95 protein-coding genes and 1 pseudogene (1 of these 96 only partly in view) are annotated in these 115,343 nt (G+C 65.9%); 45 read left to right on the top strand and 51 right to left on the bottom strand.

What is annotated here, in order from left to right:
- The 5 genes from WIX41_RS09375 to WIX41_RS09355 form a co-directional block, all read right to left on the bottom strand.
- On the bottom strand, positions 1 to 122 hold the beginning of the coding sequence (locus WIX41_RS09375) for a family 43 glycosylhydrolase (protein WP_409187477.1). The gene continues 1,417 nt to the left of window position 1, outside the view; the window shows 122 of its 1,539 coding nt (coding positions 1-122); its start codon is at positions 120 to 122; its stop codon lies beyond the left edge, outside the window.
- Positions 123 to 219: 97 nt separating this feature from the next.
- Positions 220 to 1,503 (bottom strand): TRAP transporter large permease, encoded by a 1,284-nt coding sequence (locus tag WIX41_RS09370; RefSeq protein WP_339446887.1) that lies wholly within the window; start codon positions 1,501 to 1,503, stop codon positions 220 to 222.
- A 3-nt stretch (positions 1,504 to 1,506) separates the two neighbouring features.
- Complete coding sequence (locus tag WIX41_RS09365; RefSeq protein ID WP_339446885.1) at positions 1,507 to 2,040, bottom strand: TRAP transporter small permease; 534 nt, start codon at positions 2,038 to 2,040, stop codon at positions 1,507 to 1,509.
- Positions 2,041 to 2,051: 11 nt separating this feature from the next.
- Positions 2,052 to 3,071 carry a TRAP transporter substrate-binding protein gene (locus WIX41_RS09360; protein ID WP_339446883.1) on the bottom strand — a complete coding sequence of 340 codons (1,020 nt, stop codon included), beginning with the start codon at positions 3,069 to 3,071 and terminating at the stop codon, positions 2,052 to 2,054.
- A gap of 37 nt (positions 3,072 to 3,108) precedes the next feature.
- Positions 3,109 to 3,930, bottom strand: a complete 822-nt coding sequence (locus WIX41_RS09355) for a 2-keto-4-pentenoate hydratase (protein WP_339446881.1) — start codon at positions 3,928 to 3,930, stop codon at positions 3,109 to 3,111.
- Positions 3,931 to 4,081: 151 nt separating this feature from the next.
- Here WIX41_RS09355 and WIX41_RS09350 point away from each other — a divergent pair, with 151 nt between their 5' ends.
- The 4 genes from WIX41_RS09350 (at position 4,082) to WIX41_RS09335 (ending at position 7,916) form a co-directional block, all read left to right on the top strand.
- Positions 4,082 to 5,071 carry an alpha/beta hydrolase gene (locus tag WIX41_RS09350; RefSeq protein WP_339446880.1) on the top strand — a complete coding sequence of 330 codons (990 nt, stop codon included), beginning with the start codon at positions 4,082 to 4,084 and terminating at the stop codon, positions 5,069 to 5,071.
- Entirely contained in the window at positions 5,068 to 6,690 is a 1,623-nt protein-coding gene (locus tag WIX41_RS09345; RefSeq protein WP_339446878.1) for a carboxylesterase/lipase family protein, read from the top strand. The genes WIX41_RS09350 and WIX41_RS09345 overlap by 4 nt, the downstream gene beginning before the upstream one ends.
- Before the next feature lie 128 nt (positions 6,691 to 6,818).
- The gene (locus tag WIX41_RS09340; RefSeq protein ID WP_339446876.1) at positions 6,819 to 7,409 is read left to right on the top strand and encodes a cysteine dioxygenase family protein; all 591 of its coding nucleotides are present in this window, start codon (positions 6,819 to 6,821) and stop codon (positions 7,407 to 7,409) included.
- Between the two features lie 135 nt (positions 7,410 to 7,544).
- Positions 7,545 to 7,916, top strand: coding sequence for a hypothetical protein (locus WIX41_RS09335; RefSeq protein ID WP_339446874.1), 372 nt, complete (start codon positions 7,545 to 7,547; stop codon positions 7,914 to 7,916).
- A gap of 77 nt (positions 7,917 to 7,993) precedes the next feature.
- Here the strand turns inward: WIX41_RS09335 and WIX41_RS09330 are convergent, their stop codons facing one another.
- Positions 7,994 to 9,547 carry an MASE1 domain-containing protein gene (locus WIX41_RS09330; RefSeq protein WP_339446872.1) on the bottom strand — a complete coding sequence of 518 codons (1,554 nt, stop codon included), beginning with the start codon at positions 9,545 to 9,547 and terminating at the stop codon, positions 7,994 to 7,996.
- 338 nt (positions 9,548 to 9,885) lie between these two features.
- Between WIX41_RS09330 and WIX41_RS09325 the strand changes: the two genes are divergently transcribed.
- Positions 9,886 to 10,725, top strand: coding sequence for a PhzF family phenazine biosynthesis protein (locus WIX41_RS09325; RefSeq protein ID WP_339446870.1), 840 nt, complete (start codon positions 9,886 to 9,888; stop codon positions 10,723 to 10,725).
- A gap of 202 nt (positions 10,726 to 10,927) precedes the next feature.
- On the opposite strand, the gene WIX41_RS09320 is transcribed toward WIX41_RS09325, so the two are convergent.
- Together WIX41_RS09320 and WIX41_RS09315 are read right to left on the bottom strand one after the other, a co-directional pair.
- Complete coding sequence (locus tag WIX41_RS09320) at positions 10,928 to 14,791, bottom strand: LamG-like jellyroll fold domain-containing protein (protein ID WP_339446868.1); 3,864 nt, start codon at positions 14,789 to 14,791, stop codon at positions 10,928 to 10,930.
- A 185-nt stretch (positions 14,792 to 14,976) separates the two neighbouring features.
- Entirely contained in the window at positions 14,977 to 17,736 is a 2,760-nt protein-coding gene (locus WIX41_RS09315; protein ID WP_409187354.1) for a TonB-dependent receptor, read from the bottom strand.
- Positions 17,737 to 18,010: 274 nt separating this feature from the next.
- On the opposite strand from WIX41_RS09315, the gene WIX41_RS09310 reads away from it, so the two are divergent.
- The 3 genes from WIX41_RS09310 (at position 18,011) to WIX41_RS09300 (ending at position 20,137) form a co-directional block, all read left to right on the top strand.
- A complete protein-coding gene (locus tag WIX41_RS09310; RefSeq protein ID WP_339446864.1) occupies positions 18,011 to 19,027 on the top strand; it encodes a sugar kinase in 1,017 nt (338 codons plus the stop codon).
- On the top strand, positions 19,014 to 19,652 hold the full coding sequence (eda, locus tag WIX41_RS09305; RefSeq protein WP_339446862.1) for a bifunctional 4-hydroxy-2-oxoglutarate aldolase/2-dehydro-3-deoxy-phosphogluconate aldolase: 639 nt from the start codon (positions 19,014 to 19,016) through the stop codon (positions 19,650 to 19,652). Before WIX41_RS09310 ends, eda begins: the two co-directional genes overlap by 14 nt.
- A gap of 101 nt (positions 19,653 to 19,753) precedes the next feature.
- Positions 19,754 to 20,137, top strand: coding sequence for a hypothetical protein (locus WIX41_RS09300; RefSeq protein ID WP_339446860.1), 384 nt, complete (start codon positions 19,754 to 19,756; stop codon positions 20,135 to 20,137).
- Positions 20,138 to 20,236: 99 nt separating this feature from the next.
- On the opposite strand, the gene ligD is transcribed toward WIX41_RS09300, so the two are convergent.
- The 3 genes from ligD to WIX41_RS09285 all read right to left on the bottom strand — a co-directional run bounded on the left by ligD (position 20,237) and on the right by WIX41_RS09285 (position 24,202).
- On the bottom strand, positions 20,237 to 22,744 hold the full coding sequence (gene ligD, locus WIX41_RS09295) for a DNA ligase D (RefSeq protein ID WP_339446858.1): 2,508 nt from the start codon (positions 22,742 to 22,744) through the stop codon (positions 20,237 to 20,239).
- A 6-nt stretch (positions 22,745 to 22,750) separates the two neighbouring features.
- Positions 22,751 to 23,707 carry a Ku protein gene (locus WIX41_RS09290; protein ID WP_339446856.1) on the bottom strand — a complete coding sequence of 319 codons (957 nt, stop codon included), beginning with the start codon at positions 23,705 to 23,707 and terminating at the stop codon, positions 22,751 to 22,753.
- A 96-nt stretch (positions 23,708 to 23,803) separates the two neighbouring features.
- Entirely contained in the window at positions 23,804 to 24,202 is a 399-nt protein-coding gene (locus tag WIX41_RS09285; RefSeq protein ID WP_339446854.1) for a hypothetical protein, read from the bottom strand.
- A 152-nt stretch (positions 24,203 to 24,354) separates the two neighbouring features.
- Here WIX41_RS09285 and WIX41_RS09280 point away from each other — a divergent pair, with 152 nt between their 5' ends.
- A complete protein-coding gene (locus tag WIX41_RS09280) occupies positions 24,355 to 24,687 on the top strand; it encodes a hypothetical protein (RefSeq protein ID WP_339446852.1) in 333 nt (110 codons plus the stop codon).
- Between the two features lie 11 nt (positions 24,688 to 24,698).
- Here the strand turns inward: WIX41_RS09280 and WIX41_RS09275 are convergent, their stop codons facing one another.
- Positions 24,699 to 26,834: a TonB-dependent receptor family protein gene (locus WIX41_RS09275; protein ID WP_339446850.1), complete on the bottom strand. Its 2,136-nt coding sequence runs from the start codon at positions 26,832 to 26,834 to the stop codon at positions 24,699 to 24,701.
- A 149-nt stretch (positions 26,835 to 26,983) separates the two neighbouring features.
- On the opposite strand from WIX41_RS09275, the gene WIX41_RS09270 reads away from it, so the two are divergent.
- The 6 genes from WIX41_RS09270 to WIX41_RS09245 all read left to right on the top strand — a co-directional run bounded on the left by WIX41_RS09270 (position 26,984) and on the right by WIX41_RS09245 (position 31,885).
- Positions 26,984 to 28,186, top strand: coding sequence for an amino acid aminotransferase (locus WIX41_RS09270; protein ID WP_339446848.1), 1,203 nt, complete (start codon positions 26,984 to 26,986; stop codon positions 28,184 to 28,186).
- 204 nt (positions 28,187 to 28,390) lie between these two features.
- Positions 28,391 to 29,404, top strand: coding sequence for a class 1 fructose-bisphosphatase (locus WIX41_RS09265; RefSeq protein WP_339446846.1), 1,014 nt, complete (start codon positions 28,391 to 28,393; stop codon positions 29,402 to 29,404).
- A gap of 89 nt (positions 29,405 to 29,493) precedes the next feature.
- The gene (locus WIX41_RS09260; RefSeq protein ID WP_339446844.1) at positions 29,494 to 30,204 is read left to right on the top strand and encodes a 2OG-Fe(II) oxygenase; all 711 of its coding nucleotides are present in this window, start codon (positions 29,494 to 29,496) and stop codon (positions 30,202 to 30,204) included.
- A gap of 127 nt (positions 30,205 to 30,331) precedes the next feature.
- Entirely contained in the window at positions 30,332 to 31,006 is a 675-nt protein-coding gene (locus tag WIX41_RS09255) for a hypothetical protein (protein ID WP_339446842.1), read from the top strand.
- A 284-nt stretch (positions 31,007 to 31,290) separates the two neighbouring features.
- Positions 31,291 to 31,671: a tautomerase family protein gene (locus WIX41_RS09250; RefSeq protein ID WP_339446840.1), complete on the top strand. Its 381-nt coding sequence runs from the start codon at positions 31,291 to 31,293 to the stop codon at positions 31,669 to 31,671.
- Positions 31,646 to 31,885 (top strand): AraC family ligand binding domain-containing protein, encoded by a 240-nt coding sequence (locus WIX41_RS09245; protein ID WP_409187353.1) that lies wholly within the window; start codon positions 31,646 to 31,648, stop codon positions 31,883 to 31,885. The genes WIX41_RS09250 and WIX41_RS09245 overlap by 26 nt, the downstream gene beginning before the upstream one ends.
- Here the strand turns inward: WIX41_RS09245 and WIX41_RS09240 are convergent.
- From WIX41_RS09240 to dnaA, 19 genes are all read right to left on the bottom strand, one after another.
- A complete protein-coding gene (locus WIX41_RS09240; RefSeq protein ID WP_339446838.1) occupies positions 31,859 to 32,083 on the bottom strand; it encodes a hypothetical protein in 225 nt (74 codons plus the stop codon). The genes WIX41_RS09245 and WIX41_RS09240 overlap by 27 nt on opposite strands.
- A 74-nt stretch (positions 32,084 to 32,157) precedes the next feature.
- Positions 32,158 to 32,526 carry a DUF6404 family protein gene (locus WIX41_RS09235; protein ID WP_339446836.1) on the bottom strand — a complete coding sequence of 123 codons (369 nt, stop codon included), beginning with the start codon at positions 32,524 to 32,526 and terminating at the stop codon, positions 32,158 to 32,160.
- 272 nt (positions 32,527 to 32,798) lie between these two features.
- Positions 32,799 to 33,830, bottom strand: a complete 1,032-nt coding sequence (locus WIX41_RS09230; protein WP_339446834.1) for an alpha/beta fold hydrolase — start codon at positions 33,828 to 33,830, stop codon at positions 32,799 to 32,801.
- A gap of 122 nt (positions 33,831 to 33,952) precedes the next feature.
- On the bottom strand, positions 33,953 to 34,936 hold the full coding sequence (locus WIX41_RS09225; RefSeq protein ID WP_339446832.1) for a GlxA family transcriptional regulator: 984 nt from the start codon (positions 34,934 to 34,936) through the stop codon (positions 33,953 to 33,955).
- A gap of 215 nt (positions 34,937 to 35,151) precedes the next feature.
- Positions 35,152 to 36,243, bottom strand: a complete 1,092-nt coding sequence (locus tag WIX41_RS09220; protein ID WP_339446830.1) for a PA0069 family radical SAM protein — start codon at positions 36,241 to 36,243, stop codon at positions 35,152 to 35,154.
- Between the two features lie 342 nt (positions 36,244 to 36,585).
- Positions 36,586 to 37,329: a pyridoxine 5'-phosphate synthase gene (locus WIX41_RS09215; RefSeq protein WP_339446828.1), complete on the bottom strand. Its 744-nt coding sequence runs from the start codon at positions 37,327 to 37,329 to the stop codon at positions 36,586 to 36,588.
- Positions 37,326 to 37,610: a hypothetical protein gene (locus WIX41_RS09210; protein WP_409187476.1), complete on the bottom strand. Its 285-nt coding sequence runs from the start codon at positions 37,608 to 37,610 to the stop codon at positions 37,326 to 37,328. Before WIX41_RS09210 ends, WIX41_RS09215 begins: the two co-directional genes overlap by 4 nt.
- Before the next feature lie 66 nt (positions 37,611 to 37,676).
- Entirely contained in the window at positions 37,677 to 39,146 is a 1,470-nt protein-coding gene (cls, locus tag WIX41_RS09205) for a cardiolipin synthase (RefSeq protein WP_339446825.1), read from the bottom strand.
- Between the two features lie 78 nt (positions 39,147 to 39,224).
- Entirely contained in the window at positions 39,225 to 39,641 is a 417-nt protein-coding gene (locus tag WIX41_RS09200) for an ExbD/TolR family protein (RefSeq protein ID WP_339446823.1), read from the bottom strand.
- 3 nt (positions 39,642 to 39,644) lie between these two features.
- Positions 39,645 to 40,070: an ExbD/TolR family protein gene (locus WIX41_RS09195; RefSeq protein WP_409187352.1), complete on the bottom strand. Its 426-nt coding sequence runs from the start codon at positions 40,068 to 40,070 to the stop codon at positions 39,645 to 39,647.
- 57 nt (positions 40,071 to 40,127) lie between these two features.
- Positions 40,128 to 40,889, bottom strand: coding sequence for a TonB-system energizer ExbB (gene exbB / locus WIX41_RS09190; protein ID WP_339446819.1), 762 nt, complete (start codon positions 40,887 to 40,889; stop codon positions 40,128 to 40,130).
- A gap of 84 nt (positions 40,890 to 40,973) precedes the next feature.
- Complete coding sequence (locus WIX41_RS09185) at positions 40,974 to 41,642, bottom strand: energy transducer TonB (RefSeq protein ID WP_068848031.1); 669 nt, start codon at positions 41,640 to 41,642, stop codon at positions 40,974 to 40,976.
- Positions 41,643 to 41,787: 145 nt separating this feature from the next.
- Entirely contained in the window at positions 41,788 to 42,993 is a 1,206-nt protein-coding gene (locus WIX41_RS09180) for a tetratricopeptide repeat protein (RefSeq protein ID WP_409187351.1), read from the bottom strand.
- 132 nt (positions 42,994 to 43,125) lie between these two features.
- Positions 43,126 to 43,932, bottom strand: coding sequence for a M48 family metallopeptidase (locus WIX41_RS09175; RefSeq protein WP_339446813.1), 807 nt, complete (start codon positions 43,930 to 43,932; stop codon positions 43,126 to 43,128).
- 68 nt (positions 43,933 to 44,000) lie between these two features.
- Entirely contained in the window at positions 44,001 to 44,840 is an 840-nt protein-coding gene (locus tag WIX41_RS09170; RefSeq protein ID WP_339446811.1) for a CPBP family intramembrane glutamic endopeptidase, read from the bottom strand.
- A gap of 73 nt (positions 44,841 to 44,913) precedes the next feature.
- Positions 44,914 to 47,373, bottom strand: coding sequence for a DNA topoisomerase (ATP-hydrolyzing) subunit B (gene gyrB, locus WIX41_RS09165; protein WP_339446809.1), 2,460 nt, complete (start codon positions 47,371 to 47,373; stop codon positions 44,914 to 44,916).
- Between the two features lie 110 nt (positions 47,374 to 47,483).
- Complete coding sequence (recF, locus tag WIX41_RS09160) at positions 47,484 to 48,581, bottom strand: DNA replication/repair protein RecF (RefSeq protein WP_339446807.1); 1,098 nt, start codon at positions 48,579 to 48,581, stop codon at positions 47,484 to 47,486.
- A 766-nt stretch (positions 48,582 to 49,347) separates the two neighbouring features.
- On the bottom strand, positions 49,348 to 50,448 hold the full coding sequence (gene dnaN, locus WIX41_RS09155) for a DNA polymerase III subunit beta (protein WP_339446805.1): 1,101 nt from the start codon (positions 50,446 to 50,448) through the stop codon (positions 49,348 to 49,350).
- A gap of 276 nt (positions 50,449 to 50,724) precedes the next feature.
- Positions 50,725 to 52,050, bottom strand: a complete 1,326-nt coding sequence (dnaA, locus tag WIX41_RS09150) for a chromosomal replication initiator protein DnaA (protein ID WP_339446803.1) — start codon at positions 52,048 to 52,050, stop codon at positions 50,725 to 50,727.
- A gap of 252 nt (positions 52,051 to 52,302) precedes the next feature.
- Here dnaA and rpmH point away from each other — a divergent pair, with 252 nt between their 5' ends.
- The 12 genes from rpmH to WIX41_RS09090 all read left to right on the top strand — a co-directional run bounded on the left by rpmH (position 52,303) and on the right by WIX41_RS09090 (position 69,640).
- Entirely contained in the window at positions 52,303 to 52,443 is a 141-nt protein-coding gene (gene rpmH, locus WIX41_RS09145; RefSeq protein WP_006404565.1) for a 50S ribosomal protein L34, read from the top strand.
- Between the two features lie 5 nt (positions 52,444 to 52,448).
- Positions 52,449 to 52,937, top strand: a complete 489-nt coding sequence (gene rnpA, locus WIX41_RS09140; RefSeq protein ID WP_214902958.1) for a ribonuclease P protein component — start codon at positions 52,449 to 52,451, stop codon at positions 52,935 to 52,937.
- A complete protein-coding gene (yidC, locus tag WIX41_RS09135; protein ID WP_339446800.1) occupies positions 52,937 to 54,628 on the top strand; it encodes a membrane protein insertase YidC in 1,692 nt (563 codons plus the stop codon). Before rnpA ends, yidC begins: the two co-directional genes overlap by 1 nt.
- A gap of 124 nt (positions 54,629 to 54,752) precedes the next feature.
- A complete protein-coding gene (locus tag WIX41_RS09130) occupies positions 54,753 to 57,431 on the top strand; it encodes a polysaccharide deacetylase family protein (protein WP_339446798.1) in 2,679 nt (892 codons plus the stop codon).
- A 3-nt stretch (positions 57,432 to 57,434) separates the two neighbouring features.
- On the top strand, positions 57,435 to 58,778 hold the full coding sequence (mnmE, locus tag WIX41_RS09125) for a tRNA uridine-5-carboxymethylaminomethyl(34) synthesis GTPase MnmE (RefSeq protein ID WP_339446796.1): 1,344 nt from the start codon (positions 57,435 to 57,437) through the stop codon (positions 58,776 to 58,778).
- 183 nt (positions 58,779 to 58,961) lie between these two features.
- Positions 58,962 to 60,152, top strand: coding sequence for a tyrosine-type recombinase/integrase (locus tag WIX41_RS09120; protein WP_339446795.1), 1,191 nt, complete (start codon positions 58,962 to 58,964; stop codon positions 60,150 to 60,152).
- Between the two features lie 162 nt (positions 60,153 to 60,314).
- On the top strand, positions 60,315 to 60,632 hold the full coding sequence (locus tag WIX41_RS09115) for a helix-turn-helix domain-containing protein (RefSeq protein WP_339446794.1): 318 nt from the start codon (positions 60,315 to 60,317) through the stop codon (positions 60,630 to 60,632).
- A 114-nt stretch (positions 60,633 to 60,746) separates the two neighbouring features.
- Positions 60,747 to 63,125: a type I restriction-modification system subunit M gene (locus WIX41_RS09110; RefSeq protein WP_409187350.1), complete on the top strand. Its 2,379-nt coding sequence runs from the start codon at positions 60,747 to 60,749 to the stop codon at positions 63,123 to 63,125.
- Positions 63,126 to 63,235: 110 nt separating this feature from the next.
- Positions 63,236 to 64,525: a restriction endonuclease subunit S gene (locus WIX41_RS09105; RefSeq protein WP_339446792.1), complete on the top strand. Its 1,290-nt coding sequence runs from the start codon at positions 63,236 to 63,238 to the stop codon at positions 64,523 to 64,525.
- Positions 64,526 to 64,549: 24 nt separating this feature from the next.
- A complete protein-coding gene (locus WIX41_RS09100) occupies positions 64,550 to 65,626 on the top strand; it encodes a virulence RhuM family protein (protein ID WP_339446790.1) in 1,077 nt (358 codons plus the stop codon).
- Positions 65,623 to 69,063, top strand: a complete 3,441-nt coding sequence (locus WIX41_RS09095; RefSeq protein WP_339446788.1) for a type I restriction endonuclease subunit R — start codon at positions 65,623 to 65,625, stop codon at positions 69,061 to 69,063. Before WIX41_RS09100 ends, WIX41_RS09095 begins: the two co-directional genes overlap by 4 nt.
- Entirely contained in the window at positions 69,053 to 69,640 is a 588-nt protein-coding gene (locus WIX41_RS09090) for a hypothetical protein (protein WP_339446786.1), read from the top strand. The genes WIX41_RS09095 and WIX41_RS09090 overlap by 11 nt, the downstream gene beginning before the upstream one ends.
- A 159-nt stretch (positions 69,641 to 69,799) precedes the next feature.
- On the opposite strand, the gene WIX41_RS09085 is transcribed toward WIX41_RS09090, so the two are convergent.
- Entirely contained in the window at positions 69,800 to 70,129 is a 330-nt protein-coding gene (locus WIX41_RS09085; RefSeq protein WP_339446784.1) for an AzlD domain-containing protein, read from the bottom strand.
- Between the two features lie 8 nt (positions 70,130 to 70,137).
- Complete coding sequence (locus WIX41_RS09080; RefSeq protein ID WP_339446782.1) at positions 70,138 to 70,842, bottom strand: AzlC family ABC transporter permease; 705 nt, start codon at positions 70,840 to 70,842, stop codon at positions 70,138 to 70,140.
- Positions 70,843 to 71,182: 340 nt separating this feature from the next.
- On the opposite strand from WIX41_RS09080, the gene WIX41_RS09075 reads away from it, so the two are divergent.
- Complete coding sequence (locus WIX41_RS09075) at positions 71,183 to 72,232, top strand: glycerophosphodiester phosphodiesterase (RefSeq protein ID WP_339446780.1); 1,050 nt, start codon at positions 71,183 to 71,185, stop codon at positions 72,230 to 72,232.
- A gap of 63 nt (positions 72,233 to 72,295) precedes the next feature.
- On the opposite strand, the gene WIX41_RS09070 is transcribed toward WIX41_RS09075, so the two are convergent.
- On the bottom strand, positions 72,296 to 73,066 hold the full coding sequence (locus WIX41_RS09070; protein ID WP_339446778.1) for a rhomboid family intramembrane serine protease: 771 nt from the start codon (positions 73,064 to 73,066) through the stop codon (positions 72,296 to 72,298).
- A gap of 99 nt (positions 73,067 to 73,165) precedes the next feature.
- Entirely contained in the window at positions 73,166 to 74,122 is a 957-nt protein-coding gene (locus tag WIX41_RS09065; RefSeq protein ID WP_339446776.1) for a TerC family protein, read from the bottom strand.
- Positions 74,123 to 74,398: 276 nt separating this feature from the next.
- Between WIX41_RS09065 and WIX41_RS09060 the strand changes: the two genes are divergently transcribed.
- Positions 74,399 to 75,571: a class I SAM-dependent rRNA methyltransferase gene (locus WIX41_RS09060; RefSeq protein ID WP_339446774.1), complete on the top strand. Its 1,173-nt coding sequence runs from the start codon at positions 74,399 to 74,401 to the stop codon at positions 75,569 to 75,571.
- 170 nt (positions 75,572 to 75,741) lie between these two features.
- A complete protein-coding gene (locus WIX41_RS09055) occupies positions 75,742 to 76,998 on the top strand; it encodes a dipeptidase (RefSeq protein WP_339446772.1) in 1,257 nt (418 codons plus the stop codon).
- An 81-nt stretch (positions 76,999 to 77,079) separates the two neighbouring features.
- On the opposite strand, the gene WIX41_RS09050 is transcribed toward WIX41_RS09055, so the two are convergent.
- The 3 genes and pseudogenes from WIX41_RS09050 to WIX41_RS09040 form a co-directional block, all read right to left on the bottom strand.
- Positions 77,080 to 78,510 carry an amino acid permease gene (locus WIX41_RS09050; protein ID WP_339446770.1) on the bottom strand — a complete coding sequence of 477 codons (1,431 nt, stop codon included), beginning with the start codon at positions 78,508 to 78,510 and terminating at the stop codon, positions 77,080 to 77,082.
- Positions 78,511 to 78,645: 135 nt separating this feature from the next.
- Positions 78,646 to 79,272 (bottom strand): leucine efflux protein LeuE, encoded by a 627-nt coding sequence (gene leuE, locus WIX41_RS09045; RefSeq protein ID WP_214902988.1) that lies wholly within the window; start codon positions 79,270 to 79,272, stop codon positions 78,646 to 78,648.
- 18 nt (positions 79,273 to 79,290) lie between these two features.
- Positions 79,291 to 80,258, bottom strand: a pseudogene (locus WIX41_RS09040) (LysR family transcriptional regulator); the annotation flags it as partial.
- A gap of 87 nt (positions 80,259 to 80,345) precedes the next feature.
- Between WIX41_RS09040 and WIX41_RS09035 the strand changes: the two are divergent.
- From WIX41_RS09035 to WIX41_RS09020, 4 genes are all read left to right on the top strand, one after another.
- Positions 80,346 to 81,353 carry a zinc-binding alcohol dehydrogenase family protein gene (locus tag WIX41_RS09035; RefSeq protein WP_339446763.1) on the top strand — a complete coding sequence of 336 codons (1,008 nt, stop codon included), beginning with the start codon at positions 80,346 to 80,348 and terminating at the stop codon, positions 81,351 to 81,353.
- A gap of 58 nt (positions 81,354 to 81,411) precedes the next feature.
- The gene (gene rmuC / locus WIX41_RS09030; RefSeq protein ID WP_339446761.1) at positions 81,412 to 82,875 is read left to right on the top strand and encodes a DNA recombination protein RmuC; all 1,464 of its coding nucleotides are present in this window, start codon (positions 81,412 to 81,414) and stop codon (positions 82,873 to 82,875) included.
- 70 nt (positions 82,876 to 82,945) lie between these two features.
- Complete coding sequence (locus WIX41_RS09025; RefSeq protein ID WP_339446760.1) at positions 82,946 to 83,338, top strand: hypothetical protein; 393 nt, start codon at positions 82,946 to 82,948, stop codon at positions 83,336 to 83,338.
- A gap of 35 nt (positions 83,339 to 83,373) precedes the next feature.
- Positions 83,374 to 83,934 (top strand): glutathione peroxidase, encoded by a 561-nt coding sequence (locus WIX41_RS09020; protein WP_339446759.1) that lies wholly within the window; start codon positions 83,374 to 83,376, stop codon positions 83,932 to 83,934.
- 146 nt (positions 83,935 to 84,080) lie between these two features.
- Here the strand turns inward: WIX41_RS09020 and WIX41_RS09015 are convergent, their stop codons facing one another.
- The 6 genes from WIX41_RS09015 to WIX41_RS08990 form a co-directional block, all read right to left on the bottom strand.
- The gene (locus WIX41_RS09015) at positions 84,081 to 85,103 is read right to left on the bottom strand and encodes an MlaA family lipoprotein (protein WP_339446758.1); all 1,023 of its coding nucleotides are present in this window, start codon (positions 85,101 to 85,103) and stop codon (positions 84,081 to 84,083) included.
- 1 nt (position 85,104) lies between these two features.
- Entirely contained in the window at positions 85,105 to 85,416 is a 312-nt protein-coding gene (locus WIX41_RS09010) for an STAS domain-containing protein (protein ID WP_339446757.1), read from the bottom strand.
- Positions 85,406 to 86,068, bottom strand: coding sequence for an MlaC/ttg2D family ABC transporter substrate-binding protein (locus tag WIX41_RS09005; RefSeq protein ID WP_339446756.1), 663 nt, complete (start codon positions 86,066 to 86,068; stop codon positions 85,406 to 85,408). Before WIX41_RS09005 ends, WIX41_RS09010 begins: the two co-directional genes overlap by 11 nt.
- The gene (gene mlaD / locus WIX41_RS09000) at positions 86,065 to 86,589 is read right to left on the bottom strand and encodes an outer membrane lipid asymmetry maintenance protein MlaD (RefSeq protein ID WP_409187475.1); all 525 of its coding nucleotides are present in this window, start codon (positions 86,587 to 86,589) and stop codon (positions 86,065 to 86,067) included. Before mlaD ends, WIX41_RS09005 begins: the two co-directional genes overlap by 4 nt.
- Positions 86,590 to 86,653: 64 nt before the next feature.
- On the bottom strand, positions 86,654 to 87,403 hold the full coding sequence (locus WIX41_RS08995; protein ID WP_068847974.1) for an MlaE family lipid ABC transporter permease subunit: 750 nt from the start codon (positions 87,401 to 87,403) through the stop codon (positions 86,654 to 86,656).
- Positions 87,403 to 88,191, bottom strand: a complete 789-nt coding sequence (locus WIX41_RS08990; RefSeq protein WP_339446752.1) for an ABC transporter ATP-binding protein — start codon at positions 88,189 to 88,191, stop codon at positions 87,403 to 87,405. Before WIX41_RS08990 ends, WIX41_RS08995 begins: the two co-directional genes overlap by 1 nt.
- Before the next feature lie 235 nt (positions 88,192 to 88,426).
- Here WIX41_RS08990 and recC point away from each other — a divergent pair, with 235 nt between their 5' ends.
- From recC to recD, 3 genes are read left to right on the top strand one after another with little or no spacing between them, the layout of a single operon-like run.
- On the top strand, positions 88,427 to 91,771 hold the full coding sequence (gene recC, locus WIX41_RS08985; RefSeq protein WP_339446750.1) for an exodeoxyribonuclease V subunit gamma: 3,345 nt from the start codon (positions 88,427 to 88,429) through the stop codon (positions 91,769 to 91,771).
- Complete coding sequence (locus WIX41_RS08980; protein WP_339446748.1) at positions 91,768 to 95,412, top strand: exodeoxyribonuclease V subunit beta; 3,645 nt, start codon at positions 91,768 to 91,770, stop codon at positions 95,410 to 95,412. The genes recC and WIX41_RS08980 overlap by 4 nt, the downstream gene beginning before the upstream one ends.
- Entirely contained in the window at positions 95,409 to 97,307 is a 1,899-nt protein-coding gene (gene recD, locus WIX41_RS08975) for an exodeoxyribonuclease V subunit alpha (RefSeq protein WP_339446746.1), read from the top strand. Before WIX41_RS08980 ends, recD begins: the two co-directional genes overlap by 4 nt.
- Positions 97,308 to 97,320: 13 nt before the next feature.
- Here the strand turns inward: recD and WIX41_RS08970 are convergent, their stop codons facing one another.
- The 6 genes from WIX41_RS08970 to WIX41_RS08945 form a co-directional block, all read right to left on the bottom strand.
- Positions 97,321 to 97,716 (bottom strand): hypothetical protein, encoded by a 396-nt coding sequence (locus WIX41_RS08970; protein WP_339446744.1) that lies wholly within the window; start codon positions 97,714 to 97,716, stop codon positions 97,321 to 97,323.
- Between the two features lie 84 nt (positions 97,717 to 97,800).
- Positions 97,801 to 99,837 carry an FUSC family protein gene (locus WIX41_RS08965; RefSeq protein ID WP_339446742.1) on the bottom strand — a complete coding sequence of 679 codons (2,037 nt, stop codon included), beginning with the start codon at positions 99,835 to 99,837 and terminating at the stop codon, positions 97,801 to 97,803.
- A gap of 3 nt (positions 99,838 to 99,840) precedes the next feature.
- Entirely contained in the window at positions 99,841 to 101,355 is a 1,515-nt protein-coding gene (locus tag WIX41_RS08960; RefSeq protein WP_339446740.1) for an efflux transporter outer membrane subunit, read from the bottom strand.
- Complete coding sequence (locus WIX41_RS08955; protein WP_339446738.1) at positions 101,352 to 102,260, bottom strand: HlyD family secretion protein; 909 nt, start codon at positions 102,258 to 102,260, stop codon at positions 101,352 to 101,354. Before WIX41_RS08955 ends, WIX41_RS08960 begins: the two co-directional genes overlap by 4 nt.
- Positions 102,257 to 102,466 (bottom strand): DUF1656 domain-containing protein, encoded by a 210-nt coding sequence (locus WIX41_RS08950; RefSeq protein WP_339446736.1) that lies wholly within the window; start codon positions 102,464 to 102,466, stop codon positions 102,257 to 102,259. Before WIX41_RS08950 ends, WIX41_RS08955 begins: the two co-directional genes overlap by 4 nt.
- Positions 102,467 to 102,550: 84 nt before the next feature.
- Positions 102,551 to 103,006, bottom strand: coding sequence for a MarR family winged helix-turn-helix transcriptional regulator (locus WIX41_RS08945; protein WP_339446734.1), 456 nt, complete (start codon positions 103,004 to 103,006; stop codon positions 102,551 to 102,553).
- 128 nt (positions 103,007 to 103,134) lie between these two features.
- Here WIX41_RS08945 and folE point away from each other — a divergent pair, with 128 nt between their 5' ends.
- The 4 genes from folE to WIX41_RS08925 all read left to right on the top strand — a co-directional run bounded on the left by folE (position 103,135) and on the right by WIX41_RS08925 (position 109,380).
- Complete coding sequence (gene folE / locus WIX41_RS08940) at positions 103,135 to 103,737, top strand: GTP cyclohydrolase I FolE (RefSeq protein WP_339446732.1); 603 nt, start codon at positions 103,135 to 103,137, stop codon at positions 103,735 to 103,737.
- 94 nt (positions 103,738 to 103,831) lie between these two features.
- On the top strand, positions 103,832 to 105,301 hold the full coding sequence (locus WIX41_RS08935; RefSeq protein ID WP_339446730.1) for a DUF3375 domain-containing protein: 1,470 nt from the start codon (positions 103,832 to 103,834) through the stop codon (positions 105,299 to 105,301).
- A complete protein-coding gene (locus WIX41_RS08930; RefSeq protein ID WP_339446728.1) occupies positions 105,288 to 105,989 on the top strand; it encodes a DUF4194 domain-containing protein in 702 nt (233 codons plus the stop codon). The genes WIX41_RS08935 and WIX41_RS08930 overlap by 14 nt, the downstream gene beginning before the upstream one ends.
- A gap of 19 nt (positions 105,990 to 106,008) precedes the next feature.
- On the top strand, positions 106,009 to 109,380 hold the full coding sequence (locus tag WIX41_RS08925; protein ID WP_339446726.1) for an ATP-binding protein: 3,372 nt from the start codon (positions 106,009 to 106,011) through the stop codon (positions 109,378 to 109,380).
- Positions 109,381 to 109,416: 36 nt separating this feature from the next.
- Here the strand turns inward: WIX41_RS08925 and WIX41_RS08920 are convergent, their stop codons facing one another.
- Positions 109,417 to 110,193, bottom strand: a complete 777-nt coding sequence (locus tag WIX41_RS08920; protein WP_339446724.1) for a sulfite exporter TauE/SafE family protein — start codon at positions 110,191 to 110,193, stop codon at positions 109,417 to 109,419.
- 59 nt (positions 110,194 to 110,252) lie between these two features.
- Here WIX41_RS08920 and WIX41_RS08915 point away from each other — a divergent pair, with 59 nt between their 5' ends.
- The 4 genes from WIX41_RS08915 (at position 110,253) to WIX41_RS08900 (ending at position 115,241) form a co-directional block, all read left to right on the top strand.
- Positions 110,253 to 110,642 carry a YchJ family metal-binding protein gene (locus WIX41_RS08915; protein WP_339446722.1) on the top strand — a complete coding sequence of 130 codons (390 nt, stop codon included), beginning with the start codon at positions 110,253 to 110,255 and terminating at the stop codon, positions 110,640 to 110,642.
- A 105-nt stretch (positions 110,643 to 110,747) separates the two neighbouring features.
- Entirely contained in the window at positions 110,748 to 112,037 is a 1,290-nt protein-coding gene (egtB, locus tag WIX41_RS08910) for an ergothioneine biosynthesis protein EgtB (RefSeq protein WP_339446720.1), read from the top strand.
- Positions 112,034 to 113,008: an L-histidine N(alpha)-methyltransferase gene (gene egtD, locus WIX41_RS08905; RefSeq protein ID WP_339446718.1), complete on the top strand. Its 975-nt coding sequence runs from the start codon at positions 112,034 to 112,036 to the stop codon at positions 113,006 to 113,008. Before egtB ends, egtD begins: the two co-directional genes overlap by 4 nt.
- A gap of 55 nt (positions 113,009 to 113,063) precedes the next feature.
- Positions 113,064 to 115,241: a lytic murein transglycosylase gene (locus WIX41_RS08900; protein ID WP_409187349.1), complete on the top strand. Its 2,178-nt coding sequence runs from the start codon at positions 113,064 to 113,066 to the stop codon at positions 115,239 to 115,241.
- The last annotated feature ends 102 nt before the right edge of the window (positions 115,242 to 115,343 follow it).

Genomic DNA, 115,343 nt, shown 5'->3' with positions numbered 1-115,343 from the left:
TCGCCGGCAAACACCGGGTTGAGGAAGGTACCGTTGCCCAGGTCGGCCTGGCGCTGGTTTTCGATGCCGCGCTTCCACGTGGTGGCAGGTGCATCGGCGGCATGCAGGGCACCGGCCAACATCAGGCCGGCGGTGGCCAGCCCGGCCAGCAGGGTCTTCATACGCATGGGGTGTCTCCTTTGTCCACATCCGCGACGGCGGCACGGGGCCGCCGCGCGGTCAGGCGCGCAGCAGCGCCGGCAACCACAGCGACAGCTGCGGGAAGAACGTCACGATCAGCAGCACGCCCAGTGCGGCGAACCAGAACGGCCAGATCGAGCGCATGCTTTCGCCCACGCTGATCTTGCCGATCGCCGTGCCGATGAACAGCACCGATCCCACCGGCGGGGTCACCAGGCCCAGGCCACCGGTCAGCACCAGCACCAGGCCGAAGTGGATCGGGTCGATCCCGTAGGCCTTGGCCACCGGCAGGAAGATCGGCGTGCAGATCAGGATCATCGGCGCCAGGTCCATGAAGGTGCCCAGCAGCAGCAACATCACCACGATCATCAGCAGCACCATGAACTGGCTGTGCGCGAACGACTGCAGGAAGTCCACGGCGGCGGCCGGCACCTGCAGGAACGCCAGCAGCCAGCCGAACACCGCGGCGGTGGCGATCACGAACAGGATCACGCCGGTGCTGCGCGCGGCATGGGTCACCGTGCCCAGGAACTCGCGCCAGTTGAGCTGGCGGTACAACACCGTGGTCACCAGCAACGCGTAGACCACGGCGATGGCCGCGCTCTCCACCGCGGTGAAGATACCGGCGCGGATACCGATGAAGATCAGCGCCACCAGGCCCAGGCCGGGCAGGGCCGAGACCGTGCGCAGCAGCACCGCGCGCCACCCCGGGAACACTTCCACCCCGTAACCACGGCGCCGCGCCACCACATAGCCGGTGACCATCAGCGTCACCGTCATCAGCAGCGCCGGCACGATGCCCGCCGCGAACAGGTCGGCAATGGACAGGCCACCGCCGGCTGCAGCCGAGAACAGGATCAGGTTGTGCGAGGGCGGTACCAGCAGCGCCACCAATGCGGCGGTAATGCTCACGTTCACCGCGAAATCGCGGTCGTAGCCCCGCTTGACCATCTGCGGAATCATCGTACCGCCGACCGCCGATACGTCGGCAATCGCCGAACCGGACACACCGCCGAAGAACAGCGAGGACAGGATCGACACCTGGCCCAGGCCGCCGCGCAAGCGCCCCACCAGCGATGAGGCCAGCGCGATGAGGCGTTCGGAGATGCCGCCGCGCATCATGATTTCACCGGCGAAGATGAACAATGGAATGGCGATCAGCGACGCCGAACCGGTACCGGCCGATATCTGCTGCACCAGCACCAGCGTCGGCAGGTCCAGGTACCACAACACGGCCAGCGCCGCAGCGGCCAGCGCGTACGCCACCGGCACACCCAACAACAGCAGCACCGCGAACACGGTGAAAAGAATCGTAATACCCATGACTCAGCGGTCTCCTTCTGCGTCGGCTACCGCCGGTTGCACGGCCTGCACCATCTGGTTCAGTGCAAAGATCGCCATCAACGCACCGCCAAGGGACAGCGGCAGGTAGTTGATGCTCTGCGGCAGGTTGGCGCCGGCGGTCTTGATGTCCAGCCCGTCCAACAGCAGCACCGCAGCCCACCAGGCAATGACCACGCCCAGCAGCGCCACGATGAACGAGGCGAACACATCCACCGCGCGACGCAGGGTGGGGCCCATGTGCGCGGCCAGCAGGAAGAAGCCGAAGTGGCGGCGGGTATGCACGCCAGTGGCCGCGCCCAGGCTCATCGCCGTGGCCAGCAACAGCAGGGTTACCGGCTCGGTCCAGCTGGGTGAATCGTTGATCACATAGCGGGCGAACACCTGCCAGCCCTGCACCACCACCAGCCCGAGCAGGGCCAGAACGGCGATGTAGATGGTGATATCAGCAATGCGGTCGAGCGCGCGTTGCGGCAACGTGCGCAGGTCTACGAGGGTTTCGGAAGTCGTGTCGGACATCGCGGCGGGCCTCAGGCGAAGTCGCGGATGCGACGGGTGAGCGCGGCCAGGTCCGGCTGCTGCAGGTACTGCTGCAGCAACGGGTCGGCGGCCTTGCGGAAGGCCGGCATGTCGACCTCGTTGAACTGGATGCCGAAGTCGGCCACTGCCTGGCGGGCGGTGCTTTCAGATGCGTCCCACTGCTGGCGCATCACGCCTACCGATTCGCGCGCCGTCTGCAGCAACAGCTGGCGGTCTTCCGGGCTGAACGTATCGAAGCTGCGGCGCGACATCAGCAGCACATCCGGCGCATACGAATGGTCGCTCTGCGACCAGTAGCGTGCGGCCTCGAAGTGGCGGCTGGAGTGGAAACTGCGCATGTTGTTTTCCGCGCCATCGATCATGTGCGTTTCCATGCCCGAGAACGTGTCGCCCAACGACATCGGCGTCGGGTTTGCCCCGAGCAGGCGCATCAGCTGGATGAAGATGTCCGACGAAGCCACGCGCAGCTTCAGGCCGTGCAGGTCCTTGGGTTCCACGATCGGGTGCTTGGTGTTGTAGAAACAGCGCGGGCCGGAATCGTAGATCGCCAGGCCCACCAGGTCGCGGCTTTGAAAACCGCGCAGCACCGTATCGGCCACGCCACCATCGAGCGCGCGGCGCATGTGCGCCACCGAATCGAACACGTAGGGCAGGCACAGCGCCTGGGTAAGCGGGAACGCGTTGTTCAGTGCGCCCGAATACACGCGGGTAATGTCGATGGCGCCGAAGCGGGCCATGTCGATCGCTTCGGACTCACGGCCCAGCTGGCCGGAGTGGTACTGGCGCAGCCGCAGGCGGCCGCCGGTTTTTGCTTCCAGCTGCTGGCCGATCCACTTCACCGCGGTCACGGTGGGGTAATCGGCCACATGCACGTCGGTGGCGGTCAGCAGCCGCGCGCCGTCGGGCGCGGTGCTGCTGGAACGCGCACAGCCCACCATGGAGCCGGCCGACAGCACGGGCACGCTGAGCGCGCCCAGACTGGTGGCAAGGAAACTTCTGCGAGTAATCATCTGCGCCCTCCCAAGCGTACTCGCCATGGCCGCACGGTTACCCGGCGGCGATGGCCCTGCAGGTAATGTCGCCGTATCCGGCGAAACGGATCAGTGCCTGTTGGCCTACGGCAATGTCGTGGATACCGGTGGCATTGCCACTGGCGATCAGATCGCCAGCCTTGAGCGGGCGCCCACGCTGGGCCGAACGGGCCAGCGCGAAGGCGTAGGCCGTGCGCAGGCCGCCCGGCAGCAGGGTGGCGCCGCCGGTGCCTACCACTTCGCCCTCGATGCGGGTTTCGGCGCGCAGTTCGGCATCGTCCAGGCGCGTCCAGTCCGGAATCTCCGGGCCCAGCACCAGGCCGTTGTTGTTGCCGAAGTCCGACACCACCACGCGTGGGCCCAGCTTGTTGATCGTGGCCAGCGGGCTGCTGGCCACTTCCACGCCGATGAACAGCCTGGCGGGCAGGGCTTCGGCCTCTTCGGCGGTCCAGTGCAGCTTGTCGGCCGGGGCGTCCTGCTGGAGCTGGATCACGTACTCGGCTTCGACCGCGCCAAAGCCGCCGACGAACACCGGAATGTCCACTGTTCCACCGGTAGCATTCCAGAGCCGCCGAGAGAAGATCGGGCCCAGCAGGCGGTCATCGCCGGAGGCGTCGCGGCGCTCGGCGGCAATGTAGCCCACCTTCCAACCCACCACCTGGTCGTCCCAGAGCGCGATCGCCTGGTCCTGCACCTGGTAGGCGGTGACCAGGTCATTCGGGATGGTTCCGGGGAAATCCGGCAGCGACCGGCCCTGCTGGCGGGCCGTGACGAACGCCTGGGCGATAGCGCCCAACCCCTGTTCTGGCAGGTCCTGTTTGCCTTGATTGTTGCTCAAGCGGGTCTCCCGGTGATTTGTTGCACTGCCCATCGACAGCGCTTGGATGAGCTGTATATGGTAAACCGGTGTCATTGGCAATGTGCACCGCGTCAGAACCCGCACGGGCCGACGCGTTACCGTTTACCCACCCCCACGAGGAGTGCTGCGGATGCGTTGTGCTGTGTTGATCTCCCTGCTGGCCGGCTGCCTGCTGGCCACCGTTGCCCCAGCCCACGCCGTTGATCGGCCGGTGCCGCAGACCGAGCCCGCCTTGGGCACCCCGACCCGGATTGAGCTCTGGCCCGCCGGCAGGGTGCCCGGTGAGCCCAAGCGCCCCACGGTTCCCAAGGTGATCGAGCGCAGCGCCGATCCTGCGCTGCCCGACCGCTACATCGACAACGTCAGCGCGCCGTACCTCGTCGCCTACCACCCGGCCAAACCCAACGGCACCGCACTGCTGGTCATTCCCGGCGGTGGCTACCAGCGCATCGTGCTCGACAACGAAGGCACCGCGCTGGTGCCTGCCTTCGTGGAGCAGGGCGGGGTGACCCTGTTCGTGCTGCGCTACCGGCTGCCGGCCGGGCGCGAGGATCGCCAGGCTGCACTCGCCGATGCGCAGCGCGCGTTGCGGGTGATCCGCGCGGGTGCGGGGAAGTGGCAGCTGGATCCATCGCGGATCGGCGTGATGGGCTTCTCGGCCGGTGGTCACGTCGCCGCGCGGCTGAGCAACGGCTATGCGACCGCACTGCCCGGCACTGGCGATGCGATCGATGCGCTCAGCGCGCGTCCCGATTTCGCCCTGCTGCTGTACCCGGTGATCGACATGGGCAAGCACGCGCATGGCGGCTCGCGCACCAGGCTGCTCGGCGACCACCCCACGCCCGCGCTGGAACAGCAGTATTCGATGCAGGCGCAGGTCGGCGCGCAGACCCCACCCACCTTCCTGGTCCACGCGCAGGACGACACCGTCGTGTCCGTGCACAACAGCCTGCTGTACTACCAGGCGCTGCTGGCCGCGGGCGTGCCCAGTGAAATGCACCTGTTCGCGCACGGGGGGCATGGCTTCAGCGTGCGCCTGCCGGCAGATTCCCTCGCCGCGCAATGGCCCACGCTGGCGCTGCACTGGATGCAGGCGCAGCCCGCAGCGGGGGCACCATGACCACCCGTGACGCCGACCTGCAGCGCCGCCGCTTCCTGCGCGACAGCGCGCATTACGCCATGTTGCTGGCGGCGGGTTCGCTGCCACTGCTGCCGTCATTGGCAAATGCGTCCCCCAGCACCGCGCCGACCGATTCGCTGGCGAAGGTGCGCGGCGGACGCCTGCGTGGCCGCTTCGATCAGGGCGTGCACAGTTTCCGTGGCGTGGCCTACGGCGCGGACACCGCCACCCGCCGCTTCCAGCCGGCGCTGCCTGAAGTGCCGTGGCGCGGCGTGCGCGATGCCCTGGCCTATGGCGCCTCCGCGCCACAGGGGGGCAATGACGGCCCCGGCAGCGAAGACTGCCTGTTCCTCAATGTGTGGACACCGGCACTGCGCGATGGCGTGCGCCGGCCCATCCTGTTCTACATCCACGGCGGCGCCTACAACAACGGCTCCGGCAGCAACCCACAGTACGACGGCAGCGCGCTGTGCCGGCGCGGCGATGTGGTGGTGGTCACCGTCAACCACCGGCTCAACGTGTTCGGCTACCTGTACCTGGCGCAGCTGGGTGATGCGCGCTTCGCCGATTCGGGCAATGTCGGCCAGCTCGACCTGATCCAGGCGCTGCAGTGGGTGCGCGAACATGCACATGAATTCGGCGGCGATGCCGACAACATCACCGTGTTCGGCCAATCCGGCGGCGGCGCCAAGATCGCCACCCTGATGGCCATGCCCGCCGCGCGCGGCCTGTTCCAGCGCGCCTGGACCATGAGCGGCCAGCAGGTCACCGCCGCCGGCCCGCGCGCAGCCACCCAGCGCGCGCAGATCGCCATGCAGGCGGTGGGCGCGCAGGATGTGGATGCCTTGCTGGCACTGCCGGTGCCGGCGCTGCTGGCCGCCACCCGCGCGCGCGATCCGTCGCGCGTGGAGAGCACCAGCCTGTATGTCGGCCCCGTGGTGGATGGCGGCGCGCTGCCGGTGCACCCATTCTGGCCGCAGGCGCCGGTGCAGTCGGCGCAGATCCCGATGGTGATCGGCAATACCCATGACGAAACGCGCGCCTTCCTCGGCCACGACCCGGCCAACTTCACGCTGACCTGGGAAACGCTGCCGGCCAGGCTGGAGAAGGAACAGTTCGTCGATCTGCTGCCATCGGCGGTGATCGCCGAATATCGGCGCCTGTATCCGCACTACACCCCGTCCGACGTGTTCTTCGCTGCCACCACCGCCGGCCGCTCCTGGCGCGGCGCGGTGGAGGAACTGGAAGCGCGGGCCAGGCAGGGCGCGCCGACCTGGGCTTACCAGCTCGATTGGGGCTCGCCGCTGGACGACGGCAAGCTGGGAGCCTTCCACACGCTGGATATCCCACTGGTGTTCGACAACACGCGGGCCGAAGGCTCACGCACGGGCAAAGCAGCTGATGCGCAGCGCATGGCCGAGCTGATGAGTGAAGCGCTGCTTGCCTTCGCCCGCACCGGCAATCCGCAGCACTCCGGCCTGCCGCAGTGGGAGCCCTACGGCTTGGAACGTCGCCAGACCCTGCTGTTCAACGTCCCGCCACAGCTGGCTGACGACCCGCGCGGCGGCGAGCGGCGGCTGTACCAGCAGGCCCCGTTCGTGCAGCGCGGCACCCAGTAGCGGGGTCGCGCATTCATAGGCATCGCCAACCGAAGTACGTAATTCGATTAATTTTTAGGCCATTCTGCGGCCATTTGTCGTGATTCAGATCAAACACGACGTTAACCTTCATCGCCTAGACTGGGGGCATGCAAGACCATTGCGATCTATTCCCACCGTTCCATGGCCGCGATCGATTGATCACCGCCATCGATCACGCCGTGCAGCATGATGATCCGCAGCAGATCGCCAGAACGTTGCGCAGCGCCCTCTGCAAAGCCATCGCCGACAGCCGCATCCAGCTGCCGGCCTGCGTGCACCGCCCGATCAGCGACCACTACGCGCGCCGCGAGCTGTACCGCAGTCCCACCCACGGCTACAGCATCGTGGCGATGAGCTGGGCGCCGGGGCAGGGCACACCACTGCACGACCACAGCGGCCTGTGGTGCGTGGAAGGCGTATGGCTGGGGCAGCTGGAAGTCACCCAGTACCGGTTGCTGGAACGACGGGGCGAACGCTTCCGCTTCGAGGCCGAACCGTCCGTCATTGGCGATTGCGGCAGCGCCGGCAGCCTGATCCCACCGCACGAATACCACACCATCCGCAACACCAGCGACGAACGGCTGGCCATCTCCGTGCACGTTTACCAGGGTGAGATGACCCGCAGCGCCATCTTCGAACCCAGCCAAGACGGCTGGTACGAGCGCCGCATGAAGGAAATGGCAACCGACGCCGCGTGACGAAAGAGGCGGCGAGGGTGAAACCCAGATCAATTCTAGGAGAATCCTCAACGCGTTCTCCCAAATCCCCCAGATAGCATCTTCATGTCATCGCTGACGCGATGCAATGCAGCTTCTTTCTCTGGGATTCTACCAATGAACACCACCGTCGCCGCCGACATCGACCGGACTGCGAAGGCCGACACCTGTTTGCACCCGCCAAACGCGCCTGAGGGCGCCCCCGATGGATGGTGGATCAGGGAATTCCAGGAAGACGGCATCGACCATATTGAAGTCCGGGACGACACGGGGTGCGTCAACGTGGCCATCGCCTATGCCGCAGGTGTCTTCTGGGCGCTTCAGGCCGGATATCCCTCCGCACGCGTGTCGTTGCCAAACTGGCGTCTGAAGCTGCCGGATGGCGCCAATCCCACTGTGGTTTACACAAGCCCCGTCTTCTCTCTTATCCGATTCAGCAGGGACGAGGACGTCGTGTGGTGGATACAACCTTCCACAGCCGCCCGCTAACGACCCAAGGATTCTCCACCTGTAGTGCCATGCCATGCATGGCAGCTCGCTTCATCAAGGGCAATCCCACGCTGATCTCATTGGGTAGCTCCAGAAGACCCCGTCCCGGCGGAGCCTCCTTCGACAAGCGATATCAGAATCCTGTTGCCTCGACATTGAACGGTGCCGCCATAGGCAACCACCCGACCAGCGAGCCTGATCGTCGCCAAGTTGGCCGTCGCGTCCGAGATCTTCTGTTGCCTATCAAGCATTGCAATCCTCAACATGATTCCCCGCCGCGATCCAAGACGCCACGCCCGAGCACAGACCCGAAGCTGTCCCGGCTCCCCAGCAAGCAGCAAACTCACGGACTCCTCCATCGCTCGATACGCCGCAAGTTGCAAACCGATGCTCAACAAGCATGGATCGCCGCCAAATGTGGGTGCCGCAACACGCTGTGTCTCCTTCCAGGCTCCTGCAATTCCGCCGATCTGAAGCGCCAGATAGAGGCCAACATGATCCAGCGCAACCGGATAGACCATGCTGGTCTTATCCCGCAGGTTCCTAGAATGTTCAACGAACATGCGAAGAAGCGCATTGGCAAACGGGGCATGGCCGCGCGACTCAATCCAGCGGCATATTTCGCTCATCGAGCGATCGATTCCCTCTCCAACCTCGCGAAGTGCATGCACTCTGTCACGCAGATGACTTTCGCCCACAAGGTGCGTAGCCTTGATACACCTCGCCGTATCGCGCACATTTCGCTCTGCAAGCCAAGTCCTTCGCCTGTAGTGGCTAATGGTGTACCCAAGTACCAGCAACGCGGTTCCAGACACCGCCAGGCTCTGTTGAGCACCGAACGATGAGGCGTCGAACGACCACGGCAAAGGACCATCTGTCGTCAGTCCAATGGACAGATGTAGGACCGCGCTGCTGATCGCGGCACCGCGCCAACCAAGCATGCAAGTAAGAGCGATGGCAGGAAGAACCATCAGCTGATGAATGGCCACCCTGATGGAGGGATCATCCGATACGCTAGGCATCGCCACCAATGCCATTGTCACCATCAAGATCAGCGCGGCCAGGCTCGCCGCGGCTGGTCTGCGATCTGGTAGCCACTTCGCCTTTCGTCTCAACCATAGCAGTGCTAATGGAACCACCGCCAAGGTACCAACGAACTGGCCGAGCATGGACCGCGCGGCATCAGTGATGAATGCATTGTGGGGCGGATCCGGCCACAAGAGATGGGAAGTACTCAAGTTGAGCATCGTCACAGCGATCGCAGACGTCAGGGCTATTGACATGACCCACGCGTCTCCGGTCTTCCTCAGAAGTTTCCGGTGCAGATGCACTATGCCAGCCACCGTTGGCATGATGAGCACGGAACCTAGTACTACCCAGGCCAATCCATATTTGTCGATCATGGGCACTCGCATGCTCGCGAAGTACGCGTACTCGCCAAGAGCAAGATAGATCCATTGACGGGGCGGAATCAGCAATAGTGCGGCTATGCGCAGTCCTGCAGGCAGATAGAACTGGTCGAGTGACACCTGCCGCGCTGCCCAGCACCCGAGGGCATACAAGGCGGCAATGGCGAAGCCCGCCGGCCACACGCGAAATTCCAGCTGAAGCCCATTGCGCCACCAGTCCACCATACTCTCCGTCGCTCTTACCACGCAGTGGCGCGGACGGTATCCATTGGATTCAGAGGGGGCAATGGCAGAAGACGTCTTTCAGTGAGTCGTGAGTATGCATTTGGTCGATGGCGCGGACGGCGTCTCAGTGGCACCTCCATTGCATTGGGGTTTTCCCGGCCCGTTTCGTCGGTTGCCCACGAATTAGGGGTTCTTCATTCTGCATATATTCCGACGGGGAAATCGAGGTCTGCTTGTCGCTAGTAGCCTGCGCAGATGTCGCCGCTTGACAGTAGTCGGTACATTTGCCTGACGCGATCTGCGCGCCCACCGTCAACGTTCCTGGAGAATGATCCGTGTCCACCCACCCCTTCCTCCAGGTCAACGTATTCAGCAGCGACCCGCTGCTGGGCAATCCCCTGGCCGTGGTGCTGGAAGCCGAACCGCTGAGCGATGCGCGCATGGCCGCCTTTGCGCGCTGGACCAACCTGAGCGAGACCACCTTTGTCTCGGCGCCGACCGACCCACGTGCCGATTACCGGGTGCGGATCTTCACCACCGTGGGTGAACTGCCCTTTGCCGGGCACCCCACGCTGGGCAGTTGTCATGCATGGCTGGCCAACGGCGGCGTGCCGCAGGGTACGGAGATCGTGCAGGAGTGCGGCATCGGCTTGGTGCGGATCCGGCGTACTGGCGCTGGGTTCGCGTTCAAGGCGCCGCCGTTGCGCCGCGAGGGGCCGTTGCAACCGGCGTTGCGCGAGCGGGTTGTTGCGGGTCTTGGGGTGGCGCCGGGTGAGGTTCTGGATGCGCAGTGGGTGGACAACGGGCCGCCGTGGTTGGCGGTGCGGTTGCGCAGCCGCGCGGCGGTGTTGGCGGTGCGGCCGGACTACGCGGCGCTGGAGGGGTTGATGATTGGCGTGTTCGCTGCGTGTGGTGAGGGCGATGCGGTGGATGCGCAGTTCGAGACGCGTGTGTTCATTGCCGGGGACGCGGCGCCGGAGGATCCGGTGACCGGAAGCCTCAACGCGGGTATTGCGCAATGGCTGATTCGCGAAGGTGGTGCGCCGGCTCGTTATGTGATCAGCCAGGGCACGGTGTTGGGCCGTGCCGGGCGGGTGTTGGTGGAGCAGAACGGGGATGCGTTGTGGATCGGGGGTGCGTGCGTGACGTGTATTGAGGGATCGGTGACGTTGTAGGGCGGCGTTTGTTTTGGGTCATGTCGCCATCGCACGTTGAGGCGTTACCGGCAGTCGATCGGGATGCGACCGCTACCGGCGGCCCGCCGGTTGCCGGTAGGGTCGCACGCCAGTCGACTGCCGATGGCGATTGGCGGCGCGGTTGGGCATGACCTGTGCCGACGCCGCGCTCTGGTGTAAGCCAGCCGGGCAGAGCCCGGCGTTATGGCAGGGGGATTGCGATGCTGTTGTTGCGCTGGGTCACTTCTGCGGCGCCGTCAGCCAGCATCACCCGAACGCGCAGGCCGCTACGGTCTCCTGCAGGCAACGGCAACCCAACCGTGGTGGTCTTCGGCACCAGATCGGTAGGCGCATCCATCGCCGGAATCCCGATCCGCGCCAGCTCCCGCCCGGCCGCATCCTCCAGCACCGCCGTCCCCAACGGCGTGCCCACATGCCCCAGGCTGTGCACGGTCACCTGCACCTGCCGGCCATCCACCCGCACATCGCCCCGCCCAACCCCCAGGTCCGGCCGCAGCTCCACCGGCGTACCCGCCTGGATCAGCTCGAACTCCACCACCTGCACCTGCCCCGGCGCGAAGCGCAGCGGCACCGACGCGCTGCGCTCCAGGGTCACCTCGCGCACGTCTGCCTTGCCGTCGATCCGGTCATCCCCATCCCGGTCCACCCCACTGGTCATCCGCCACGTACCGGCGGTCACATTCCACGTGCTCATCTGCGCATCCACCGCGCCCTTGCCAGTGTTATAGGCAATCACCTTGAAGCGCTCGGTCGACGGCGCATGCACCAGCAACGCCACCTGCTCGGCCGCATCGGGCTGGGCGAAGCGCCAGCTCACCGTATGCCCCGGCCAGCTCTGGTTGCGCTTGAGCGCAATGCCGCCCAGGCGCGCCCGCTGCAGGAACTCGCTCGGCGCTTCCACCCGGTCCGACCACCAGTGGCCTTCGGTGTTCATGTACTCGCGCTGCGCCTTGGCCTGGATGCCGTCGGCGTGCAGTGCTTCCAGGTACTTCTTGTCGCCGGTGGCCTGCCACGCCATCAGGCTGGAGAAACCGGTGTTACCGGCGTCGGCGTCGGCGACCAGGCCGGGGTTCCACTCCGCGCCCTTGCCCAGCACCTCGACGAAGTTTTCGCCCAGGTTGGCCAGTGCTCCCGGCCCACCACGCTGCACGCGGTAGTCCAGCGCCTTCAGGTACTTGTCGTCGCCGCTCCAGCGCCACGCCGCCCAGAAGGTGTGCACCACATCGCCACCGCCCGAGCCGTTGTTGAGCTCGCCCCCGCGCACCTTGCCGGTGGCCCAGTTGATCTCGTTGGGCAGCGCCCAGCGGCCCTTGTCGTCGGTGTAGGCGTGGGCCAGGTAGCTGTCGGCCAGGCCGGTGACCAGCTTGCGGCCGGTGGGATCGGCGTTGTACTGCCCCATCAGGAACGCCGGGTGCAGCGCCGGGAACGAATACGGCTTCTGCCACTGCCAGTTCGGCTCGCGGTACACCCTGTTGCCGCCATACCAGTTGCTGGAGAACAGCAGGTGGCCCTGCGGGTTGGGCAGGATGATGCGTTCGTCGAATGCCTTGACCGTTTCCATCAGGCGCTCAACCGTGAGCGGGTCGCCCCAGTTGAGGTACAGCATCGCGCTGTTGGCGTTGATGCCTTCCTCGTAGGCGTGCAGCTCATCGGTTTCGATGGTGCTCAACCCGTTGGAGAACATGCCGTTGCGATACACCGCATCAGACAGCGCGGTGAGCGAGCGGTTGAGCCGGTCCGGCTCCACGCCCATCAGCGCCAGGCCCGGCCACTGCTGGGTGAGGTCGGTATCGTCGGAAATGCCGCCGCCGAAATCGCCATAGGCGATCTGCCGGTTGTCGATCCACCAGTCCACGAAGCGGCGCACGTACTTCAGGTCTTCGGTCTGGCGGAACGCCCACAGCGGCACGCCCTTGGGCGCTTCGGGCTGGGTGAACGGCGGTTTGCCCTGGCTGTTGTAGCTGATGTAGTTCCAGTACAGCCGGCCCAGTTCGTGGTCCGGGTCGACCCGCAGCAGGTCGGTCAGGTCGGCGTACACGCGCGCATACAGTCGCTGGCGTTTGGAGGTGGTGTGCTCTTCGACCAGGAAACCCCAGTTGTCGCGGGCCTGGTTGAAGCGGTCGGCCACGTGTTCCTTCTTCGCCTCCGCACGGTCCTTGTAGACCATGCGGATCTCGGCACCATCCAGCGAGCCGGCGTTGAAGCCCGGCGCGCCCGAGGCGATGCTGATCCACAGGCTGTCGGCGGTGAGGATACGGTCGCGCAGGTCCAGCCACAGCGTGCGCTTCTCGTTGGGCTTGACCGACACCGACACATCGATCATGTCGCGCGCCGGCCAGATCGGGTCCTTGATGCGGATGTTGAGCGGAATCAACCCGTCGCGCGCGGCCGGCAGGTCCAGCGCCGGCAGGTCGATGGCCACGCCATCCAACCCGTCGTACATGTTTTCCCAGCTGTGCGCCCAGCTGCGGATCAGCGGCTGCGCCGCCGGGGCATCGCCCACGCCGGAGGGCACCAGCACGTGCACGATCGGCAGCGGGTTGGCGGGCAGCGTGTCGGCACCGCGCCGACGCGAACCGGCGCCCTTGGGCAGCGCCATCACCGTGCTGCGCTCGGCGGCCGGGTAGCGGCCGTCGATGTAGTCGCGCAACGGGGTGATGTTGAGATAATCGGGCAGGGCCTGGCTGTCGATCAGGTAGCGCTGCTTGACCGTGCCTTCCGGCTCGGCGGCATCGCTGACCTGGTAGGCCCAGATTTCCTGGATGGGGGTTTCCTGCGCGGTGTTGCGGAAGTGCAGCACGCCACCGGTCTGCGCGGGTACGTCGTCCACGCTGCGCACCACGCCCCGCGGACGCTGCAGCAGCGGGGTGGCGGCGGCATCACCGCTGCTGTGGCTGAGCGAACCGAACGCGGCGCCGCGCACTTCGATGCGGTTGACGGTCTCGCCCGCAGGCAGGGTCAGGTCGAGCTGCTGGCCGCCTTCCACGTAGGTGTTCCAGTCCGGCAGCTGGAAGTAGTCGTTGCGGCCGGGCAGGCGCGAGCGGTTGTACACGCCGGGCCAGGTGGTCTCGGCGATACCGTCGGTGGCCTTCCACATCCACTGCTTGTGGTCTTTGGTGTCGGCAAATTCGATCTTGCGGATGGTGGTGGTCGGGGTCGCCAGCGCGGGCGGGGCGGCACTGTCCCAGCCAAAGCGGTGGTTCCAGGCGCGCATCGCGGGGGTATCGGCCACGGCGGTGGTCGGCGCCTTGTTGGCGGCCAGCGCGGCCATGCCTGCCGGATCCAGCAGGCGGTCGTACACGCGGATCTCGTCGACATCGCTGCCGCGCAGGAAGTTGTAGCGGCTCTGCACCTGGTAGGGCGCCATCACCCGGCCGGCGAGGCCGAGTTGGTCCAGCGCAGCGTCGTAGTCGGCGGTGGCCTCCTGGCGGGCGACCTCTTTGCCGTCCACGTACAGGCGCACGCCATGGTTCTCATCCCAGCCAAAGGCGATGTGCTGCCACTGCTGGGGCGAGGGATTCTGGTCAAGCTTGAACGACACGCGGGTGCGCGCCAGGTTGGCATCGGTCACGAAGGCATCGAAGCCGTGGCCGTTCCAGTCGATGCGCAGCCAGGCCATGTCCCAGCTGCTGTGGTCGGCATAGCCGACCCGGAAGATCACGAATGGCGCTTCACCCACCGCATAGCGCGGTCGCCAGTAGAACCCCAGGGTGCCGCGTTGGGCCTGGATGTTGCCGGGGGCATTCCAGGAAAGTACGCCATCGTCTTCCCACTGGATCGCCGCGCCATGCGCGCCATCGGGCACGCGTTTGACCTTGTCCTGGAAATTCGGAATGGCATCGCCGTGGGCGGTGTCGGCGGTAAAGCCCTTGTCGGCCGACACATGGAACAGCAGTTCCGGCGCCGTCTGCGCCGAGGCGGTACCGCCAGCGGCAAGGAGCAGGGCAAGTGCGATCGCCCTCGATAGCGCCGGCCGTTGGCCGGCCCTCACAAACCCAACACCGTCCAGTGACGCTGGAGCCCGAACATCAACGCGAAGCAGCATGTGACCTTTCCTTTCCACAGCGAGAACGTGCGGCACGACACGCCATCCTCGTCAGCGGAACATGGCGCAACGCCACGGCCGCGGTGCCAGCGCAGGGCCGTCAGAAACTAGCAAAGGGGAAGCGGTGCGGCATCTTGCGCCGCAACAGCGGCGTGGTTGCCCACGCCGCTGCCGGTTGCGATGGATCAGAACTTGTAGCGCGCGCCCAGCATGAACTGCCGGCCGGTTTCGGTGTACTGCAGCGGCAGGCGGCCGGTATCAGGCGAATACACCCACTCATCGCTGGCCTCGTTGGTGAGGTTCATGCCTTCCAGGCTCAGCTCCAGCTTGTCGCTGATCGCGTAGCGAATGGAGGCATCGATGAACGTGGTGCCGGTCATGCCATGGGTGCCGTCCACGTTGAAACCTGCTTCGGTGCCCGGCACCTGGGTCAGGTAATCATCGCGGTTGGTGGCCGACACGCGGCCGGAGAACACCTTGCCTTCGTAGAACAGCGTGGCGTTCCAGCTCGACTTGGACAAACCGGTCAGGTCGGCCTTCATCACCGGCTGGCCGCTGGAGTTGATGTACTGGATCTGCGATTCCACCCAGGTGTAGTTCAACTGCACGCCCAGGTTGGACCAGTTGCCCGGCAGGAAGGTGAAGGGCTGGGTGTAGTTCACTTCCACGCCGTGCAGCTCGCCACCGGGGGTATTGACCGGCTTGGTATAAGTGAAGTCATCGGCCGGCGAGGCACCGGTGCCGATCAGCAGCTCGGCCGGCAGGCCGCTGGCGCTGTACGGCGCCACTTCGCGGGTAGTCTGCACGAAGCTTTCGATGTCCTTGTAGAACAGGCCGATACCGGCCATGGCGCCTTCAGCGAAGTACCACTCGAAGCCCAGGTCCACGTTGGTGGCGCGGATCGGATCCAGGTCCGGGTTGCCGCTGGCGATGGTGCGTGCACCACCGGCCACGGCCACCGTGGCGCCCGGGGTCAGGTTGCCCAGGCCCGGGCGGCTCATCACCTTGGCCGCACCCAGGCGGATCAGGAAGTCCGGCGCGATCTCGGCAACCACGTTGAACGAGGGCAGGGTGTCGTCGTAGGTGCGGTCCACGGTGGTGGAGACGGTGCCGGTGGCCAGCGTGGAAAGACCGGTGGAGCTCTGCTTGGTCTTTACGTAGCGCACGCCGAAGTTACCCGAGAACGGAATGTTGCCCAGATCGGTGGAGAACTCGCCCATCAGGTAACCACCGCGATCTTCTTCGTCCACGCTGCGCACGTTGTTGGCACGCGGGGCGACGGCGTAGATACCGGAGTTGCTGTAGATGTCGAACTGGTTGGCGAACGCGTTCAGGTCCGGCACCACCCACTGGTCCGGGCTGCCGGTGATGCCCTTCAGGCCGGCCTGATCGGTCATGTCCACCGGCACGATCTTGGTGCCGTCGGCAAAGTTCGGCACGGCCAGCTCGCTGGCGCGGCGCAGTTCCACGGTGCTGAAGGTGTAGTTCTTGGCCAGGATGCCGCCCTTCAGGCGGAAGCCGGGGCTGATGTTCCAGTTGAAGTCGACCTGGCCGGTGTCGAAATCATTGTCCACATACTGCGGGCGCAGGCGGATTTCAGCCAGTTCCCAGCCGTTCGGATCGGTCGGGTCGATGCCGTAGTTCAGCGTCGGGAAGCGGCTGTTGCCGCGGTAGTCGTAGCTGTAACCGTCGACATCGTACTTGTCCATGATGATCGTGGTCTGGATCGGGTTCTCGTGCTTGGAGCGCGAGATGCCGACCTTGCCGGACAAGGTGAAGTCATCGCCGAAACGGTGCTGGCCGTTCAAGGCGATCTGCTTGAACTCCGTGCTCCACTCGTCGTGGCGGTTTTCGCTGCGGATGTCGACGTTGTCGAATTCACCATAGACCAGCGCGTTGTTCTCGATCACCCCATTGTTGACGATGGTGTTCGGCTTGCCGACCAGGCGCGGGGTGCTGCTGGTGCCGCGGCTGAAGGAAATGGCCTCGATGTAGTGCTCGTCGCGCTCGGCGTCGATCTTGGAGTACAGCGCATCCAGCGAGATTTCAGTGGCGTCGGTGGGCTTCCACTGCAGGGTGCCGGTCACGCCCAGGCGCTTCTGCTCGTGTTCCATCTGCACGTAGCGCGGGAAGCGCGGGTGGTACACATCGGCCGAGCGTGCTTCAGCGAACGGCGAGGCCGCGCTGAAGTTGCCGTTGCTCGGGCCGTTTGCCCAGCGGCCGGTGTTGGAACCTTCTTCCAGCGCCTGGCGCTCGGAGTAGGCCACCGACACCAACGCACCGAAGGTGCCATCGGCCCAGGTGTTGGAGATCAACGCCGCCACGCGCGGGTCGGCCTTCTGGGCCATGGCGTTGTAGCTGGCCTGGCCGCTGGCCGCGAAAGTGAAGCCGTCGTAGTCGAACGGGCGCGCGGTGCGCAGGTCGACCGTGGCGCCCAGCGAACCTTCTTCCACGTCGGCCGAGGCGGTCTTGCGCACGATCAGCTGCGAGAACAGGTCCGAAGCGAACACGTTGAAGTCGAAGCCGCGGCCGCGGTTGGTACCGCCGCTCTGGTCGCCGGCGCCCACCGTGGTCAACGCTTCCATGCCGTTGATGCGCACGCGGGTGAAATCCGGGCCCAGGCCGCGCACCGAGATGTTGCGGCCTTCGCCGGCTTCACGGGTGATGACCACGCCGGGCACGCGCTGCAGCGACTCGGCCAGGTTCAGGTCGGGGAACTTGCCGATATCCTCGGCAACGATGGCGTCGACCACCCCCGATTCGCTGCGCTTGATGTCCAGCGCCTTCTCGACGCTGGCGCGGTAGCCGGTAACGGTGACGGTATCCAGGTCAGTGGCCGCGGCCGGGGCCGGATCCTGCGCCAGGGTGGTACCGCTCAGCGCCAGGCCGATGGACAGGGCGAGCAAGGTAACCGGTGTCTTTTTATGGATGTTTCGATATTGCATGTTTTCCCTCTCCCAAGGTGCTACATGAAACAGCTATCCGGCGACATGTCAGTGCAATGACACCGCTGGTCAGGGCGGACGTTAACAGTCCGTTGGGGATCGGGCATCTTGCACCGCAACAGACTTTCAATGTCCCGTAGACGCTTGCGGGACATAGGTTCCGACAAACCGGGCGGGTGGACGGACGGCCCCGCACCGCTAGAATGACACCGCTAGCCATTACTGTCCGGGCCTTGACCCGCAGGTCATGCCCACCACGAAAGGATCCATCGCCATGAGTCGTGTTGTCTGTTTCGGGGAGTTGTTGCTGCGCATGAGCGCACCGGGCCGGGAGCTGCTGCTGCAGACGCCGCAGCTGGCCGTGCACGCCGGTGGCGCAGAGGCCAACGTGGGGGTTTCGCTGGCCCACTTCGGGCACACGGTGCACATGGTCAGCACGCTGCCGGCCAACCCGCTGGGCCAGTTCGTGGCCGGCGAGCTGCGAAAGCATGGCGTGGATGCCTCCCATGTGCAGACCCGCCCCGGGCGCATGGGACTGTACTTCCTCACCACCGGGGCGGTGCAGCGCGCCAGCGAAGTGGTTTACGACCGCGTGGATTCGGCGTTCGCGCTGGGCACCGCGGCCGACTACGACTGGGACGCGCTGCTGGCCGGCGCGGACTGGCTGCACCTGTCCGGGGTGAGTCCCGCGCTGAACCCGGCCATGGCCGACGCCACCGTGGTGGCAGCGCGCGCGGCGTGCGAGCGCGGGGTAAAGGTGTCGTTCGATGGCAACTTCCGCCCCTCGTTGTGGGCGCGCTGGGAAGGCGATGCGCCGCGCATCCTGCGCGAGCTGTTCGCCTGCGCCACGGTCGCCTTCGCCGACTACCGCGATATCGGCGTGGTGCTGGGCGGGCAGTTCGAGCAGGCCGCCTTGGCAGAGCGCGTGGATGCGGCCGCCGTGCAGGCGTTCGCCGCCTTCCCGCGCCTGCAGTGGATGGCGTGCACGCAGCGCACTCCCCTCAGCGTGGACCATCACGCGCTGGGCGCGATGCTGCTGGGCCGCGACGGTACCCGCGCCGTGGCGCCCACGCGCGAGATGATCGGCATCGTCGACCGCATCGGCGGTGGTGATGCGTTCGCCGCCGGCATCCTGCATGGCATGATGCGAGGCTTCGAACCGGAGGCGATCGTGCGTTTCGGCCTGGCTGCGGCCAGCCTGAAGCACTCCATCCCCGGTGATTTCAACCCCGTCAGTGAAGCTGACGTGCTGGCCCTGACGGGCGAGGAGCGATTCGATGTCCGGCGCTGATCCGCGCGTACGCGCAGTCCTGAAACTGGCCCCGGTGATTCCGGTGTACACCCCTGAAAGCGTGGACGAAGCGGTGCATGTCGCCCAGGCACTGTTCAACGGCGGGCTGCCGGTGATCGAGGTGACCCTGCGTACGTCCATTGCGATGGACGCCATCCAGGCGATGGTCGAAGCCGTGCCGGATGCGGTGGTGGGCGCCGGTACCGTGCTGACCGCCGCGCAGATGGCGCGGGTGAAGGCCGTGGGCGGCCGCTTTGCGGTGGCGCCCGGCGCGACCGGGCGGCTGTATGCCGCTGCGCGCGATACCGATCTGCCGTTCCTGCCGGGTGTGGCCACCTCGTCCGAGCTGATGCTGGGGCTGGAGCACGGGCTGGATACGTTCAAGTTCTTCCCGGCCGTGCAGGCTGGTGGCACCGCGATGCTGTCGGCGTGGAACGGGCCGTTTGGGGATGTGCGGTTCTGCCCCACCGGTGGGATCAGCGCGCAGACCGCGCGTGATTTCCTGCACCTGCCCAATGTGTTGTGCGTGGGTGGTTCGTGGCTGACGACGCGGGCGTTGCTGCAGGCGCGGGATTGGGCGGGGATCGAAGAATTGGCGCGCGCTTCCGCTGCGCTGGTCGGTTGAGGTCCGGTCACGACCAACGGTCGTGACCTACCCCGGGTGTGTCAGCGCATACCGGGAGTCCGGGGCCATAATGGGTACCCTCCTGTTTCCGGTGAGCACCCATGTCCGCGTTGTCCACCGCCAAGACCGTCGTACTCTCCGTGCTCTGCGTCGTGGTGGCGCTGTTCGTGCTGGGCATGGTGAGCGGTGCCGGCGGGTGGATCGCGCCGTGGTTGGGGCTGGGTGAAGGCGAGGTGCGGTTGGCTTGGGATCTGGGCTGGACGATCCTGGGCGGGGTTGCCGCTACGGCGTTCGCTGCACGTTATGCGCCGATGTGGCCATACGTGCATGGCGGGGTGGTGTGGGTGTTGATTGCCGCCGCTTCAGTATTTGCCGCGTGGGATCTGGGTAGCGATTACCCGTTCTGGTTTGTGGTGACGTTGTTGGTGTCGCTGCCGGTGCAGGCGATTGGAATCTGGTGGGGGGCACGGTATCGGCCCCGGTGAATCCGCGTGCAGCCACGCAGGGCGTGGCTCTACGCCGGTGCCCGATCCATCTTGTAGAGCCACGCCCTGCGTGGCTGCGCGCGGCAATCGGTCGCCCGGTCACAAGGTCGGCAACACCTGCTTGACCTGATCGATGCCCTCCCAAGGGTCTTTCTTCAGCTTCTGCGCACGCTGCAATGCCTTCGGCAACGGGAACGCATCAGCCGCGGTGACACGCCCCAGCTCTTCCCATCGCAACGGCACCGCGACACCGGCCGACGGGCGGGCGCGCAGCGACCACGAACACACGCTTGTGGCGCCACGCGCATTGCGCAGCCAATCAATGAAGATCACTCCGTTGCGCCTGGCCTTGCTCATCGTGGCCACGTAGCGGTCCGGCGCGTGCTCTGCCATCGCCTGCGCGAACGATTCGCAGAAATCCTTCGCCTGCGCCCAATCCGCCTTCGGCTTCAATGGCACCACCACGTGCAGGCCCTTGCCGCCGGACAGACGCACGAAGCTTTCCAGCCCAATCTGCTGCAGGCGGTCGCGCACATCCCGCGCTGCGGCCTTGATCGCCGCCCAGCTCACGCCTTCGCCCGGGTCCAGGTCGAACACCAGCCGGTCGGGGTGTTCGGGGTCGTCCACGGTGGCGCCCCACGGGTGCAGCTCCAGGGTGTTCATCTGCACCAGCTGCAGCAGGCCCTGCGCATCTTCGATGTAGAGGTAATCCTCGCGCCCGCTCTTCTGCTGCAGCGGAATGGCCTCCACCGCATCACCCAGCCCGGTGCCGTGGTGCTTCTGGAAGAAGCACGGCTTGTCCACGCCATCGGGGCAGCGCAGCAGTGACAGCGGGCGCCGGGCGACTTCGGGCAGGATCCAGCGCGCCATCTGCCGGTAGTAGTCTGCCACGTCGCCCTTGGTGAGCTTGGCCTTGGCGAAGACGACGCGCTCGGGGTGGGAGATGTTCACGCCGTCAGCGGTCCCGGCGGGCGTGGTGCTGGTGCGTGACTTGGCGGCTTTTGCCGGCGCGGTGTCGGCCGCCTTTGCCCTGCTGCGCGCCTTGGCAGAGGGTTGCGCGCCGGCAGCGCCCAGGTCCTTGGCAGTTTTGTCTTCGCGCAGTCGCTTGAAGCTGGCCTGGCGCAGCAGTCCTTCCTTGGCCCAGCCGCGGAACGCCACTTCGGCCACCAGCGTGGCTTTCACCCAGTGCACGCTGCTGGCCTTGAACGGGACATGCGAAGGCAGTTCAACGGCGGCCTTGTCGGTGTCCAGCGCCGTGAGCTGGCGGTGCATCGCGGCCAGCCTGGCGTCGTCGAAGCCGGTGCCCACGCGGCCCACGTAGCGCAGGCCGCCGTTATCGGGGGTGGCCATCAGCAGCGAACCGAAGCCGCTGCGCGATCCCTTCGGGTCGGTGTAGCCCACCACCAGGAACTCATCGGTGTTCTCGTGCTTCACCTTCACCCAGCTGGGCGAGCGCGTGTTGATGTACGGCGCGTCCACCCGCTTGCTGATGATGCCTTCAAAGCCGGCCTGCCCGCTGGTGTCGAAGACCGCCGGGCCGTGGTCGAGCACGTGGTCGCTGTAGGCCAGCGTGCCGGGCGTATCGCCCAGCAGTTCCTTCAACAGCGCCTTGCGGGCCAGCAACGGCGAGCGGCTGATATCCACACCGGCCACGCCGGGCATGTCGAACACCACGTAGCGCAGCGGCTGCCTGGCGGTGCCATCGATGACCTTCTGCAGGGCGGTGAAATCGCTGTGGCCCTGCGCATCCAGCACCACCAGTTCACCGTCAAGGCGCAGGTCAGTCACCGGCAGCGCTTCGATCGCCTGCACCACTTCGGGGAAATCCCCGGTCCAGTTCAGACCGTTCCGGGAGCGCAGTGCCACGACGCCGTCGCTTACGTCGGCCAGCAGGCGGTAACCGTCCCACTTGATCTCGTGCAGCCAGGCATCGCCGTTCGGCGCGCTGTCGCGGTGGTCGGTGAGCTGTGGCTTGAAGGCGTGCGGGTAGGGGTTATTGCGTGCGTGCTCCAGTGCCAGCGCGCGCTTGCTCCAGCGCGCGTCGGCGTTGCGGCGTGCTGCGGGTTTGGTCGCCTCGCGCTTCGAAGGAACTACGTCCTCCAGCAGTGCATCAGCGTCCGTATCCCGCGCCTCTTCGTCATCGCGCTTGATCAGCAGCCACTGGTGCTGCTTGCCCTTCATGTTGGTGCGCACCAGCTTCCAACCGCCCTTGAGCCTGCTCCCATGCAGCACGAAGTCGAGCTTGCCGGCGGCAATCGCCTCCAGCGGCTCGCCTTCGCAGGACCAGGTGCCGTGGTCGTATACGTCTACATGCCCGGCACCGTAGTGGCCTTCGGGAATATCGCCTTCAAAGGTGGCGTATGACAGCGGGTGATCTTCCACCTCCACCGCCAACCGCTTCTCGCCTACCCGCAACGACGGCCCTTTCGGCACCGCCCAGCTCTTCAGCACGCCGTCGGCCTCCAGGCGGAAATCGTAGTGGCGCGAACGGGCGTGGTGCAGCTGCACCACGAAGATCGGGCGGCGCGCGGCGGCACCATGGCGCTCGTCGTCGGGCTCGGGGGTTTCACCGAAGCGGCGCTTGCGCCGGTATTCCTGCAACGACATGGCCGCTTACCCTGCCTTGCGCGTGGGCGCGCGCTTGGCGGCCTTCTTCGTCGCCTTGGTGGCTTTGGTCGCCTTGGTCGCCGCCTTGGTGGTCTTGGCCGCCTTCTTCGCGGGCGCAGCCTTCTTCACCACCTTCGACACCGCGCTCTTCCTGGCCGGCGTGCGCTTCTTGGCATCCAGGCTCTTCTGCAGCAGCGACATGAAGTCCACCACGTTGGTGGTGGCGTCATGCGGCACGGCCGGTTCGTCTTCCACCCGGGTGGTGCCGCCCTTGGACTTGATGCGCCTGGTCAGCAGCGTCTGCAGGCGTTCGCGGAATTCGTCGTGATACTCATCCGGCTTCCACTCGCCCGACATCGATTCGATCAGCTGTTCGGCCATCGCCGTTTCCTTGCTGCTGATCCGGTATTCGGACAGCGAACCGCTGGGCAGCTTGTAGTCTTCCGGGTCCACCAGCTCCTGCGGGTAGCGCAGGATCATCAACACCAGTGCATCATCATGCGGCATCACCGCGCACAGGTATTGGCGGGTGCGCACCACCACGCGTGCGATGCCCACCTTGCCTGTGCGGCGCAGGGTTTCGCGCAGCAGCACGTAGCCCTTCTCGGCTTTCTTGCCAGGCACCAGCAGGTAGGGCTTCTCGTAGTAGCGCGGGTCGATCTGGCCAGCATCGACAAAGGTTTCCACTTCAACGGTTTCGTGGCTTTCCGGCGCAGCGGATTTGATATCGCTCTCTTCCAGCACGACATAGCTGCCCTTGTCGTACTCGTAGGCTTTGACGATGTCTTTCCACGGCACTTCTTCGCCGGTATCGGCGTTGACCCGCTCGAAGCGGATCGGCTTGCGGTCGCGGGCATCGAGCATGCGGAAATGCAGGTCCACCTTGCGTTCGCCCGACATCAGCGACACCGGCACGTTCAGCAACCCGAATGACAGGGTTCCGGTCCAGATCGGTCGGGCCATGGCGGCGCCACTCCAGTGCAAAGCGGGACGCCAGCTGTACCGCGCAGGACGTGAAACGCCCGTGTCCGGACCGTAAAGACCGGTTGCAGGCGCCGCTTACTGTAGTAGGCCGTGCACCGCTGCGGCGGGCATGTGGTCCAGCGCCATCCAGGCGTCTTCGACAATCGCCCGCGCCTGGTGCCAGCCCAGCCGCGATTGGCCACGCATCTGCTCCCAGTGCTCGGCCAGCTCGCCGTCGGTGTCGTCGTCGCTGCCACGCGGCCAATCGGCGTAGTGGGTGGTCAGCGCAAAGGCGTAGGCCGGGTACAGATCCTTCCAGCTGCGCCGACCCTGACTGCGGCGGCGTTCGTAGTCGTTGCGCATGTACTGCAGGTAGTCCTGGGCCACAGCCTCGGGCTCTTCGGCGCGCGGACGGCGGCCACGCCGCGCGTTCCGGTCCGGCTGCAGATAGGCGTTGAACAGCACGGGTGCGGTACGGCGGTCCAGGCGGGGCATGGCACGTCTCCGGCGGGGTGGGGTTGGCAGGAATAGCCCCGGTACCGTTATCCAGCTGTGACAGATCCGTTGAGACGTTGGCATTCCGCTTCACGTCGGCCTCCCCTTGGGGGTGCGTACATTCCAGCCATCCCTCCACGGAGACCACCACCATGCAACGCGATCCCCTGCGCGAAGCCACCGCCCCGGTGCCGGGCGAGCAGCGCGCCAAGCACGACCTGCAGAACGAAGAAGACCGGGGCGCCGGCATGTCGCCCTCCGAAGCACCCGAGCACATGCGCACCGGCATCGACCCGGTGCATGCCTCCCGCGACCGCAAGGACCCGGCCGCCGCACCGCACCCGGGCGGGGAGGAGCCTGAGGACGAGGACCAGCGCCGCGAGCGCAAGGCGCATGAGAGCGACAACCAGGATGAGGCGCTGGAGGAGACGTTCCCGGCGAGCGACCCGACATCGCCGTTCGTGCCCGCGAAGATTCCCAAATGAATGCGCGCGGGCTATTGCCACGCCCACTGCACGCCCACGCCATACCGCCGGTCCGGCCCGGGTTCAAAGAACCGCTGGTTGCCGTCATTGACGATCACCGAGCCGATGTAACGCTGGTCCAACACGTTGTCCACCCGCGCAAACACCCGCAACGTGCCCTGCGCGGTGGTCCACTTGCGGGCCGCTTCCAGGTTGAACAGGGCATACCCCGGCGCCTGGTCGGTGGCCAGGTCGTTCACCACCGTATCGCTGGAGGCCACCACTTCCCCGGCCCACTGCCATGCCCCGGGCTGGTACTGCAGCCGCCCGAACCACTGCTGCTCCGGCACGCCCGGCAGGCGTGAGCCCGCCGCCACCACCGTGTTCGGGGTCGTGCAGCCGGTGCCGGCGCAGACCAGATAGGGCTCGCGCACCGTCGCTTCCACGTAGGTGTAGGCCAGGCTGGCCTCCAGCTGCGCGGTGATTGGCACCTGCAGGCTCGCCTCCACGCCCTGGCGGCGGGTCCTGCCGATGTTGCGGTAGGTGCTGCGCCCGTTGGTGTTGCTGGCCACAGCCAGCTCGTCATCGGTATTGGCGCGGAACACCGCCGCATCGAAGGCCGCGCCACCGGCACCGCGCCACTTGCCGCCCAGCTCCAGGTTCTGGCTGCGCGCGGCGGACAGATTCAGCGCCAACCCGGCCGCCCCATCCGCGCGGTAGCCCAGCTCGTTGAAGGTGGGCGTTTCAAACCCGCGCCCGGCCGAGGCATACACCCGCCAGGCATCGCTGGCGTGGAACACCACCCCGGCCACCGGGGTGGTGGCCGAATAATCGCGCGACCCGCTGTCATCCGGATTGCGCGCGGTGATGTAGTGGTCGTTGGAGCGGAACCGCACCTCGCTGTGGCGCACCCCCAGCAGCAGCGACCAGCGCGGCGCCCACTGCCAGAACGCCTGCGCGAACTGGTCCACGTTGCGCACGCGGTCGCTCTGGTCGCGCCGCAGCGCGCCGCGCACACCCAGCGTATCGCCGACGAAATTCTCGTAACCGCGCCGATCCTGCTGCTGCTGGTCGGCATTGGCGCCGATCACCACTTCCAACGGCCGCCCGGCCCAGTCGCCCTGCCAGGCCCAGCGCAGGTCCAGCCCGCCGTAGCCACCCTCCAGGTCGATCACCCCGCCCGCATGCAGCGGGTTGGCCTGCGGTCCCTGCGGAATGGCCAGGAATTGTTCCACGCTGCGCTGCCCGGCATAGCCCATCGCCCGCCAGGTCTGGCTGCCCTGGGTGCGGGTGAACACCAGCCCCGCCTGGGCCTGGCGCACCGATTTGCGGGTGTTGTACTGGGTGGCCACCTCCGTGGCCTGGCGCGGGTCCTGCCGCACCTGCGCGCGGGTGAGGCCCAGCGGGTCCTGCGCGTCGGGCGAATCGAAGTAGTTCAGCACCAGGTCCAGCTGGCCATTTGCGACATCGGTGCCCAGCCGCGCATTCACCGATTCACGGCGCGCCGCGCTGTGCTCGCGCCAGCCATCGGTGCGGAAGTGGTTGGCCGCCACGTTGTAGCGCACCGGGCCCTGCTCGCCGCGCAGCTGCGCACCGGCACTGAGCGTGCCCTCGCTGCCGCCGGCCACGCGCAGCCGCCAGGGATCGCCGGCCTGGCCATCGGCGCTCCACACCTGCACCACGCCGCCGGAGGAGTTGCCGTACAGCGCCGAGAACGGCCCGCGCAGCACCTCCACGCGCTGGGCCGAGAGCAGGCTGGCGTGGGAGAGCTGGCCCTGCCCATCGGGCATGGTGGCCGGCACCCCGTCCACCAGCACCCGCACCCCGCGCACCCCGAAGGTGGAACGCGCGCCGAAGCCCCGGATGGAGAGCTGGGTGTCCTGCGCCAGGTTCTGGCGGTCGCGGGCGACCACGCCGGGCACCCCGCTCAATGCGTCAGCGATCTGGGCCAGGTTTCCATTGGCATCGTCATCCAGCCAGACGGTGCTGAGCGAAGCAGGCAGATCCACATCGGCCACCTGCTGGCCACGCGCGGCCTGCACCTGAACCGTGGGCAGCCGCTCGATCGGGGCAGGGGAAACGGGGGCGGCCTGGGCCTGTGCCAGGTTCGGCAGGGCAGCGGCCGAAAGCAGCGCACAGCAGCGGGCCAGCGGGGTAAGGCGGAACATGTGCAGAGGGGTTTCTCCGGGAAAGGGGCACCGCACCACAGGGTACGGTGCCGGTCGTGACGGCAGGCGCCGCGCCCACGCTGCGGCTTTGTTACGATGCATTAGTTTCGCGCCAACCTCCCCCATCCGTCATCCGAATGAGTACCGCCGTGTCCTTCTTTGCAAATGTGGAACTGGTCCCGGGCGACCCGATCCTGGGCCTGACCGAGGCATACAACGCCGACAGCCGCCCCACCAAGGTCAACCTGGGCGTGGGCATCTATTACGACGAAAGCGGCCGCATTCCGCTGCTTCGCGCCGTCAAGCAGATCGAACAGCAGCTGGCCGCCGAGGCCAAACCGCGCGGCTACCTGCCGATCGACGGTCTGCCTGCCTACACCCAGGCCACCCGCGAACTGGTCTTCGGCAAAGATTCGCCGCTGCTGGCCGCCGGCCGCGTGGCCACCTCGCAGACCATCGGTGGCAGCGGCGCCCTGCGCGTTGGCGCGGACCTGCTGCACCGCCTGCTGCCGCACGCCACCATCGCCATCAGCAACCCCAGCTGGGAAAACCACCGCGCGGTGTTCGGCGCGGCCGGCTTTGAAGTGGTGGAGTACAGCTACTTCGACGCGGCCACGCATGGCGTGGATTTCGCCGGCATGCTGGCCGATCTGAGCAAACTGCAGCCAGGCACCGTGGTGCTGCTGCACGCCTGCTGCCACAACCCCACCGGCGCCGACCTCACCGTGGCCCAGTGGAAGCAGGTGGCCGAGCTGCTGAAGGAACGCCAGCTGTTCCCGTTCATCGACATGGCCTACCAGGGCTTCGACAAGGGCATCGATGAAGATGGCGCCGCCGTGCGCATCATCGCCGAAGCCGGCATCGACAGCTTCGTGGTCGCCAACTCGTACTCCAAGTCGTTCTCGCTGTATGGCGAGCGCGTGGGCGCGCTGTCAGTGGTGGCTCCGGATGCGAACGCGGCCAAGGCCGTGCAGTCGCAGGTCAAGCGCATCATCCGCACCATCTACTCCAGCCCCTCCACCCACGGCGCGGCCCTGGTGGCCGGCGTGCTGACCAGCCCCGAGCTGCGCCAGCTGTGGGAGCAGGAACTGACCGAAATGCGCGAGCGCATCCACGCCCTGCGCCACGGCCTGGTGGACAAGCTGGTGGCTGCCGGTGCACCGGAGTTCGCCTTCATCAACGACCAGGCCGGCATGTTCTCGTACTCGGGCCTGAGCCGCCCGCAGGTAGACCGCCTGCGCGACGAGTACGGCATCTACGCCGTCGGCACCGGCCGCATCTGCGTGGCCGCGCTGAACCAGGGCAACCTGGAATACGTGGCCAAGGCCGTGTCGACCGTCGCCAAGGGCTGAGCAACAACAGCGATGAAACAAGGAACGGCCGCCAAGTGCGGCCGTTCTTCATTGTGGTGCGCGACCCCGGTAGCGCCGGCCGTTGGCCGGCCCTCCCGATGCCAGACCACACGCACCACCCACGCATCATGAAACCGCTTACCTCGTAATGCCCAACCGAACGGGCCACAATACGGCCCCCGAAATGTCTTTGGCAGCCATTCCATGTCCCGTACGTCGCTTACCCGGTACCTGATTGAAGAGCAGCATGCCGGCCGCATCAACGCCGACCTGCGCCAGCTCATCGCCGTTGTCGCCCGCGCCTGCACCAGCATCTCCATCGCGGTGAGCAAGGGCGCACTGGGCGGTGTGCTCGGCGACGCCGGCACCGGCAACGTACAGGGCGAAGCGCAGAAGAAGCTCGACGTGATCAGCAACGAGATCCTGCTCGAAGCCAACGCCTGGGGCGGGCACCTCGCCGCCTGCGCCTCCGAAGAAATGGACCACTGCCAGCCCGTGCCGGACACCTACCCGCGCGGCGATTTCCTGCTGCTGTTCGATCCCCTCGATGGCAGCTCCAACATCGACGTGAACGTCTCGGTCGGCACCATCTTCTCCGTACTGCGCTGCCCGCCGGGCACGCAGCAGCCCAACGATGAAAGCTTCCTGCAACCGGGCACCAGCCAGGTAGCCGCCGGCTACTGCATCTACGGGCCCAGCACGCAGATGGTGCTCACCACCGGCCACGGCACCCACTCGTTCACCCTGGACCGGGAGAAGGGCGAATTCGTCCTCACCCAGGCCAACATGCAGATCCCGGCCGACACCCAGGAATTTGCCATCAACATGTCCAACCAGCGCCACTGGGAAGCCCCCATGCAGGGCTACGTGCAGGACCTGCTGGCCGGCAAGGAAGGCGGGCGCGGCAAGAATTTCAACATGCGCTGGATTGCCAGCATGGTGGCCGACGTGCACCGCATCCTCACCCGCGGCGGCATCTTCATCTACCCGTGGGACAAGAAGGACCCCAGCAAGGCCGGCAAGCTGCGCCTGATGTACGAAGCCAACCCCATGGGCCTGCTGGTGGAACAGGCCGGCGGCGCCGCCACCACCGGCCGCGAGCGCATCCTGGACATCCAGCCCGACCACCTGCACCAGCGCGTGCCGGTGTTCCTCGGCTCCCGCAACGAAGTGGCCGAAGCCACCCGCTACCACCGCGAGCACGACGCCCAAGGCTGACGGTTACGGCCCCCCGTTGCACGTGGCAACGGGGTGACACCTGCACCAACACCGGTCACCATCGGGCTTAAATGCCCACGGATGATCCCATGCAGGCCGAAACCCCGCTCGACTTCATCGAAGTAATCCACAACGCCATCCCGGTTGAGACCTGTGCCGCAATTGAGGCGCAAATGCGCTCCAGCGCCCAGCTCCAACCCGGCGAAGTAGGCAGCGGCGTGTTCCCGGAACTCAAGCACAGCAAGGATCTGCGCATAAGTGGGCGGCCCGAGTGGCGCCAGGTCGAAATCCAGCTGCAACAGGCAGTATTCAGCGGCGTTTTGACTTATCTACGCCGTTATCCACAGGCGCTGATCTCCCCGCTCATGTTGCAGGTGGAAGACAACGATGGCAGCGCACGCCGCCTGAAGGCCGAAGATTTCCCCGGCATGGACGACAACGCCCTGTCCGAACTGGCCCGTACGTGCCTGCGTCCAGGGGCGATCAACCTGCAGTGGTATGCGGCAGGCGAGGGCGGTTACCCCTATTGGCACTGCGAGCTGTACCCCCGTGACCCGGCCGGGGAAACCCTGCACCGGCATCTGTTGTGGACGCTGTACCTCAACGATGAGTTCGAGGCTGGGGAGACCGAGTTTCTGTTCCAGGACCGGAAGGTGGTTCCTCGCACCGGGAGCCTGCTGATTGCGCCTACGGCATTCACCCATACCCACCGGGGTAACCGTCCCCAGGGTGGGGACAAGTTCATTGCGACAAGCTGGATCCTGTTCCAGAGTGCGGAGAAGCTGTACGGGGGTGGGTGAGGTCTGTGGGGTGATATCCCACGCGCGCTGTAGAAAAGTCGCGTGAATTTAGGAGACTTATGAAGGAAGGCGCCTCCGCCCCATTGGATGCTTGTCCGCACTGTCAACAGCGACATGCGGAATCCTAATGAGCGCAGATGTTGTAAGCGGGCTTATGCTCTTCAAGCGGCCTCTCGGCTATGCCCTTCTCGCAGCAATGCTGCAGTGTGTCGCGTGCTCGGCCGTAGGGGGGAAAGCCGAAAGAGAAGTTCAGCACGAAAAACTTCAAGTCAAGGACGCCGCCCGTCGAGATCCCGTGGCGAACCTGTCCGTTGGCAATTCGACTGGTGGGGCTACCCTGCGGCCATCGCCCGCTTCGAATCCGGGACCGCCCGAGGTGGCAAACACGATCTACCTTCCCGCCGAGTCTGCATTCGTAGCGCAGCATGGAATCTCGGCCAGCCTGACCGATCAGGTAATTGAATCGCGAGATGAATTCGCGAGGGTGCTGAAGGAGATGAGCAACGACGAGATGAGGAGCATGGAGGCGCAGGACCTCGCCAAGCTCTACCGACGCATGCTTGAGCGCGCTGTGGGAACAGAGAGTGCAGTAGAGGATCTTTCATGCGGCCTCAGTGTCTGCATGGGATCTGTACGAGCGGGATCTCTCGCGGATCACGACGCTTGGCTCGCCCGTCTTGGGGAGGACCCGGCTGCACTCAGATATGTGTTCATCGAGGCGATCGAGCATACGGGCGATCAGTTCCAGAGCCGGTTTGTGTTCTCAACCGATCCTGCACTGAAGGCGATTGTGTTGAACTGACTTGGGCCACCACTCGCAGGACGGGGACGCGGCCAGATCACCATCAGGCCACTCTGGAACGATGGTCCGTTCAGCCCCCAGGCCGCAGCGCTGAATAAGCCCACGGTGCGGTACGCGGAAGTGGAAGACCGTTAAGGCGCGCGATAGCCGCCAGGCACTTGGGTAAAAGCGCCGTTCGTCGGACACACTGCGGGGCCTTGCGCGGTGTCATGCAGTGGCACAGCACCTGTGCATATGCTTCCATTGCAGAGCACGCCTATCCACATATCTGTGAGGAGTCCGCCATGCCGCTCGCCCGCATTGACCTCCGCAAGGGCAAGACCACCGCCTACCGGCAGCAGGTTGGCCAGGTGGTATACGACGCCATGCTCAGTGTCGGCGTGCCCAAGGATGATCGGTTCCAGATCATCCAGGAGCACGACCCGGATGGACTCGTCTATGACCCGGGCTACCTGGGCATTGCGCGCACCGATGATTTCATCTGCATCCAGGTCACATGGAACGAGGGCCGCACGCTGGAGCAGAAGAAGGCCTTCTACAGCGCCATCGCCCATGGCCTGCACGAAGCGGTGGGCATTCGCCTTGAGGATGTCTTCATCAACCTGGTGGAAGTAAAGCGCGAGAACTGGTCCTTTGGCCATGGCCTGGCGCAGTATGCGTTGTGAGCCCCTCATCGAAGACTGGATCCAGCTGCGCCGTGATGCGGATGCCGGCATTGAAAGCGTGCACGTGCACTTTCGCGGGCATGCCTACGACCCGCACGATCATGACGAAGCGTTGGTCGGAATCACCCAGCAGGGCGTGCAGGAGTTCCGCTGCCAGCGCTATGAACGGAAAGCCATTGAGGCCGGCTCACGTGTACTTTGCCGCGATTCCTGAAATCGCAAGTAGGGCGCCGACGTTGGCCACCGCAGCTTTCCCTTTGATCACGCCGAACATAGCTACCGATAATCCCAGCACCGCTGCAAGGTGGGAGAGGTGCTGGCCGTAGTAGATGAAGTCGATCGCATTGGTAGTTGCGAAGACAGCGAACGCCACCAGAATTGCATTCCTGTAGGCGTTTGGAACGGAGCTCATTGCTTGATTCTCCTACTGAGGGTCCAAGGATCAGCCATGAGGGAATTCACCGCATAGCGCAGCCCTTTGACAGTTCAGTACTCGCTCCAAGGTGGCAGTCTCAGTCGTTTGCGTTGAACATGCACCACGCAGGCCATCACCAATCCGAAGAACGCTCCGCCGATTACTACCGCACCGACGGCCGCGCCGGCATGCGGTGCTGAAAGAATTGGCAGGCATGCCACCACAATCTGCCACAAAACCACCCATACGCTTCCAAATGTCAGAACGTTGACCCGGAAGCTCCTGAACAACGGCGGTGTCCAGTTCCAGCCCAGTCGCCAAGCGATTCGCCAGGCAGGCGGCGCGGCCAAGGTCTGGCTCACGCCGCGAACAGCCAGATCCTTCCGCATGCGAGCGATTTTGCTGCTGAAGGCCTCCACCGGTGCTTCTTCATTCGTCATCGTCGGTTCCTTCAACGTGTGGGCCTTCAGGTGCTTGGCAGCCTGGTCGCGCCCCGAACGGTAGCTGGCGCGGATTGACTTGCGTGCGTAATGCGGATGCTAGTTGGTTCGTCAGCATCGTGGTATCAGACTCTTCTGAATCCCTGAGATCGATGTGGATCGTCTTCGGCAGCTCGGATGCTCATCCAACTGTCTCTCTTGGCCGGCCGGGCGCGCTTAGTGCATGGTCGCGACAGTCGCGCATTCATCCCAGCGCACCGCGACCGTACAGGTCAACCGCGGTGCGCTACCTTGGTCCAGATCGATCCGCTGGCTTCATAGGCCAGGTCGAGCTCGTCCCGCGACGCGGCGGGCGTGGCGTCAGCGGCAGATTTCGCACCTTCAAGCGCCAGCGCCATGAACGCGGCGAGTTGCTGGATGACACCGGCGTCGCGCAGGATCCGGCGATGGCCAAGACCGTGGGTGGTTTCAAGGCGTGCGCTGGGCCATGTCCGAAGGATCGATTGCGCTTGCTCCACGGGCACTTCCTTGTCCTGCACGTCGTGCATGACCAGCAGCGGGCGTTGGCAGCGTTCCGGGGTGTTGGCGATGTCCAGGTAAGACCATGGGTGACCGAGCCATGACTGCACTCCCTCTCGAAACGCGCCCACGACGGCTGGAGTAGCTGAGATGGCGCGGGCGAAACTGTCGATTGCCGTCGATGGCAGGGCGAAAGGCGCGACGAAGGCCAGGCGCGATGGCGGTTGCCACCCCTCACGCATCGCCAGTGCGACCACGGCGCAGCCTCCGGAATGGGCTACCACCCCGCACAGCGCCGGCTCGCTGGCCGTGACGACACGCAGTGCTTCAGCCATCTCGAAGAAGGTCACGCGCTTGCCACCCAGGCGACTGGGCGAGGAAACGCCATGGGCCGGGGCATCGAAGGCGATCACCCGGAATCCCAGCCTGCGCAGCGGAGCGACGAGCGAGCACAGGTGGCCGGCATTTCCGCCCCAGCCATGTACCAGCACGATGGCCGGCCCGCTATCGCCCCATGACCAGCCGGCCACATGGCGCTGGTGCACGTTGAATGAGAGCGGCGTTGCGCTGTCCAGCCATGCCTGGTCGGTATCGCGCGGTTTGGTCCTGGGGGCCGAGAACCAGAGATGGTCCATCCATCGTGCGGCGTGGCGAACGCTGATACCACCCAGAGCGCGCATTGCCGCACGCAGCAGGCTCAATCGCACATTGGGCTTGAGCCAAGGGGCAGCAGCTTCGGGCGCAGCGGGCGCATTTGGCTGCGCAGTGCGGGTGTGTTCGTTCAAGGCGATTTCCTGGTTACCACGTGGAGCGACGTGACAGAGGAAATGCTAGTGGTGCGCACGGATGAACATAACCGGCGTGATCGCCAAATCGCTGTGCATTCGGGCCAGCGCGCAGCGGCGCGTCAGAACACCTTATGGTCGGGCGTCTGGAATTTCCGGCGGAAAACAGCCGGTGTGAGATGCGTGCGCCGTGCGAACAGGCGCGAGAAGGTGGAGACGTCCTGATAGCCAACTTCCATGGCAACCTGCGCCACGCTCAAGGTGGTGGTTTCGAGCAGATGCCTTGCCCGCTCCACGCGCAGATCCTGCAACAGCTCCAGCGGTGATTGTCCGGTTTCGGCGCGGAACCGGCGCAGCAGGGTCCTGCTCGATAGATGGAAGGCGGCCGCCAGCGTTGCCAGCTCGTAGCGTTCGGCAAGGCGCGTTGCGAACCAGCTGGCCGCGGTGCGTGCGATGGATTCGTGGCGTTTGGGCTTCAATCGCGCATCCAGGTATGGGGCCTGGCTGCCGCGGTTGCCCTCAATGAGACTGAATCGGCCTACTGCCCGCGCCAGGTTCGAGCCGGCGCGGTCGCGGATGAGCTGCAGTGCCAGCTCGCCATAGGCGGTGAACGCGCCGCAGGTTATGACGGTTCCATCGCGCACCAGCATGGCATCACGCAGCACGTCCACGTCCGGGTAGCGTCGGGACATCTCATCGGCGAAGGCCCATGCGGTGGTCGCGCGCCGACCAGCCAGTACGCCGGCTTCGGCCAGCAGCAGGCTGCCGCCGCAGATCGCGGCGACGCTATGCTGATCGGCGGCACTGCGGATCAGCGCTTTCTCTTCTTCCAGATCGGACAATGCCGTGTCCATGTCCTGGAACGAGTTGAAATCGAAGGCGGGCACGACAAGCAGATCGAAACGACCCGGCGCGCCGACCAGCATGCGCACATTGCCGGCCAGGCGCACCTCACCTTCCCGGGCCCCGATGATCGCGACAGAAAACGGCGGCGATGCAGCCGGCGAACGTGCCGCACTCAGGCGATTGGCCACCAGCAGCAGGTCGGACAGGCCCAGCACCTCGGCCCCCATGCAGCCAGCGTAGGCGAGGATAGCAATGCGCATGGGGCAGGCCTTTCAGGTCGTCGGTGCTGCAAGTGTGGCAATCTCGCCACGCGGATCAAGCCCTCCTGCGGCGGGACCGGCCGGGTTGGCGATTGTGACCGCACAATTGTCCGGATCGCCCCGCCGGCGATCGGCCAAACGGCCAGCGCCAACCGTGCCCAATGCTGCCTGACTGGCTGCTCGCACTGGCATCAGTTGTTCGCGCAGCGCGTGTGTCAGAAGAGCTGACCCTGCGGCGAATCCCCGCATGGCGGCAAGGGGCGCACGAACCTGGTGCAATCCAGCTTCGGCCAGTGGCTGTTCTGCGCATCGAACCCCAGCCGCTTGCGGGCCAGCTTGAAGCGGCTGGAGAGCAGGTCGGCGTAAACACCTTCGCCGCGCATGCGGGTGCCGAACTCGCTGTTGTAGTCCTTGCCGCCGCGCAGCTGGTTGATGGTGCTCATCACGTGCGCGGCGCGGTCCGGGTGGTGCGTGTCCAGCCAGTCGCGGAACAACGGTGCTACTTCCAACGGCAGGCGCAGCAGTACGTAGCCGGCGGTGCTGGCGCCGGCATCGCGCGCGGCTTCAAGCACGGCTTCCAGCTCGGCATCGTTGATCCAGGGAATCACCGGGGCCACCATCACGCCCACGGGGATGCCGGCGGCGTGCAGGCGGCGCATGGCGCGCAGGCGTGCGTGCGGGGCGGAGGCACGCGGTTCGAGGCGGGCCGACAGGTGCGGGTCCAGCGAGGTCACCGAGAAGTGCACGCTGACCAGGTTCTTTTCGGCCAGCGGTGCAAGCAGGTCGATGTCGCGCTCGACGAGGGCGTTCTTGGTGATCAGCGAGAACGGATGCTGGGTTTCCAGCATCACTTCGATCAGCTGGCGGGTGAGTTTGAGCTTGCGCTCGATCGGCTGGTAGGCGTCGGTGTTGATGCCCAGTGCGATGGGTTGCGGGGTGTAGGCGGGGCGCGAGAGTTCCTTGCGCAGCAGCTGCGGGGCGTTGGTTTTGGCGAACAGCTTGGTTTCGAAGTCCAGGCCGGGGGAGAGGTTGAGGAAGGCGTGCGAGGGCCGTGCGAAACAGTACGAGCAGCCATGTTCGCAGCCGCGATAGGGGTTTACCGATTGGCTGAAGCCTACGTCGGGGGATTTGTTGCGGCTGATGATGCTGCGCGCGGTTTCGGCGCGCACTTCGGTGCGCAGGCGGGGGGCAGCGAACTCTTCGCTGGTTTCCGGTTCCCAGCCGTCGTCCATGGCTTCACTGACCGTAATTTCAAAACGGCCTGCGAGGTGTGTGGTGGAACCACGACCTTTGATTGCGATACCCATTTTCAGAGGCTATCGGTGGAGAGTCTCAGGGGATGAGACCTTGGGTGGGAAATCGCAGGTGGCAGGATGGCGCGCATGGGTTAGTAGTATTACTAACCACAGGCCCGGTGGGAAGCAGAATGCGCGGCCCTGTTGGGTCCTGGCTGAATCGTTCGGGTTTGTTCCCCAGGGTTATCCACAGGGGATTCCGGGTGCGGCGGGATCGCGCGGAAATCGTCCGGGCAGGGCCCGGATCTACGCGGTTGCGCAGGAACTGGTGCGGTGGATATGTCGCGCGATCGGGCGTGCTTGGGCCGGCCAACGGCCGGCGCTACCGATGCACCGCCAGCGGCGGCCGGGTGGTCAGAGCAGGGCCAGGTAGCCTTTTACCGTGGTGTCCAGGCCGGCGTACAGGGCTTCGCTGATGAGGGCGTGGCCGATGGAGACTTCGAGGACGTTGGGGACCGTTTGCAGGAAATCGCGGAGGTTGTCCTGAGATAGGTCGTGGCCGGCGTTTACGCCCAGGCCGGCTGCCTGGGCGCGGCGGGCGGCGTCGGCAAACAGGGCGAGCATGGCGGTGGCATCGCCTGCGGCGTGCGCTTCGGCATAGGGGCCGGTGTAGAGCTCGATGCGGTCGGCGCCGATCTCGGCCGCTTGGGCCAGGTCGGGGTTGCCAGCGTCTACGAACAGGCTCACGCGGCAGCCGTGGCTTTTGAGTTCTGCAATCAACGGGCGCAGGCGCTCGGCGTCGCGGCTGAAGTCGAAGCCGTGGTCGGAGGTGAGCTGACCGTCGCTGTCGGGCACCAACGTGGCCTGGGCGGGGCGGGTCTGCGCGCACAGCGGCAACAGGCCGGGGTAGCCCGGGCGGGGCGGGGCGAACGGGTTGCCTTCGATGTTGAATTCCACGCCGCGTGCGGTGGTCAGCGCCGAGAGGGCGAGCACGTCTTCGGCGTGGATATGCCGGCGATCGGGGCGGGGGTGCACGGTGATGCCGTGGGCGCCGGCATCCAGGCAGGCGGTGGCGGCCTGCAGGACGTCAGGGTCCTGGCCGCCGCGCGAATTGCGCAGGACGGCTATCTTGTTCACGTTGACGCTGAGGTGGGTCATAGGCTCGGGGGCAGGTCGTTCGGGTCGCGGTCACCTTCGCGGCGGGCCTGGGCCTGCTCGCGCAGCCGACGCAGCTCGGCGGGGTCGATCGCGTTGTAGATGTCGTGTGGGCCAGCGGTACTGCGCTGGCTGCCGCCGAAGCTGGCCACATAGCGGCCGCGTATCCAGGCCAGCAGGAACAGCAATGCGCCGGCCAGCCACAGCATCATCATGCCGGTGGACGGTGTCTTCATGGCAAGGGCGAAACAGCCCAGCGACAGCAGCAGGAACAGCCAATACATTGTCATTCTCCCCGTTGACCTGCGCAGTGTAGCGCCGGGGTGGGGGGCGGTTCCACGTGGTGGTGGCTACAGCAGCGGCGAGGCCAGGCGGGCGAAGGCCTCGGGTACGCGGTGCAGCCACAGCGAGCGGCGGCGGTCGTCGCGCACGGGGCTGGCGCTGGCGAATTCGGCCACCAGGATCTTCTCCAGTTCGGCCACGCAGCCTTCGTCGCTGATCATCATGGACAGCTCGAAGTTGAGCCGGAAGCTGCGGTGGTCGAAATTGGCGCTGCCGGCAATGCACACGTCGTGGTCGGCGATGAAGGCTTTGGTGTGCAGCATGCGTGGGCCGTATTCGTAGATCTTCACCCCGGCCTGCAGCAGCTCGTCGAAGTACGAACGCGCGGCCTGGGTGACGAACCAGGAATCGCTCATCTTCGGTACCAGCAGGCGCACGTCCAGGCCGCCCAGTGCGGCGGATGTCAGGGCCATGCGTGCGGCTTCGCCGGGCACGAAGTACGGTGTGACCAGCCACACGCGCTCGCGCGCTTCATGGATGGCAGCCACCTGCAGGCGGTGGATGGTTTCCCATGACGAGTCCGGGCCCGATACCAACACCTGTGCGTTGATGCTGCCTTCCTGGCGGCCCGGCATGTCGTTGGGCCACAACTGGGCGATGTTGAAGCGTTCCTTCGGTTCGCCGGTGGCGTAGATCCAGTCTTCGATGAAGACCAGCTGCAGGCTGCGCACCACGTGCCCGGCCAGGCGCATGTGCAGGTCGCGGTAGGCATCGGGGCGGCGGCTTTCGTCTTCTTCGTCGGTGATGTTGATGCCCCCGGTAAAGGCGACACGGCCGTCGATCACCACCAGCTTGCGGTGGGTGCGCATGTTCATCCAGGGACGCTTGAACGGCTTGAGCAGCTGGCGTGGATGGAACCACGCTACTTCCGCGCCGGCATCCCGCAGCGGCTTGAGGAAGGCTCTGCCAATGCCCGAGGAACCCACGGCATCCAGTAGCAGGCGCACGCGCACGCCGGCGCGGGCGCGCTCGACCAGGGCATCGCGCAGCGCGGTGCCGGCGTGGTCGGGGTTGAAGATGTAGTACTCCACGTGCAGGTGGTCGCGGGCCTGCGCAACCGCCTTCAACAACGCGGCATAGGTCTGCGCGCCATCCACCAGCCACTCCACTTCGGTGGCCGAGCTGGGTGCCAGGCCGGTGGTGGCCTGGGCAATCTTGGCCAGTTCGGTGCAGTCCGCATCGGGCGGGCACACGCTGTTGTAGTGCTCCATGCCGGAGCGTGCGCGGCCACGGCGCAGGCGCTGCCGCTTCACTTTCTGCGGGCCCAGCAGGTAGTACACGAACAGACCCAGGTAGGGCAGGGCGGCCAGCGACAGGATCCAGCTGAGGGTGGCCACCGGTTCGCGCTTCTGCAGCATGATCCAGCCGATCAGCCACAGCAGGTACAGCACGTAGGCGGCAATCAGCATCGGGCGCAGGTGTGGCACGGCGTCCAGCCAGTGGAGCCAGTCGGCAAGCGCGGGGTAGGTGGCAAGCATGCGCGGATCATAGCTGGAAAAAAAGCGCCCCTGTTTCCAGGGGCGCTTTCCAGTCGCGTCATGACTTGGTGTTGCGTATTACTGCTGCTGCTGGAACCCGATCTTCTTCATCTGCGCGTTCTTCGCGGCGGCCAGAACCTTGGCCATCACGTCGTACTCGGAGTCCGGGCTGGCGTCGATGCGCAGCTCGGGCTGGTTGGTCGGGTCACGCTGCACTTCCTGCTCCATACGCTGCTGGAGTTCGCCCGTTGCAACCGGGCTGTTGTTCCAGAACACCTGGTTGCTGGCGTCGATCCGCAGCTCGATCGGCGGCGGCGGTTCGACCAGCTGCGGCGGTGGATTGAGCACGCGCTGCGGCAGGTCCACGGCGATCGGGTAGGTCATGATCGGCGCGGTAACGATGAAGATGATCAACAGCACCAGCATCACGTCCACGAGGGGCGTAACGTTGATGTCGGCCATGGGGCCCTTGCCACCACCAGAACTGAATGCCATGGCTTACTGCCCCTTCTCTTTGGTGGCCACAAAGCCAACGTCGAGCATGCCCTGCTCCTGCGCGATCTTGGTCATCTCGTTGATGACACGCATCTTGGTGGTGCGGTCACCACGCAGATTGAGCGGGGGCTGGGGGGTCTGCTGGGCGGCGGTCGCCAGGCGCGACTCGAGAGTCTGCTTGTCGATCTCTTCGTCGTTCCAGAAGATCGAGCCGTCTTCCTTCACCGCCAGGGTGATGGGACCCTTGCGATCGGCCGCATCTTCCGGGTTCTGCACCAGGTTTGCCTCGGGCAGGTCGACCTTGACCTTATGGGACATCAGGGGCGCCGTGATGATGAAGATGATCAGCAGCACCAGCATCACGTCCACGAGGGGCGTAACGTTGATGTCGGCCATGGGGCCGCCGCTGTTACCACTACTGAAAGCCATAACGGGCTCCGTCTAGATCGTGTTGACTACGTTCTCGCTGGGTACAGCGCGTCGCAATTAGCGGACGCGCGAACCGGTGGCGAAGAAGTCGTGCAGGTCGTGAGCGAACGTATCGAACTTGCTGATCGTGGCGCTGTTGATCTTGCTGAAGAAGTTGAAGGCGAACACGGCCGGGATTGCCACGAACAGACCGATGGCGGTCATGATCAGGGCTTCACCCACCGGGCCGGCAACGGCGTCGATGGAGGCCGAACCGGTTGCACCGATCTTGATCAGCGCGCCGTAGATGCCCCACACGGTGCCGAGCAGACCGACGAACGGAGCGGTTGCACCGACGGTGGCCAGCAGGGTCATGCCCGACTGCAGGTTGTTGCTTTCGCGGGTCACGGCCTGACGCAGGGCGCGGTCGACGAACTCCGAACGGCTCAGGTTCTCACCCAGGCCACTGGTGGCGCCACCTTCGGCACGCTGGTGGTGGGCGGCAGCCTGGGCTGCGTCCAGAGCGATCTTGGAGAACGGCTCCGAAGCCGGCTGTTCTTCCATGGCGCGGATGGCGTCCTGGGCGTTCGGGGTATCCCAGAACAGGCTCACGACCTTGTCAGCAGCGCTCTTCAGGCGGGTAGCACGGAAGATGTTGATGACGGTCCAGTACCAGGACATGGCCGACATGATGACCAGGGTCAGAAGCACGACCCAGGAGACGGCGAAGTCGCCCGGCTTGCTGGTCATTTCGTGGATCAGATGCTCGAAGCCCATCTGCGAGAGGGCATTCGACGGGTTGCCCCCGGCAGCAGCGGCGATGAAGAGTTCCTGCAGCATGACGCTTACCTTTGTTGTGTGTGGTGATGAATGTTGTAGCTAGGTGCAAGTGAGAGGTGGGTGGCCGGCAGGCCACCCGACCCATCAATTCAGCGCAAAGTTGACCGGGACGCGGACGCGACCTGCAGCTTTCTTCCCGCCCGATTCGGCAGCGTTGAAGCGCCATTTACGGGCGGCTTCCATCGCGGCACGGTCCAGATCGCGGTTACGGCTGGACTTTTCGACCGACACATTGGTGACGTTGCCGTTGGCATCGACATCAATGATCAGGATGACTTCACCCTGGATACCTGCGCGGAATGCAGCCGGCGGGTAGCGCGGGGGATTCATGGCCTTGGACGAGATATCGACGCTGGCCTCGATGGAACTCGGCGGCTGCGGCGGGCTCGGCGGACTCGGCGGCGTAACGATGTCGTTCGGACGCGGTTCCGGCACGTCGATCACCGGCGCCTGCGGCGGCGGCGGCACCGGCGAGGGCTTGGGCGGCGACAGGTTCTTGACCGGCGGCGGCGGCGTTTCAGTCGGCGGCGGCGGCGGCGGCGGCGGTGGGGGCGGCGGCGGAGCGTCGACCAGGGTCACCATGATGTTGCGTTCCTTCTCCGTCACGGCCTTGGGGGCCACGGCAGGAATGAGGAGCAGCATCAGGGCGGCGAGATGCAATGCGATTACAAAGGCGATACCCACGATGCGCGGCCAGCTGAGGCCGGTGTCATCGCGTTGTTCGTACCTGTGAACGACTAGTTGTTCCGTCATGCGCCAAGAGCTCATTAGTGGGGCCGGGTACCCGGGGACAGGTAGCCCATGATCAGCGGTGCATGACACCGCAGGAACCTCCAAGCTTATACCAATCCTGAGCGCCTGCGCATCAATAACGCAGGCGTTCAGGCGTTATTCCTACTTACTTCAGGTTGATGATTTTCTTGGCATCCGCCTGGTTCTTCACACCCTTGGCCAGCGCCTGCTGGGCAGCCTGCTTGGCTTCCGCAGTGCGACCTTCCTGATGCAAGACCTTTGCCAGGTTCAAGTAGGTTTCACCGTCCTTGGAAAGCGGGGCGGCCTTCTGCCACGCTTCGATCGCCTTGTCCGTCTGCTGCGGGTCGGAGTAGTAATACGCCTGGGCCTGGGCCAGGTACACCTGGTAATCCGGCTTGAGGATGCCCTTCTGCAGGCCGTCGTTGATCACGGCGATGACCTGCTGCTCCTTGTTTTCGGAGTTGGCATAGATCGAATAGGCCTGCTTGTACTCGCGTTCGTCGGTCAGCTGGCCTGCAGCGAACAGCTTGTCCATGACCGCAGCAGCCTGGGCCATCTGGTCGTTCTGCAGGTAGACGCTGGCCAGGTTCATCTGGGCCTTCTTGTCGGCCGGGTTCTTGGCCGCAAGCGCTTCGGCCGTCTTCACGGCTTCACCGATCTGGCCGGATTCGGACAGGGCCGCCATCAGCAGCTGGTTCCAGTTGTCCTTCGGCTCGGCAGCGCCGGCGATGGCCTGCTGGATCACCGGCACCGCTTCCTTGTAGCGCTCCAGCTGGTACAGGGCCTGGCCCTTGATGATCAGCTCTTCGGGCTTGGTCGACTTGGATTCGGCGAAGTACTTGTCCAGGGTGACCAGGCCTTCGGCAGTCTGGTCGTCCTGGATCTGCAACTGGGCCAGCATCAACATCGACTGGAAGTGGCCGTTGTTATCCAGGCCGTTGAATTCCAGCACCTGCTGCAGGTACTTCTTGGCAGTGGCGCTGTCGTCGAGGTTGTACGCAGCCTGCGCACCCAGCTGGGCGGCCAGCGACTTGTCGTAGGCGTTGGCAGCGCTGTTGGCCAGGATCTCGTCGGCCGCAGCGCGGGTTTCCGGGAACTTCTGGTCGTTGTAGCTGTCAATCAGCTTCTGCAGCTGCTTGCCGAGCTTCGGAGACGCCTTGACGCTGGGTTCTTCACGGGTGGCGTTGGGGAACAGCACTTCGGCCTTGGCCTGGGACTGCTTGCCACCGCGACGTTCGCTGTTGCGCTCGGAACTGCGGCTCTGGGCCACGGCATCGGTAACGACGACGCCACCGATGGCGGTCGCGATGAGGACGGAAAGCACAGCTTGCTTGTGGTTGCGGAAAATCATCTTTCACCTCGATCGAACCGCCGTGGCGGCATCAAAACGGACTGTCAGAAAAATCTGAGCCGCCAAACCTATCAGAAATGGATGGCGTGAGAAATCGTTTCCGATGCTGCAATACAGCATCCTTTAGTCGTATTACCCGCACTTCGGGCGCCGTCCAGCGGCCTGGGCCTGCTGGAAAACACCGGTAAGGGCGGGTGCATCGCGTTGCAGCTCCCGGATCCGGTTGGCTGGATCGGGGTGGGTGGACAACCATTGCGGGGAGCGCCCGCCACTGGCGGCCATCATGTTCTGCCACAGGTTGACCGCCTGGGCCGGGTCGAACCCCGCCTCGGCCATCAGCCGCTGGCCCACCACGTCGGCTTCGCTTTCCTGTGTGCGCGAGCCGGGCAGCAGGAACGCTGCCTGGGCGCCGGCACCGCCGAGCTGGTTGACCGTGCTGGCCGCCCCGTCACCGTACGCAGCGCCGGCCAGTGCGCCGAGCACGGCCAGGCCGGTCTGGGCGCCCATCTGGCGGGTGAGGCGCTCTTCATGGTGCCGCGAGATGACATGGCCGATCTCATGCCCGATCACGGCAGCCAGCTGGTCCTGGTTCTTGGCCACGGTGAAGATGCCGGTGTTCACCCCGACCTTGCCGCCGGGCAGTGCAAAGGCGTTCGGTTCGGGATCGACGAACACGGCAGTCTCCCACCGTACGCCACGGTACTGTGGGGGCAGCTGCGCGACCAGCGCGTTCACCACGCACTGCACGTAGCCGTTCTGACGGCCATCGCCGCTGATCTTCTCTTTCTTCTTGGTCTCGGCGAAGGCCTGCGCACCGAGTTGGTCCAGCTCGGCCTGCGATACGCCGCCCACCATCTGCCGGCGCCCGGTGGGCGAGGTGGTGGTGGCGCAGGCGCTGGCCAGCAGGGTGATGACAAGTCCGAGCAGCAAGGGTTTCAAGGCGGGGACTCCCGTGTTCATGTCTGCAGTGTGCGGGCTGGAATGTAAGGTTTCGTCAAGCCGCGGGGTCAGTGCAAGCCCAGGAAGACCAGGGCGGCCAAGGCGATGGCGTTGTTCAACGCGTGCGCCACGATCGGCGCCCACAGGGTGCCGGTGCGCTGGTACAACCAGGCGAACGCGGCGCCCATGCCGCCGTACACCAGCCACAGCTGGGCGATTTCCCACGGGCCGTTGGCGCTGGTGCCGGGCACTTCATGGACCAGGGCAAAGGCCAGGCTGCTCAGCAGCATGCCCAACCACGGGCGGCCGGCCTGCCACAGGCGCCCGAACAGCACGCGGCGGAACAGCAGTTCTTCGTAGGCCGGTGCCAGCACGATGGCGAACACGGCAAGGAACCACGGGAACCGGGCCACCGCCTGTTCCATCAGGGACAGGTTGGTGGGCACCGGTTCGATGCCGGCCTGCCGCGCCAGCCAGGCGATGCCGTTGCTGCCGATGATCACGGCCACGGCTACCAACAGGGTCCAGCCCCAGGTGGAAGGCCGGCAGGCGGCCTGGAACGAGGCACTGCGTTCCGCCGCATCGGCGCGACGGCGCAGGAAATACAGGAATACCGCAGCGCCACCGGTGGCGAACACAGCCATCAGGATCTGCGCGAGCGCGCCAGGTTGGCCCACCTGTTGGACGAGCGCTTCGGCGGCTTGGGCGCCGGTGTCGCGGACTACGACGACCGCGCGATATACGCCCCAGAGCAGGCCGCTGGCCATGCTCAACCCCAGCAGGGCGAGGGTGGCGATACCAATATCGATCAGGAACCCCGCAACGGGGGAGCCGGGTTTCCGTTGGGGTGCCTGGGGCAAGGCAGGCGGCAGCGGAGGCGTGGCGGAGGCCGGGGCGGTAGCGGACATCGGGTTCCTGGCAGCAAGAGGCGGTGGCCAAGCCGGTTGCAGGTGGCAACCGGCCGGCCCTGAGCCGATTGTGTCAGATATCCAGGTTGGCAACCCGCAGCGCGTTGTCTTCGATGAAATCGCGGCGCGGTTCCACCACGTCGCCCATCAAGGTGCTGAAGATCTGGTCGGCGGCCACGGCGTCTTCAATACGCACCTGCAGCAGGCGGCGCGTATCAGGGTTCACGGTGGTATCCCACAACTGCTCGGGATTCATTTCGCCCAGACCCTTGAAGCGCTGGATCTGGCGGCCCTTCTTGGCTTCGTCCAGCAGCCAGTTGCGCGCCTCGGCGAACCCGCTGATCTCGACCGACTTGGAACCGCGGACGATCTTGGCGCCCTCACGCACCAGGCCGTGCAGCAGCAGCGAGGACTGGTGCAGGGCACGCAGTTCGCCGGTTTCGAACGCCGACAGCGGCAGCACCTGGATCATCTCTTCGCCCATGTGGCGGCGGGTGACCAGCACGGCAGCGGGGCGCTGTTCGGTGGGCTCCTGCAGTTCCAGGCTGAAACGCGGCGAACCCAGGCTGCCCTGGTTGAGGCGCTTGGCCAGTGCGGCCAGGCCCTCGTCGGCGCCGGCCTTGCGCAGGTGCTCCAGGTCCATCGGGGTGAAATCAACCAGGGCTTCGAGCAGCTGGCGGTCGTAGCGATGGGTGTTGCGGCCGATCGCTTCCTGCGCCGAGGCGTAGGCGAGCAGCAGCTTTTCCAGGGCCACGCCTTCGATGGCCGGCTCATTGTCGGCCGGAATCAGCGAAGCGTTTTCCACCGCGTTGCTGGCCAGATAGGCGTCCAGCGCGGGGTCGTCCTTGAGATAGAGCTCCTGCTTGCCCTGCTTGATTTTGTACAGCGGCGGCAGGCCGATGTAGACGTGGCCACGTTCGATCAACTCCGGCATCTGCCGATAGAAGAACGTGAGCAGCAAGGTGCGGATGTGCGCGCCGTCGACGTCGGCGTCGGTCATGATGATGATGCGGTGGTAGCGCAGCTTGTCCGGGTTGTATTCATCGCGGCCGATGCCGGTGCCCAGCGCAGTGATCAGCGTTCCGACCTGGTCGGAGGCGAGCATGCGGTCGAAGCGGGCGCGTTCCACATTGAGGATCTTGCCGCGCAGCGGCAGCACGGCCTGGTTCTTGCGATTGCGGCCCTGCTTGGCCGAACCACCTGCGGAGTCACCCTCGACGATGAACAGTTCGGACAGCGCCGGGTCTTTTTCCTGGCAGTCGGCCAGCTTGCCGGGCAGGCCGGCGATATCCAGCGCGCCCTTGCGGCGGGTCAGGTCGCGCGCCTTGCGGGCGGCTTCGCGCGCACGGGCAGCGTCGACAATCTTGCCGGCGATGGCCTTGGCTTCGTTCGGGTTTTCCTGCAGGAACTCTTCCAGGCGCTGGCCGAACGCGCTTTCCACGGCCGGGCGCACGTCGGAGCTGACCAGCTTTTCCTTGGTCTGGCTGGAGAAGCTGGGGTCAGGCACCTTCACCGACAGCACGGCGATCATGCCTTCGCGCATGTCATCACCGGTCAGGTTGATCTTGGCCTGTTTGGCGATGCCGTTCTGCTCGATGTAGTTGTTGAGCACGCGGGTGAGCGCGCCGCGGAAGCCGGCAAGGTGGGTACCACCGTCCTTCTGCGGGATGTTGTTGGTGAAGCAGTACATCGTTTCCTGGTAGGAATCGGTCCACTGCAGCGCCACATCCACGATGATGCCGTTGGACTCGCCGGTGACCGAGATGACGTTCGGGTGCAGCGGGGTCTTCAGCTGCGCCAGATGCTCCACGAAGCTGCGGATGCCGCCTTCGTAATGGAAGTCGTCGCGGCGGCCATCGCCGCGCTCGTCGACCAGGACGATCTTGACCCCGGAGTTCAGGAACGAGAGCTCGCGCAGGCGGCGGGCCAGTATCTCGTAGTGGAATTCGACGTTGTCGTGGAACGCTACCACCGACGGCCAGAAACGCAGGTTGGTGCCGCGCTTGGTGCTGGCTTCCACCTGCGTGAGCGGGCTTACGGCCGCGCCATCGGCGTACTCCTGGTGGAAGTGGAAACCGCTCTGGAAGATATCCAGGGTGAGCTTCTGCGACAGTGCGTTGACCACGCTGACGCCGACGCCGTGCAGGCCGCCGGAAACCTTGTAGCTGTTGTCGTCGAACTTGCCACCGGCGTGCAGCACGGTCATGACCACTTCGGCAGCGGACACGTCGCGGCCGAGCTTCTGGCTCATCTGCCCGTGCTTGCCGGTGGGAATGCCACGGCCATTGTCGGACACCGACACCGAACCGTCGGCATGGATGGTCACTGCGACGTGGTCGGCGTGGCCTGCCAGCGCTTCGTCGATGGAGTTGTCGACGACTTCGAACACCATGTGGTGCAGACCGGTGCCGTCATGGACGTCGCCGATGTACATTCCGGGCCGCTTGCGGACCGCCTCCAGGCCTTCCAGGGCGGTGATGCTGTTGGCGTCGTAATTGCCGGTAGGTGCCGGAGTGTTCTGTTCTTCAGTCATTGCGCTTGCCATAGGCTCCGCAGGTCGGGCCGCCGCAGGAAGCGGGGCGCCGATGGATAAGGGGTTGCAACAGCAATTATACCAGCCGGGCGCTTCCGCCCCTGCCAGCACTATGGCACAAGCTGGACATGGCCATGTTCCACGTGGAACCGGGTGATATCGGTGCGGTCCTGCAGGGCGGCCGGGGTTTCGGTGGCGGTGATGAAGATCTGTGCCGGGCCGGCGCGCAGACGGTCCAGTACCCGGGCCTGATGTGTGCGATCCAGCTCCGAAGCGAGGTCGTCCAGCGCGATCACCGGCCATTCGCCGCGTTGTTCGGCATAGTCTTCGGCCTGGGCCAACAGACAGGTGAGGGCGGTGAGCTTGGCTTGGCCGCGCGACAGGGCATCGCGGCCGGGAATGGTGGCAAAGCCCACGCTCCAGTCGGCCCGATGCGGTCCCACTGAGGTGTAGCCCGCCAGCCGGTCGCGCTCTCGGGACAGCAGGAGGGCATCGGACAGGGAAAGCTCCTGTTTGCGCCACCCCGGGCTCAGCGTCAGCGACTGGACGCCCAGGTTGGGGGCCAGATCCTGCGCGAGGCTGACGGCTCTATCCTGCAGACGGTCCAGGTAATGCTGACGGCGCGTGGTGAGCGGCTCGCCGGCCTCGGCCAGCTCTCGATCCCAAGCATCCAGCGCATGCGGGTGCCCGCCCTGCTTGAGCAGCGCATTACGCTGCTTCAGGGCCCGCGAGTAGCGCCGCCACAGGGCCAGAAAGTCTGGTTCCACGTGGAACAAACCCCAATCCAGGAAGCGACGACGGGGTTCTCCGCCTCCACTGACCAGCGCGTGGCTGCCAGGCTCGAAGGTGACCACGGCCAAGGCAGCGCAAAGGTTTCCGAGCTGGGCCACATCTTCGCCATCCAACCTTCCCTTCCACTCCTGGCCGCTGTGGCGCAGCCCCGCCTTGCGGCGCGTGGCCGAATCCGCCCCGAAACGCTGTTCATCCCATTCGACGAAGACATCCAGGGCGTCCTGCCCCTGGCGCACCAGGCCGTCACGCACCCGCCCGCGGAAACTGCGCCCGTAGGCCATCACATGCAGCGCCTCAAGCACGCTGGTCTTGCCCGCGCCATTGTCGCCAGTGATCAGGTTGATGCCCGGTTGCGGGGCCAGTTCCACGCTGTCGAAGCGACGAACCTGGTGCAGGGACAGACGACGGATGTACATGCGATCGAATCTAGGCCGCAGATGCGGCAGAAGGGTTGGGGGAATCGATCAGCTTACTGCATCGGGGCGGTTTCACGTGGGGCGGTTAGGCGGTGATGCCTCAAACCGGGCTCTGGAAACACGCCAGATTCCTTGAAATCTGAGACACCGGCAACGGTGTACCTGTGCAGATTCCAGGGAACTCCAGCCATTCGCGATGACCGTGTGGCGCGGCTGCTCGAAGTGTGGCTCGATTCCTTGAAATCTGAAGATCGGGGCAGGGCAGGCGATCTCAGATCTCGCGAGATTCGAGCTGCGGCTTGTGCGCTATCCACAGGACCCCTGTATGACTTATGCACAATCTCTGCGCAATCTGTGGATAAAAGTAGAACCTATGTACCCCTTGAAAGATATCCACAGGTTCAACCCCAGGCTCAGCCCCGGTTCTACCGGGGGTTTCAGGTCTATATTTCCCATGAAAATCAATTAGATAAGGTACTTTTCAACCAAATCTGGCTCTACCACCACCACCTAGCTTTAGATTTATATACAGTTTTTAAAAGCTTAGAGCTGGGAAACAGGGCCAGGTTTTGACGCCACGGCACGGTGGTTGGAAGCGATGGATATCCCGAGGAACATCTGGCCGCGCGTGCGCATTTGCGAAGAGCAGCCACGCAGGGCGTGGCTCTACAGGCGAGGCGATGCTCCACGTGGAACCTCCCAAAAAACAAAACCCGGCGGTTAGGCCGGGTTTTGTTTGCGCTGTTCCACGTGGAACCCAATTGGGTCAGAGGCGGAGCGGCATCACCACATGACGCGACTTTTCGCTGCTGGCTTCGCGCACCAACGCCGACGAGTTCGAGTCGCGCAGCTGGATGACCACGTGCTCGTCCCGCAGTGCCGACAGGGCGTCAAGCAGGTAGTTCACGTTGAAGCCGATGGCCAGATCGCTGACGGTGGTATCTGCCTCGATCTCTTCCTGGGCCTCTTCCTGCTCCGGATTGTGCGCGCTGATCTTCAGGTTGCCTGGCGAGACTTCCACGCGGATGCCGCGGTACTTCTCGTTGGACAAAATGGCGGCACGCTGCAGCGAGGCACGCAGGGCTTCGCGATCGACCTTCACTTCGCGGTCGGCACCGATCGGGATCACCGCTTCGTAATCCGGGAAGCGGCCGTCGATCAGCTTGGAGGTGAAGGTCACATCGTCGCGCTTGACCCGCACGTGGCTTCGACCAACTTCCAGTTCGATCTCGCGGTCGCCGCTTTCCAGCAGGCGCTGCAGTTCGGTCACACCCTTGCGCGGCACGATGATCTGGCGCTTGGCGCCGCTGGCTTTTTCAAGATCGGTTTCGCACAACGCCAGGCGGTGGCCGTCGGTGGCGACGGTACGCAGGGCGTCGCCGCGCAGGTCGAACAGCAGGCCGTTGAGGTAGTAGCGCACGTCCTGCTGGGCCATCGCGAACGCGGTACGTTCGATCAGCTCCTTCAGGGTCGCTTCGCCAATGGCCACGCGTTCGGTGGCTTCGACTTCGTCCACCGACGGGAAGTCGTTGGCCGGCAGCGTTGCCAGGGTGAAACGGCTGCGGCCGGCCTGCACGGTGATCTTGTCACCGCTCTGCGAGACGGTGATCCGACTGCCGTCGGGCAGGGCGCGGATGATCTCGAAGAGTTTGCGTGCCGGGATGGTGGTCTCGCCGTCCTGGGCATCGTCCACCGCGATCCGCGACACCATCTCCACTTCCAGGTCGGTACCGGTCAGCGACAGCTGCCCGTTCTGGACCTGGACCAGGAAATTAGCCAGAACCGGCAAGGTCTGGCGGCGTTCGACCACGTTGACGACTTGTGCCAACGGCTTGAGAAAGGCTTCGCGCTGCAGTGTGAAACGCATGTGGTTCCGTGCCCCTATGCTTTAAAAAGATGTGGAATAAATCAAAAGCTTGGTGGTGATGGTAGAGCCAGAATCGTGGGAAAACACATCTAAGTATTTGTAAATTAAGGCTTTTATGGCCTTGAAACCCTCTGCACTACTACCCCCCAAGGGGTGGGGAAGCCTGTGGATAACATTTCGGCCAATTCAACCGGCGTTTTTATCCACAGCCTGTCCCTCGCTTACACCCGGATTTTGCACCGTTTTATGCGATGACGCCCGTGCGGCGTGCATGCATCATTCGCTCAACTTCCGGATCAGCTTGTCCCAGTCTTCCCGCAACTTGCCGTCGGTTTCCATCAACGTCCGGATCTGCCGGCACGCATGCAGCACCGTGGTGTGGTCGCGACCGGCAAACGCATCGCCGATTTCCGGCAGGCTGTGCTCGGTCAGCTCCTTGGTCAGGGCCATGGCGACCTGTCGCGGACGGGCCAACGAGCGGGTCCGACGCTTGGACAGCAGATCCTTGATCTGCAGCCCGTAGTAGTCGGCCACGGTTTTCTGGATGTTGGGAATGCTGATGGCCTGCTGCTGGGCACGCAGCAGATCGCGCAGGGTTTCCTGGGCGAAGTCGGTGGTGATCGCGCGGCCGGTGAAATTGGCGCGGGCGGTCAGGGTATTGAGCGCACCTTCGAGGTCGCGGACATTGGAGCGCATCTTCTTGGCAATCAGAAACGCCACATCGTCGGGAATCTCAGCACCGCGCTCGCGGGCCTTGGCCAGCACGATCGCCGCGCGCGTTTCGAAGTCCGGCGGCTCGATGGCCACCGACAGGCCCCAGGCAAGTCGCGACTTCAGGCGCGCTTCCAGCCCTTCGACTTCGCGCGGGTACCGGTCGCAGGTGAGGATGATCTGCTGCTTGCCGTCGAACAGGGCGTTGAAGGTGTGGAAGAACTCTTCCTGGGTTCGGTCCTTGCCGGCAAAGAACTGGATGTCATCGATCAGCAGCGCGTCCACCTGCTGGAACTGGCGCTTGAACTGATCCATGGTCTTTTCCTGCAACGCACGGATCATGGCGCTGAAGAACTGTTCCGAACGCAGGTACAGCACCTTGGCGGCCGGGTTGGCCTGGCGCATGGCGTTGCCGGCGGCGAACATCAGGTGGGTCTTGCCCAGGCCGGTGCCGCCGTACAGCAGCAACGGGTTGTGCGCCCGGTCGCCCGGTTTCTGCGCGGCCTGGAACGCCGCGGCCAGGCCCAGCTGGTTGCTGCGGCCTTCCACGAAGTTGGTGAAGGTGTAGTGCGAATCCAGGTTGCCGGCGAACGGCACCAGCGGCTCAACCGGCGCGGAATGGCCCGGAATCGGCGCGATCTGCGCCTCCACGGCCCGCGGCCGCGAGCCGATTTCAAGAAAAACGTCGCCGAAACCGGCGAAGTGCGCCAGCAGCTCCTTGATCCGCGCCAGGTACAGCTCGCGGACCTGGTCGACGATGAAGGCGTTTGGCGCATAAAGCACCAGGCTGTCCGCGCGCAGATCAGCCTGCAGCGGCTTCAACCAGGTGTGAACATCTTCGGGCGGGAACTCCGCCTCAAGGCGTTCGAGACAACGGGACCAGGCATCCATCGGCAATAATCGTCTGGGGCCAGCGGTAGGGCGCAGAAACTCGCCGTGCCGCAGGCCGGAAGGGGAAAGAATGGATGGCGCAGACTACCACCGACGCGGGGTGCCGGGAATGGTTGTCCCGAAGTTATTCACAAAATGATCCACAGCTATTGCACAGGCCAGTGAAATCCCGTAGTGACATGGACTTGACGCACCCCGGGGTAGGTCTATAGAATTTCCGGTTCTTTCCGTCCCCTTCATATAGAGGCCCGCATGGCCACCAAGCGCACTTTCCAACCCAGCAACCTCAAGCGTAAGCGCGACCATGGCTTCCGTGCCCGTATGAAGACCGCTGACGGCCGCAAGATCCTGTCGCGTCGCCGCGCCAAGGGCCGTAAAGTCCTGAGCGCTTGATTGCAATGCCGCTTCCTGCGGCAGACGCAATCCTGACTGTGAGCAGTTCCGACCCGCGCAAGCGATTTCCTCGCTCTGCGCGGGTTCGTACGCGTGCCGAATATACAACGGTCTTCAACGGCGCCCGCCGTGTGTCCGAACCGCTGATGACCCTGCACTGGCTGAAGAGCGACACGCCGGCCAGGCTGGGTCTTGCCGTTTCGCGCAAAGTCGATCCCCGAGCCGTGGGTCGCAACCGTATCAAGCGTGTGCTGCGTGATGCCACACGCCACCTACGGCCGTGGATGACTGCCGGCGATTATGTCGTAGTTGCCCGCAGTTCCGCCCGTACCGCAAGCAATTCCGAGATCCGCCAGGCCTTTGAACGCCTGCTGCGCCGGCTGGGCGCATTGCCCATGCCGGGCGCGGACGGCACAATGCCGCCGCCCGGGGTTGCACCCCTTTCCCAGTCCGAGCCGGCACCTGCTGCCGGCCCCGTCGAGCCTGCACGCTGATGAACCAGACCCGCGTTTTCCTGATTGTTGCCTGGCTGATGGTGGCCATCCTGCTGTGGATGCAGTGGGGTAGCGACAAGGCCCAGCCGGCGCCGAGCGCGCCGGTGGCCGCCCAGACCCAGGCACCGGTGCCGGGTGCGACGGGCACGGTGCCCGGCGCCAACGTGCCGCAGGCCCCGGGCAGTGCCCCGGCCCCCCAACCGACCGCGCAGGCCCAGGCCGGCGCACCGCGTGTGACCGTCACCACCGACGTGCTGCGCCTGGTGCTCGATGGCGGCACCGTGCTGGATGCGGAGCTGCTGCAGTTCCCGCAGACCAAGGACGAGGGCAGCCCTCCGGTGCGCCTGCTGACCGAAGAGCCGACCCACCCGTATCGCGCGGTGACCGGCTGGACCAGCCAGGACAAGAGCATGCCGGTGCCGGAAGCCAATGGCTTCACGCTGGTGGGCGATGCCAGGGACTTCGTGCTGGCCAAGGGCCAGAACGAGCTGCAGATCCCGTTCGTGTGGAATGGCCCGAACGGCGTGAGCATCCGCCGTACCTTCACCGTCAACCGCAATGAATATGCGGTCAAGGTCAAGGACGAAGTGATCAACGCCGGCACCACCCCGTGGAGCGGCTACGTGTACCGCACGCTGGACCGCACGCCGACGATCCTGTCGCGCAGCATGACCAACCCGGACTCGTTCAGCTTCAATGGCGCGACCTGGTTCGACAAGGACGGCAAGTACCAGCGCCGCGCCTTCAAGGACTACCTGGACGATGGCCCGCTCAACCAGCAGGTCACCGGTGGCTGGGTGGCGATGCTGCAGCACCACTTCTTCACCGCATGGGTGCCGCAGAAGGACCAGGCCGCGAACTACTCGCTGTCCCAGCATGATGGCCGCGACCAGATCCAGGCCACCGGCCCGGCGTTCACCGTGGCCCCCGGCCAGCAGGTGAGCAGCGAAGCGCGCCTGTGGGTGGGCCCGAAGCTGGTCAACCAGATCGCCAAGGAAGATGTGCCGGGCCTGGATCGCGTTGTCGATTACAGCCGCTTCTCGATCATGGCCGTGATCGGCCAGGGCCTGTTCTGGGTGTTGAACCAGGTCCACAAGGTCGTCAACAACTGGGGCTGGGCCATCGTGGGCCTGGTGGTGCTGCTGAAGCTGGTGCTGTATCCGCTGTCGGCGGTGCAGTACAAGAGCGGCGCGAAGATGCGTCGCTTCCAGCCGCGCATCGCGCAGCTCAAGGAGCGCTATGGCGACGACCGCCAGAAGTTCCAGACCGCGATGATGGAGCTGTACAAGAAGGAAAAGATCAATCCGATGGGCGGCTGCCTGCCGATCCTCATCCAGATGCCGATCTTCTTCGCGCTGTACTGGGTGCTGGTGGAATCGGTGGAACTGCGCCAGGCCCCGTGGCTGGGCTGGATCCAGGATCTGACCGCGCGCGACCCGTACTTCATCCTGCCGGTGATCAACGTGGCGGTGATGTGGGCCACGCAGAAGCTGACCCCGGCACCGGGCATGGACCCGATGCAGGCCAAGATGATGCAGATGATGCCGCTGATCTTCGGCGTCATGATGGCCTTCATGCCGTCCGGCCTGGTCCTGTACTGGGTGGTCAACGGCGGCCTGGGCCTGCTGCAGCAGTGGTGGATGACCAAGCGCCACGGCGGCGACCCGGTCCCGGCCACTGCCAAAAAATAACCGGTAGCAGACGACCGTTGGTCGTCTGGCCTTCGAAGAGAAACCCGCCACCCGGCGGGTTTTTCTTTGCCAGCGATACAATCGCCGGCACCACACCCCCCCGCACCACCCACCGAGTCCCTCCATGCCCCGTGCGTCGTCGTTGTTCCGCCTGCCATCCACTCTGCTGCTGACCCTGGCCATTGCCAGCTGCGGCAACAACGACCCCGCCGCCCCTGCAACGCCGACCCCGACGCAGCCCAGCGCGCAGGCCGCGGCATCTGCCGACCCGGCGGCCGCGCCGCTGCTCACCGCCCTGCAGAAACAGCTCGATGGCCACCGGCGCATCATCATGCTGCTGGCCGACGAAACGCAGCAATCGGCGCGCGACCGCGACACCTCCAGCCGCATCGGCCAGCAGCTGTTCCACGACGGGCTGGACCAGCGCCAGGCCATCGCCACGCAGTTCGATGCGCTGCTGCGCGGCAGCAGCCCGCAGCGCTTCACCACCCTGGGCACGGTGCTGGACTACATCGAATCGGCGCCCGAGCTGTACGATGCCGACCGCCTGGCCTTCCGCGAAATACTGCGCGATCTGCACGAACGCATCGGCACCGATTCTTCGCTGCCGGCGGTGAAGCTGCATCAGCGCGTGGGTGAAGACCTGGAGGCGCTCGATGAGATCGAGCGCAACTACAACCAGGAAATCACCAACATCTTCAGCCGTTTCGACCGCACCCGCGCGATCACCCTCAAGCGTGAGAAGTGGGACGACTACCTCGCGCACCTGCACACGCAGTACAGCCGCGAGGCGATCCTGCGCGACTACGGTGTGATCGAGCCATACCCGATGTCGATGAAGGACAGCGAGCGCGAGATCTTCGGCCGCGACCTGCCGCCCAGGACGGTGGTGCTTACCTTCGATGATGGCCCGCACAAGGCCTACACCGACGACGTGGTGGCCATCCTCAAGCGCTACGACGTGCCGGGTGTTTTCTTCGAAGTGGGCCGCAACCTGGGCGAGGTGCATGCCGATGGCAGCGTCAAGCTGGGCCCGATGGCCGCCATCAGCCGCAACCTGATGGAGCAGGGCTACGCGGTGGGCAACCACAGCCTGACCCACGCGCAGCTGTCGCGCACCACCGGCGATGCCTTGCGCCAGCAGGTGCTGGCCACCGACACGCTGCTGCGGGACGTGGACAAGCGCCGCGCGCCGTTGTTCCGCTTCCCCTATGGTGCGCGCAACGCCGAAGGCCTGCAGCTGCTCAACGAAGCAGGCCTGAAGTCGATCATGTGGAACATCGATTCGATGGACTGGGCCGACCCGGTGCCCGAATCGATCGTGCAGCGCGTGCTGGGCCAGGTACAGAAGGAACAGCGCGGCATCATCCTGTTCCACGACATCCACGACCGCGCGGTGAAAGCACTGCCGCAGATCCTGGACCGGCTGATTGCCGAGGGTTACCAGTTCGCCGGATGGAACGGCCGCGAATTCACCGTCAGCCGCCCGCGTAGCGCCGCCGCCAGCGAAGCCACGGTCACCACCGGCTACGAGAAGTCGTGGGCGATCGTGATCGGCATCGACGAGTACGCCAAGTGGCCACGGCTGGAATACGCCAGCCACGACGCGCAGGCCATCGCCGACACGCTCACCGGGCAGTTCAAGTTTCCGTCCTCGCAGGTGATCGTGCTGAAGGACAAGCAGGCCACCCGCAACAACATCCTGGCCGCGTTCCACGACCGCCTGGCCGACGACCGCACCGGCCGCAACGACCGCGTGTTCGTGTTCTTCGCCGGGCATGGCGCCACGCGCCGGTTGGCGTCGGGCCGCGACCTGGGCTACATCATCCCGGTGGATTCGGACCCCAACGAGTTCGCCACCGACGCCATTGCGATGACCGACATCCAGAACATCGCCGAAAGCATGCAGGCCAAGCACGTGATGTTCGTGATGGATGCCTGCTACAGCGGCTTGGGCCTGACCCGCGGCGGTCCATCGTCCTCGGCCTTCCTGCGCGAAAACGCCAAGCGCAGCGCGCGCCAGATGCTCACCGCCGGTGGCAGCGACCAGCAGGTGGCCGACAGCGGGCCGAACGGCCATTCGGTGTTTACCTGGGTGCTGCTGCAGGCGCTGGCAGGGAAGGGCGACCTCAATGGCGATGGCCTGATCACCGGGACCGAGCTGGCCGCCTACGTGGCGCCGGCGGTGTCGGCGGTGTCGCGGCAGACGCCGGCGTTCGGCAGCCTGCCCGGGTCACAGGGCGGCGAGTTCGTGTTCCAGGTGCCCGACAGCCAGGAATATCTCAATGCCGATACCAGCCAGCTGTCGGCGGATGCAATCGCGCTCAACAACCGGGTGGATGCGGCGCAGGACGCCAAGCCGCCGGGCGAGGCGCCGGTGACCGTGGCCGACCTGCAGGGCGGCAAGAGCACGCTGGTGGTGCCCGCTGCCGTGCCGACCTCGGACCGCCAACGTGCGCAGCAGGCCAACGACCGCGGCCTGCAGCTGTACCGCGAGAAGCGCTATGAGGAGGCCGTCGCCCAGTTCACCGAAGCGCTGAAGCTGCGCCCGGACTTCGCCCAGGCCGCCAACAACCTCGGCTTCGTCTACTACCGCCAGCAGCGTTACGCTGAAGCGGCGCGCTGGCTGGAAAACACGCTGAAGATCGACCCGTCGCGCGCCGTGGCCCACCTCAACCTGGGGGATGCGTACTTCCATGCCGGCGACAAGGCCAAGGCAAAGCAGGCCTACACCACCTACCTGGCGCTGCAGCCGCAGGGCAGCGGTGCTGCCCAGGCCCGCGCGCAGCTGGAGAAGCTCTGAGCCATGAACACTGCCACCGACACCATTGTTGCCATCGCCACCGCGCCAGGTGCCGGCGGCGTGGGCATGCTGCGGGTGTCCGGCCCGCAGGCGCTGCGCATCGCCGTTGACCTGGGCTGCCCGGCGCTGCAGCCACGGCACGCGCACTACGCGCGCTTCCGCGATGCGGCCGGCGAGGTGCTGGATGACGGCATCGCCCTGTACTTCCCGAATCCGCGCAGTTTCACCGGCGAAGACGTGGTGGAGCTGCAGGGTCACGGCAGCCCGGTGGTGTTGCAGCAGCTGGTGGGCCGCTGCATCGCACTCGGTGCGCGCCAGGCGCGGCCCGGCGAGTTCAGCGAGCGCGCCTTCCTCAACGGCAAGCTCGACCTGGCCCAGGCCGAGGCCATCGCCGACCTGATCGCCGCCAGCGATACCCGCGCTGCGCGCGCTGCGCGCCGTTCGCTGGACGGCGTGTTTTCGCGCCGCGTGGATGATGCCGGCGAGCAGCTGGTGCGCCTGCGCATCCACGTGGAGGCCGCCATCGACTTCGCCGACGAACCACTGGATACCCTGGGCGGCGAGCAGGTGCGGCTGGGCCTGGGTGAAGTGCTGCGCGCGTTGGTGACGCTGCGCGACGATGCCGAACGCGGCCGTCGCCTGCGCGATGGCCTGCACGCGGTGCTGGTCGGACCGCCGAATGCGGGCAAGAGCTCGCTGCTCAATGCATTGGCCGGCAGCGAACGCGCCATCGTCACCGACATCGCCGGCACCACCCGCGACACCCTGCGCGAAACCATCCGCATCGACGGGCTGGAACTGACCCTGGTCGACACCGCCGGCCTGCGCGAAGGCGGCGACGCGATCGAACGCGAAGGCATGCGTCGTGCGCGGGCCGAAATGCAGCGCACCGACCTGGCCATCATCGTGCTGGACGCCCGCGACCCGCAGGCCGGCCATGCGGCCGTGGCCGACGCGATAGCCGAGGTGCCGCTGCAGCTGTGGATCCACAACAAGAGCGACCTGCTCGAGGCCCTGCCGGCCGACATCGACGCCAACGTGGTGCACGTCTCGGCCGCCACCGGCCAGGGCCTGGACCGCCTGCACACGCGCCTGCGCGAGCTGGCCAGCGGCAGCGCCGGCGACAGCGTGGAAGGCGAGTTCTCAGCCCGCGCCCGTCACGTGGAGGCGATCACCCTGGCGATCGGTCACGCTGAGCGTGCCGAGTCCGAACTGGTGCACGAGCATCTGGAACTGGCCGCCGAGGAGCTGCGGCTGGCGCATGAGGCGTTGGGGGAGATCACCGGGCGGATGAGCGCCGATGATCTGCTGGGGCGGATTTTTTCGAGCTTCTGCATCGGGAAGTGATGTGGGGTCCAAGGACATCCACTGAAGTCTGCTGATGTACCTGTAAGCGGTATAAATAAAGGGATTTTTGTCTACTGAGTGATCCGGTGATACAGTCAAAGCTGCTCACTTTTATGTCCAAGTTTAGTTCCAAGTAGCTGGTTGATTGCTTTCTTCCTCCTACTTGGACATACGGAGGATGAGATGGCACTGACCGACACCGCACTCAAGGCGCTCAAGCCCAGAGACAAGACCTACACGGTCACCGACGACCGGGGGCTTCATGTGGAAGTGTTCCCGACCGGGGGCATCGTCTGGCGTTACCGCTACCGGCTGAATGGCAAGTACGAGAAGCTAACGCTGGGCAAATATCCCGCGCTGACGCTGAAGAACGCTCGCCTGAAACGGGATGAGGCGGCCCAGCAAGTAGCAATGGGCGAATCGCCGGCAAAGAAGAAGCAGCAAGCCAAGGTGGCTGGCGCAGAAGACGCCACCTTGGCCGAGTTCTCCGAGCGCTTCTTCAAGGACATCCAATCGCGCGACCGCAAGGATGTGACCATGCCTCGCCGCTACCTGGAAAAGGACATCCTGCCGCACATCGGCAGCAAGCCGGTTCGGGACATCAGCGCCGAGGACGTGCGCAGCGTCATCTGGCGCAAGAAGGAACAAGGCTTCGATGCCGCCGCAGGCCAGGTGCGCGGTCTGCTCAAGCGCATGTTTGACTACGCGCTGACCTGCGGCCTGATCCAGGCCAACCCGGTCATGGCCCTGCCAATGCGGCACGTTTACCGCGCCGCCGCCCGCGACCGAGCGCTGACGCCGGATGAAATCCGGCAGTTCCTGCGCGCCATGCAGACCTCCAACATCCGTCGCCAGTTCAAGATCGCCTTCCAGCTGATCCTGATGACACTGGTGCGCAAGTCCGAGCTGATGCTGGCGCAGTGGAAGGACGTGCATCTGGACGAAGGCGAATGGCATATTCCGGTCGAGAACTCCAAGACCGGCAAGCCACACATCGTCTACCCATCCACCCAGGCGCAAACGCTGTTCAAGGAACTCAAGCCGCTGGCCAGCAGCAGCGACTGGGTGCTGCCAGGGCGTGGCACCCTGGCCAAGCCCTTCGCCAACAATGCGCTGAACCAGGCGCTAAAGGTGTCCTTGCAGGGGCAGGGGATTCCTGCCTTCACCATCCACGACCTGCGGCGCACCGCATCGACGCTGCTGCACGAGCAGGGCTGGCCTTCGGATGTGGTGGAAAAGGCGCTGAACCACACCATCGGTGGAGTGCGTGGCGTCTACAACCGGGCGGAATATGCCGAGCAGCGGCGGGAGATGTTAAAGGCGTGGTCGAACTACATCGACGGGCTGGCACCGTCGGGGAATCTAGTGGTGTAGTCCATCCGGGGGGAAGACTATGGCCTTTTCCTTTTTTGGATAGGACCGTTGTCCCTTGATTGCCATTCCCTTGCCTTTTCCTTTGTGACGGGCATTTGTGATCGACGATGATTATCAGATACTGATACAATTTTGAGTCAACGTGTCATTGGATTTGCGATCATGAAGCGCTGCATTGTGGGTATCCGACAGCCAGAATGTTCGCCACCGAAGGGAAGCGAAGCGCCCAGCATTTGGTTTCCGTCACTGGCATCACTGGCAGCGGTGCTGTCGGACGACAACCGCCGCCTGCTGCGCCTGATCCACGACAAAGAACCCAAGTCTCTGACCGAACTGGCCGAACTCAGTGGCCGCAAGGTGCCGAACCTGTCGCGCACCCTGCGGATGATGGCCGATTACGGCCTAGTATCGCTGCAGCGCAATGTTCGGGATGTTCAGCCGACCGCATTGGCGACCGAGTTTTTGGTTCTGTTGGATTGATAGGTACGAACGGCTGGAACGTATTTGCCCCCATGGCTACGGCCACAAATCGACACACTCCAACTGCGGCTTGCTACTAACCATAATTTTGAATGAAGAATTGAAGCACTGATAATGCAGAAACGACAGCAAGACCAAAGCCAGATCAAGTGGGTTGCCGATTTCATCTGGAATATCGCTGACGACCGTCTGCGCGACGTGTACGTCCGTGGCAAGTACCGCGATGTGATCCTGCCCTTTACCGTGCTGCGTCGGCTCGATGCGGTGCTGGAGTCGACCAAACAGACGGTCCTGGAGCGCAAGAGACTGCTGGACAGTGCCAAAGTGGCGAATCAGGACGGAGCGCTTCAGGCCGCTGCCGGGCAAGCCTTCTACAACGTTTCCGAGTTCACCTTGGCCAAGCTCAAGGCCAGTGCCGCCGGACAGCGCCTGCGCGAGGACTTCATCGCCTATCTGGACGGTTTCTCGCCCAACGTGCAGGAAATTCTCACCAAGTTCAATTTCCGCAACCAGATCCAGAAGCTTGTGGATGCCCATATCCTCGGCTACCTGATCGAAGACTTCCTCGATCCCGAGGTCAATCTCTCGCCATTGCCGGTTAAGGATGCCGACGGACGCATCAAGCTGCCCGCGCTCGACAACCATGGCATGGGCACGGTGTTCGAGGAGTTGATCCGCCGTTTTAACGAAGAGAACAACGAAGAAGCGGGCGAGCACTTTACCCCTCGCGACGTCGTTCAACTCATGGCCAAGCTGCTGTTTCTACCTGTGGCCGACCGGATCGAGTCCAGCACTTATTCGCTGTACGACGGCTCTTGCGGCACGGGTGGCATGCTCACCGTAGCCGAGGAAGCCTTGCAGGAGCTGGCTGAACAGCACGGCAAGGAAGTATCCATACACCTGTTCGGGCAGGAAATCAGCGATGAAACCTACGCCATTTGCAAGGCCGACCTCCTGCTGAAAGGCGAAGGGGCAGAAGCGGAGAACATCGTCGGCGGGGCGGACAAATCCACGCTGTCCGCCGACCAGTTCCGTTCGCGCGAATTCGACTTCATGATCTCCAACCCGCCTTACGGCAAGAGTTGGAAGACCGATCTGGAGCGCATGGGCGGCAAGAAGGAGTTCAGCGACCCGCGCTTTATCGTCAACCACGGCGGCGATGCCGAGTTCAAGCTCATCACTCGCTCCAGCGACGGGCAGCTCATGTTCCAAGTGAACAAGCTGTCCAAGATGAAACATGACACCGCGCTCGGCAGCCGCATCGCCCTCGTCCACAACGGCTCGGCGCTATTCACTGGCGACGCTGGCCAAGGCGAAAGCAATATCCGCCGCTGGGTACTGGAGAACGACTGGCTGGAAGCCATCATCGCCCTGCCGCTCAACATTTTCTACAACACTGGGATCGCCACCTATATATGGGTGCTGGCCAACAAGAAAGCCGAGCACCGCAAGGGCAAGGTGCAGTTGATCGACGCGAGCCAGTGGTTCGCGCCGCTGCGACGCAATCTTGGCAAGAAGAACTGCGAACTGGCCGAGGGCGACATCCAGCGCATTCTCGACCTGTATCTGGGCGAAGCGCGGGAAACCGACTCTCATACCGATCAAAGCAAATGGTTCGACACGCAGGACTTCGGCTACTGGAAGATCACGGTCGAACGCCCACTGCGTCTGAAGAGCCAGTTGAAAACCAGCGCCATCGACACCCTGCGTTTCGCCAGTGGCGACGAGGCGCTGCGCACCGAGATCTACGCCGAGCATGGCGACAAGCTCTACACCAGCTTTGCCAAGCTGAAGCCCGAAATCGAAGCCTGGCTCAAGGGTGGCAGCGACGACGATGACGACACCGAGGATGGTGACGAAGACCACGCACCCGCAAAGAAAGCCGTGCCGGAAAAGCGCCGCAAGAAATTGCTCGATGCCGCGACCTGGCAACGCGACAAGGGGCTGCTCGATCTGGCGCTGCTGGCGCAACAGGTTCTGGGCGACGCCGTGTTCGATGACCACAACGTCTTCCGAGCGGAATTCGATGCGGCGATGAAGGCGCATGACAAAAAGCTCCCTGGAGCGGACAAGAAAGCCATATTCAAGGCGGTGAGCTGGCGCGACGACACCGCGCCAGCGGTGGTGGCCAAGCGGCACAAACTCAAAGCCAGTGATGCCTTCGTCCCGGGCTTCGATGGCCGTTATCTCATCGAAACGGGCAAGCATCGTGAAGTCGTCTGGTACGAGCCGGATACCGATCTGCGCGACACCGAGCAGGTGTCTTTGAAGGAACCGGGTGGCATCGACGCCTTCTTCGAGCGCGAGGTGTTGCCACACGCCCCGGATGCGTGGATCGACGGCGAGAAGACCCAGATCGGCTATGAAATTTCCTTCGCCCGCTACTTCTACAAGCCGACGCCGCTGCGTTCGCTGGACGACATCCGCGCCGACATCCTGAAGCTGGAGCAGCAGACGGAAGGTTTGTTGCACAAGATTGTGGGGACAGCTTGATGCCAGCAACGAGCAGATATCCTAGCTACCGTGTATCCGGCCTCCCTTGGGTACCGCAGGTACCCGAAGGTTGGCAGGTTCTGCGTAATGGACGGTTGTTTGGCCATCGCGTGGAAACCGGCTTTCCTGATCTGCCTATTCTGGAAGTGTCGCTGCGCACCGGCGTGCGTGTGCGCGATATGGACAACCTGAAGCGCAAGCAGGTCATGAGCCAGAAGGAGAAGTACAAGCGTGCCGTCAAGGGTGACATTGCCTACAACATGATGCGCATGTGGCAGGGCGCGGTCGGCCCCGCGCCAGAGGATGGCTTGGTCAGCCCTGCTTATGTCGTGGTCAAGCCCTATGCAGAAGCCAACAGCACCTATTTCAGCTACTTGTTCCGCACTGCGGCTTACATGCAAGAGGTGAACAAGTTCTCTCGTGGCATCGTGGCTGACCGCAACCGTCTGTATTGGGAATCCTTCAAGCAGATGCCATCGCTGGTTCCGCCGTGCCCCGAGCAAAACCAGATCGTCGCCTACCTGCGCGCGCAAGACGCGCACATCGCCCGTTTCATCAAGACTAAGCGCGATCTTATTGCGCTGCTGACGGAACAGAAGCTGCGCATCATCGACCACGCTGTCACGCGCGGTCTTGATGCATCGGTCAAGCTTAAGCCTTCCGGCATCGCATGGCTGGGGGAGGTGCCGGCGCATTGGGAAATGCAGCGACTGAAAAACATAGCAGATGTCGTCTTGGGCAAGATGCTAACTATGGAAGCCAAAGACGGGGATGGTGAGTTCAAGCCTTATTTACGCTCCACTAACGTGCAGTGGCTCAAGCCCGATGTACGCGATGTGAAAGAAATGTGGGTTGCCCAGACCGAAATGCAGCAGCTTCGCGTTCGAAAAGAAGATTTGCTGGTCAGCGAAGGGGGGGAAGTCGGGCGGGCCTGCTTGTGGGGGGACGAATTGCCCGAGTGCTACATCCAGAATTCAGTGCATCGTGTCGCAGCTAAGCCAACAATGCTACCTGAATTCCTGCTACATCAGTTTTTCATCTATGGCAAACAAGGTCGCTTTAACGCCATCGTCAACCGTGTAAGCATCGCGCATCTGACACGCGAAAAGCTCGTGACCATCCCATTCACGGTTCCGCCTATCGAAGAGCAGAAAGCCATCTGTCGCTGGATTGCCGACGGATGCCAGCCGCTTGACGAAGCCATCGCCCGCGCCGAGGACGAGATTAAGCTGATCCGCGAATACCGCGACCGCCTGATCGCCGATGCCGTCACCGGTCAAGTAGACCTGCGCGGTTGGCGGCCTGGACCGGATGATGTGGTGAGCGACGACGAACTTGCTGCGCTGGGTGATGATGACGCAGGCAGCAGCGACGAGGAGGGCGCCGATGGTGAAGACTGACCTAGCCAGCCCGCTGGAGCACCCATGAAAAAGGCCGATAAAACGACGCAAACCGCGCTGGTGCGCTCCTCAGCGGCGGAATACCTGACGTTCATTGCGGCCACCGGGCAGGGCGGCGTGGAGGCCGTGTACGCCGACGAAAACGTCTGGCTGACGCAAAAAATGATGGCTCAGCTCTACGACGTGGATGTGCGCACCGTCAACTACCACCTGAAGAAAGTGTTTTCCGACAGCGAGTTGCAGGCGGAAGCAGTTATCCGAAAATTTCGGATAACTGCTTCCGACGGCAAAAGCTACGACACCCAGCACTACAACCTCGCGGCCATCATCGCCGTGGGCTACAAGGTGAACTCCGAGCGCGCCGTGCAGTTCCGCAAGTGGGCGACGACCATCGTTGAGGAGTTCGCAGTCAAGGGCTACACGATGGACGATCAGCGCCTGAAAAGCGGTGGCTCCGTCCTGACAGAACGCTACTTCGAGGAGCAGCTCCAGCGCGTTCGTGAGATTCGCCTGTCCGAACGCAAGTTCTACCAGAAGATCACCGACATCTACGCCACGTCCATCGACTACGACGTGACGGCGAAAGCCACCAAACGCTTCTTCGCCACGGTGCAGAACAAGCTGCACTGGGCCATCCACGGGCAGACGGCAGCAGAAGTCGTCCATACCCGCGCCGACGCCAACAAGCAGCATATGGGACTGACCACGTGGACGGATGCACCATTAGGAAAAATCCAGAAGTTCGATGTGGCGGTCGCCAAGAACTATTTGACCGAAGACGAAATGGCGCAACTTTCCCGGCTGGTAAATGCGTATCTGGATGTGGCTGAAAGCATGGCGCTGCGCAAGATCCCCATGACCATGCAGGATTGGGAAACGCGCCTGAACCGCTTCATCGAGGCGACTGACCGCGAGGTGCTGCAGGACGCGGGCCGAGTCACCGCCGAAATCGCCAGGGCGCACGCCGAAAGCGAATTCGAGAAATACCGCATCGTGCAGGACAGGCTGTTCGAAAGCGATTTCGATCGTCTGCTCAAGCAGATCGAACCGCCGCACCAACTCGACAATAAGCCGGGAAAGAAGAAGGGAGACGACGCATGAAACCCACCGATACCAGCGAGAAGGCACTGGAGCAATTGATCGTGCGCCACCTGGCGGGTATCAGCGAGCATGCTTCCGTTCCTCCAAATGCCGTACAGAGTCCGGGGGCCATCTATGCACTGGGCGGCTACGTACTGGGCCGAGCGACGGATTTCAACCGCGATGTGGCGCTGGATACCGTGCAACTGCTGGCCTTTCTGCAAGCCACGCAGCCTGATGCGGTGGAAACGCTGGAGTTGGCGCACGAGGGCATCAAGCGCACACAGTTCCTGCATCGCCTGCAAGGCGAGATCACCAAGCGCGGTGTGGTGGATGTGCTGCGCAAGGGCGTAAGCCATGGGCCGGTGAGGGTCGATCTCTACAGGCTGCTGCCCACGCCGGGCAACACCAACGCCGCCGAGGCCTTTGGCCGGAACATCTTCAGCATCACCCGGCAGGTACGCTACAGTCACGACTCCGGCAACGAACTCGACCTGGTGATCTTCGTCAACGGCCTGCCGGTGCTGACCTTCGAGTTGAAAAACTCGCTGACCAAGCAGACCGTGGCCGATGCCATCGTCCAGTACCAGAGCACACGCAGCCCGCAGGAGCTGCTGTTCCAGCCGGGGCGCTGCATCGCGCACTTCGCGGTAGACGATGCCGAGGTGTATTTCTGCACGGAGCTGAAGGGCAAGGCGTCGTGGTTCCTGCCATTCAACCAGGGCTGGAACAACGGTGCGGGCAACCCGCCCAACCCCAACGGCTTGAAGACCGATTACCTGTGGAAGCAGGTGCTGGCCAAGGAATCGCTGGCCAACATCATCGAAAGCTTCGCGCAGGTGGTGGATGAGCAGGAAACCGACGCCGCCACAGGGCGGAAGAAGAAAAAGCGCAAGCCGGTGTTTCCCCGCTTCCACCAGTTGCGCACCGTGCGCGCCCTGCTGCGCCGCACTCGCAGCGACGGTGTGGGCAAGCGTTACCTGATCCAGCACTCGGCAGGCAGCGGCAAGAGCAACACCATTGCTTGGCTGGCGCACCAGTTGGTGGAGTTGCGCAGCGTAGCCGACCCTTTGATGCCGCAGTTCGATTCCATCATCATCATCACCGACCGGCGTGCGCTGGATACGCAGATCGCGCGCACTATCAAGGGCTACGATCATGTGGCTTCGATTTTCGGCCATTCCGACAACGCGCAGGAACTGCGCGACTACCTGCGCCGGGGCCGGAAGATCATCGTGACCACGGTGCAGAAGTTTCCCTTCATCCTCGAAGAAATCGGCGACCTGTCGGGCAGGAAGTTCGCGCTAATGATCGACGAGGCGCACTCCAGCCAGGGCGGCAAGACCACGGCCAGGATGCATGAAGCCCTTTCCGGCAAGACCGACGAGGAGGCTTTCGAGGAAGACGCGACGCAGGACGCGGTGAACACCGAGATCGAGAAGCGCATTCAGTCGCGTCGGATGCTGTCCAACGCCAGCTACTTCGCCTTCACCGCCACGCCCAAGAACAGGACACTGGAACTGTTCGGCGAGAAGACCGTGGTGGGCGACAAGGTGGAATTCCGCTCGCCAGAGGAACTGACCTACACCACCAAACAGGCGATACAGGAGGGTTTCATCCTCGACGTGATTGCCCACTACACCACGCTGGACAGTTTCTACCAGGTCGCCAAGACGGTGGAGAGCGATCCGGACTTCGACAAGGCCAGGGCCTTGAAAAAGATCCGCCACTACGTCGAATCCCACGACAAGGCCATCCGGCGCAAGGCGGAGATCATGGTCGATCACTTCGTTGCACAGGTGATGGGCGCCAAGAAGATCGGTGGCAAGGCGCGGGCAATGATCGTCTGCAATGGCATTGCACGGGCCATCGACTACTGGCGCGAGGTGTCGGATTACCTCGAACAGATGAAGAGCCCGTACAAAGCCATCGTCGCGTATTCGGGCGAGTTCGAGATTGGCGGCGAGAAGAAGACCGAGGCTGACCTCAATGACTTCCCGAGCAAGGAGATTCCGGACAGGCTCAGGCAAGACCCGTATCGCTTTCTCATCGTCGCCAACAAGTTCGTCACTGGCTTCGATGAACCGCTGCTGCATACGATGTATGTCGACAAGAAGCTGGCGGGCGTACAAGCGGTGCAGACGCTATCACGCCTGAATCGAGCGCACCCGCAAAAGCATGACACCTTTGTGCTGGACTTCGCCGACAACGCCGAAGCAGTGAAGAAGGCGTTCCAAGACTACTACCGCGCTACGATCCAGACCGGTGAAACCGATGCCAACAAGCTGCATGACCTGAAGGCCGACCTCGATGACAAGCAGGTATACAGCTGGACGCAGGTAGAGGACTTGGTGGCGCTGTATCTCAGTGGTGCCGACCGAGAAAAACTCGATCCCATCCTCGATCATTGCGTCGAGCAGTACCAGGCCCATCTGGATGAGAACAACCAGGTCGAGTTCAAGGGCAAGGCCAAAACCTTCGTGCGCAGCTACGGCTTCCTCGCCGCGATCCTGAGCTACGGCCATCCGGCATGGGAGAAGCTGTCGATCTTCCTGAACTTTCTCATCCCGAAGCTGCCCGCGCCGAAGGAAGAGGATCTGTCGAAGGGCGTACTCGAGTCCATCGATATCGACAGCTACCGTGTTGAAGCGCGGGCCGCACTCAAGATGGCGATGGACGATACCGACGCCACGGTCGAAGTGGCACCGGTAGGTGGCGGTGGTGGCAAGGGCGAGCTGGATATCGACAAGCTGTCGAACATCCTCAAGACCTTCAACGATCTTTTCGGCAACATCGACTGGAAGGATGCCGACAAGATCGGCAAGGTCATCGCCGAGGAAATTCCGGTGCGCGTGGCGCGGGACAAAGCGTATCAGAACGCGCAGGCCAACTCCGACCGCCAGAACGCCAAGTTGGAGCACGACAAGGCACTCAACCGGGTGGTGCTGGAGCTGCTGTCCGACCATACAGAATTGTTCAAGCAGTTCAGCGACAACCCGAATTTCAAACGCTGGCTGACGGACATGGTGTTCGATGTGACGTACCAGCAGAACTCTGACCATGGTGTACAGGATGTCCGTATGCGTGCATTGGACATTGTTCGGGACAGATTCGGTGCTGCGGTGGTCTGGTCACAAGCCGTGGATAGGCTACTGGATGGATTGGCGGCGGGGGGTAGGAACAGTCTGGGTATTGCCGATCTCGCCCTCATCGAAGAGACCAGCGGGCTGTCGGTGAGCCATGTTCTGTTTCCCGTTCTGAACCTGCTATCGGCCCACGATGTCGGAATCCTGAATCGAGAGTTTGTCAGTGTAGGCAGCTCGGATACTCCAGAGAAGATGAGTTTCGACGGGGTGCGCCTATTGGCGCAGGAAGATCCGGATGGCGACGACTGGGCTGAACGACTGTCAATTCGTTGGGCGCTTCAAGATGCACAGAGGATTGCGCATGGGCGATAGTCTGAAAACACTGTTGGGATGGTTTCCCGTGCTTCGAAAATTATTTCAAGCCAGAACGGCGGAGGACTTCGACGACTTTCTTGACCTTCATTTCGCGGATTGTGTTCAGCGCATGGAAGCTGAAGCCCATCACCTGACTGATGACAGAGAAGAAAAGCTGTCCGCTTTCCTGGCGGCAGCTCTGAGGATGCCGGGCCTTGCTGTCACGCGTGAGGGATACAGCAATGGGCGAGTCGATCTGATGATCCAGGTCGAGAGCATGATGTTTCCAGAGCAGCGACTGGCTGAGGCTAAGATCTATGCAGGACCCGCGTATCACGCGCAAGCGATCGAACAGCTGGTTTCCCGCTACTCCTCTGGGCGACAAGGCCGTGGCTATGTCATCGAGTACTTCAAGAAGCCTGGCATTGCTGAACTGGTGCTCAAATTGCGAAAAAAGGCAGATGCCGATCTTCCCGTGCATCAGCACGGAGCGACATTCGATCACCCGATGAAGTGGGCTTACGTCAGCACTCACACGCATGTGAGTGCAGAGCTGATTCATGTCGTGCATGTCAATGTGAATCTTCACCGGTGACATCATGGCAGGAAAGATTCCCTGTGGAGTGCCACGAAATGCGAGGCAATAGCCGGGCGATTACCTCAAGTCAGATGCGGATCTGGTGCAGCAGGTTGTTGGCTTAAAATCATTAACATACATACTATAAGAGCCTTCTTCATCGGAAGTGATGCACACTCATCCGATAAGGTGAGAGAGAAGGCCATAGGCAAGTGCGCCCGACAGCGTAGGAATCGCTACACCGCCGCGACATGTCCAGCGCACAAGAGCGACACACGCCAGTGCCATTGCTGCGATGAGAATCCTGCCTGCATCGGCACCGCTGCCCAGAGTGGCGAGTATTGAGGCGACCATCAGCGCTGAAATGGCAGCAGGACCCACGCCCGCCAGCCACCTTTGCAATCTCTGGGCCTTGGGACTCGCATCTCCACCCTGGCGCGTACGCCAGAGCGGAAACCAGCGCAGCAGAAAGGTTCCCAGGCCGCAGAGGACAATCAACCAGACCATGTCGCTTTTCAACGCGGTCCCCTGGTTGCCAGGGCGTGCCCCAATGCGCCGACCACAATGCTCAACGCAAGTGCATGGTGGCTCGCCATGAAAGATCCCGATAGAAGCGCTGTGCCTGCAGCCGCCACAATGGGCACGTGCCAGCGTCGCAAACCGGTCTCCATCAGCAGTGAAAGGAACAGCGCCGGCAAGACGAAGCCCAGCCCTTCTCGCACAGCAGCGGGCCAAAGATCTACTACTCGCACGAACACGACGCCGAGAACGGTGCCGCCGACCCAGGCCACAAATGCGCCTGCCTGTAGACCCAACAACCAATGGTCACGCTGATCCTGCGGAACCGAGGACATTCTGCTTATTGCGGTCGCTAAGACTTCATCGGTCAGACCAAACGCCAGCCACGGCGATGCCAGTCTGCCGCTGCCGCCTGACGCCGCCGCCACCACTGCAGGACCATAAAGCGCATGACGGGCATTCATCAGCAGCACCGTTGGAATCGCCGTCAACAGCCCCGCGCCGGACGTGATCAACGAGATGAGCACGAACTGACTGGCACCGGCATATACCACCAGCGATATCAGCACCGCCATGTCGGCAGGCACGCCGGCCTGAATCGCGGCGACACCAAACGAGAAGCCAATGGGGATGTATCCCACGGCAATGGAGACGCTGGTGACCACGCCACCACACAGACCTTTTAATGCCGCAGCCTTCATGAGCAGGCCACAGGCATCCGGAACAAGGTGCCACGCATGTTGGATTCCACGATGCGCTCCGTCGGGAACAGGGTTCGTGAAATGTACGCACCCGTTTCCACCCGCAAGTGCGACCCAGCGCCCAAAGTCGAAACCACGCCTGACGTCCTTGTCCCGTTCCGGATAAACCGCGACCCATGTCTCCCTTTCTTCCCGCTGTAACACCGTCCCCCTACAATGCCGCACGTCTATTCCGGCCCTAGCCGCATCGGTGGGGCGGTACCAACAGGGGTCTGCAGTGTCGAAGTCGTTGTGGGGTTGTGCATTACTGTTCTCGCTGGCCGTGGCACCATCGGTGGCCATGAGTGCTGAATCTTCCCCACCCGCGTCGCGCAAGGCGGCGGTCTATGGCCACCGCGGCGCCAGTGCGCTGCTGCCCGAGCACACCTTGGCCGCGTATGCGCAGGCCATTGCCGATGGTGCCGACTACATCGAGCCCGACCTGGTGATGACCAGGGACGGTGTGCTGGTGTCGCGCCACGAGAACGAGATCAGCGGCACCACTGATGTGGCCGCCCATCCCGAGTTCGCCAGCCGCAAGACCAGAAAAACCATTGATGGCGAACGCATCGAAGGTTGGTTCACTGAAGACTTCACCCTGGCCGAGCTGAAGACGCTGTATGCCCGTGAGCGCTTGCCGCAGCTGCGCAGCACCGCCTTCGACGGCCAGTTCCGCATTGCCACGCTGGACGAAATCGTCACCTTCCTGGTCCAGCAGGCCGGCCGTGCCGGGCGCGGGATTGGCCTGGTGCCGGAGATCAAGCACGGCACCTACTTCAAGAGCATCGGCCTGCCGATGGAAGACCTGCTGGTGAAGACCCTGCAGGCCAACCCGTACACCCGCGTGGCGCCGGTAACGATCCAGTCGTTCGAAGTGGGCAACCTGCGTTACCTGCGCAGCAAGCTCGGCCGCGACAGCAACATCCGCCTGCTGCAGCTGCTGGGCGACCCCAAGCAGCAGCCGGGCGACGTGTTGGCCGCCAAGGGCAGCCAGCACTACGCGGACATGATCACGCCGGCAGGGCTGGAGCAGATTGCCGGCTATGCCGATGGGATCGGCCCCAACCTGCGCATGGTGATTCCGCTGGATGCGAGTGGCCGCCTGGGCACGCCGACGACGCTGGTGCGGGATGCGCACGCGGCGGGGTTGCTGGTGGTGCCGTATACGTTCCGGCCCGAGAATTCCTTCATGGCCGCCGAGTTCCGCAAGGGCGAGGCGACTGCGCGCAACCCCGAGGGGTCGGTGGCGGAAATGCGCGCCTATCTGGCGACGGGGATCGATGCGTTCTTCACCGACGATCCGGCCTTGGGGCGGCGCGCGGTGGACGGAGAGTCGAACGTGGCACGGTGATGCGAGGGCCGGGCAGAGCCCGGCGCTACGTAGAGCCGGGCTCTGCCCGGCTGAGGAACCCGGTTACTGCCCGTCAGGCCGGCGGAACGGCAACACAACGAAATCCCGTCCTTCGCGCGGCTGCCACAACACCGGCACACGGTGGGGCGAGGGCGGTTCCAGGTCGCTGTCGCGTGGTGCGTCCAGCTCGTCCTCGTCTTCCTCCTCCCAGCTGTACCGCTTGCGCGGGGTCATCGGGTCGCTCAGGCGGAACAGCAGCGCGCTGATGATGCCGGCGAACGCACCGCCCATGTGCGACTGCCAGGATACGCCCGGCTCGTGCGGGAGGATGGTGATCAGCATGCTGCCGTAGAACAGGAAGGCGATCAGGCCGGCGGCAATGGCCGGGCGGTCGCGGCGCAGCAGACCCAGCACGAACACCAGGAACATCAGGCCGTGGGTGATGCCGCTGGCACCCAGGTGGCGGCTGCCGATGTCGCCCAGCAGCCAGGCGCCGAGCCCGGAGCCGATCCACAGCAGCGGGAATGCACGCAGGGTCGCCTTTGGATAGACGCTGCCAGCCAAAGTGCCAAGAATTAATAGGGCGAAGCTATTGGCAGCCAGATGCTGGACCGAGCCATGCAGCAGCGGCGCACCCAGGATGCCGAGCAGGCCGGCGCTTTCCAGCGGGGCTACGGCCCAGGGACGCCAGTCGAAGTGGCCCTGCGCGGTGAACACCGCCACCAGCACCAGCACGAAGGCCAGGCTCAGGTTGAACGCCCGCACCACGCGGCCGCGGTCGTTACGGGGAGTGACCGGCGGCTCGCCGGCAGGCAGGGGCAGGTTGGCGTTCATATCCAAAGGAATTGCGTCGCGTCCGCCTGAACACAAGGGCAACGCGGCGGGAGACAGAGGTGCCGCCGACGGGACAATCCCGCCGGCGGCGATCAGGCGTTACGCGTCGCCGGTCTTGGGCGGGTTCTTCAGGCTCAGCACCACGGTAGCGGCAATGATCACCGCGACCACGCCCAGCGAGATCGGGGTGGGGATCTTGAAGATGTCGATCAGCATCATCTTGGCGCCGATGAAGGCCAGCACCAGGGCCAGGCCGTACGGCAGCAGGTGGAAGCGATCGGCCATGCCGGCCAGCAGGAAGAACATGGCGCGCAGGCCCAGCACCGCAAACACATTGGAGGTGAGCACGATGAACGGGTCGGTGGTGATGGCGAAGATCGCCGGGATGCTGTCCACCGCGAAGATCACGTCGGTGACCGCAATCAGGATCAGCACCACGAACAGCGGGGTGTACCAGCGCTTGCCGTCGCGCATGACGCTCAAGGCATTGCCGGCGTAATCAGGCAGCAGGCGCAGGTGCCTGCGCATCCAGCGCAGGGCAGGGTTGGCTTCCAGGTCTGGCTCCTGGCCGGCCGAGAACCACATCTTCCAGCCGGTGAAGAGCAGGAACGCGCCGAACACGTAGAGCAGCCAATGGAACTTGGTAAGCAGCACACTGCCGGCGAAGATCATGATGGTACGCAGCACGATCGCACCCAGGATGCCGATGATCAGTACCTTCTGCCGCTGTTCCTCAGGCACGGCGAAGTAACCCATGATCATCAGGAACACGAAGATGTTGTCCACCGCCAGGGCCTTCTCGACCAGGTAACCGGTCAGGAACTCCAGGCCGACCTTGTTGGCCACCACCTGGCCGGCGGTCTCGTTCAGGTAGTACCAGAGACCACCGTTGAAGGCCAGGGCGAGGGCGACCCAGCCGATCGACCACCACAGGGCCTCCTTGAAGGTCACCTTGTGCGGGCCGCCGTGTCGCATGAGTACCAGATCGACCAGCAGCGCGATGATCACCACCGTGCCGAAGCCGCCCCACAACCACAAATTACCGATCGTCTGCATGGGTTTTCCGTTGAATGAATGAAATGCCTCAAGCCGGACGGCGAGGATCTGCAACGGAGGATCGGAGGGGATCCGGGGACAGAGCTTCGCCATACGGCGAAGGTCTCGCTCGCAGTCCCACCGGGTGGGACTGCCGTTGCACCGGAGCCTGCGGGCTCGAATTGACGGCGACAACGTCTGGGAGCTACTCCCCTTCTGGCGCCGATTCTGCGGGCTGAATGGGGTGGCGTCAAATCGGCGGTCTGCCGGGCCATGGCGCCCGTCTACAATAGGCAGATGAATACTGTCCCCACTCCCGTAGTCCGCCTCAAGAACGCCTGGCGCTCCAGCCACCCGTGGATTTTCCAGAAACTGGTCGAAAAACCGGGCGTCCGCCCAAAACCCGGCGCCATCGTCGATGTGGTCGGCGTGGATGGGGAGTGGATCGGGCGTGGCTTCTACAACGGTCATTCGCGCATCGCCGTGCGTATCCTCGAGACCGACCAGCGCGTCCCCGTCGATGCCGGCTGGTTCTCGCGGAAGATCGCCCAGGCGGTGTCGCTGCGCCGTGACGTTCTGAAGCTGGACGCGATCTCCGATGCCTGGCGCGTGGTGCATAGCGAAGGCGACGGCCTGTCCGGCCTGGTGGTGGACCGCTACGGCGATCTGGTGGTGGTGGAGTTCTTCGCCGCCGGCATGTTCCGCCACCGCGAATGGGTCTACGAGGCGCTGCGCGAGCAGTTCCCGGGCTGCCGCTTCCACAGCTTCGCCGACGAACACGTGCAGAAGCAGGAAAGCTTCGACTTCCACGGCAACACCACCACCGAAGCGTCGGTCATCACCGAGTACGGCGTGAAGTTCCGCGCCGACCCGGCCGGCGCGCACAAGACCGGCTTCTTCGCCGACCAGCGCGAAAACCGCCAGTGGCTGAGCCAGGAAGTGGAAGGCAAGTCGGTGCTGGACCTGTGCTGCAACACCGGTGGCTTTGCGGTGTATGCCGCTGCGCGCGGTGCGTCGGACGTGCTGGGCATCGATATCGATGAGGACGTGATCGCCATTGCCAAAGGCAATGCGCGCCTGAACAACGTGCGCCCGCGCTTCGTGCAGTCCGACATCTTCCCGTGGCTGCGCGATGCGGCCAACCGCGGCGAGCAGTTCGACGTGGTGATCCTGGACCCGGCCAAGATGACCCGCGACCGCGACCAGGTGATCACCGCGCTGAAGAAGTACCTGGACATGAACAAGCTGGCACTCGGCGTGGTCAAGCCGGGCGGCCTGTTCGCCACGTTCTCCTGCACCGGCCTGGTGGCCGAGGACCAGTTCCTGGACATGCTGCGCCGGGCGGCCTTCTACTCCGGCCGCACCATCCAGATCCTCAAGGTATCCGGCGCCGGCCCCGACCACCCGTTCATGGCCCACGTGCAGGAATCGCGTTACCTCAAGGCCGTGTTCTGCCGCGTGCTGGATTGACCTCAGCGTGCCGACCAACGGTTGGCACATGCGGTGTGATCGGTGGTTTGGCAAAACGGGGACTGACGATCGGTAGAGCCACGCCCTGCGTGGCTGCGCGGACCCGATCGAAGCCCGGCCACGCAGGGCGTGGCTCTACGAAGTTAGACAACCCAACAAAGAGAGGCGTCATGACGTTGCGCAGTCTGTCCCTGCTGGTGTCGTTGGCGCTGTGCGCGCCGCTGTCCGCCCAAGCCATCGAGTTCAGCGCGCAGGAGCTTGCGCGCGCTGCAACGTTGCAGAAAAAGCTGCTCACCCTCGACAGCCATCTGGACACGCCGGCCAACTTCCACCGCGAAGGCTTCGACATCCAGCAGCGCCACGATCACAACGCGTTGTCGCAGGTGGATCTGCCGCGCATGCGCGAGGGCGCACTGGATGGCGGCTTCTGGGCCATCTACACCGACCAGGGCGACCGCAGTCCGGCCGCGCACCAGCACGACCGCGATGCGGGCCTGCTGCGGTTGATGGAAATCCGCGAAATGCTTGCCGCCCATCCGGACACCTTCGCGCTGGCATTGACGGCCGCCGATGCCGCCCGGATCAAAGCCGCCGGCAAGCGCGTGGTCTACATCAGCATGGAAAACGCCAGCCCGCTGGTCGATGACCCGTCGCTGCTCAGCTTCTACCACCAGGCCGGGCTGCGCCTGCTCAGCACCGTGCATTTTGCCAACAACGAATTTGCCGATTCGGCCACCGACAGCAAGGGCGCCGAATGGAAGGGCCTGAGCCCCGCCGGCAAGGCGCTGGTGGACGAGGCGGTGCGGCTGGGCATCGTCATCGACCAGTCGCACGCCTCCGATGCGGTGTTCGATGACCTGATCCAGCGCATGCCGGTGCCGTTCGTGCTGTCGCACAGTTCGGCCAAGGCGATCTACAACCACCCGCGCAACCTGGATGATGTGCGGTTGAAGCAGCTGGCCAAGGCCGGTGGCGTGATCCAGGTGAACGCTTACGGCGGGTACCTGATCGACACGGGCAAGAACGAGGCGCGCACGCAGGCCGAAGACGCGCTGATGAAGCAGATCGGCGCCAACTATGACGACCTGAGCATCGCCCAGGGCGTGGCGTTGAGGCAGAGCCTGGCGGAGATCGACCAGCGGTTGCCGCTGCGCAAGGCTACGCTGGACGACTTCTTTGCCCACTTCGAGCACATCCTGGGCGTGGTCGGGCCCGAGCACGTGGGCATCGGCCTGGACTGGGACGGCGGTGGCGGTCTGGCCGACCTGCAGGATGTCAGCGAGCTGCCGAAAATTACCGCGTGGCTGCTGCGCAAGGGGTACACCGAGAAGCAGATCGCGGGGATCTGGGGTGGCAACCTCCTGCGTGTACTGCAGAAGGCGCAGGATCATGCCGCGGTAGCGCCGGCCGTTGGCCGGCCCTCATGAACGTTGCAGCCATCGCGTAGGCCGGCCAACGGCCGGCGCTACCGGGGGCTACCGACGGTGGGTCGGTAACCCCTTGCTACCTCAACGGCCGATCAACGCATTGCGTCGGCTGTACAGGAAATACACCGCCAGGCCGATCAGGTTCCAGATCAGGAAGTACAGCTGGGTGCTGCTCGGCAGGCTGATGAACAGGTAGATGCAGCCCAGCGCGGCGGCCGGACCGATGAACCAGGCGATGGGCGTGCGGAAGGTGCGCTTGGCATCCGGCGCACGTTTGCGCATCACCACCAGGCAGATGCCCACGGCGGTGAAGGCCGCCAGCGTGCCGGCATTGGCCAGGGCGGCAATCTCGTCCAGCCGGGCCACGCCCGCCAGCGCCGAGACCACGGCGGCACTGAACAGCGTGGTGGCCACCGGCGTTCCGGTGCGCTTGTTCACGGCGGACAGGCCCCGCGGCAGCAGGCCATCGCGGCCCATGACGAAGAACACGCGGCTCTGGCCGAACAGGAAGGCCAGCAGCACGGTGGGCAGGGCAATGATGGCCACCACACCGATGATCGCGGCCGCCTTGGGATGACCCAGTTCGCGCATGATCAGGGCCAGCGGTTCGGCGCTGTGGCCGAACACGGCGTAGCTCATCGCACCGATGGCCGCCAGCGCCACCAGCATGTAGATGATCGTGCAGCCCACCATCGAGCCGATGATGCCGATCGACAGGTCACGGCCCGGGTTCTTGGTTTCTTCGGCAGCGGTGGAGATCGCATCGAAGCCGTAGAAGGCGAAGAAGATGATGGCGGCTGCCGCCATCACGCCACGCTCCACCCCGTCCGGGCCCAGCGATTTGGCGAAGCCGTGCGGCATGAACGGATGCAGGTTGGCCGAATCGAACGCGGGCAGTGCCACGGCAACGAACACGCCCAGCGCGATGATCTTCAGCACCACCAGGATCGCATTGAGCGTGGCGCTTTCCTTGGTACCCAGCATCAGGCCACCGGCCACCACCCAGGTGATGATCACCGCAGGCAGGTTGAACACGCCGCCTTCCACATGCGGGCCGGCCGACAGGGCCAAGGGCAGCCGGATGTCGATGCCGAAGTTGCCGTGTATCCACTCCAGGAACCCGACAAAGTAGCCGGACCACCCCACGGCCACGGTACTCACCACCAGCGAATACTCCAGGATCAGGCTCCACCCGACCACCCAGGCGAAAATCTCGCCCAGCGCGGTGTAGCTGTAGGTGTAGGCGCTGCCGGCGGCCGGCATCATCGTGGACAGCTCGGCGTAGGACAGCGCGGCGCAGGCGCAGACCGCACCGGCAATGGCGAAGGAGATCAGCACAGCCGGGCCGGCCAGGTTGGCACCCACGCCGATGAGCGTGTAGATGCCGGTGCCCACGATGGCACCGATACCCATTGCGATCAGGTGCGGCCAGCTCAGGGTGCGAACCAGGCTCCTGCCGGCCTCATGGACAGTGACGGAATCGAGCGACTTGCGCCGTAGCAGCGATGACATGGAACCTCACAGGGTGACGGGTTTCGACAATTTTCCGAGTGTGACCGAACGCGGCGCAGCATTACTACTGCCGGACGTCGTGAATCCCTTGACGATCATTTCAAATTGCCTGGATTGACGAATTTGGCACAACCTTCAGCCACTCAACCCCAATCGGACGCCAAACCCGATCAGGAAAACCCCCGCCACGCGTTTCAGCAGCACGCCCACACGTGGGTGCTGGATGATCCGACGCCGCAGCAGGTTGCCCACCCCGATCAGCACCGAGCAGTACGCCAGGCTCAGCACGAAGATCAGCGTCGCCATGGTCGCAAACGTCACCACGCCCTGGTGCCGCGCCGGGTCGATGAACAATGGCAGGAACGCCATGTAGAAGATGATCGCCTTGGGGTTGAGCAGGCTGATCAGCACCGCCTGGCGGAAGTAGTGGCCCGGCTGCAGCCGGATGCCACCGGTTTCGCCGCTGGGGGGCGCCGGCCGCAGCAGGCCGATGCCCACCCACACAAGGTAAGCCGCGCCGAGGTACTGCACGGCATGGAACACCAGCGGGTTGGCCCTGAGCAGGGCGGCCACGCCGGCCACCGCCAGCCACATCAGGATCTGGTCGCCCAGCAGCAGCCCGAACAGGGCGGTGTAGCCGCCGCGTACGCCGCCGCGCCCGGTGGCGGTGAGCAGGGTGAAGGTCCCCGGGCCCGGCAGCGCCAGGAACACCAGCACGGCAACGACAAAGGTCCACAGGTCCTGGATGCCCATCCACGGCATGGCGGCGACTCGACTACAAGGGGGGCCGCCATTGTCGGCTACCCGGCCCGGTGCCGACAGGGTTAGGGCGCGCGCCCGGGCAGATCGGCCAGCATCGGCTGCAGGCGTTCGGTGCACAACGCATGCAATTGGCGGATCGCGGGCGAAAACTGCTTGCGGTGCGGGCACACCAGGTTCAGCGGCAGGCTGTCGCCTGCGCCCCCCATCAGCACCTGCAGGCGCCCGGCGCGCACGTCGTGCGCCACATCCAGCCACGACTTGAACACGATGCCTTCGCCGGCCACCGCCCAGCGCCGCACCACGTCGGCGTCATCGCACACCAGCTGGCCGCGCACCGGCACCAGCACGCGCCGCCCGTCCTGTTCGAAGCTCCAGCGGTCATAGGGGCGCCCGGCCAGCTGGTAGACCAGGCAGTGATGGTCCTTGAGCGCCTCCAGCGAGGTGGGCGTGCCATGTCGCTCCAGGTAGGACGGTGCGGCCACCAGCACGCGGCGGTTGTCCGGCAGCAACGGCAGCGCCACGTAGCTGGCGTTGTCGAAGCGGCCCAACCGGAACGCGATATCCACAGGATCGCGGAACACGTCGGCCACCTGGTCGGACAGCAGCAGGCGCAGCTGCAGCTTCGGGTGCGCGGCGCGGAACTCGGTCAGCCACGGCAGCAGAACATTGCGGCCCAGGTCCGACGGGGCGGCTACCTGCAGCACGCCGCGGAGTTCGGCGTCTTCGCCGCGCACCCGCGCCTGGCCCTCGTGCAGCGTATCCAGCAGGTCCTGGGCATAGGGCAGGTAGAGCACGCCTTGGGCCGTGAGACGCAGGCTGCGGGTGGAGCGCACGAACAGGCGCAGGTCCAGTTCGCGCTCGAGCCGGGCCACCGCCGCAGCCACCTGGCCGGGCAGCAGGTCGGCCTCGCGCGCTGCGCTGGAGAAGCTGCCCAGCGCGGCAGTACGGACGAACAGCTGCAGATCCTCGAAGCGGATCATTTTCATTCCAGGAGTGAAAGTGCTGCTGCATTCTGCGCCTTTCTGGCAGGGGCAGGACAGGCGACCCTGAGCACCTCATTCAAGGACTTCGCCATGAAAGCCATTGCCTACACCCAGAACGGACTGCCGATCACCGAACCGACGGCGCTGGTGGACATCACTCTGCCGGTGCCGACCCCGGGCCCGCGAGACCTGCGCGTGCAGGTCCGCGCGGTCTCCGTGAATCCGGTGGACACCAAGATCCGCCGTGGCGTTGCCGTCGAGGCACCGCGCGTGCTGGGCTGGGACGCGGTGGGCATCGTGGATGCGGTGGGCAGCGAGGTAACCCTGTTCCAGCCCGGCGATGCGGTCTTCTATGCCGGCGACATCAACCGCCCGGGCAGCAACGCCGAGTACCAGCTGGTGGATGAGCGCATCGTGGGCCGCAAGCCGGCCAGCCTGGACGATGCGGCCGCCGCCGCGCTGCCGCTGACCGCCATCACCGCCTGGGAGTTGCTGTTCGACCGCCTGCGCATCGCCGAGGGCGGTGGCGAAGGCCAGACCCTGCTGGTGATCGGAGCGGCCGGCGGCGTCGGCTCGATCCTGGTGCAGCTGGCACGCAGGCTGACCCGGTTGACGGTGATCGGCACGGCCTCGCGCCCGGATACCCAGGACTGGGTATACGCGCTGGGTGCCCACCACGTGATCGACCACAGCCAGCCGCTGACCGAAGGTCTGGCGCGGATCGGGATCGAGAGCGTCACCCACGTGGCCAGCCTCACCCACACCGACCAGCACTACGCGCAGATCGTCACCGCGCTGGCGCCGCAGGGACAGCTGGCACTGATTGACGACCCGGGCCAGCTGGATGTCATGGCGCTCAAGCGCAAGAGCCTGTCGCTGCATTGGGAATCGATGTTCACCCGCTCCAGTTTCAGCACCCCCGACCTCCAGCAGCAGCATGTACTGCTCAACCGGGTGGCCGAACTGGTCGATGGCGGGGTGCTGCGCACCACGCTGGGCGAAAATTATGGCCGGATCGATGCGGCCAACCTGCGCCGCGCGCATGCCCACATCGAAAGCCACCGCGCGGTGGGCAAGGTGGTGCTGGAAGGCTTCTGAGGCGGCTTGGAGAAGCGTAGGCGCAGCGGATGAGACCGGCTCGGCCTACACTTCCGCCATGCAACCTGAATTCCTCATCCTTGGCGGCCTGCTGTGTGCCGTCCTCATCCTGCAGCTGGTGGTCCTGCTGCGGCGTTCCGGCCATGGCGACCTTGAGCAGACCCTGCGCGAGGAAGCGCGGATCGGCCGCAGCGAACTGCGCGAGCAGCTCGAAGGGCTGGGCCGGCAGCAGGATGCGCGGCTGGAAACCTTCGCGCGCGCGCTCACCGACCTGTCCACCCGCACCGACCAGCGCCTGGACCTGCTGCGCGATGCACTGGGCGAAGACGCGCGCAAGGGGCGGGAGGAAGCCGGACTGGCCCAGCAGCGCAGCGACGCGCACATGGCCGCACTGCGCCAGACCCTGGCCGACGATGCCCGGCTGGGCCGCGACGAAACCGGGCAATCGCAGCAGCGCCTGGCCGAGTCGCTGGGCCTGCGCCTGCAGGAGCTGACCCAGCGCAACGAGCAGCGCATCGGCGAAATGCGCACCACGCTGGAGCAGCAGCTGCAGAACCTGCAGGCCGACAACGCGCAGAAGCTGGACCAGATGCGGGTGACGGTCGATGAGAAACTGCAGACCACGCTGGAAGCCCGTCTTGGCGCATCGTTCCAGCTGGTGTCCGACCGGCTCGAGCAGGTCCAGCGCGGGCTGGGCGAGATGCAGCAGCTGGCCACCGGCGTGGGCGACCTCAAGCGCGTGCTGACCAACGTCAAGAACCGCGGCAGCTGGGGCGAAGTGCAGCTGGACAACATCCTGGAGCAGACCCTCACCCAGGAACAGTACGCGCGCGGCGTCAAAGTGCGTCCGGACAGCGGCGAAATGGTGGACATCGCGGTGCGCCTGCCCGGGCGTGGCCATGACGACACCCCGGTGTGGCTGCCGATCGATTCCAAGTTCCCGCGCGAGGACTACGAGCGCCTGCTGGATGCGCAGGAGCAGGGTGACGCGGACGGCGTGCGCGTGCAGGGGGCGCAGCTGGAACGTGCGATCCGGATCCAGGCCAAGTCGATCTGCGACAAGTACATCGTGCCGCCGCACACCACCGATTTCGCGGTGATGTTCCTGCCCACCGAAGGGTTGTACGCCGAGGTGATCCGCCGCCCGGGGCTGGTGGACCTGCTGCAGCGCGAGCACCGCGTGGTGGTGGCCGGGCCGACCACCGTCACCGCGCTGCTCAACAGCCTGCAGATGGGCTTCCGCACGCTGGCCATCGAACAGCGCTCCAGCGAAGTGTGGAGCCTGCTGGGCGCGGTGAAGAGCGAGTTCGGCAAGTTTGCCGGCATCCTGGAAAAGGCCGAAAAGCAGATCAGCACGGTCGGCCGCAGCCTGGGCGAGGCCAGCCGCAAGACCCGTACCATCGAACGGCGCCTGCGTGGGGTGGAATCGCTGGGCAGCGAGCAGACCGAGCAGCTGCTGGGCGATGAAAGCGGTGACGATGAAGAGCCCGGCCTGGACGACGCTTCGGCCACGCCGGAGTGAAACACGTTGGCGACACACTGCATGCGCGCGGCCGCGTGCCTGTCTTCTTTTTCCCTCCAGGATTGAACCGATGCGCCTTACCTTGATGTTGTCCCTGATGCTGGTACTTGCCGGCTGCAGCAGTGCGCCGACCGCCGGCGATGCCGCCGCGAGCGCACCGACCACCGCGGCAGTCGCCGATAACGCCGATGCCGCCACCGAGGCCAGCTGCGCGGCGGCCGGCGGTGAACTGAAGCCGCTTGGCCGCCTGCAGCGTGTGCAGTGCGTGGTGCCTTATGCCGATGCCGGCAATACCTGCAGCGCCAAGTCGGATTGCAGCGGACAGTGCCTGGCGCAGGGCGAAACCGAACTGGTTGCGGGTGCCAGCGCACGCGGCGTGTGCCAGCGCGATATCAGCCAGAATTTCGGCTGCCGCCAGCGCATCGACAACGGCGTGGCCCAGGGCACGATCTGCGTCGATTGATTCCATTTTCCTTTCCACCTGCACAGGATGCATCCGTGAGCCAGACCGTCTACGACATTCCCGTTTCCACCATCGAAGGCCAGGCCAGTTCGCTGGCCGATTATCGCGGCAAGGTGCTGCTGGTGGTCAACGTCGCCTCCAAGTGCGGCCTGACCACGCAGTACGAAGGCCTGCAGGCGCTGTATGCCGACAAGCACGCCGCCGGACTGGAAGTGCTGGGTTTCCCGGCCAACAACTTCCTGGCCCAGGAGCCGGGCAGCGATGCGGAGATCCAGCAGTTCTGCCAGCTGGAATACAACGTGAGCTTCCCGATGTTCGCCAAGATCAGCGTGGCCGGCGGTGACATCCACCCGCTCTACCAGCAGCTCACCCAGGCCCAGCCGGCCGCCACCGGCGAAGGCCCGATGCGCGAGAAGCTGCAGGGCCTGGTGACCAAGTACCCCGATCTGGCCGTCAACCCCGCCCCGGCGGTGCTGTGGAACTTCGAGAAGTTCCTGATCGGTCGCGACGGCCAGGTCATCGCCCGCTTCGCACCGGACGTGCCGGCCGACGACGCCCGCCTGGTTGCCGCCATCGACGCCGCGCTCGCCGCCTGATTCCCCGGAATCGCCTGGGCCGGCCAACGGCCGGCGCTACCGGCAGCGCACATCCCGAGCCGTCGTAACCGGCAACGCATGATCCGGCAGGTACCATCGTTGGTGGGTACGCTCCAAAAAAAACCCCGCCGAAGCGGGGTTTTTTCTTAGTTGCCCCAGTCGGGCATCGGCATTGCGTCGACCGGGATCGGCGCGCTGTCATCGGCGTCGTGGCCGCGTTCACGCCTGCTGCGCAGATCGTTCTGGATCTGGTAGTTGCGGCGTTGCAGCCAGGCATCGCGGGTCAGTGCGTACTCGTCCACGGCGTTGTCGCGGATGTCGTCCAGCGCCAGCAGCTGCGAACGCATGTCCACCAGCTGCAGGCCCTGCAGGGTGATGCGGATCTTGTCTTCCTCGATCGTGCGGATCGGCGAGAGCGGGATGTCGCCGGCCAGGCCGAACACATCGCGCACCGTACGCGGGCCGAAGAACGGCAGCTCCACGTAACGCGAGCTGCGCCAGCCCCACGCACCCAGGGTCTGGCCGAAGTCCTCGCTGCGGCGCGGCACCAGCGCGCGGCTGGCCGGATCGAACAGGCCGCCGATACCCAGCGTGGAATTCATCAGGAACCGGCCCAGGCTGTCCCAGGCATCGCCCGGGCGACCCTGCAGCAACTGGTTGGTGATGGTCACCGGTGCGCGCAGGTTGCTGAAGAAGTTGGTCACGCCGGTACGCGCGAAGCGCGGCACCACGTTGGTGTAGGCCGTGGCCAGAGGGCGGGCCACGGCGCGGTCGACCACGTTGTTGAACGCATGCACGCGGCGGTTGAAGCCTTCCCACGGATCATAGGGCGAGCGGCCCGGTTCGGCACCGTCGGCGGTCGGCGCCGGACCGCCGTAGAGCGCGGCGAAATCGTCTTCGGCACCGGTCGGCGCTGCTTCGGTACTCGTGGCCGGCGCTGCGGCGCCTTCGACGCCTTCCGTGGAAGCGACGGGCACTGCAGCGGCGTTGCTGGCATCGGCAGTGGCCGTTGCGGGTGCATCGGTGCCTGCGTCACTGGCAGCAGCAGGCGCCACGGCAGCGGGCGGTACGGCCACGCTGGCCGGTGCGCTGTCGCGGGCCGGCTTGGCCGCACAGGCGCTGAGCGCCAAGGCCAGCAGGAGAAGGGAGGCGGTGCGTATGACGTTCATGTCAGCTCGCGGCAGTAGGGGCATTGAAATCCAGGGATGGCGCCAGCCGGTAGGCGGCGCCGAGTTCGTTGAAGCCGGCAGGCGTGCCGTTGAGGACCAGCGCACGCCCGTTGTTGCGGGCACGCGCAGCCAGCTCGGCCAGCAGCGCCAGGCCGGCACTGTCCACGCGGGTCACCGCGCCCAGGTCGAGCTGCGACACGCTGTCGGGCAGGGCCTTGAGCTGCGGCCACAATGCCACCACCGCGTCGCGGTCCAGCACGCCCGTGATGCGGGCGCGCGGACCGTCCAGCTGCAGGGTGGCGTTACTTGCCATTGCCGGCAGGCCCGGCCTGCATCGAGCCGCTGCGCAGGTCAGCGGCTACCTGCGAGATCGACTTCTGGCGCAGCGGAGCATCAAACTGGGTCTTGAAGGTCTGCACATAGGAGATGCCTTCGATCTGCACATCGAAGATCTTCCACTGGCCGCCGTTGTTGCGCATCAGGTACTCCACCGGGGTCGGTTCGCTGCCCGGGCGCACCAGCTCGGTGGACACCTTCACGCCACGGTTGCCCGGCAGCGGCTGCTCGCCCTTCAGGCGGAAGCTGGGTTTGCCCTGGATGTTCAGCAGGGCCGAACCGTAGCGCTGCATCAGGTTGTCGGCCATGGCGTCGGCAAACAGCTTCACGTCGGCGTCGGAGGCGCCACGGCCGTGCACGCCCAGCACCAGACGCGCGGCATAGTCGCGATCGAAGGTCCTGGTGAGCTCACCGTTGATGAAGCTGCGCAGCGCGGTCGGGTTGCTGCGGAATTCGCCGCCGCGTTGCTGCAGCGTGGTCAGGATGCGCGTGCTGGCGTCCAGCACGACCTTGCCGGCCTGCCCCTGCGGGGCGGCGGCCGTGGCCGGTGCGGCCTGGGCGAACGACAGCGAGGGCACGGTGGCGAGCAGCGCCGACACAAGCAGCGCCGGAATCAGGGTCTTTTTCATTTCTGCGGTTCCGTTGCCGGCGCTTCCGCGCCGGGAGCTTCCTGGGAAGCGGCGCCGGCATTGCCCGGGCCGCTGAACATGTACTTGCCAACCATCTGGATCAGGTCCACGGCCGGCTGGGTGAAGACGATCTCGTCGCCGGACTTGAGCACTTCCGGGTCACCGCCCGGTTGCAGTCCGATATAGCTTTCGCCGAGCAAACCGCTGGTGAATATGCCGGCGGAGGTGTCGGCCGGCAGATCCTTGAACTTCGGGTCCAGCTTAAGGATCACGATCGAATCGAAGCGGGTCGGGTCCAGGTCGATGTTGCCGACCTGGCCAACGACCACGCCGCCGATCTTGACCGGGGCCTGCTTGCGCAGCTGGCCGATCTGGGTGAAGCGCGCCTTGAGCTCATAGCCTTCGCTGCCGAAGCCCCAGCGCTGGTTGGTGGACGCCATCGCCAGCACCAGCAGCGAGGCCAGCGACAGCAGCAGGAACGCGCCGACGGAAAATTCGAGTCTGGGACCGCGGATGGCCATGTTCATCTCACCGTATCTGATCAGGTGCCCGAAGCCGAAGCCCAGGCGAAAGGTTGTTTGGGCGTCAGCGGAACATCATGGCCGACAGCACGAAGTTGAACATCAGCACCAGCAGCGAGGCGTTCACCACCGCACGGGTGGTGGCCACGGAGGTGCCCTCGATGGTCGGCTCGGCGTGGAAACCCACGTACGAAGCCACCAGCGCGGCGGTGCCGCCGAAAATGGCCGACTTCAGCATTGCCACGCCGAAATCGTCCCAGAAATCCACGCTGTTGCTCAGCGCCGACCAGAACACACCGTTGTCCAGGCCCAGCACGTGCACGGCCTCGAAGTAGCTGGCGCTGATCGCCAGCGAACAGAAGATGCCGGTCAGCAGCGGCACGGTCAGCACCGCCGCCCAGAAGCGCGGTGCCACCACCTTGGCCACCGGATCGATCGCCATCAGCTCCAGCGCCTTGATCTGGTCGGTGGCGCGCATCAGCCCCAGTTCGGCGGCAATGGAACTGCCGGCGCGGCCAATGAACAACAGCGCGGTCAGCACCGGCGCCAGTTCGCGGTACAGCGACAGGCCGAGCAGGGTGGACAGCGCATCGGCCGCGCCGAACGTGGTGAGCGTGCGGTAGCCCTGCAGGGTCAGCACCAGGCCGACGAAGGCGCCGCCCACGGCGATGATCGGCAGCGAACGCGCCCCCACCTTGTAGATCTCGCGGGTCAGCTCGGCCAGGAAATCGGCCGTTGGCAGCGAACCGCGCAGCACGGTCAGCGAGAACAGGCCGGCGCGGCCGAGCGAGCGGGTGCTTTCAACGAACGGCATCAGGCCACCTTCGCGCGTGGCGCGGCATCGAACGGGATCGGGCCGTCCGGCTGCCCGTGCAGGAACTGGCGCAGCAGCGGATCCTGGCTGGACTCGAGCGCGGCCGGGCTGCCCTGGAAGACCACGCCGCCATTGGCGATCGCAATCACCTGGTCGCAGATCGGCAGGGTCTCGTGCACGTGGTGGCTGACGATGATGCTGGTCAGGCCGAGGCTGTGGTTGAGGCGCTGGATCAGGCTCATGATCACGCCGCTGGCGATCGGGTCCAGCCCGGTCAGTGGTTCGTCGTAGATCATCAGCGGTGGGTCCAGTGCCAGCGCGCGGGCCAGCGCCACCCGGCGCGCCATGCCGCCGGACAGTTCGCGCGGCCACGCATCGGCGGCGGCCAGCAGGCCCACCGCGTGGAGCTTCATGTCCACCAGCCGGCGCAGCACCGGGGCCGGCAGCCGGGTATGGGTGCGCAACGGCAGCGCCACGTTCTCGGCCACGGTCAGGTCGGTGAGCAGGCCATTGCCCTGCAGCAGCACGCCCACGCTGCGGCGCATCGCACGCAGGGCGCTGCTGCCGGTGGGAATGGGCTGGCCAAACAGGGTCACGCTGCCGGCCACCGGGCGCAGTTCACCGGTCAATGCGGCCAGCAGCGTCGACTTGCCACTGCCCGACGGACCCAGCACGGCGGTGATGCTGCCGCGCGGTACCGACAGCGAAACGTCGCGCAGGATGGCGCGACCGCCGCGGTCGATACGCACGTTGTTCAACTGCACCAGCGGTTCTTCGGAAGCCGTCATGGACGCCATTAACAAAATTCCAACGTTGTAAGATCGTGGTGAACGGCTGAACATAACCGAACTGGACCGTGCAGTATTGTCGCATGCCCGGCCGCCCAGCCCCGCCACAGCAGGGTTGCGGGGCCGCAACAGTGCGTGTCGTCGCATTCCGCGCCAGTGGCCACAGGCGTCACCCGGCCATCGCTGCGTATCGGCGAGGGTCGAGATTGGCGCCGCGCTGCGGCACACTGCCGCGATGACCGACCCCGCTTCAGACTTCCGCCTGTACCACTCCAATTCGCTCGACGTGCTGGCCGCGCTGCTGGCCCGCACCCTGCGCGAACCGGTGGCCGGGCAGTCGATCCTGGAGCCGGACGTGGTGCTGATTCCCCAGGTGGCCATGCGCCGCTGGCTGCAGTCCACCCTGGCGGCGGAGTATGGCATTGCCGCCAACCTGGCCTTCCTGACCCCGGGCGAGTTCGTGGCGCGCGCGCTCAATGCCAATGTACCGGGCGAACATGACGACCTGACCGCCGCCGCGCTGCACTGGAAGCTGTACGCCGCGCTGACCGACCCGGTGCTGATGGCGCAGCCGCCGCTGCGCGCGCTGCAGGCCTACCTGTCCCAGCCCGATCCGCTCAAGCCGTGGGCGCTGGCTGCCGAGTTGGCCTCGGTGTTCGAGAAGTACCAGGCCTGGCGCCGCGACTGGCTGCTGCGCTGGGAGGCCGGTGCCGACCCGCTGGATCCCCAGGCGATCCTGTGGCGCCACATCGGCAGCGGCCACCAGTACCGCGCGCGGCGCATCCACTCCTATCTGGAGGGGTTCGAAGGCGCCGCCCGCCCGCTGCCGGCCGGGCTGCCGCCGCGGTTGTTCGCCTTCGCCACCTTGAACGTGTCGCCGGATGTGCTGCGCGTGGTGGCCACCCAGGCGCGGGTGGGCACGCTGCACTTCTACCTGCCCACCCCGACCCGCTCGTACTGGGGCGACCTGCAGACCCTGGGCGGGCGACTGCGCTCGGGCGCGGCCGATCCGTTCGGCAACGACAGCGACGAGAACCGCCTGCTGCAGGCCTGGGGCGCGGCCGGCCGCGACTTCATGGCGGTACTGGGCAGTTATGAGGTGGTGCATCCGTCTGGTGAGATCGCGGCCTACGACGATCCCGAAGACGATGCGCGCCCGGACATGGCGCATGGCGGCTTGTCCGACAGCCTGCTGCACCGGCTGCAGCGCGACCTGTTCCATCGCCGCGCGCAACCGGCCGGTGCGCTGCGCCCGGCCCTGCTGCGCAACGACCCCAGCCTGCAGGTGCATGCCTGCCACACCCGCCTGCGCGAACTGCAGGTGCTGCACGACCAGCTGCGCGCGCTGCTGCAGGACCCGCGCTTCGACCCGCCGCTGCAGGCGCGCGACATCGCGGTGCTGGCGCCGGACATCGACCCCTACGTGCCGTACCTGGAAGCGGTGTTCGGCGGCCGCAGCGGCGGCGAGGACCACATTCCCTATGCGTTGGCCGATACCAGCCCGCTGACCGGCGAACCGCTGGCCGATGTGTTCGTGCACCTGCTCGGCCTGCCGGTGTCGCGCTTTGGCCTCAATGAAGTGCTGGACCTGCTGGCCAGCGCGCCGCTGGCCGAAGCGGCCGGGCTGGACGCGGCTGCGTTCGACCGCCTGCACGACTGGCTGCAGGCCGCTGGCGCGCGCTGGGGCTTGAATGCGGCCCACCGCGCGCAGCACCAGGCACCGGACGATGACGCCTACACCTGGCAGTTCGCGCTGGACCGGCTGCTGCTCGGCCATGCCAGCGGCAGCGACGGCGACATTGCCGGGGTGGCGCCGTGGCCGGAGCTGGAAGGCAGCGCGCTGGACGCGCTGGACCGTCTGCTTGGGCTCATGCGGGTGCTGGCCCGCTACCAGCGCGGGCTGGGCGAGGCGCTGACCCCGGCGCAGTGGCGCCAACGCTTGCTGGCCATGCTGGATGCGCTGCTGCCCGACGCACCGGAAGCAGCCAGCAGCCAGCGCGCGCTGGAGCGGCTGCGCAAACTGATCAACGAATTCGCCCGCGACGCCGAACGCGCCGGGTTCGCCGGCACGGTGCCCCCGGACGTGGTGCGCGCGCATTTCGCCGGCGCGCTCAGCGAGGCCGATACCCGCGCACCGCTGCTCACCGGCGGCATCAGCTTCGGGCGGATGGTGCCCATGCGCCTGCTGCCGTTCCGGGTGATCTGCGTGCTGGGCCTGAACGATGGCGATTTCCCGCGCCGCGACCCGGCCGCCGGGCTCAACCAGCTCACCGCCGAACTGGGCACCGACAAGCGCCGACATGGCGACCGGTCGCTGCGCGAGGACGACCGCTTCCTGTTCCTGCAGTTGTTCGCGTCGGCGCAGGACGTGTTCTACCTGAGCTACCTGGGCGCCGATCCGCGCGATGGCAGCGTGCGCGAGCCGTCGGTGCTGGTCAGCGAACTGATCGACGCCGCTGCCGAATACCACCAGGACCCGCCAGCGGCCGTCGCACAGCTCACCGTGCGCCACTCGCTGCAGCCGTTCTCGCCGGCCGCCTTCGGTGGCGGCGATGAGCCCCGCCGTTTCAGCTACCGTCAACAGTGGCACCCGGCCGCAGGATCGCTGGGCAGCGTGCGCCGCGCGCCGCCGCCATGGTTCGAGCAGGCGCTGGCGCCGCTGGAGGATGCAGCGGCACCCGAACTGTCGCTGGATGCGCTGCGCCGGTTCCTGATCGATCCGGCCGGGCAGTTCCTGTCGCAGCGGCTGGGCCTGCGCCTGCCCGATGAGCTGACCACCGCCGACGACCTGGAACCGCTGGTGCTGGCCGGCCGCGGACTGGAACAGCGCCTGCTGCAGCACGCGGTGATCGAGGCGACCCTGCACGGCGATGACACGCCCTTGTATGCGCGCCTGCGCGCCCGCGCGCTGCTGCCGTCCGGCGCGCTGGGCGAACGCCAGTTCCAGGCGCTGCAGGCGCAGACCCGTCCCTACGCGCTGGCGCTTTCACAGTGGCGCGACGACAGCGTGGCCGATAGCCGCCGCTACGAGGTGGAGATCGACGGCGTGCGCCTGCACGGGCGGGTGGACGACATCCATCCGCAGGGCATCGTGCGCCTGCGCGCCGGCGGCTTGAACGGCCCGGCGGCGATCCGCCACGGGCTGGACTGGCTGCTGGCCAACGCCGCCGGTGACGCGTTGCCGCTGGTCGAGTTCCACGACGCCGGCGACGACGGGGTAGGGCCGCATGTGCTTCCGGCACTACCGGCGGCCGCTGCGCGGGTCGCCCTGCAGGCGCTGCTGCAGCTGCGTCGCGAAGGCATGCGCGCGCCGCTGCAGTACGGGCCGTACACGGCCTGGGCGCTATATCGCACCCCGGCCGCCAAGCGCGAGGGTGAGGGCTGGGCGCAATGGCACGGCGGCGACCGGCGCTGGGGCGAAGCCAGCGGCGATGCGGTGCAGCTGGCCTTGCGCGGCCGCGATCCCTTCGCCACCCCGGACAGCTACCAGCAGTTGCTGCATACCAGCTTCGTGGTGTTCAGCGCGGTGCGCGAGGGCCGGGTGTTCCAAGGCTTCAGCGACGAAGGAGCGGCGGCATGAGCGACCTTGCGTTGCACGACGACCCGTACCTGTCGCTGCCGCTGGAGGGGGTGCGCCTGATCGAGGCCAGCGCCGGCACCGGCAAGACCTTCACCCTGGCTACGCTGTTCACCCGGCTGGTGGTGGAGCAGGGCTACCGGATCGGCCAGATCCTGGCGGTGACCTTCACCGACGCGGCCACCCAGGAGCTGCGCAAGCGCATCCGCGAGCGCCTGGCGCTGGCCGCGCAGCTGCTGGCGCGCGCGCCAGCAGCCGACGAAGCGCCCGAAGTGCAGCTCACCCGCTACCTGCTGCAGCGCGAGTTGGCGCTGGGCCGGGAGACGCCCGCCGCGCTGGCGCAGCGGCTGCAGACCGCCGCTGATGAGATCGACCTGGCCTCGATCTTCACCATCCACGGCTTCTGCACCCGCGTGCTGCGCGAGCACGCACTGGAAAGCGGGCACACCTTCGACCCGCCAACCCTGCTGCCCAGCGAACGCGAACTGCACGACCAGCTGGCCGCCGACCTGTGGCGCGTGCATGCCAACGACCCGGCCACGGTGGACGCGCTGACCCGGCTGTGGACGGCGCCCGACGCGCTGGCGCGCGACCTGTCGGCGCTGATCAAGCCGTTGCCGCTGCTGCCCGCGCTGCCGCAGCAGCGCCTGGATGACCCCAGTGCCGCCCTGCAGGTGGCCGCCGAAGCGCTCGCCATCGCGATCGACGCGCACGTCGACGCCGCCCAGGCCAGCATCGCGAGCGCCTTCGAACGCAAAATCTTCGACGGCCGGCGTGCGCGCCGCCCCAGCTTCGACAAGGCCTTTGCCGACCTGCGAGCCGGTCGCACCGCCCTTGCCTGGCCACGTGGTGCCACCTCGCACCTGGGCAAGCTGCTGCCGGTGGCGCTGCTCGGCTTCTGCAAGGACGACCAGCAGGGCCATTGCCCGGCCTCGCCACTGTTCGATGCGCTGCAGACCTGGTGGCACGCCGCCGACGCCTGCGACCAGTGGCTTCGCCAGCAGGCGCTGGTGCTGCTGCACGACCTGCGCGGACAGGCCCGTGCGCGGCTGGAGGAACTCAAGCGGGTCGGCCGCGTGCAGACCTACGACGATCTGATCGACGGGGTGGCCGCCGCACTGGAAGGCCCGCACCGCGCGGCGCTGGTGCAGCAGCTGCGCGCGCAGTACCGCATTGCGCTGGTGGACGAATTCCAGGATACCGACGACCGCCAGTGGAGCATCTTCCAGCGCGTGTTCGGCGACTCGTCCGAGACCCGCGAGGCCGGGCTGGCGCCGGCGCTGTTCCTGATCGGCGACCCCAAGCAGGCCATCTACGGCTTCCGCGGTGGCGACATCCATACCTACCTCAAGGCCAAACGCGAGGCGGTGGCCGCGCCCGCGTTGAACCGCAACTTCCGCTCGCGCCCCGGCGTGCTGCGCGCGCTGCAGGCGTTGTACGCCGCCGCCGGCGAACGCGCGTTCCTGGAAGCGGACATCGCCTTCGAACCGGTGCTGCCGGGCAGCACCCGCAGCGATGCCGACTTCCTGCGCGATGGCGAACCTGCGCCGGGCCTGACCCTGCGCCTGCTGCGCAGCGACGACGGTGCCGACCTCAAGGCCGATCCGTCGCGCCAGCAGGCCACCGATGCCTGTGTGGCCGCCATCCACCAGGTGTTGCTGGACGGCCGCGAAGGTCGTGCGCTGCTGCGCGGCCAGCCGGTGCAGCCCGGCGATATCGCCGTACTGGTGCGCCGCCACCACGAAGCCACCCGCATCCAGCGCGCGTTGAGCGCGGTAGGTATTCCGGCGGTCGCGGCGGGCAAGCAGAGCCTGTACGCCACCGCCGAAGCGCGCGAACTGCGGGTGCTGCTGCTGGCGCTGCTGCAGCCGGCCGACGAAGGCCGCCTGCGCGCGGCGCTGTCGATGGTGTTGCTGGGCGAGAACGCCGCCTCCATCGATGCGATGGAGCGCGACGGCGACCCGCAGCGCGCGTTCCAGACCCGGTTGCTGCTGTGGCGCGAGCGCTGGCTGCGCGGTGGCCCGTTCGCGGTCATCGCCGACCTGTGCGCCGAACATGCCGAGCGCCTGTTGGGCCTGCTCGATGGCGAACGCCGGCTCACCAATTACCTGCAGCTGGGCGAGCTGCTGCAGGCCGCCGGCCAGGCACTGGGCATGCACGGCCTGCTGGACTGGCTGCAGGTGCAGATGGCGCATGCCGACCAGGACGACGAACAGCAGCTGCTGCGGCTGGAATCGGATGCGCGCCGGGTGCAGATCATCACCCTGCACAAGAGCAAGGGCCTGGAATATCCGCTGGTGTTCCTGCCGTTCGTGGGCATCGACAGTGGCGGTGGCAACACCGATTCCCATTGCACCGTGTATGCCGAGGGTGGCCGCGAGCTGCACTGGAAGCTGGACAGGGACGAGGCGTGGAGCGCTGCCAGCGACAGCAGCGTGCAGGAACAGCGTGCCGAAGATGCACGCCTGCTCTATGTGGGCCTGACCCGCGCCGAACATGCGTTGTGGATCGCGGCGGGCGACCTGGCCGGGCTGGCGAAAACCCGGCTGGCGCCGATGCTGTCCGATCTGGAGGTGCTGCGCGCGCACCCGGACATCGCCGTCATCGAAGGCCCGGTGGAGCCGCGACCAGCGCAGTTGCCGCTGCAGCGCGAAGGCGACCTGCCACCGGTCCGCGCGATTACCCGCCGCGTGCCGCACGACTGGTGGGTCTACAGCTTCACCCAGCTGGCCCACGCCGATGCCGGCCACGACACCGACGCGGTGGCCACCGAAGCGCCGGCCCCGGCCGCCGACGAACCGGCGGGTCCGGAACTACCGCTGGACGTGGAACCGCCGGTGCCCGGCGAACCGCAGCCGGAAATCGATCCGCGCTTCATGGGCAGTCGCTTCGGCAACGTATTGCACGATGCGCTGGAGAACACCGATTTCGCGCGGTGGGCGCAGTGGCATGCCGGTGAGCCGGCGCCGGGCGACGAAGCCGACGTGCTGCGCGAATCGCTGCGCAACGAAGGCTATGCCGATGCCGATCTGGACGATGGCGTGGCGGTGCTGGTGCCACTGGTCGGCCAGACCCTGACCGTGCAGCTGCCCGAAGGTGGCGCGCTGCACAGCCTGCCGGTGCAGGACCGCCGGGCCGAAATCGAGTTCCACTTCGCCATGCAGCCCACGGCGGTGCCAGCGCTGCTGCAGCTGCTGCACCACCACGGCCTGGTGCCGGACCGCCGCGGCTTCGGCACGCGCCGCCAGCTGGAAGGCCTGATGACCGGCAAGATCGATCTCACCTACGTACGCGATGGCCGCTGGTACGTGCTCGACTACAAATCCAACCGGCTGCCGGGGTACGACGCCGCACGGCTGGCCGCAGCCATGCAGCACAGCGAGTACGACCTGCAGGCGCTGATCTACACCGTGGCGCTGCACCGCTGGCTGCGTTTCCGGCTGGGCAGCCATTACGAACAGGCACGCGACCTGGGCGGGATCCGTTATCTGTTCTGCCGGGGGCTGGAGGCCGGGCGTGCCGATGCCCCCGGCGTGCATGCGCAGCGCTTCGACCCGGCGCTGGTGGATGCGCTGGATGCGCTGTTCGCCGGTGGCCCGCAGGCACACGCTGCGCTGGCAGCCCGCGCGCGGGGTGAAGCATGAGCCTGCTTGCCGCACTATTGCAGCAGGGCACCCTGCGCACGCTGGACCACGCGTTGGCGCAGAGCCTGCGCCGGCTGCAGCCGGACACCCCCGATGCTGTGCTGGCGGCGGCGGCACTTGCCTCGCTGGCGGTCGCGCAAGGCCACGCGGGGCTGGACCCGCAACAGCCGCAGCGGCTGGTCGATGCAGCGCTCGACTGGCCTGCGCCGGCGGCGTGGCTGGCGCAGCTGCAGGCCTCGCCGTGGGTGGCCTCGCCCGACAGCGATGCCGGGTTGGCCGCCGATGCCCCCTTGGTACTGGAACACGGCCTGCTGTACCTGCGCCGTTACCGCGAATACGAACGCCGCCTCGCACTGGGCCTGCAGCGCATCGCCGCGCAGCCGCTGCCGGCGCACGACCCTGCCGCGCTTTCCAGCCTGTTCGCGCAGCTGTTCCCGCAGGCACTGGACGGCATCGACCACCAGGCGCGCGCCGCCGCCGTCGCGCTGCGCCACCCGCTGGTGCTGGTCACCGGTGGTCCCGGCACCGGCAAGACCACCACCATCGCGCGCCTGCTGGTGCTGCTGGCCGCGCAGGCGCAGCAGGCCGGCGCCGCGCTGCCGCGGGTGGCACTGGCTGCACCGACCGGCCGCGCCGCCGAGCGCATGGCCGACAGCCTGCGCCAGGCCCTGCAGCGGCTGCGCCTGGTCGGGGTGGCGGCCGAGCTGGCCGAGGCCATGCCGACCACCGGCGCCACCCTGCACCGGCTGCTGGGCGTGATTCCCGATTCGCCGCGCTTCCGCCACCACGCCGACAACCCGCTGCCGTACGACATCGTGGTGGTCGACGAGGCCTCGATGATCGACCTGCCGCTGATGACCAAGCTGGTCGAAGCGGTGGCCAGCGGCACCCGGCTGGTGCTGCTGGGCGACCCGGACCAGCTGCCATCGGTGGAAGCCGGCGATGTGCTCAGTGCGATCCTGCAGGCCAGCGGCGATGGCCTGGGTACGCAGGCCGATGACGCCGCCGCGCTGCGTCCGCTGCTGGCCGCCCCGGCGCTGTTGCCGATGGCACCGCCACGGGCCTTCGCCGGCCGCCGCGTGCAGTTGCAGCGCGGCTACCGGCAGAGCGATGCGCTGGACCTGGCCCCGCTGGCGCGCGCCGTGCGCGAAGGCGACAGCGACACCGCGCTGCAGCTGCTGCGTGCCGGCACGCTGGCGGGCGTGGCGTTCCATGAAGACCAGATCGATCCGCTGCTGCAGCACCGGCAGACCCTGCTGGCGCATTGGCGCGGGTTGGGCGAGGCCGACGATCCGGTGCAGGCGCTGGCGCAGGCTGGCCGGCTGCGCCTGCTCACCGCGCTGCGCGAAGGCCCACAGGGTGCGCGCGGGCTCAACGAGCGGATCGAAGCGGCGTTGGCCGGCAGTGCACGGCCGGGCAGTGGCCCGCGCTACTTCCATGGTCGGCTGCTGCTGATCACCGAGAACAGCTACCGGCACCGCCTGTTCAATGGCGATATCGGGCTGTGCCTGCGCAGCCGCGAAGGCGCGGTGCTGGCGTGGTTCCCCGGCGACAGCCCGGAGCAGCCGCGCGCGTTCCACCCGGCGGCGTTGCCCGCGCACGAAAGCGCGTTCGCCATGACCGTGCACAAGGCGCAGGGCTCGGAGTTCGATGAGGCCTGGCTGCAGCTGCCACGGCGCGACAACCGGGTGCTGTCGCGCGAGCTGGTGTACACCGGCATGACCCGCGCGCGGCAGGCGCTGCATGTACTGGGCAGTGCGGAGGTGGTGCAGGCCGCGTTGGCGCGGCATGCCAGCCGGTTGTCCGGGCTGGCGCAGCGTCTGGGCGCCGGGCCTGCTCTGGTAGAGCCGGGCCTTGCCCGGCTGCACCAGCCAACCCAGGGCCAGCTGTTCTAACGCCGGGCCTGGCTTATTCCGGAATCAGCACGGTGCCGTCGGGATACACGATCGCACCGTCGCCGCTGACATCGAAGAAGCCGATCTGGTGCTTGTTGGCCAGGACCTGTACCACCTCATGGGCGTCTTCGGCCACGTCGTCGTCGAACGAGGCATAGATCACATGGGTGCCGATGCTGTAGTCGGTCACCTGCGGGCGGTCATCCTCGTCATCGGACAGCGGGCCGTCCATCGGCGGGAAGTCTTCGGCAAGTTCGGTGAAGAATGCCTGCAGCGCCGGCACCGAGACGGCTGCGTCGTCGTACTCGTGCTTCTCGTTCCATTCGGTCTGCGCGTCGTACCACTGCAGGAACGCCTCGACTTCGCGCGGCGCCACGGCCGGGTCGAACACCATCACGTCGTAACTCATTGGGGATTACCTTGTTCCATGCGCAAATGCATGCGGCAGGATACCGCCCCGGCGCGCGCCCGACCGGACGCGCCTGTCCGTGGTTCATCCGGCCACGGCCGCCACCGGCGCCGGTTCGATCACCGCCGCGTCCGGGAACAGCGCATAACGCAGGCCCAGCACGCCCATCAGCGCCTCGTCACGTGCCTTGCCGGCGTCCACCGTCTGCACCCGCTTGAGCGAGGCCTCCAGCTTGGCCTGCAGGGCCGCCGGCGCAGGCTGCGGCCGGCGCAGCGCCACCTGGGCGCGGTAATGCGCGGCCACGTCGTCCAGGATCGCCTCGATGGCCTGCATGCTTGCTGCCGGCAGTCCGTGCCGCGCGCGGCGCAGCTGCAGGATGTTCAGGCCGATGCGGGCCTCGGTCAGCATGTCCACCGAGGCGATGTCGCTGCCTTCGGGGGTGGCGGCCAGGCGCGGGGCGAGCAGGCCCAGCAGGTCCAGCATGCGCGCGGCGAACTGCTGGCGGTCCTGCTGGCCGCGGCCTTCGGCGGCCTCGGCCAGCGTGCTCCAGCCTTGGCGCACCAGTCGCCGGGCAGTCCACTCGGCGCCTACCGAGCGGAACAGCCGGGTCATCACCACCGCAAAGCCGATGCCGATGAACATCGCCACCGCCGAATTGATGAAGCTCTGGATGTTGGCGCTGTAGGTGTTCTGCACGTTCAGCAGCGCCACCAGGTTGACCGTCAGCGGCAACCCGATCAGCGCGGTCTTGGGCTGGTGCAGCAGCAGCCCCAGCGGCAGGAAGATCACCGCCAGCACCAGCGCCAGGCTGCCGAAGTCGTGCACGGCGGGGAACACCCCGAACAGGTACACGCCGGCTACCAGGCTGGCCACGATGGCCCACAGCAGGAACTGCAGCATGCTGGGTGCGGGGTCGTCCTGCGCGGCGAAGAACGCGGCGGCCACCGCGGCCATCATCGCGCCGTTGCCACCGCCTTCCCAGCCCAGCCCGATCCACAGCGCGCAGTAGGTCATCAGCGCCACCCCGGCACTGGCCGCCGAAAACAGCGCCATGCCGTAGTCCACGTGGCGCGCGGCGCCCACGCGCTTGGCGCGCACCCGGTAGTGGGCGGTATCGCGCGGCGCGCTGCCGTGTTCAATCGCGTCCTGCAACGTGGCGCAGTCCTGCCACAGGTCCACCAGCTCCTCCAGGCGCAGCAGCAGGGTGACCAGCAGCAGGTGGTCCAGTTCGCCATCCACCGCCGGCTTCAGCGCCAGGACGCGTTCGCGCAGGGCGGCGTACTCGCTGGCGGTGGCATCGCCCGGCCGCTCCAGCCAGTGCGCGATGTCGTTGACCAGTGGCTCCAGCCCCGGCGGCAGTGCGCGGCCGCCGGCGCGCAGCGCACCCAGCCTATCGGCAATGGAAGACAGCACCGGCAGCATCAGCAGCATGCGCTCGCGCAGGCGTTCCATCGACACCGCCGCGCCGGCATGGCGCGGGTCATCGCGGCGCAGGAACGCGATCAACGCCTCGAACTGCACCAGGTCGGCGGCCAGTCGGTTGCGCGGGCCATGCGCCTGGCCGCGCAGCAGGATCTGCCGGCACCACTGCGCCGCATCGCCCATCCAGCTGTCGATCCGCGCGCGCAGCATCGGCCGCGCCGAGGTCGGGAAGAACAGCGAGGCGAACAGCACCGCCACCACCGTGCCCAGGATGATCTCTTCGCTGCGCGCCACCACCGTGTCGAAGATGGTGTCCGGCGAGGTCACGGCGGGGAAACCGATGAAGGCGGTGGTGTAGCCGGCCAGCAGGAACGCGTAACCGCGTGGGCCACGGTTGAGCAGGGCAACGAACAGGCACGCCGACAGCCACAGCGACATCGCCGCGCTCAGCAGCAGCGGGGTTTCCACCAGGTGCGGCAGCATCCACAGCGTGGCCGCACCGGCAATGAGCGTGCCGACGATGCGGTACACGCCCTTGGCCCGGGTCGGGCCCAGCATCGGCTGGGTGACGATGTACACGGTGGCCATCGCCCAGTACGGGCGCGACAGGTTGCCGGCCAGGCCGATGTAGAGCGCGGCGAGTGCGGCCAGGAAGGTTTTGACCGAGAACAGCCAGGCTTGGCGGTCTAGCAGCAGCATGGGTTAGTCCTGCCGATTGACCGCATGCCGACTAACAGTCGGCGCTACCGGCGATGCCGTCGGTGGTACCGGGGCGTGGGCCACGGCGTCGGCGTTCCAGCCGCCGCCCAGGACCAGGAACAGCTGGATCTGGTCGCGCGAGACCTGCGCCTGCTGCTGCGCGAGCGTGGCATCGGCCGCGACCAGGGTGCGGTCCGCGTCCAGGCTGGACAGGTACGGGGTGCGTCCGCCCTGGTACAGCCGGCGGTTCTGCTCGGCGGCCAGCGCGGCCTGTGCCTGTGCCTGCTGCAGCGACTGCAGGCGTTGCAGGTCGTGCGCGTAGCGGCTGAGCGCGGTCTGGGTTTCGCGCAGTGCCTGCAGCACGCTGTGGTCGAACTCGGCCAGCGCCGCATCGGCCCCGGCTTCGGTGGCGTGGATGCGCGCGTGGGTCCCCGAGGACGGCAGCGTCCAGGAAATCAGCGGGCCGAACGACCACTGCTGGGTCAGCGGCTCGCCGAAATCGGCCAGCAGGCCGGCCGCGCCGAGCGAAGCGCCCAGGCGGATATCCGGATAGAGCTCGGCGGTGGCCACGCCGATCCGCGCGGTGGCGGCAGCCAGCCTGCGTTCGGCCTGGCGGATGTCGGGGCGGCGTTGCAGCAGCGCGCGGCCATCGCCCACCGGCAGTGGCTGGGACAGGGTCGGGGCGTGCTCGCACGCGTCCACACCCTCCGGCAGCTGGCCCGGGGTGCGGCCGAGCAGGGCGGCCAGCTGGTATTCGGAGGCCTGGCGCTGCGCCTGCAGCGGCGGCAGTGCGGCTTCCAGCATCGCCACCTGGGCATTGGCGCGGGCCAGTTCCGGCGGCGTGCCGCGCCCGGCGCTGATCAGGCGCTGGGTCACTTCGCGGCTGCGCTGCTGCAGCTGCAGGGAATGTTCGGCCACGTGTAGTTCGTGGTTGGCGTGGCAGATCTCCACGTAGTTGCCGGCCACCTGGGCCACCAGCGAAACCCGCGCCAGGTCCATCGCGGCGGCAACCGCCTGCTCATCGGCACGTGCGGCCTCGGAGGCACGCTTGAGCTTGCCGAACAGGTCGAACTGGTAGGACACCGCGAACGTGCCGTCGGCCAGGTTGATCGGCGGCAGCTCGTGCTCAAGCAGGAACGATTCGGCCGACAGCTGCGCGCGGCTCACCCCGGCGTCGGCTTCGTATTCGAAGCCGCCGGCATCCAGCGCCTGCTCGTACACGGCAGCGGCGCGGCGCAGGTTGGCATCGGCCACCTTCAGTTCCACGTTGTCGCGCAGCGCCTGTTCCACCAGGCCGTTGAGCGTGGCGTCCTGGTACAGCTCCCACCAGCGTGCCGGCAGCTCGGCGCCGGGCGCTACCTGCGGGTTGGCGGTATCGATGAAGGCCGCATTGGCGGCCGGGCGCTGGAACGCCGCACCGGCCGGTACCGCGTAATCGGGACCGACCGTGCGGCATGCGGCCAGGCTGCCGGTCAGGGCCAGCGCGAAGGCGATGCGGTGCAGGGCCGGGCGGTTCACAGGGCCGCCCGTGCCGGTTGCGCCGGCGTGGGGGTGGCGGTGTCCGGCTCGATGGTCACCGTGGCGGTGCGCCCGGCGATCAGGTTAACGCCGGGGGGCACGCTGTCGATATGGATGCGCACCGGGATGCGCTGGGCCAGCCGCACCCAATCGAAGGCCGGAGTTACATTCGGCAGCAGGCTGGAGCCTTCGCTGCGGTAACGGTCCTCGATGCCGGCGGCGATGCTCTGCACATGGCCCTGCAGCGGCTGCCCCTCGCCCATCAGGCGGATGTCGACCTTCTGCCCGGCATGCACGCCGCGCAGGCGGGTTTCCTCGAAATAGCCGTCCACCCGGAGCGAGCCGGTATCCAGTACCGCCATCACCGGGCGGCCGGCGGTGACGTAGTCGCCGGCGCGCACGGTGCGGTCGTTGACGTGGCCGTCGCTGGGGCTGCGCACTTCGGTGCGGGCCAGGTTGAGCTTGGCCAGGTCCACCGCGGCCTGTGCGGTGGCGGTGGACGCCTGCGCGGCCTGCAGCTTGGCGCGGCGCACTTCAGCGTCCTCGGCGGCGACCAGGTCCTGCAGGCTGCGGTCGCGCGCGATCTCGCGGCGCAGCTGCTCCAGCGTGGCGCGGCGTTCGCCGAGGGTGGCCTGGGCCTGTTCCAGCGCGATCTGGTAGCGCGCACGGTCGACCACGAACAGCACCTCGCCACGCTTCACCGGCTGGTTGTCGGCCACCTTCACCGCTTCCACCAGCCCGGACACGTCCGGGGCAACCTGGACCACGTCGGCGCTGACGTGTGCATCGCGGGTCCATGGCTCATCCATGTAGTACGACCACAGGTGGCGCAGCACCAGCAGGGCGGCAATGACGGCAACGGCGGTCAGGACGACCGGGAAGGTGTGCTTGAGGATCTTGTTCACGATTGCATCCAACGCATCAGGGAAAACAACCCGCCGAGCACGATCACGTACACGGCCAGGTTGAACAGGGCGGGGTGCCAGATGTGGCGGTAGGCGTCGGTGCGCTGCAGGGCCAGGCGCAGCCCGCTCTTGAGCAGGTAGGCCAGCAGCATCAGCCCGAGCAGGGTCGGGACGAACACACCATAGAGACTGAATTCACCGTACATCGGGGCAGGAAGTTCGCAGGAAAGCGGAAAGGGGAAGGCCGCGGCGTCGCAGGACAACACCGGGAGGTAGGGCAGGGCAGCGGCTTACGTCACGCGGTCGGACGCATCGGCCAGCAGCTTCCACAGCTTCAGCACGGTGCGTAGTTCTTCGGTGGTCAGCTCGCCGAACACGTCCTGGCGCAGGCCGATCAGCTGGCTTTCCAGCTCGCTCACCAGCGCTTGGCCCTTGTCGGTCAGCCACAGCAGGTTGGCGCGGCGGTCGCTGGCATCGCATTCGCGGCGGACCAGTTCACTCGCAGACAGCTTGTCCAGCAGGCGCACCAGCGAGGGGCCTTCCATGCCCAGTTGCTGGGCCAGGGTGACCTGGCGGATGCCGCCGCCAGCGCGGCCGATCAGCAGCAGCGGCATGGTGCAGGCCGCCGAGATGCCATAGCTGCCCAGGGCCTGGTCGGCCAGGCGCTGCCATTGCCGCCCTGAGTGGAGCAGGCCGGAACTGAGCTGCATCTGCAGCAGGGTGCGTTCGTCGAGGGAGCGTTTCATGGCAGATAGATAGGATACTACTAATTTCATTCCTATCAATACCCCCGACCCAACCGCAGCCCAACGCCGGGCGACGCCCGGGGGGTCTGTCGGGTACGATGCTCGCCCCCCTTCGGGTGCTGTATGTAATGAGCAAACAAGACAACGACGTGACCCCGGTGACCCAGGACGAGGCCGAATCGGCCGTGCGCACCCTGCTGCGCTGGGCCGGTGAAGATCCCACCCGTGAAGGGCTGCTGGACACCCCGCGGCGCGTCGTCGAAGCGTATGGCGACTGGTTCAGCGGCTACCGCGACGACCCGCGCGCCTACATGGAACGTACCTTTGAAGAGGTCGCCGGCTACGACGAGCTGATCGTGCTGCGCGACATCGAGTACGAAAGCCACTGCGAACACCACATGGCGCCGATCATCGGCCGCGTCCACGTCGGCTACCTGCCGGCCGGCAAAGTGGTGGGCATCAGCAAGCTGGCCCGCGTGGTGGAGGCCTATGCGCGCCGCTTCCAGGTCCAGGAAAAGATGACCGCGCAGATCGCCCAGTGCATCCAAGACGTGCTGCAGCCGATCGGCGTGGGCGTGGTGGTGGAAGGTGCGCACGAGTGCATGACCACCCGCGGCATCCACAAGCGCGGCGTGAGCATGGTCACCTCCAAGATGCTGGGCAGCTTCCGCGAAGACGCCCGCACCCGGGCCGAGTTCCTGCGCTTCATTGAAGTGGGCGGCAAGCGCTGAGACCCTCGCGCGCCCGGCAAGACCTTGCCGGGCCGATGCCCCTCCCGTTGCGCGGCGCCTGGCCGCGCGGCGTCTATCCGGATGTCCTGGCTGCATGAAGCACCGCGAACGCATCACCCGTTACCGCACCCTGCGCGAACAGCCCCAGTGGAAGCTGCTGGCCGCTGCCAATGCCCCGGAGATCATCGGCCTGCTGCAGAGCCTGCTGATGGACGGCGAGCGCACCCTGCCGGCGGCAGCGCTGCACGAACGGCTGCAGCGGGCCCTTGACCAGCTCAACGGCGAAGAGCTGTCGCGCGAGCTGCCGCGCACCGCCCAGGCCTACATCGCCCATTGGCTGGCGCAGGGCTGGCTGGAACGGCGCCTGCCCGAGGGCGCCGACCAGGAGCAGTACGAGCTGTCCACCCAGGCACTGCAGGCGATCCGTTTCGCCGACAGCCTGGAGCAGAGCCGCGTGGCGGCCACCGAAAGCCGGTTGGCGCTGGTCATCGAGCAGCTCTCGCAGCTGGCCGCGCAGACTGAATCCGACCCGGACGCACGCCTGTCGGCGCTGCGCGACGAGCGCGACCGCATCGATGCGGAGATCGCGCGGGTCGGCGCCGGACGCGTGGCGACCCTGGATGGCAAGCGCGCGCTGGAACGGGCGCGCCAGATCATCGGTCTGGCCGACGATCTCACTGAAGACTTCCGCCGCGTTCGCGATGACTTCGAGCGCCTGAACCGCGAGTTCCGCGAACGCATCATCGACGACGAGAGCGAGCGCGGTGACGTCCTGTCCCGGCTGTTCGAAGGCGTCGACGTGATCGGCGACAGCGACGCCGGGCGCAGCTTCCAGGCCTTCTGGCGGCTGCTCAACGATGCCGAACAGAGCGCCCAGCTGGATGCGGCGCTGGAGACCGTGCTTGCACGCGGCTTCGCCCGGAAGCTTGATCGCGACGAGCGCGCCTTCCTGCGCGGCTTCACCGGCACCATGCTCGACCGTGGCGGCCAGGTCCACGACGTACTGCAGCATTTCGCCCGCAGCCTGCGCGGCTTCGTGCAGAGCCGTGGCTACCTGGAACAGCGCCGGCTCAACCAGCTGCTCAAGCAGGCGCAATCCGAAGCGCTGGCGCTGCGTGATGAATTCACCGCCCAGCGCCCCATCGGCCGTGACCTCCAGCTGACCACCAGCCGCCTGCGTTCGTGGTCGCAGTGGAAACTGCATGACCCGCGCAGCGCCCATGTCGATGGCAGCGTGCAGCGCAACGATGCCGCCAGCATTTCGCTGGAAAGTGTCGGCGACCTGGTGGCCTCGTCGGAGATCGACTTCCGCACGCTGCGCCGCGACCTGCACGACCTGCTGGCCATCCAGCCGAAGCTGAGCATCGCCCAGGCCCTGTCACAGCGCGACGCGCCGCAGGGGTTGGGCAGCGTGATCGGCTACCTGTCGCTGGGCACCCGCCACGGCACCGTGGTTGAGGGTGAGCAGGAAACCGCGCATTGGCGCGGCGGCGATGGACAGTGGCGGCGGGCCCGTATCCCGTTGGTTTGGTTCACCCAGGAGAAACGCCATGAGCTGGCATGAAGATTCCAACGACGCCGCCCTCATCGACGGTGCCGCACACGACCTCGACGCAGAGCCGGTGGTGGTGACGCCGCTGCCGCGGCGGAACAACGACGTCTACTACCTGGGCGACACCGGCCGCCTGCCGCTGGATGGGCGCCGCGCGCTGTGCCAGCTGCTGATCGGCCCCAGCATCGACCAGCTGCGCCACCCCAAGCTGTGGCCAGCATTGATCCGCAGTGAAGCGGCCATCCGCTCGTCGCTGGCCGACCTGTTCCTGGAACTGGTGCTGGACCGCGACAGTGGCGTGGCCTTCACCCGCCAGGCCGACACCGAAGACGTTGAAGCGCCGGTGCTGCTGCGCAGCTCGCCATTGACCTTCATCGACTCGGTGCTGCTGCTGTACCTGCGCCAGCAGCTGGCCGAAGCCGACGCGCGTGGCAATCGCGCCGTCGTGGCCGACACCGAGATGGCCGAAGCCCTGGCGATCTACGAGAAGAACCTTTCCACCGACCGCGCCGGGTTCAACCGTCGCGTGGCGTCAGCCGTGCAGAAGATGAAAGAGAACCACATCCTGACCCGCCTGGCAGGCCAGGAAGACCGGCATGAAGTGTCGCCGGCGCTGAAGCTGCTGTTCTCCGCCGAAGACGTGTCCGCGCTCTCGTCGGTTTACCGCCAGTTGCGCGAAACCCCAGCCGCCAAAGCCTGAACGGAACGACCGATAACGCATGGCCATCTCCAAGAACACTCCTGCCCTGTTCACCGAAGGGCTGCCGGATCCGCGCCAGCAGCAGTTCCGCATGCGCCGCCTGCAGGTCCACAACTGGGGCACCTTCAACGGCCTGACCGAGGTTCCGATCGCCGAGCGCGGCTTCCTGTTCGTCGGCCGTTCCGGCTCAGGCAAGTCGACCCTGCTCGATGCCATGTCGGCGATGCTGGTGCCGCCGTCGATCGTCGACTTCAATGCGGCAGCGCGTGAAGCCGAACGCAGCGGCCGCGACCGCAACCTGGTGTCGTACGTGCGTGGCGCGTGGGCCGACCAGCAGGACCGTGGCACGGGCGAGATCGCCACCCAGTACCTGCGCAAGGGCGCCACCTGGACCGCCGTGGTGCTGGAGTACCGCGCCGGCGATGGTCGTGTGGTCAGCCTTGTAAGGCTGTTCTGGATCGCCGGCAACGGCGCGGCCGCCGCCGACGTTCGCAAGCACTACCTGATTGCCGAACGCCCCTTCGATATCGCCAAGGACCTGGGCGGCTTCGATCTGGACCTGCGCAAGCTCAAGCAGCGCCTGGGCGATGTCCACCATTTCGACAGCTTCACCGGCTATGCCGAGCGTTTCCGCCATCTGCTGGGGATCGACAATGAAATGGCACTGCGGCTGCTGCACAAGACGCAGTCGGCCAAGAACCTGGGCGACCTGAACGTCTTCCTGCGCGATTTCATGCTGGATACACCGCGTACCTTCGACGCCGCCGAGCGGCTGGTCAGCGATTTCGCCGAACTGGATGGCGCGCACAAGTCGGTGGTCACCGCCCGGTTGCAGGTGGAAACCCTGCTGCCGGCGCGTGCGCTGCATGTCGAACTGAAGGCGATGAACCTGCAGCGTGCCGACGAGGAGACGCTGAAGCTTGGCCTGGACAGCTTCCGCGAGTCCCGACTGCAGCAGCTGCTGGAAAAGCGTCTGCAGGAAATCGATGTGCGCCACCGTGGGCTGCAGGGCGAGGAAACCCAGCGCCGCCAGGCCCTGGGCAACCATGAGGAGCACCTGGCCGAACTCGAGCTGCAGCGTCGCCAGCAGGGCGGCGAGCGCATCGAAGAACTCGAACGCGAACAGGGCCGGGCCCAGGCCGAACAGGATCGCCGGCAGTCCAAGCGCGAACAGGCCCGCCAGGCTGCAGGCAAGCTGCAGAACGAGCTCCCCGATGACGCCCATGCATTCGCTGCGCTGATTGCCCGCGCACAGGGCGAACTCGACAATCGCCAGCAGGCCGCCGCAGCGCTGGATGACGCCATCTCCGAGCGCCAGGCCGGCAAGCAGGACGATACCCGCCGTTTCACCGATGTCCGCGCGGAACTGGAGGCCATGGAGCGCAACCCCTCCAGCATTCCCGCGCCGCTGCAGAAGCTGCGCAGCCGTATCTCCGAAGAGACCGGCGTGCCCGAGGCCGCACTGCCCTTCGTGGGCGAGCTGATCCAGGTTCACGAGGACCAGAGTGCCTGGCAGGGGGCGATCGAGCGCGTGCTGTTCGGCTTCGCACAGTCGCTGCTGGTCGAAGACAAGCACTACAACGAGATCAACGCCTGGGTGAATCGCACCCAGCTTGGCATGCGCCTGACCTACTACCGGGTCCGCCGCAACGACGATGCGATCGCACGCTCGCCGTCCGCGCGCTCGCTGCTGCACAAGCTGGAGCTTCGCGACAGCGTGTTCGAGCCATGGCTGCGCCGCGAGCTGGGCAAGCGCTTCGACTATGAGTGCGTCGATGCCAAGCAGCTGCGCGACGTCGAACGCGGCATTTCGCGCGAAGGCCAGGTCAAGCATCCCGGCGACCGGTTCGAGAAGGATGACCGCAGCGCGATCGGCGATCGCCGCCGCTGGCTGCTGGGCTTCAACAACCAGGAAAAGCTGGCGCTGTACCGCCGCGAAGCGCAGGAACTGGCGCAGCGCATTGCCGCCTGCGACGAGGATGTCGTACGCCTGCGCGGCCAGCGTGACCTCGACAACGAGCGTCGGATGGCCTGCCACCAGCTGGTGAACGTGGTGTGGGAGGAGGTGGATGTCGCCACCGCGCACCAGCGCCTGCAGGACATCGAAACCGCACTGCGTGAGCTGCGCGAAGGCAATACCGACCTGGCCCGCCTGGCCCAGCAGATCGACCTGGCCCGCGCGGACATCGTGCAGGCGCGCCGCACCTACGAAGACACCCGGGTCGAGCTCATCCAGCTCTCGCGCGAGCGCGACAAGCTCGACGCCCAGCGCCAGCGCAGCCGCGCCCTGGTGCTGCCGGCGCTGGGCGCCACCCAGGAGGCCGGGCTGAAGAAGCGCCTGGATATCCTGGGCGGGCTCAGCCTGGAAACGCTGGAAGCGCACATGCGCGAGATCAGCAAGAGCATCAACGAAAGCCTGGCCTCGTCCCAGCAGGACGTGCACCGGGTCGAGACCCAGCTGGTGGGCTGCTTCCGCCGCTTCGCGCAGGCGTGGCCGGAGGAGTCCGGTGATTTCACCGCCTCGGTGTCTTCCGCGGACGATTTCCTGGCCCGTCTGGCGCGGCTGGAACGCGATGGCCTGCCGCAGCACGAGGAGCGCTTCTTCGACCTGCTGCAGAACCAGAGCAAGAACAACCTGTTGGCGTTGCAGCGGCACAGCGCCGAAGCGCGCAAGTCGATTGGCCAGCGGCTCGATGAAGTCAATGCGTCGCTTGAGCAGGTGCCCTTCAATCGCGGCACCCTGCTGACCATCGAGCTCAGCGACAGGCGCCTGCCGGAAGTGCTCGAATTCCACCAGCACCTGCGCGAAGTGCTGTCCCACCACCAGACCGAAGAACGCGACGTCGCCGAGACCCAGTTTGCCGTGCTGCGCGAGCTGGTCAAGCGGCTGGGTTCGCAGGAAGGCGAGGACAAGCGCTGGCGCGAGAACGTGCTGGACGTGCGCCTGCATGTGGAGTTCATCGGCGTGGAACTGGACGCCGCCACCCGCCAGCAGGTCGAGATCTACCGCAGCGGCGCCGGCAAGTCCGGCGGCCAGCGGCAGAAGCTGGCCACCACGTGCCTGGCGGCGGCGCTGCGCTACCAGCTCGGCGGTGCCGACAGCCAGCTGCCCAGCTATGCCGCCGTAGTGCTGGACGAAGCGTTCGACAAGGCCGACAACGAGTTCACCGCCCTGGCGATGAACATCTTCGAGAACTTCGGTTTCCAGATGGTGGTGGCCACCCCGCTGAAATCGGTGATGACGCTCGAGCCCTTCATCGGCGGTGCCTGTTTCGTCGAGATCAGTGGCCGCCACGACTCCGGTGTGCTGTTGATCGAGTACGACGACGCCGGCAAGCGCCTCAAACTGCCCGAGCGCACCCGCGCCGTTGCCGGGCAGGCCGAAGACTGACCTGGCGGGAAGGCATGCGGGGAGGGGGCATGTCGCCTAGCCGGCGAACGTGTCCCAGCCCATCCGGGCGATCAGCACCACCACCAGGCCCACAAACAGCTTGCGGATGAACGGCGTGCCGCCGCGCAGCGCCAGCCGGGTGCCCACCACCGAGCCGACGATGTTGGCCATGGCCATCGGCACCGCGAACAGCCACAGGATGTTGCCGGTCGGCACGAAGAACGAGATCGCGGCCACGTTGGTGGCCAGGTTGACCACCTTCGAGGCGGCCGAGGCACGCAGGAAATCCAGCCCGAAGAAGCGTACGAACAGGAAGATCAGGAAGCTGCCGGTGCCCGGCCCGAAGAAGCCATCGTAGAAGCCGATCACCGCGCCGATCGCCAGCGCCGTGGCCAGCTCCTTGCGGCCGATCTCGCGCGGCCGGTGCAGCGCACCGAAATCCTTCTTCCACAGCGTGTAGCCCAGCATCGCCACCAGCAGCACCAGCACCAGCGGGCGCACCGCATCCTTGGGCAGCAGGCTGACCGCCGTGGCCCCGGCGAACGAGAACACGAAGGCGGTGGCCGCCGCGAACAGTACTGGCCGCCACGGGAAGCGTATGTTGCGCGCGTAGCGGAACGCCGCCGCGCCGGTGCCGAACATCGAACTGAACTTGTTGGTACCAAACAGCATCGCCGGGGTGTGCTGCGGCAGCACCGTGAACAGCCCGGGCAACTGCACCAGCCCACCGCCACCCACGGCGGCATCGACCAGGCCGGCGATGAAGGCGATCGCCACCAACCACAACAGTTCAGGGGGAACCAGCTCGAACACGGCAGCGCATCACGGCGGAAAGCGCGCCAGCATACGCCTCCTCGCGGCACAATACGCCCATGACCCTTGTCGATCCCTGTCCCTGCGGCCGCCCCGTGGCCTACCCCGCCTGCTGCGGCCGCTTCCACGCCGGTGAGGCCGCGCCCGATGCCGAGGCGTTGATGCGCTCGCGCTACAGCGCCTATGTGAAGCAGCTGCCGGCGTACCTGCTGGCCAGCTGGCACCCCGATACCCGCCCCGACACTCTGTCGCTGGACGAGCCGGCCGGCCAACGCACGCGTTGGCTGGGGCTGACCGTGCATGCGCACACGCAGTCCGATGCCGACCATGCCCAGGTCCGCTTCACGGCCCGCTACCGGATCGGCGGCGGCAGTGCAGTGAAGATGCAGGAACACAGCCGCTTCGTCTGCCAGGACGGGCGCTGGTTCTATCTGGACGCGCTGCCCTGACAACAGGCAGCGACGCGGCCGCTGCCCATTCAACTTCAGTCGCGTAACACGATGTGCGCCGGACCATGACGTGGCGCTCACCCGCGCTCCGTGATCCTTCCTGCGATGAACGCCGTCGCTGCCCCACCCCGAACCGCTGCCGCCGTTACTGCGCTGGCAGCCCGTTACGCCAAGGTACGCGCCCGCAGCGTGGCCCTGGCCGCACCGCTCAGCGCCGAAGATGCAATGGTGCAGAGCATGCCCGATGCCAGCCCGACCAAATGGCACCTGGCTCACACCACGTGGTTCTTTGAACGTTTCGTGCTGGCTACCCAGCCGGACTACGCACCGTTCAACGCCGATTGGCATTACCTGTTCAACAGCTACTACCAGAGCATCGGCCCGGCCCATGCGCGGCCGCAGCGCGGCCTGCTGTCACGGCCGTCACTGGACGACGTGCTGCGGTTCCGCAGCCTGGTCGACCAGCGCGTGCTGGCGGCGCTGCAGGCGAATGCACTGGATGAACAGGCCACCCGGCAGCTGATGCTGGGCCTGCACCACGAACAGCAGCACCAGGAGCTGCTGCTCACCGACATCAAGCACGCGCTGTGGAGCAACCCGCTGCAGCCGGCCTACCGCGATGACCTGCCGGGCAGCACCGGCACCGCCTCGCCGCTGGCGTGGATCCACAGCCCCGAACAGATCGTGGAGATCGGCGCGCCCGCCTGGCCGGCGCATGCCGCCTTCGCCTATGACAACGAATCGCCGGTGCACCGTGTGCTGGTGCCCGCCCATGCGCTGGCCAACCGCCCGGTCAGCAACGCCGAGTTCCGCCGCTTCGTCGAAGCCGGTGGCTATCGCGAGCCCGCCCATTGGATGAGCGAGGGCTGGAGTCTGCGCCAACAGGAACACTGGCAGCACCCGCTGTATTGGGATGACGCGCTGGCACGCGAGTTCACCCTGGCGGGCTGGCGCGCGCTAGACCCCGATGCACCGGTCTGCCACCTCAGCTACTTCGAAGCCGACGCCTACGCCCGTTGGGCCGGTGCGCGCCTGCCCACCGAATTCGAATGGGAAGCGGCCGCCGCCGGGCAGGCGCCGCAGGGCAACTTCGCCGACAGCGGGCGCCTGCATCCGGCCGCCCCGGCCGCCGCCAGCCTGCAGGACCGCCACCTGCAGCTGTTCGGCGATGTCTGGGAATGGACCAGTAGCGCTTATGGCGCCTATCCCGGCTTCCGCACGTTCGAGGGCAACCTCGGCGAATACAACGGCAAGTTCATGTGCGGGCAGTGGGTGCTGCGCGGCGGCAGCTGCGCTACCCCGGCCGACCACATCCGTCCCAGTTACCGCAATTTCTTCGCACCGTCGGCGCGTTGGCAGTTCGCCGGCCTGCGCCTGGCCAAGGATGCCGCATGAGTACCGTCAGTGATGCCCTGGACGCGTTGACCGACCTGCAGCCCGACCGCGCGCGGATCACCGCCGACATCCTGCACGGCTTGTCGCAGCACCCGCGCCAGTTGCCCTCCAAGTATTTCTACGACGCGCGCGGTTCGCAGCTGTTCGAACAGATCACCCGCCAGCCCGAGTACTACCCCACGCGCACCGAATTGAAGCTGCTGCAGCAGGTCTGCGCCGACATCGCCCGCGCCGTCGGGCCGCACCTGCATGTGGTCGAACTGGGCAGCGGCAGTGGCCGCAAGACCGAACTGCTGCTGCACGGGCTGGTCGATCCGGTGGCCTACACCCCGATCGAGATCTCGCGCGCGGCGCTGCTCGACAGCGTGGCACGACTGGCTGAGGCGCTGCCGGAGATCGAGATGCTGCCGGTCTGCGCCGACTTCACCCGCTCCGTGGCGCTACCCGAACCGCAGCGCGAACCGGCGCGCCGGCTGCTGTTCTTCCCCGGCTCCACGCTCGGCAACTTCGCCCACGACGACGCGGTGGCGCTGCTCGACGCCATGCGACAGACCATGGGCCCCACCGGCCTGGCCCTGATCGGCATCGACCTGCACAAGGATCCGGCCCTGATCGAAGCGGCGTACAACGATGCAGCCGGAGTCACCGCCGCGTTCACCCTCAACCTGCTGCGCCGGCTCAACCGCGAGATCGGCAGCGACTTCGACCTGGACGGCTTCGCGCACCGCGCCCGCTACAGCGTGCCGCGCCTGCGCATTGAAACCGAGCTGGTCAGCCGTTGCGCGCAGCGGGTGCACGTGGCCGGCCGCGCGTTCGATTTCGCCGACGGTGAAGCCATGACGGTGGAATACAGCCACAAGTACACCGACGCCTCGTTCGCCGCACTGATCGCCGAGGCCGGCCTGCGCGTGCGCATGCAGTGGAATGCCGATGCCCCGGCATTCGGTCTGCGGTTGCTGGAACGGGCCTGAACCACGTGGCTTGCCGCTATGATGCGGTAGTACCTGGCAGCAGGGATTCACGCCAATGAAGTTCACCCCCGTCGGCTTGCTGGGCGTGCTGTGCCTGGCCAGCGCCACGGTCGCCGCCGCGCCGCAGGACGATTTCGACCGCTGCCTGGCCACCTTGCAGCCGCAGGCGCTCAAGCAGGGCGTCAGCGCGGCCGGTTTCACCCGGCTCACCGCCGGGCTCACCCCGGACCTGAGCGTGCTGCCGCTGCTGGATGCGCAGCCGGAGTTCACCACGCCGCTGTGGGATTACCTGGCCGCCCTGGTCGATACCCAACGGGTCGACGACGGCCGCGCACGCCTGGCCCAGCACCGCGAGCTGCTTGCCACCCTCTCGGCGCAGTACGGCGTCGATCCGGCCACCATCGTCGCGGTCTGGGGCGTGGAGAGTGATTACGGCCGCGTGTTCGGCAAGCGCCCGTTGCTGCAGTCGCTGGCGACGCTGTCGTGCAACGGGCGCCGCCAGCCATTCTTCCGTGGCGAGCTGCTGGCATTGCTCAAGCTGCTGGATGCGGGCGATCTGAGCGCCGATGGCCTGACCGGCTCCTGGGCCGGCGCGTTCGGCCACACCCAGTTTATGCCTTCCACCTATGCCCGCATCGCCGTGGACGGCGATGGCGATGGCCGCCGCGACCTGGTGGCCAGCATCCCCGACGCGCTGGCCTCCACCGCCAACTACCTCAAGCAGGCCGGCTGGCGTACCGGTCAGCCATGGGGCATCGAAGTGAAGATTCCCGCGGGCTTCAACGCCAGTCTGGCCGGCCGCACCCAGCGCAAGCCGCTGGCAGCCTGGCGCGTGCTGGGCATTGCCCCGGTTGCCGGCGGCGCGCTTGCGCCTTCCGGCCTGCCTGACGACGCCAACGCGGCGCTGCTGCTGCCTACCGGCGCCAAGGGCCCGGCCTGGCTGGTGTTCCGCAACTACGACGCGATCTACGCCTACAACGCCGCCGAGAGCTATGCCCTGGCCATTGCCACCCTGGCCGACCGCCTGCGCGGCGGGCCCGGCATCGTGGCGGCGTGGCCCACCGACGATCCCGGCATTGGCCGCACCGAACGGCGCGAGCTGCAGACCCTGCTGCTGGCACGAGGCCACGATATCGGTGCCGCCGATGGCATGGTCGGCACTGCCACGCGGCGTGCCATCCAGACCGAACAGCAGGCGCTGGGCTGGCCCAATCCGGACGGCCGCGCCGGCCAACGCATCCTCACCGCGCTGCGCAGCGCACCCCCTCTACCCAAGCCCACTACCGCCATGCCCGACAGCACCGCGTTCTCCCTGCCGCCCAACCACGTCCGCCTCGTGCAGTCGCCGGCCGTTCCCGACGCCGCCCTGCCCAAGCTCGAGGGCCTGAGCATTGTCGACATCCAGGGCTTCCCGGCCTGGAAGGTGGAAACCCCGCTGGCCACTGCCGCGATTTCCGTGTTTGGCGGGCAGCTGCTGTCCTTCATTCCCAGGGGCGGCCAGGACGTGCTGTGGCTGTCGCCCACCGCGCAGGCGCTGCCCACCCCCATCCGCGGCGGCAGCCCGGTGTGCTGGCCGTACTTCGGCAAACAGGGGCAGGGCAGTGACGTGCCCTCGCATGGCTTCGTGCGCAACGTGCCGTGGACCCTGCAGAGCGCGCAGCGCGAAGCCGATGGCACCGTGGTGCTGACCCTCGCCCCGCCGGCGCTGGACACCCTCGACCTGCGCCTGAGCATGCAGCTGCGGATCGGCCGCACCCTCGAACAGCGCCTGGTCACCGACAACACCGGCCGCCAGCCGGTCACCTTCACCCAGGCCCTGCACAACTACTTCAAGGTCAGCGACGCCATGCAGGTCAGCGTGTCCGGGCTGGATGGCCTGACCTACCTGGACAAGTTCGAGAACTACGCCACCCCGCGCACCCAACAGGGCGACTGGTCGCTCAACGATCCGCGTGACCCCGGCCGCAGCGACCGTATCTATACCCAGGCTGGTGGCCGCTACGTGCTGAAGGACCCGGGGCTGAAGCGCAGCATCGAGATCACCACCCAGGGCAGCCGCTCGCTGGTGGCCTGGAACCCCGGCGAAGCGGGCGCGGCGAAGATGGCTGACGTCGGCGCCGGCTGGAAAGACTACGTCTGCCTGGAGGCGGCCAACGCCGGCCCGGATGTAGTCACCCTGGCTCCCGGCGCCCGCCACGTGCTGCAGCAGACGCTGTCAGTAAAGCCCCTGTAACTCCGGGGGCGCGGCGTGGCCGACGGATCGGGTTGGCCCCGGTTGGGCGCTCGGCCCCGGTAGTGCCGGCCGTTGGCCGGCTCCACGTACAGCCGGCAACAA

Origin of the sequence: Stenotrophomonas sp. AB1(2024) (genome assembly GCF_037482345.1) — a bacterium.
In the GTDB taxonomy this organism is placed as follows: domain Bacteria; phylum Pseudomonadota; class Gammaproteobacteria; order Xanthomonadales; family Xanthomonadaceae; genus Stenotrophomonas.
Note: the sequence above shows the minus strand (reverse complement) of the source record. Positions and strands in the feature narration are given on the sequence as shown.

Bases quoted from the DNA above. Each gene is read 5' to 3' on its own strand.
- WIX41_RS09370 (WP_339446887.1), bottom strand. From the start codon at position 1,503: ATGGGTATTACGATTCTTTTCACCGTGTTCGCGGTGCTGCTGTTGTTG.
- WIX41_RS09365 (WP_339446885.1), bottom strand. From the start codon at position 2,040: ATGTCCGACACGACTTCCGAAACCCTCGTAGACCTGCGCACGTTGCCG.
- WIX41_RS09360 (WP_339446883.1), bottom strand. From the start codon at position 3,071: ATGATTACTCGCAGAAGTTTCCTTGCCACCAGTCTGGGCGCGCTCAGC.
- WIX41_RS09350 (WP_339446880.1), top strand. From the start codon at position 4,082: ATGCGTTGTGCTGTGTTGATCTCCCTGCTGGCCGGCTGCCTGCTGGCC.
- WIX41_RS09345 (WP_339446878.1), top strand. From the start codon at position 5,068: ATGACCACCCGTGACGCCGACCTGCAGCGCCGCCGCTTCCTGCGCGAC.
- WIX41_RS09340 (WP_339446876.1), top strand. From the start codon at position 6,819: ATGCAAGACCATTGCGATCTATTCCCACCGTTCCATGGCCGCGATCGA.
- WIX41_RS09335 (WP_339446874.1), top strand. From the start codon at position 7,545: ATGAACACCACCGTCGCCGCCGACATCGACCGGACTGCGAAGGCCGAC.
- WIX41_RS09320 (WP_339446868.1), bottom strand. From the start codon at position 14,791: ATGCTGCTTCGCGTTGATGTTCGGGCTCCAGCGTCACTGGACGGTGTT.
- WIX41_RS09315 (WP_409187354.1), bottom strand. From the start codon at position 17,736: ATGCAATATCGAAACATCCATAAAAAGACACCGGTTACCTTGCTCGCC.
- WIX41_RS09310 (WP_339446864.1), top strand. From the start codon at position 18,011: ATGAGTCGTGTTGTCTGTTTCGGGGAGTTGTTGCTGCGCATGAGCGCA.
- eda (WP_339446862.1), top strand. From the start codon at position 19,014: ATGTCCGGCGCTGATCCGCGCGTACGCGCAGTCCTGAAACTGGCCCCG.
- WIX41_RS09300 (WP_339446860.1), top strand. From the start codon at position 19,754: ATGTCCGCGTTGTCCACCGCCAAGACCGTCGTACTCTCCGTGCTCTGC.
- ligD (WP_339446858.1), bottom strand. From the start codon at position 22,744: ATGTCGTTGCAGGAATACCGGCGCAAGCGCCGCTTCGGTGAAACCCCC.
- WIX41_RS09290 (WP_339446856.1), bottom strand. From the start codon at position 23,707: ATGGCCCGACCGATCTGGACCGGAACCCTGTCATTCGGGTTGCTGAAC.
- WIX41_RS09285 (WP_339446854.1), bottom strand. From the start codon at position 24,202: ATGCCCCGCCTGGACCGCCGTACCGCACCCGTGCTGTTCAACGCCTAT.
- WIX41_RS09280 (WP_339446852.1), top strand. From the start codon at position 24,355: ATGCAACGCGATCCCCTGCGCGAAGCCACCGCCCCGGTGCCGGGCGAG.
- WIX41_RS09275 (WP_339446850.1), bottom strand. From the start codon at position 26,834: ATGTTCCGCCTTACCCCGCTGGCCCGCTGCTGTGCGCTGCTTTCGGCC.
- WIX41_RS09265 (WP_339446846.1), top strand. From the start codon at position 28,391: ATGTCCCGTACGTCGCTTACCCGGTACCTGATTGAAGAGCAGCATGCC.
- WIX41_RS09260 (WP_339446844.1), top strand. From the start codon at position 29,494: ATGCAGGCCGAAACCCCGCTCGACTTCATCGAAGTAATCCACAACGCC.
- WIX41_RS09255 (WP_339446842.1), top strand. From the start codon at position 30,332: ATGAGCGCAGATGTTGTAAGCGGGCTTATGCTCTTCAAGCGGCCTCTC.
- WIX41_RS09250 (WP_339446840.1), top strand. From the start codon at position 31,291: ATGCCGCTCGCCCGCATTGACCTCCGCAAGGGCAAGACCACCGCCTAC.
- WIX41_RS09245 (WP_409187353.1), top strand. From the start codon at position 31,646: ATGGCCTGGCGCAGTATGCGTTGTGAGCCCCTCATCGAAGACTGGATC.
- WIX41_RS09240 (WP_339446838.1), bottom strand. From the start codon at position 32,083: ATGAGCTCCGTTCCAAACGCCTACAGGAATGCAATTCTGGTGGCGTTC.
- WIX41_RS09235 (WP_339446836.1), bottom strand. From the start codon at position 32,526: ATGACGAATGAAGAAGCACCGGTGGAGGCCTTCAGCAGCAAAATCGCT.
- WIX41_RS09225 (WP_339446832.1), bottom strand. From the start codon at position 34,936: ATGCGCATTGCTATCCTCGCCTACGCTGGCTGCATGGGGGCCGAGGTG.
- WIX41_RS09220 (WP_339446830.1), bottom strand. From the start codon at position 36,243: ATGGGTATCGCAATCAAAGGTCGTGGTTCCACCACACACCTCGCAGGC.
- WIX41_RS09215 (WP_339446828.1), bottom strand. From the start codon at position 37,329: ATGACCCACCTCAGCGTCAACGTGAACAAGATAGCCGTCCTGCGCAAT.
- WIX41_RS09210 (WP_409187476.1), bottom strand. From the start codon at position 37,610: ATGTATTGGCTGTTCCTGCTGCTGTCGCTGGGCTGTTTCGCCCTTGCC.
- cls (WP_339446825.1), bottom strand. From the start codon at position 39,146: ATGCTTGCCACCTACCCCGCGCTTGCCGACTGGCTCCACTGGCTGGAC.
- WIX41_RS09200 (WP_339446823.1), bottom strand. From the start codon at position 39,641: ATGGCATTCAGTTCTGGTGGTGGCAAGGGCCCCATGGCCGACATCAAC.
- WIX41_RS09195 (WP_409187352.1), bottom strand. From the start codon at position 40,070: ATGGCTTTCAGTAGTGGTAACAGCGGCGGCCCCATGGCCGACATCAAC.
- exbB (WP_339446819.1), bottom strand. From the start codon at position 40,889: ATGCTGCAGGAACTCTTCATCGCCGCTGCTGCCGGGGGCAACCCGTCG.
- WIX41_RS09185 (WP_068848031.1), bottom strand. From the start codon at position 41,642: ATGACGGAACAACTAGTCGTTCACAGGTACGAACAACGCGATGACACC.
- WIX41_RS09180 (WP_409187351.1), bottom strand. From the start codon at position 42,993: ATGATTTTCCGCAACCACAAGCAAGCTGTGCTTTCCGTCCTCATCGCG.
- WIX41_RS09170 (WP_339446811.1), bottom strand. From the start codon at position 44,840: ATGTCCGCTACCGCCCCGGCCTCCGCCACGCCTCCGCTGCCGCCTGCC.
- gyrB (WP_339446809.1), bottom strand. From the start codon at position 47,373: ATGACTGAAGAACAGAACACTCCGGCACCTACCGGCAATTACGACGCC.
- recF (WP_339446807.1), bottom strand. From the start codon at position 48,581: ATGTACATCCGTCGTCTGTCCCTGCACCAGGTTCGTCGCTTCGACAGC.
- dnaN (WP_339446805.1), bottom strand. From the start codon at position 50,448: ATGCGTTTCACACTGCAGCGCGAAGCCTTTCTCAAGCCGTTGGCACAA.
- dnaA (WP_339446803.1), bottom strand. From the start codon at position 52,050: ATGGATGCCTGGTCCCGTTGTCTCGAACGCCTTGAGGCGGAGTTCCCG.
- rpmH (WP_006404565.1), top strand. From the start codon at position 52,303: ATGGCCACCAAGCGCACTTTCCAACCCAGCAACCTCAAGCGTAAGCGC.
- rnpA (WP_214902958.1), top strand. From the start codon at position 52,449: ATGCCGCTTCCTGCGGCAGACGCAATCCTGACTGTGAGCAGTTCCGAC.
- yidC (WP_339446800.1), top strand. From the start codon at position 52,937: ATGAACCAGACCCGCGTTTTCCTGATTGTTGCCTGGCTGATGGTGGCC.
- WIX41_RS09130 (WP_339446798.1), top strand. From the start codon at position 54,753: ATGCCCCGTGCGTCGTCGTTGTTCCGCCTGCCATCCACTCTGCTGCTG.
- mnmE (WP_339446796.1), top strand. From the start codon at position 57,435: ATGAACACTGCCACCGACACCATTGTTGCCATCGCCACCGCGCCAGGT.
- WIX41_RS09120 (WP_339446795.1), top strand. From the start codon at position 58,962: ATGGCACTGACCGACACCGCACTCAAGGCGCTCAAGCCCAGAGACAAG.
- WIX41_RS09115 (WP_339446794.1), top strand. From the start codon at position 60,315: ATGAAGCGCTGCATTGTGGGTATCCGACAGCCAGAATGTTCGCCACCG.
- WIX41_RS09110 (WP_409187350.1), top strand. From the start codon at position 60,747: ATGCAGAAACGACAGCAAGACCAAAGCCAGATCAAGTGGGTTGCCGAT.
- WIX41_RS09100 (WP_339446790.1), top strand. From the start codon at position 64,550: ATGAAAAAGGCCGATAAAACGACGCAAACCGCGCTGGTGCGCTCCTCA.
- WIX41_RS09095 (WP_339446788.1), top strand. From the start codon at position 65,623: ATGAAACCCACCGATACCAGCGAGAAGGCACTGGAGCAATTGATCGTG.
- WIX41_RS09090 (WP_339446786.1), top strand. From the start codon at position 69,053: ATGGGCGATAGTCTGAAAACACTGTTGGGATGGTTTCCCGTGCTTCGA.
- WIX41_RS09085 (WP_339446784.1), bottom strand. From the start codon at position 70,129: ATGGTCTGGTTGATTGTCCTCTGCGGCCTGGGAACCTTTCTGCTGCGC.
- WIX41_RS09080 (WP_339446782.1), bottom strand. From the start codon at position 70,842: ATGAAGGCTGCGGCATTAAAAGGTCTGTGTGGTGGCGTGGTCACCAGC.
- WIX41_RS09075 (WP_339446780.1), top strand. From the start codon at position 71,183: ATGAGTGCTGAATCTTCCCCACCCGCGTCGCGCAAGGCGGCGGTCTAT.
- WIX41_RS09070 (WP_339446778.1), bottom strand. From the start codon at position 73,066: ATGAACGCCAACCTGCCCCTGCCTGCCGGCGAGCCGCCGGTCACTCCC.
- WIX41_RS09065 (WP_339446776.1), bottom strand. From the start codon at position 74,122: ATGCAGACGATCGGTAATTTGTGGTTGTGGGGCGGCTTCGGCACGGTG.
- WIX41_RS09060 (WP_339446774.1), top strand. From the start codon at position 74,399: ATGAATACTGTCCCCACTCCCGTAGTCCGCCTCAAGAACGCCTGGCGC.
- WIX41_RS09055 (WP_339446772.1), top strand. From the start codon at position 75,742: ATGACGTTGCGCAGTCTGTCCCTGCTGGTGTCGTTGGCGCTGTGCGCG.
- WIX41_RS09050 (WP_339446770.1), bottom strand. From the start codon at position 78,510: ATGTCATCGCTGCTACGGCGCAAGTCGCTCGATTCCGTCACTGTCCAT.
- leuE (WP_214902988.1), bottom strand. From the start codon at position 79,272: ATGCCGTGGATGGGCATCCAGGACCTGTGGACCTTTGTCGTTGCCGTG.
- WIX41_RS09035 (WP_339446763.1), top strand. From the start codon at position 80,346: ATGAAAGCCATTGCCTACACCCAGAACGGACTGCCGATCACCGAACCG.
- rmuC (WP_339446761.1), top strand. From the start codon at position 81,412: ATGCAACCTGAATTCCTCATCCTTGGCGGCCTGCTGTGTGCCGTCCTC.
- WIX41_RS09025 (WP_339446760.1), top strand. From the start codon at position 82,946: ATGCGCCTTACCTTGATGTTGTCCCTGATGCTGGTACTTGCCGGCTGC.
- WIX41_RS09015 (WP_339446758.1), bottom strand. From the start codon at position 85,103: ATGAACGTCATACGCACCGCCTCCCTTCTCCTGCTGGCCTTGGCGCTC.
- WIX41_RS09010 (WP_339446757.1), bottom strand. From the start codon at position 85,416: ATGGCAAGTAACGCCACCCTGCAGCTGGACGGTCCGCGCGCCCGCATC.
- WIX41_RS09005 (WP_339446756.1), bottom strand. From the start codon at position 86,068: ATGAAAAAGACCCTGATTCCGGCGCTGCTTGTGTCGGCGCTGCTCGCC.
- mlaD (WP_409187475.1), bottom strand. From the start codon at position 86,589: ATGGCCATCCGCGGTCCCAGACTCGAATTTTCCGTCGGCGCGTTCCTG.
- WIX41_RS08995 (WP_068847974.1), bottom strand. From the start codon at position 87,403: ATGCCGTTCGTTGAAAGCACCCGCTCGCTCGGCCGCGCCGGCCTGTTC.
- WIX41_RS08990 (WP_339446752.1), bottom strand. From the start codon at position 88,191: ATGACGGCTTCCGAAGAACCGCTGGTGCAGTTGAACAACGTGCGTATC.
- recC (WP_339446750.1), top strand. From the start codon at position 88,427: ATGACCGACCCCGCTTCAGACTTCCGCCTGTACCACTCCAATTCGCTC.
- WIX41_RS08980 (WP_339446748.1), top strand. From the start codon at position 91,768: ATGAGCGACCTTGCGTTGCACGACGACCCGTACCTGTCGCTGCCGCTG.
- recD (WP_339446746.1), top strand. From the start codon at position 95,409: ATGAGCCTGCTTGCCGCACTATTGCAGCAGGGCACCCTGCGCACGCTG.
- WIX41_RS08970 (WP_339446744.1), bottom strand. From the start codon at position 97,716: ATGAGTTACGACGTGATGGTGTTCGACCCGGCCGTGGCGCCGCGCGAA.
- WIX41_RS08965 (WP_339446742.1), bottom strand. From the start codon at position 99,837: ATGCTGCTGCTAGACCGCCAAGCCTGGCTGTTCTCGGTCAAAACCTTC.
- WIX41_RS08950 (WP_339446736.1), bottom strand. From the start codon at position 102,466: ATGTACGGTGAATTCAGTCTCTATGGTGTGTTCGTCCCGACCCTGCTC.
- WIX41_RS08945 (WP_339446734.1), bottom strand. From the start codon at position 103,006: ATGAAACGCTCCCTCGACGAACGCACCCTGCTGCAGATGCAGCTCAGT.
- folE (WP_339446732.1), top strand. From the start codon at position 103,135: ATGAGCAAACAAGACAACGACGTGACCCCGGTGACCCAGGACGAGGCC.
- WIX41_RS08935 (WP_339446730.1), top strand. From the start codon at position 103,832: ATGAAGCACCGCGAACGCATCACCCGTTACCGCACCCTGCGCGAACAG.
- WIX41_RS08930 (WP_339446728.1), top strand. From the start codon at position 105,288: ATGAGCTGGCATGAAGATTCCAACGACGCCGCCCTCATCGACGGTGCC.
- WIX41_RS08925 (WP_339446726.1), top strand. From the start codon at position 106,009: ATGGCCATCTCCAAGAACACTCCTGCCCTGTTCACCGAAGGGCTGCCG.
- WIX41_RS08915 (WP_339446722.1), top strand. From the start codon at position 110,253: ATGACCCTTGTCGATCCCTGTCCCTGCGGCCGCCCCGTGGCCTACCCC.
- egtB (WP_339446720.1), top strand. From the start codon at position 110,748: ATGAACGCCGTCGCTGCCCCACCCCGAACCGCTGCCGCCGTTACTGCG.
- egtD (WP_339446718.1), top strand. From the start codon at position 112,034: ATGAGTACCGTCAGTGATGCCCTGGACGCGTTGACCGACCTGCAGCCC.
- WIX41_RS08900 (WP_409187349.1), top strand. From the start codon at position 113,064: ATGAAGTTCACCCCCGTCGGCTTGCTGGGCGTGCTGTGCCTGGCCAGC.